This window comes from Bacillus sp. Bwzl_19 (assembly GCF_054900515.1).
This window is the reverse complement of the sequence record NZ_CM142729.1, coordinates 2,194,604-2,309,946: the sequence shown is the minus strand read 5'-3', so window position 1 is coordinate 2,309,946 and position 115,343 is coordinate 2,194,604. Positions and strand designations below refer to the sequence as shown.

General features: G+C 44.3%; 112 protein-coding genes and 16 pseudogenes (1 of these 128 cut by a window edge). 102 read left to right on the top strand and 26 right to left on the bottom strand.

What is annotated here, in order from left to right:
* Together ACW5MY_RS12320 and manA are read left to right on the top strand one after the other, a co-directional pair.
* Positions 1-274 carry the 3' portion of a fructose-specific PTS transporter subunit EIIC gene (locus ACW5MY_RS12320; protein ID WP_289393746.1) on the top strand. The gene continues 1,685 nt to the left of window position 1, outside the view, so the window shows 274 of its 1,959 coding nt (coding positions 1,686-1,959); its start codon lies beyond the left edge, outside the window; the stop codon is at positions 272-274.
* A 14-nt stretch (positions 275-288) separates the two neighbouring features.
* Entirely contained in the window at positions 289-1,236 is a 948-nt protein-coding gene (gene manA / locus ACW5MY_RS12315) for a mannose-6-phosphate isomerase, class I (protein ID WP_013352992.1), read from the top strand.
* Between the two features lie 85 nt (positions 1,237-1,321).
* Here manA and ACW5MY_RS12310 read toward each other — a convergent pair whose 3' ends face one another.
* The gene (locus ACW5MY_RS12310) at positions 1,322-2,047 is read right to left on the bottom strand and encodes a MurR/RpiR family transcriptional regulator (RefSeq protein ID WP_013352991.1); all 726 of its coding nucleotides are present in this window, start codon (positions 2,045-2,047) and stop codon (positions 1,322-1,324) included.
* A gap of 236 nt (positions 2,048-2,283) precedes the next feature.
* On the opposite strand from ACW5MY_RS12310, the pseudogene ACW5MY_RS12305 reads away from it, so the two are divergent.
* The 9 genes and pseudogenes from ACW5MY_RS12305 to ACW5MY_RS12265 all read left to right on the top strand — a co-directional run bounded on the left by ACW5MY_RS12305 (position 2,284) and on the right by ACW5MY_RS12265 (position 8,414).
* Positions 2,284-3,095 (top strand): annotated as a pseudogene (locus ACW5MY_RS12305) (Cof-type HAD-IIB family hydrolase).
* Positions 3,096-3,128: 33 nt separating this feature from the next.
* A complete protein-coding gene (locus tag ACW5MY_RS12300) occupies positions 3,129-3,932 on the top strand; it encodes an HAD-IIB family hydrolase (RefSeq protein ID WP_013352988.1) in 804 nt (267 codons plus the stop codon).
* A gap of 240 nt (positions 3,933-4,172) precedes the next feature.
* Positions 4,173-4,457, top strand: coding sequence for a DUF2651 family protein (locus tag ACW5MY_RS12295; protein ID WP_013352987.1), 285 nt, complete (start codon positions 4,173-4,175; stop codon positions 4,455-4,457).
* Between the two features lie 195 nt (positions 4,458-4,652).
* Complete coding sequence (locus tag ACW5MY_RS12290) at positions 4,653-5,153, top strand: DinB family protein (RefSeq protein WP_013352986.1); 501 nt, start codon at positions 4,653-4,655, stop codon at positions 5,151-5,153.
* Between the two features lie 141 nt (positions 5,154-5,294).
* Complete coding sequence (satA, locus tag ACW5MY_RS12285; protein WP_013352985.1) at positions 5,295-5,816, top strand: streptothricin N-acetyltransferase SatA; 522 nt, start codon at positions 5,295-5,297, stop codon at positions 5,814-5,816.
* A 112-nt stretch (positions 5,817-5,928) separates the two neighbouring features.
* A complete protein-coding gene (locus ACW5MY_RS12280; RefSeq protein ID WP_134816631.1) occupies positions 5,929-5,991 on the top strand; it encodes a tetracycline resistance efflux system leader peptide in 63 nt (20 codons plus the stop codon).
* A gap of 33 nt (positions 5,992-6,024) precedes the next feature.
* Complete coding sequence (gene tet / locus ACW5MY_RS12275) at positions 6,025-7,401, top strand: Tet(L)/Tet(K)/Tet(45) family tetracycline efflux MFS transporter (protein ID WP_013352984.1); 1,377 nt, start codon at positions 6,025-6,027, stop codon at positions 7,399-7,401.
* Between the two features lie 98 nt (positions 7,402-7,499).
* Positions 7,500-7,718 (top strand): hypothetical protein, encoded by a 219-nt coding sequence (locus ACW5MY_RS12270; RefSeq protein ID WP_041481659.1) that lies wholly within the window; start codon positions 7,500-7,502, stop codon positions 7,716-7,718.
* 159 nt (positions 7,719-7,877) lie between these two features.
* Complete coding sequence (locus ACW5MY_RS12265; RefSeq protein ID WP_013352982.1) at positions 7,878-8,414, top strand: ATP-binding protein; 537 nt, start codon at positions 7,878-7,880, stop codon at positions 8,412-8,414.
* Positions 8,415-8,852: 438 nt separating this feature from the next.
* Here ACW5MY_RS12265 and ACW5MY_RS12260 read toward each other — a convergent pair.
* The 3 genes and pseudogenes from ACW5MY_RS12260 to ACW5MY_RS12250 form a co-directional block, all read right to left on the bottom strand.
* Positions 8,853-9,329: pseudogene (locus tag ACW5MY_RS12260) on the bottom strand (GyrI-like domain-containing protein); the annotation flags it as partial.
* A gap of 17 nt (positions 9,330-9,346) precedes the next feature.
* Positions 9,347-9,874, bottom strand: a pseudogene (locus ACW5MY_RS12255) (PadR family transcriptional regulator).
* Complete coding sequence (locus ACW5MY_RS12250; RefSeq protein ID WP_013352977.1) at positions 9,871-10,713, bottom strand: sialate O-acetylesterase; 843 nt, start codon at positions 10,711-10,713, stop codon at positions 9,871-9,873. Before ACW5MY_RS12250 ends, ACW5MY_RS12255 begins: the two are co-directional and overlap by 4 nt.
* A gap of 98 nt (positions 10,714-10,811) precedes the next feature.
* On the opposite strand from ACW5MY_RS12250, the pseudogene ACW5MY_RS12245 reads away from it, so the two are divergent.
* A pseudogene (locus ACW5MY_RS12245) lies at positions 10,812-11,459 on the top strand (recombinase RecT); the annotation flags it as partial.
* Positions 11,454-11,633, top strand: a pseudogene (locus tag ACW5MY_RS12240) (phage major capsid protein); the annotation flags it as partial. The pseudogenes ACW5MY_RS12245 and ACW5MY_RS12240, both read left to right, overlap by 6 nt.
* Before the next feature lie 186 nt (positions 11,634-11,819).
* Here ACW5MY_RS12240 and ACW5MY_RS12235 read toward each other — a convergent pair.
* Positions 11,820-12,263, bottom strand: a complete 444-nt coding sequence (locus ACW5MY_RS12235) for a MerR family transcriptional regulator (protein ID WP_013352974.1) — start codon at positions 12,261-12,263, stop codon at positions 11,820-11,822.
* Between the two features lie 170 nt (positions 12,264-12,433).
* Here ACW5MY_RS12235 and ACW5MY_RS12230 point away from each other — a divergent pair, with 170 nt between their 5' ends.
* The 6 genes and pseudogenes from ACW5MY_RS12230 to ACW5MY_RS12205 form a co-directional block, all read left to right on the top strand.
* Positions 12,434-13,285 carry an aldo/keto reductase gene (locus ACW5MY_RS12230; protein ID WP_013352973.1) on the top strand — a complete coding sequence of 284 codons (852 nt, stop codon included), beginning with the start codon at positions 12,434-12,436 and terminating at the stop codon, positions 13,283-13,285.
* 3 nt (positions 13,286-13,288) lie between these two features.
* Positions 13,289-13,396 carry a winged helix-turn-helix transcriptional regulator gene (locus ACW5MY_RS12225; protein WP_080565289.1) on the top strand — a complete coding sequence of 36 codons (108 nt, stop codon included), beginning with the start codon at positions 13,289-13,291 and terminating at the stop codon, positions 13,394-13,396.
* 272 nt (positions 13,397-13,668) lie between these two features.
* Positions 13,669-13,786, top strand: a pseudogene (locus ACW5MY_RS12220) (hypothetical protein); the annotation flags it as partial.
* Positions 13,787-13,841: 55 nt separating this feature from the next.
* A complete protein-coding gene (locus ACW5MY_RS12215; protein WP_088030689.1) occupies positions 13,842-14,111 on the top strand; it encodes a DUF2577 family protein in 270 nt (89 codons plus the stop codon).
* A gap of 93 nt (positions 14,112-14,204) precedes the next feature.
* Positions 14,205-14,903, top strand: coding sequence for an aspartate/glutamate racemase family protein (locus ACW5MY_RS12210; RefSeq protein ID WP_289393744.1), 699 nt, complete (start codon positions 14,205-14,207; stop codon positions 14,901-14,903).
* Positions 14,904-15,003: 100 nt separating this feature from the next.
* A pseudogene (locus ACW5MY_RS12205) lies at positions 15,004-15,141 on the top strand (DUF2634 domain-containing protein); the annotation flags it as partial.
* Positions 15,142-15,250: 109 nt separating this feature from the next.
* On the opposite strand, the pseudogene ACW5MY_RS12200 reads toward ACW5MY_RS12205, so the two are convergent.
* The 4 genes and pseudogenes from ACW5MY_RS12200 to ACW5MY_RS12185 all read right to left on the bottom strand — a co-directional run.
* Positions 15,251-15,364 (bottom strand): annotated as a pseudogene (locus ACW5MY_RS12200) (sigma factor-like helix-turn-helix DNA-binding protein); the annotation flags it as partial.
* A gap of 1,054 nt (positions 15,365-16,418) precedes the next feature.
* A complete protein-coding gene (locus ACW5MY_RS12195) occupies positions 16,419-16,874 on the bottom strand; it encodes an SMI1/KNR4 family protein (RefSeq protein ID WP_041481658.1) in 456 nt (151 codons plus the stop codon).
* Between the two features lie 99 nt (positions 16,875-16,973).
* Positions 16,974-17,321 (bottom strand): annotated as a pseudogene (locus ACW5MY_RS12190) (SMI1/KNR4 family protein); the annotation flags it as partial.
* Between the two features lie 128 nt (positions 17,322-17,449).
* The gene (locus tag ACW5MY_RS12185; protein WP_013352970.1) at positions 17,450-18,178 is read right to left on the bottom strand and encodes a hypothetical protein; all 729 of its coding nucleotides are present in this window, start codon (positions 18,176-18,178) and stop codon (positions 17,450-17,452) included.
* 440 nt (positions 18,179-18,618) lie between these two features.
* On the opposite strand from ACW5MY_RS12185, the gene ACW5MY_RS12180 reads away from it, so the two are divergent.
* The 4 genes and pseudogenes from ACW5MY_RS12180 (at position 18,619) to ACW5MY_RS12165 (ending at position 21,072) form a co-directional block, all read left to right on the top strand.
* A complete protein-coding gene (locus tag ACW5MY_RS12180) occupies positions 18,619-18,921 on the top strand; it encodes a hypothetical protein (RefSeq protein ID WP_041481656.1) in 303 nt (100 codons plus the stop codon).
* Between the two features lie 103 nt (positions 18,922-19,024).
* A complete protein-coding gene (locus ACW5MY_RS12175; RefSeq protein ID WP_013352968.1) occupies positions 19,025-20,296 on the top strand; it encodes a DUF1173 family protein in 1,272 nt (423 codons plus the stop codon).
* Between the two features lie 411 nt (positions 20,297-20,707).
* Positions 20,708-20,962: pseudogene (locus ACW5MY_RS12170) on the top strand (homing endonuclease associated repeat-containing protein); the annotation flags it as partial.
* The gene (locus ACW5MY_RS12165) at positions 20,893-21,072 is read left to right on the top strand and encodes a homing endonuclease associated repeat-containing protein (RefSeq protein ID WP_220176626.1); all 180 of its coding nucleotides are present in this window, start codon (positions 20,893-20,895) and stop codon (positions 21,070-21,072) included. The pseudogene ACW5MY_RS12170 and the gene ACW5MY_RS12165, both read left to right, overlap by 70 nt.
* Before the next feature lie 231 nt (positions 21,073-21,303).
* On the opposite strand, the gene ACW5MY_RS12160 is transcribed toward ACW5MY_RS12165, so the two are convergent.
* A complete protein-coding gene (locus ACW5MY_RS12160) occupies positions 21,304-21,936 on the bottom strand; it encodes a type 1 glutamine amidotransferase family protein (protein ID WP_013352966.1) in 633 nt (210 codons plus the stop codon).
* A gap of 75 nt (positions 21,937-22,011) precedes the next feature.
* Complete coding sequence (locus tag ACW5MY_RS12155; RefSeq protein WP_013352965.1) at positions 22,012-22,974, bottom strand: helix-turn-helix transcriptional regulator; 963 nt, start codon at positions 22,972-22,974, stop codon at positions 22,012-22,014.
* Positions 22,975-23,522: 548 nt separating this feature from the next.
* Here ACW5MY_RS12155 and ACW5MY_RS12150 point away from each other — a divergent pair.
* The 12 genes and pseudogenes from ACW5MY_RS12150 to ACW5MY_RS12095 all read left to right on the top strand — a co-directional run.
* Positions 23,523-24,593: a hypothetical protein gene (locus ACW5MY_RS12150; RefSeq protein WP_013352964.1), complete on the top strand. Its 1,071-nt coding sequence runs from the start codon at positions 23,523-23,525 to the stop codon at positions 24,591-24,593.
* Between the two features lie 52 nt (positions 24,594-24,645).
* On the top strand, positions 24,646-25,638 hold the full coding sequence (locus ACW5MY_RS12145; protein ID WP_013352963.1) for an alpha/beta fold hydrolase: 993 nt from the start codon (positions 24,646-24,648) through the stop codon (positions 25,636-25,638).
* The gene (locus ACW5MY_RS12140) at positions 25,520-26,992 is read left to right on the top strand and encodes a serine hydroxymethyltransferase (RefSeq protein WP_309328539.1); all 1,473 of its coding nucleotides are present in this window, start codon (positions 25,520-25,522) and stop codon (positions 26,990-26,992) included. Before ACW5MY_RS12145 ends, ACW5MY_RS12140 begins: the two co-directional genes overlap by 119 nt.
* Positions 26,993-27,266: 274 nt before the next feature.
* The gene (locus ACW5MY_RS12135) at positions 27,267-28,460 is read left to right on the top strand and encodes a DNA glycosylase AlkZ-like family protein (RefSeq protein ID WP_198315876.1); all 1,194 of its coding nucleotides are present in this window, start codon (positions 27,267-27,269) and stop codon (positions 28,458-28,460) included.
* A gap of 66 nt (positions 28,461-28,526) precedes the next feature.
* Positions 28,527-34,055: a non-ribosomal peptide synthetase gene (locus ACW5MY_RS12130; protein WP_289393739.1), complete on the top strand. Its 5,529-nt coding sequence runs from the start codon at positions 28,527-28,529 to the stop codon at positions 34,053-34,055.
* Entirely contained in the window at positions 34,052-35,374 is a 1,323-nt protein-coding gene (locus tag ACW5MY_RS12125; RefSeq protein WP_061573722.1) for a phenylacetate--CoA ligase family protein, read from the top strand. The genes ACW5MY_RS12130 and ACW5MY_RS12125 overlap by 4 nt, the downstream gene beginning before the upstream one ends.
* Complete coding sequence (locus tag ACW5MY_RS12120; protein ID WP_013352958.1) at positions 35,371-36,771, top strand: anthranilate synthase component I family protein; 1,401 nt, start codon at positions 35,371-35,373, stop codon at positions 36,769-36,771. The genes ACW5MY_RS12125 and ACW5MY_RS12120 overlap by 4 nt, the downstream gene beginning before the upstream one ends.
* Positions 36,768-37,361 carry an anthranilate synthase component II gene (locus ACW5MY_RS12115; RefSeq protein ID WP_013352957.1) on the top strand — a complete coding sequence of 198 codons (594 nt, stop codon included), beginning with the start codon at positions 36,768-36,770 and terminating at the stop codon, positions 37,359-37,361. The genes ACW5MY_RS12120 and ACW5MY_RS12115 overlap by 4 nt, the downstream gene beginning before the upstream one ends.
* Before the next feature lie 183 nt (positions 37,362-37,544).
* Positions 37,545-38,993 (top strand): MFS transporter, encoded by a 1,449-nt coding sequence (locus ACW5MY_RS12110; RefSeq protein WP_013352956.1) that lies wholly within the window; start codon positions 37,545-37,547, stop codon positions 38,991-38,993.
* 321 nt (positions 38,994-39,314) lie between these two features.
* Positions 39,315-40,592, top strand: coding sequence for a condensation domain-containing protein (locus ACW5MY_RS12105; RefSeq protein ID WP_061573725.1), 1,278 nt, complete (start codon positions 39,315-39,317; stop codon positions 40,590-40,592).
* Between the two features lie 213 nt (positions 40,593-40,805).
* Positions 40,806-41,537 (top strand): SDR family NAD(P)-dependent oxidoreductase, encoded by a 732-nt coding sequence (locus ACW5MY_RS12100; RefSeq protein WP_013352954.1) that lies wholly within the window; start codon positions 40,806-40,808, stop codon positions 41,535-41,537.
* A 78-nt stretch (positions 41,538-41,615) separates the two neighbouring features.
* A pseudogene (locus tag ACW5MY_RS12095) lies at positions 41,616-42,006 on the top strand (excalibur calcium-binding domain-containing protein); the annotation flags it as partial.
* A gap of 61 nt (positions 42,007-42,067) precedes the next feature.
* Here ACW5MY_RS12095 and ACW5MY_RS12090 read toward each other — a convergent pair.
* A pseudogene (locus tag ACW5MY_RS12090) lies at positions 42,068-42,304 on the bottom strand (T7SS effector LXG polymorphic toxin); the annotation flags it as partial.
* Positions 42,305-42,616: 312 nt separating this feature from the next.
* Between ACW5MY_RS12090 and ACW5MY_RS12085 the strand changes: the two are divergent.
* Both ACW5MY_RS12085 and ACW5MY_RS12080 read left to right on the top strand, forming a co-directional pair.
* Positions 42,617-44,431 (top strand): AAA family ATPase, encoded by a 1,815-nt coding sequence (locus ACW5MY_RS12085; RefSeq protein ID WP_289393737.1) that lies wholly within the window; start codon positions 42,617-42,619, stop codon positions 44,429-44,431.
* A 256-nt stretch (positions 44,432-44,687) separates the two neighbouring features.
* A pseudogene (locus ACW5MY_RS12080) lies at positions 44,688-44,916 on the top strand (recombinase family protein); the annotation flags it as partial.
* 135 nt (positions 44,917-45,051) lie between these two features.
* Here the strand turns inward: ACW5MY_RS12080 and sigK are convergent.
* Positions 45,052-45,777 carry an RNA polymerase sporulation sigma factor SigK gene (gene sigK, locus ACW5MY_RS12075; RefSeq protein ID WP_020956104.1) on the bottom strand — a complete coding sequence of 242 codons (726 nt, stop codon included), beginning with the start codon at positions 45,775-45,777 and terminating at the stop codon, positions 45,052-45,054.
* A gap of 455 nt (positions 45,778-46,232) precedes the next feature.
* On the opposite strand from sigK, the gene ACW5MY_RS12070 reads away from it, so the two are divergent.
* From ACW5MY_RS12070 to ACW5MY_RS12060, 3 genes are all read left to right on the top strand, one after another.
* Positions 46,233-47,489, top strand: a complete 1,257-nt coding sequence (locus tag ACW5MY_RS12070) for an MFS transporter (RefSeq protein WP_013352951.1) — start codon at positions 46,233-46,235, stop codon at positions 47,487-47,489.
* Positions 47,455-47,595, top strand: a complete 141-nt coding sequence (locus ACW5MY_RS12065; RefSeq protein WP_232469698.1) for a hypothetical protein — start codon at positions 47,455-47,457, stop codon at positions 47,593-47,595. Before ACW5MY_RS12070 ends, ACW5MY_RS12065 begins: the two co-directional genes overlap by 35 nt.
* Positions 47,596-47,736: 141 nt before the next feature.
* Complete coding sequence (locus ACW5MY_RS12060; protein WP_232469697.1) at positions 47,737-47,925, top strand: N-acetyltransferase; 189 nt, start codon at positions 47,737-47,739, stop codon at positions 47,923-47,925.
* 15 nt (positions 47,926-47,940) lie between these two features.
* Here the strand turns inward: ACW5MY_RS12060 and ACW5MY_RS12055 are convergent, their stop codons facing one another.
* Positions 47,941-48,567, bottom strand: a complete 627-nt coding sequence (locus ACW5MY_RS12055) for a TVP38/TMEM64 family protein (protein ID WP_013352950.1) — start codon at positions 48,565-48,567, stop codon at positions 47,941-47,943.
* Positions 48,568-48,736: 169 nt separating this feature from the next.
* Here ACW5MY_RS12055 and ACW5MY_RS12050 point away from each other — a divergent pair, with 169 nt between their 5' ends.
* From ACW5MY_RS12050 to ACW5MY_RS12040, 3 genes are all read left to right on the top strand, one after another.
* Positions 48,737-49,471 (top strand): polysaccharide deacetylase family protein, encoded by a 735-nt coding sequence (locus ACW5MY_RS12050; RefSeq protein WP_013352949.1) that lies wholly within the window; start codon positions 48,737-48,739, stop codon positions 49,469-49,471.
* A 69-nt stretch (positions 49,472-49,540) separates the two neighbouring features.
* Positions 49,541-50,272 (top strand): SGNH/GDSL hydrolase family protein, encoded by a 732-nt coding sequence (locus ACW5MY_RS12045; RefSeq protein WP_003152845.1) that lies wholly within the window; start codon positions 49,541-49,543, stop codon positions 50,270-50,272.
* 74 nt (positions 50,273-50,346) lie between these two features.
* Complete coding sequence (locus ACW5MY_RS12040) at positions 50,347-50,481, top strand: hypothetical protein (protein ID WP_003152848.1); 135 nt, start codon at positions 50,347-50,349, stop codon at positions 50,479-50,481.
* 131 nt (positions 50,482-50,612) lie between these two features.
* On the opposite strand, the gene sda is transcribed toward ACW5MY_RS12040, so the two are convergent.
* Positions 50,613-50,753: a sporulation histidine kinase inhibitor Sda gene (sda, locus tag ACW5MY_RS12035; protein ID WP_003152850.1), complete on the bottom strand. Its 141-nt coding sequence runs from the start codon at positions 50,751-50,753 to the stop codon at positions 50,613-50,615.
* 357 nt (positions 50,754-51,110) lie between these two features.
* Here sda and ACW5MY_RS12030 point away from each other — a divergent pair, with 357 nt between their 5' ends.
* Genes ACW5MY_RS12030 through ACW5MY_RS11995 form a run of 8 tightly spaced genes read left to right on the top strand, consistent with a single transcriptional unit; the run spans position 51,111 to position 56,116 of the window.
* A complete protein-coding gene (locus ACW5MY_RS12030) occupies positions 51,111-51,629 on the top strand; it encodes a YqeG family HAD IIIA-type phosphatase (protein WP_007408254.1) in 519 nt (172 codons plus the stop codon).
* A 2-nt stretch (positions 51,630-51,631) separates the two neighbouring features.
* Positions 51,632-52,732 carry a ribosome biogenesis GTPase YqeH gene (gene yqeH / locus ACW5MY_RS12025; protein ID WP_013352948.1) on the top strand — a complete coding sequence of 367 codons (1,101 nt, stop codon included), beginning with the start codon at positions 51,632-51,634 and terminating at the stop codon, positions 52,730-52,732.
* A 19-nt stretch (positions 52,733-52,751) separates the two neighbouring features.
* The gene (gene aroE / locus ACW5MY_RS12020; protein WP_013352947.1) at positions 52,752-53,594 is read left to right on the top strand and encodes a shikimate dehydrogenase; all 843 of its coding nucleotides are present in this window, start codon (positions 52,752-52,754) and stop codon (positions 53,592-53,594) included.
* Positions 53,588-53,878: a ribosome assembly RNA-binding protein YhbY gene (gene yhbY, locus ACW5MY_RS12015; RefSeq protein ID WP_003152858.1), complete on the top strand. Its 291-nt coding sequence runs from the start codon at positions 53,588-53,590 to the stop codon at positions 53,876-53,878. Before aroE ends, yhbY begins: the two co-directional genes overlap by 7 nt.
* A gap of 10 nt (positions 53,879-53,888) precedes the next feature.
* Entirely contained in the window at positions 53,889-54,458 is a 570-nt protein-coding gene (locus ACW5MY_RS12010) for a nicotinate-nucleotide adenylyltransferase (RefSeq protein ID WP_013352946.1), read from the top strand.
* Positions 54,448-55,008, top strand: coding sequence for a bis(5'-nucleosyl)-tetraphosphatase (symmetrical) YqeK (gene yqeK, locus ACW5MY_RS12005; RefSeq protein ID WP_013352945.1), 561 nt, complete (start codon positions 54,448-54,450; stop codon positions 55,006-55,008). Before ACW5MY_RS12010 ends, yqeK begins: the two co-directional genes overlap by 11 nt.
* Before the next feature lie 17 nt (positions 55,009-55,025).
* Positions 55,026-55,382, top strand: coding sequence for a ribosome silencing factor (rsfS, locus tag ACW5MY_RS12000; protein WP_003152864.1), 357 nt, complete (start codon positions 55,026-55,028; stop codon positions 55,380-55,382).
* Complete coding sequence (locus ACW5MY_RS11995; protein WP_013352944.1) at positions 55,379-56,116, top strand: class I SAM-dependent DNA methyltransferase; 738 nt, start codon at positions 55,379-55,381, stop codon at positions 56,114-56,116. Before rsfS ends, ACW5MY_RS11995 begins: the two co-directional genes overlap by 4 nt.
* A gap of 68 nt (positions 56,117-56,184) precedes the next feature.
* On the opposite strand, the gene comER is transcribed toward ACW5MY_RS11995, so the two are convergent.
* Positions 56,185-57,006, bottom strand: coding sequence for a late competence protein ComER (gene comER / locus ACW5MY_RS11990; protein WP_013352943.1), 822 nt, complete (start codon positions 57,004-57,006; stop codon positions 56,185-56,187).
* A 58-nt stretch (positions 57,007-57,064) separates the two neighbouring features.
* Between comER and ACW5MY_RS11985 the strand changes: the two genes are divergently transcribed.
* The 3 genes from ACW5MY_RS11985 (at position 57,065) to ACW5MY_RS11975 (ending at position 60,667) form a co-directional block, all read left to right on the top strand.
* Positions 57,065-57,679 carry a helix-hairpin-helix domain-containing protein gene (locus tag ACW5MY_RS11985; protein WP_013352942.1) on the top strand — a complete coding sequence of 205 codons (615 nt, stop codon included), beginning with the start codon at positions 57,065-57,067 and terminating at the stop codon, positions 57,677-57,679.
* A gap of 66 nt (positions 57,680-57,745) precedes the next feature.
* The gene (locus ACW5MY_RS11980) at positions 57,746-58,315 is read left to right on the top strand and encodes a ComE operon protein 2 (RefSeq protein WP_003152868.1); all 570 of its coding nucleotides are present in this window, start codon (positions 57,746-57,748) and stop codon (positions 58,313-58,315) included.
* Complete coding sequence (locus ACW5MY_RS11975) at positions 58,316-60,667, top strand: DNA internalization-related competence protein ComEC/Rec2 (RefSeq protein WP_462061613.1); 2,352 nt, start codon at positions 58,316-58,318, stop codon at positions 60,665-60,667.
* Positions 60,668-60,685: 18 nt separating this feature from the next.
* Here ACW5MY_RS11975 and ACW5MY_RS11970 read toward each other — a convergent pair whose 3' ends face one another.
* Positions 60,686-60,820, bottom strand: a complete 135-nt coding sequence (locus tag ACW5MY_RS11970; protein WP_003152870.1) for a YqzM family protein — start codon at positions 60,818-60,820, stop codon at positions 60,686-60,688.
* Between the two features lie 40 nt (positions 60,821-60,860).
* Here ACW5MY_RS11970 and ACW5MY_RS11965 point away from each other — a divergent pair.
* Both ACW5MY_RS11965 and holA read left to right on the top strand, forming a co-directional pair.
* Positions 60,861-61,015: pseudogene (locus tag ACW5MY_RS11965) on the top strand (hypothetical protein).
* Positions 61,016-61,054: 39 nt separating this feature from the next.
* Positions 61,055-62,096: pseudogene (gene holA, locus ACW5MY_RS11960) on the top strand (DNA polymerase III subunit delta).
* 16 nt (positions 62,097-62,112) lie between these two features.
* Here holA and rpsT read toward each other — a convergent pair.
* Positions 62,113-62,379 carry a 30S ribosomal protein S20 gene (rpsT, locus tag ACW5MY_RS11955; RefSeq protein ID WP_003152876.1) on the bottom strand — a complete coding sequence of 89 codons (267 nt, stop codon included), beginning with the start codon at positions 62,377-62,379 and terminating at the stop codon, positions 62,113-62,115.
* A gap of 202 nt (positions 62,380-62,581) precedes the next feature.
* Here rpsT and gpr point away from each other — a divergent pair, with 202 nt between their 5' ends.
* The 12 genes from gpr (at position 62,582) to mtaB (ending at position 76,486) form a co-directional block, all read left to right on the top strand.
* Positions 62,582-63,688: a GPR endopeptidase gene (gene gpr, locus ACW5MY_RS11950; RefSeq protein WP_003152878.1), complete on the top strand. Its 1,107-nt coding sequence runs from the start codon at positions 62,582-62,584 to the stop codon at positions 63,686-63,688.
* A gap of 67 nt (positions 63,689-63,755) precedes the next feature.
* Positions 63,756-64,949, top strand: a complete 1,194-nt coding sequence (gene spoIIP / locus ACW5MY_RS11945) for a stage II sporulation protein P (RefSeq protein WP_013352939.1) — start codon at positions 63,756-63,758, stop codon at positions 64,947-64,949.
* A 16-nt stretch (positions 64,950-64,965) separates the two neighbouring features.
* Complete coding sequence (locus tag ACW5MY_RS11940) at positions 64,966-65,304, top strand: YqxA family protein (protein ID WP_007408270.1); 339 nt, start codon at positions 64,966-64,968, stop codon at positions 65,302-65,304.
* A gap of 132 nt (positions 65,305-65,436) precedes the next feature.
* A complete protein-coding gene (gene lepA / locus ACW5MY_RS11935) occupies positions 65,437-67,272 on the top strand; it encodes a translation elongation factor 4 (RefSeq protein WP_013352938.1) in 1,836 nt (611 codons plus the stop codon).
* Positions 67,273-67,331: 59 nt separating this feature from the next.
* Positions 67,332-68,471 (top strand): radical SAM family heme chaperone HemW, encoded by a 1,140-nt coding sequence (gene hemW, locus ACW5MY_RS11930; RefSeq protein WP_013352937.1) that lies wholly within the window; start codon positions 67,332-67,334, stop codon positions 68,469-68,471.
* Positions 68,472-68,551: 80 nt separating this feature from the next.
* Complete coding sequence (gene hrcA, locus ACW5MY_RS11925; protein ID WP_013352936.1) at positions 68,552-69,583, top strand: heat-inducible transcriptional repressor HrcA; 1,032 nt, start codon at positions 68,552-68,554, stop codon at positions 69,581-69,583.
* 59 nt (positions 69,584-69,642) lie between these two features.
* Entirely contained in the window at positions 69,643-70,209 is a 567-nt protein-coding gene (gene grpE / locus ACW5MY_RS11920; protein WP_013352935.1) for a nucleotide exchange factor GrpE, read from the top strand.
* 24 nt (positions 70,210-70,233) lie between these two features.
* On the top strand, positions 70,234-72,072 hold the full coding sequence (gene dnaK / locus ACW5MY_RS11915; RefSeq protein ID WP_014470690.1) for a molecular chaperone DnaK: 1,839 nt from the start codon (positions 70,234-70,236) through the stop codon (positions 72,070-72,072).
* A gap of 179 nt (positions 72,073-72,251) precedes the next feature.
* Positions 72,252-73,379: a molecular chaperone DnaJ gene (gene dnaJ, locus ACW5MY_RS11910; protein ID WP_061573778.1), complete on the top strand. Its 1,128-nt coding sequence runs from the start codon at positions 72,252-72,254 to the stop codon at positions 73,377-73,379.
* Between the two features lie 23 nt (positions 73,380-73,402).
* Positions 73,403-74,338: a 50S ribosomal protein L11 methyltransferase gene (gene prmA, locus ACW5MY_RS11905; protein WP_013352932.1), complete on the top strand. Its 936-nt coding sequence runs from the start codon at positions 73,403-73,405 to the stop codon at positions 74,336-74,338.
* A 22-nt stretch (positions 74,339-74,360) separates the two neighbouring features.
* Entirely contained in the window at positions 74,361-75,131 is a 771-nt protein-coding gene (locus ACW5MY_RS11900) for a 16S rRNA (uracil(1498)-N(3))-methyltransferase (RefSeq protein WP_013352931.1), read from the top strand.
* Positions 75,131-76,486 carry a tRNA (N(6)-L-threonylcarbamoyladenosine(37)-C(2))-methylthiotransferase MtaB gene (gene mtaB, locus ACW5MY_RS11895; protein WP_013352930.1) on the top strand — a complete coding sequence of 452 codons (1,356 nt, stop codon included), beginning with the start codon at positions 75,131-75,133 and terminating at the stop codon, positions 76,484-76,486. The genes ACW5MY_RS11900 and mtaB overlap by 1 nt, the downstream gene beginning before the upstream one ends.
* Before the next feature lie 37 nt (positions 76,487-76,523).
* Here mtaB and ACW5MY_RS11890 read toward each other — a convergent pair whose 3' ends face one another.
* Positions 76,524-77,450 (bottom strand): Na/Pi symporter, encoded by a 927-nt coding sequence (locus tag ACW5MY_RS11890; RefSeq protein ID WP_013352929.1) that lies wholly within the window; start codon positions 77,448-77,450, stop codon positions 76,524-76,526.
* Positions 77,451-77,621: 171 nt separating this feature from the next.
* Here ACW5MY_RS11890 and rpsU point away from each other — a divergent pair, with 171 nt between their 5' ends.
* The 25 genes and pseudogenes from rpsU to ACW5MY_RS11765 all read left to right on the top strand — a co-directional run bounded on the left by rpsU (position 77,622) and on the right by ACW5MY_RS11765 (position 100,607).
* Complete coding sequence (rpsU, locus tag ACW5MY_RS11885; RefSeq protein ID WP_003152957.1) at positions 77,622-77,795, top strand: 30S ribosomal protein S21; 174 nt, start codon at positions 77,622-77,624, stop codon at positions 77,793-77,795.
* 14 nt (positions 77,796-77,809) lie between these two features.
* Complete coding sequence (locus tag ACW5MY_RS11880; protein WP_007408278.1) at positions 77,810-78,256, top strand: GatB/YqeY domain-containing protein; 447 nt, start codon at positions 77,810-77,812, stop codon at positions 78,254-78,256.
* Positions 78,257-78,377: 121 nt separating this feature from the next.
* Positions 78,378-79,694, top strand: coding sequence for an NfeD family protein (locus tag ACW5MY_RS11875; protein WP_013352928.1), 1,317 nt, complete (start codon positions 78,378-78,380; stop codon positions 79,692-79,694).
* Between the two features lie 24 nt (positions 79,695-79,718).
* Entirely contained in the window at positions 79,719-80,711 is a 993-nt protein-coding gene (gene floA, locus ACW5MY_RS11870; protein WP_013352927.1) for a flotillin-like protein FloA, read from the top strand.
* Positions 80,712-80,738: 27 nt separating this feature from the next.
* Positions 80,739-81,173 carry a hypothetical protein gene (locus tag ACW5MY_RS11865; protein WP_013352926.1) on the top strand — a complete coding sequence of 145 codons (435 nt, stop codon included), beginning with the start codon at positions 80,739-80,741 and terminating at the stop codon, positions 81,171-81,173.
* A 56-nt stretch (positions 81,174-81,229) separates the two neighbouring features.
* Positions 81,230-81,511, top strand: coding sequence for a sporulation protein YqfC (gene yqfC, locus ACW5MY_RS11860; RefSeq protein WP_003152966.1), 282 nt, complete (start codon positions 81,230-81,232; stop codon positions 81,509-81,511).
* Positions 81,512-81,528: 17 nt separating this feature from the next.
* Positions 81,529-82,747 (top strand): annotated as a pseudogene (yqfD, locus tag ACW5MY_RS11855) (sporulation protein YqfD).
* A complete protein-coding gene (locus ACW5MY_RS11850) occupies positions 82,723-83,682 on the top strand; it encodes a PhoH family protein (protein ID WP_013352924.1) in 960 nt (319 codons plus the stop codon). The pseudogene yqfD and the gene ACW5MY_RS11850 overlap by 25 nt, the downstream one beginning before the upstream one ends.
* A 79-nt stretch (positions 83,683-83,761) precedes the next feature.
* Complete coding sequence (locus tag ACW5MY_RS11845; protein ID WP_289393732.1) at positions 83,762-85,894, top strand: HD family phosphohydrolase; 2,133 nt, start codon at positions 83,762-83,764, stop codon at positions 85,892-85,894.
* Positions 85,895-86,368 (top strand): rRNA maturation RNase YbeY, encoded by a 474-nt coding sequence (gene ybeY, locus ACW5MY_RS11840; protein ID WP_065522747.1) that lies wholly within the window; start codon positions 85,895-85,897, stop codon positions 86,366-86,368.
* Positions 86,349-86,723, top strand: a complete 375-nt coding sequence (locus ACW5MY_RS11835; RefSeq protein WP_014470681.1) for a diacylglycerol kinase family protein — start codon at positions 86,349-86,351, stop codon at positions 86,721-86,723. Before ybeY ends, ACW5MY_RS11835 begins: the two co-directional genes overlap by 20 nt.
* A gap of 122 nt (positions 86,724-86,845) precedes the next feature.
* A complete protein-coding gene (locus tag ACW5MY_RS11830) occupies positions 86,846-87,256 on the top strand; it encodes a cytidine deaminase (protein ID WP_045510514.1) in 411 nt (136 codons plus the stop codon).
* Positions 87,237-88,142, top strand: coding sequence for a GTPase Era (era, locus tag ACW5MY_RS11825; protein WP_014470680.1), 906 nt, complete (start codon positions 87,237-87,239; stop codon positions 88,140-88,142). Before ACW5MY_RS11830 ends, era begins: the two co-directional genes overlap by 20 nt.
* 153 nt (positions 88,143-88,295) lie before the next feature.
* Positions 88,296-88,439, top strand: coding sequence for a YqzL family protein (locus tag ACW5MY_RS11820; protein ID WP_007408286.1), 144 nt, complete (start codon positions 88,296-88,298; stop codon positions 88,437-88,439).
* Between the two features lie 36 nt (positions 88,440-88,475).
* Positions 88,476-89,243 (top strand): DNA repair protein RecO, encoded by a 768-nt coding sequence (gene recO / locus ACW5MY_RS11815; protein ID WP_071347996.1) that lies wholly within the window; start codon positions 88,476-88,478, stop codon positions 89,241-89,243.
* 301 nt (positions 89,244-89,544) lie between these two features.
* A complete protein-coding gene (gene glyQ / locus ACW5MY_RS11810) occupies positions 89,545-90,432 on the top strand; it encodes a glycine--tRNA ligase subunit alpha (protein WP_013352917.1) in 888 nt (295 codons plus the stop codon).
* On the top strand, positions 90,425-92,464 hold the full coding sequence (gene glyS / locus ACW5MY_RS11805) for a glycine--tRNA ligase subunit beta (RefSeq protein WP_289393731.1): 2,040 nt from the start codon (positions 90,425-90,427) through the stop codon (positions 92,462-92,464). Before glyQ ends, glyS begins: the two co-directional genes overlap by 8 nt.
* Positions 92,465-92,564: 100 nt before the next feature.
* Positions 92,565-93,203 (top strand): transcriptional regulator CcpN, encoded by a 639-nt coding sequence (gene ccpN / locus ACW5MY_RS11800; protein ID WP_014470676.1) that lies wholly within the window; start codon positions 92,565-92,567, stop codon positions 93,201-93,203.
* A gap of 25 nt (positions 93,204-93,228) precedes the next feature.
* Positions 93,229-94,041, top strand: a complete 813-nt coding sequence (locus ACW5MY_RS11795; protein WP_013352914.1) for a pyruvate, water dikinase regulatory protein — start codon at positions 93,229-93,231, stop codon at positions 94,039-94,041.
* A gap of 255 nt (positions 94,042-94,296) precedes the next feature.
* On the top strand, positions 94,297-94,803 hold the full coding sequence (locus ACW5MY_RS11790) for a YaiI/YqxD family protein (protein WP_013352913.1): 507 nt from the start codon (positions 94,297-94,299) through the stop codon (positions 94,801-94,803).
* A gap of 21 nt (positions 94,804-94,824) precedes the next feature.
* Positions 94,825-96,636 (top strand): DNA primase, encoded by a 1,812-nt coding sequence (gene dnaG, locus ACW5MY_RS11785; protein ID WP_013352912.1) that lies wholly within the window; start codon positions 94,825-94,827, stop codon positions 96,634-96,636.
* A 193-nt stretch (positions 96,637-96,829) separates the two neighbouring features.
* Positions 96,830-97,951 (top strand): RNA polymerase sigma factor RpoD, encoded by a 1,122-nt coding sequence (rpoD, locus tag ACW5MY_RS11780; RefSeq protein ID WP_013352911.1) that lies wholly within the window; start codon positions 96,830-96,832, stop codon positions 97,949-97,951.
* Between the two features lie 349 nt (positions 97,952-98,300).
* The gene (cccA, locus tag ACW5MY_RS11775; RefSeq protein WP_013352910.1) at positions 98,301-98,663 is read left to right on the top strand and encodes a cytochrome c550; all 363 of its coding nucleotides are present in this window, start codon (positions 98,301-98,303) and stop codon (positions 98,661-98,663) included.
* Positions 98,664-98,788: 125 nt separating this feature from the next.
* Positions 98,789-99,493 (top strand): tRNA (adenine(22)-N(1))-methyltransferase, encoded by a 705-nt coding sequence (locus ACW5MY_RS11770; protein ID WP_088030688.1) that lies wholly within the window; start codon positions 98,789-98,791, stop codon positions 99,491-99,493.
* Entirely contained in the window at positions 99,486-100,607 is a 1,122-nt protein-coding gene (locus ACW5MY_RS11765) for a Nif3-like dinuclear metal center hexameric protein (RefSeq protein ID WP_013352908.1), read from the top strand. The genes ACW5MY_RS11770 and ACW5MY_RS11765 overlap by 8 nt, the downstream gene beginning before the upstream one ends.
* 19 nt (positions 100,608-100,626) lie before the next feature.
* Here the strand turns inward: ACW5MY_RS11765 and ACW5MY_RS11760 are convergent, their stop codons facing one another.
* Positions 100,627-101,571: a 4-hydroxy-3-methylbut-2-enyl diphosphate reductase gene (locus ACW5MY_RS11760; protein WP_013352907.1), complete on the bottom strand. Its 945-nt coding sequence runs from the start codon at positions 101,569-101,571 to the stop codon at positions 100,627-100,629.
* 122 nt (positions 101,572-101,693) lie between these two features.
* A complete protein-coding gene (gene vrrA / locus ACW5MY_RS11755; protein ID WP_013352906.1) occupies positions 101,694-102,410 on the bottom strand; it encodes a VrrA/YqfQ family protein in 717 nt (238 codons plus the stop codon).
* Between the two features lie 165 nt (positions 102,411-102,575).
* Here vrrA and ACW5MY_RS11750 point away from each other — a divergent pair, with 165 nt between their 5' ends.
* Together ACW5MY_RS11750 and ACW5MY_RS11745 are read left to right on the top strand one after the other, a co-directional pair.
* Positions 102,576-103,892, top strand: coding sequence for a DEAD/DEAH box helicase (locus ACW5MY_RS11750; RefSeq protein ID WP_013352905.1), 1,317 nt, complete (start codon positions 102,576-102,578; stop codon positions 103,890-103,892).
* An 11-nt stretch (positions 103,893-103,903) separates the two neighbouring features.
* Positions 103,904-104,797, top strand: a complete 894-nt coding sequence (locus ACW5MY_RS11745) for a deoxyribonuclease IV (protein WP_013352904.1) — start codon at positions 103,904-103,906, stop codon at positions 104,795-104,797.
* Between the two features lie 31 nt (positions 104,798-104,828).
* Here ACW5MY_RS11745 and ACW5MY_RS11740 read toward each other — a convergent pair whose 3' ends face one another.
* Positions 104,829-105,083 carry a DUF2624 domain-containing protein gene (locus ACW5MY_RS11740; RefSeq protein WP_003153013.1) on the bottom strand — a complete coding sequence of 85 codons (255 nt, stop codon included), beginning with the start codon at positions 105,081-105,083 and terminating at the stop codon, positions 104,829-104,831.
* Between the two features lie 118 nt (positions 105,084-105,201).
* On the opposite strand from ACW5MY_RS11740, the gene ACW5MY_RS11735 reads away from it, so the two are divergent.
* Both ACW5MY_RS11735 and ACW5MY_RS11730 read left to right on the top strand, forming a co-directional pair.
* Positions 105,202-106,083: a YitT family protein gene (locus ACW5MY_RS11735; RefSeq protein ID WP_013352902.1), complete on the top strand. Its 882-nt coding sequence runs from the start codon at positions 105,202-105,204 to the stop codon at positions 106,081-106,083.
* Between the two features lie 123 nt (positions 106,084-106,206).
* Complete coding sequence (locus tag ACW5MY_RS11730) at positions 106,207-106,617, top strand: Fur family transcriptional regulator (protein ID WP_013352901.1); 411 nt, start codon at positions 106,207-106,209, stop codon at positions 106,615-106,617.
* A 31-nt stretch (positions 106,618-106,648) separates the two neighbouring features.
* On the opposite strand, the gene ACW5MY_RS11725 is transcribed toward ACW5MY_RS11730, so the two are convergent.
* Positions 106,649-107,230 carry a nucleotidase gene (locus ACW5MY_RS11725; protein WP_013352900.1) on the bottom strand — a complete coding sequence of 194 codons (582 nt, stop codon included), beginning with the start codon at positions 107,228-107,230 and terminating at the stop codon, positions 106,649-106,651.
* Positions 107,231-107,363: 133 nt separating this feature from the next.
* Here ACW5MY_RS11725 and ACW5MY_RS11720 point away from each other — a divergent pair, with 133 nt between their 5' ends.
* Positions 107,364-107,741 carry a DUF308 domain-containing protein gene (locus tag ACW5MY_RS11720; protein ID WP_088030541.1) on the top strand — a complete coding sequence of 126 codons (378 nt, stop codon included), beginning with the start codon at positions 107,364-107,366 and terminating at the stop codon, positions 107,739-107,741.
* A gap of 30 nt (positions 107,742-107,771) precedes the next feature.
* Here the strand turns inward: ACW5MY_RS11720 and ispG are convergent, their stop codons facing one another.
* The 3 genes from ispG to ACW5MY_RS11705 form a co-directional block, all read right to left on the bottom strand.
* Positions 107,772-108,890: a flavodoxin-dependent (E)-4-hydroxy-3-methylbut-2-enyl-diphosphate synthase gene (gene ispG, locus ACW5MY_RS11715; RefSeq protein WP_172800832.1), complete on the bottom strand. Its 1,119-nt coding sequence runs from the start codon at positions 108,888-108,890 to the stop codon at positions 107,772-107,774.
* A 131-nt stretch (positions 108,891-109,021) separates the two neighbouring features.
* Positions 109,022-109,327, bottom strand: coding sequence for a LysM peptidoglycan-binding domain-containing protein (locus ACW5MY_RS11710; RefSeq protein ID WP_013352897.1), 306 nt, complete (start codon positions 109,325-109,327; stop codon positions 109,022-109,024).
* Between the two features lie 87 nt (positions 109,328-109,414).
* Positions 109,415-110,179 (bottom strand): DUF1189 domain-containing protein, encoded by a 765-nt coding sequence (locus ACW5MY_RS11705; protein ID WP_013352896.1) that lies wholly within the window; start codon positions 110,177-110,179, stop codon positions 109,415-109,417.
* Between the two features lie 160 nt (positions 110,180-110,339).
* On the opposite strand from ACW5MY_RS11705, the gene ACW5MY_RS11700 reads away from it, so the two are divergent.
* From ACW5MY_RS11700 to ACW5MY_RS11685, 4 genes are all read left to right on the top strand, one after another.
* Positions 110,340-110,822 carry a DUF456 domain-containing protein gene (locus ACW5MY_RS11700; protein WP_013352895.1) on the top strand — a complete coding sequence of 161 codons (483 nt, stop codon included), beginning with the start codon at positions 110,340-110,342 and terminating at the stop codon, positions 110,820-110,822.
* A 165-nt stretch (positions 110,823-110,987) separates the two neighbouring features.
* A complete protein-coding gene (sodA, locus tag ACW5MY_RS11695; protein WP_014470669.1) occupies positions 110,988-111,593 on the top strand; it encodes a superoxide dismutase SodA in 606 nt (201 codons plus the stop codon).
* 119 nt (positions 111,594-111,712) lie between these two features.
* Positions 111,713-113,002, top strand: coding sequence for an MFS transporter (locus ACW5MY_RS11690; protein WP_013352893.1), 1,290 nt, complete (start codon positions 111,713-111,715; stop codon positions 113,000-113,002).
* A 100-nt stretch (positions 113,003-113,102) separates the two neighbouring features.
* Positions 113,103-115,253 (top strand): peptidoglycan D,D-transpeptidase FtsI family protein, encoded by a 2,151-nt coding sequence (locus tag ACW5MY_RS11685; RefSeq protein ID WP_013352892.1) that lies wholly within the window; start codon positions 113,103-113,105, stop codon positions 115,251-115,253.
* Positions 115,254-115,343: the final 90 nt, after the last annotated feature.

Sequence of the window (115,343 nt, the reverse complement as noted above, 5' to 3'; positions counted from 1 at the left end):
GAATATCGTCATTCCGCACGGAAAGTCTGATGCCGTCAGAACGCCGGGTGTCGCATTCGGAATAAGACGTTCGGGTGTTGACTGGAACAGCCTTGATGGTTCTGATGCAAAACTGATTTTTATGATTGCCGTACCGAAGGAAAGCGGCGGAAATCAGCATCTGAAAATATTGCAGATGTTATCCCGAAAACTGATGGATGACAGCTATCGGGAAAGGCTGCTCTCCGTTCAGACAAAAGAAGAGGCGTATGAGCTTCTGGAAGAAATCGAATAAAGCGGGGGATGATCATGTCAACTGAACCGATATTTTTCAATCCGGTTTTCAAAGAAAGAATTTGGGGAGGCGCCGCCCTGCGTGATTTTCACTATAATATTCCGTCCGAGCGGACAGGGGAGTGCTGGGCCTTTGCCGCTCATCAAAATGGACAGAGCACAGTTCGAAACGGCATGTATAAAGGATGTACGCTCGGTGAATTGTGGGAGCATCACAGAGATTTATTCGGAAACCTTGAAGGAGACCGTTTTCCTCTTCTTACAAAAATTTTGGATGCGGACCAAGATCTGTCCGTTCAGGTGCATCCGAATGATGACTTTGCCAAAATGCATGAAAACGGGGAACTTGGAAAAACCGAATGCTGGTATATCATTGATTGTGAAAAAGATGCGGAGATCATTTTCGGCCACAACGCAACAACAAAAGAAGAACTGATATCCATGATTGAGCGCGGAGAATGGGACGGACTTCTGAACAGAGTTAAGGTAAAGCCGGGAGATTTCTTCTTTGTCCCAAGCGGCACCGTTCACGCGATTGGAAAGGGCACACTTATTTTAGAGACGCAGCAAAATTCAGATACGACTTACAGATTGTATGATTACGGAAGAAAAGATGCGGACGGCAGGCTGCGCGAGCTCCATTTGGAAAAAAGTATAGAAGTGACAGACGTTCCATCTGTCCGTGAACGGCCGACCGTTCAATATAAACAAACAGATGATCTGCTGGCAGCTGTTTTAATAGAATGTCCTTATTTTTCAGTCGAAAAGTGGGATGTAAAAGGTGAAGTGAATTTATTCCAGAATCATCCCTTCCTTCTTGTCAGCGTGATCGAAGGAGACGGAATAATGATTGCAGGCGGGCATGAACATTCCTTTAGAAAAGGAGATCATATTCTCCTGCCTTCCGGTTTGGGAGAATATAAACTGGCGGGCCATGCAAATTGTATTGTGTCTCATCTGTGATCTTCAAAACCCTTCTCTGGCATCAGAGAAGGGTTTCTCGTTACTTTTACAAAAAGGCCGAAATTTCCGTGGTTCGTTCCTGAATTTATTCTCTCAATTTGTATATCTCCCGAGCCATCGATTCAAGTATGTACATCGCGGGGATTTGGGTGGTGATATTCGCATTTTCAACCCATTCTTCCGTCACGTAATATGAAATATTCACATCGGACATTTTGGCAATGGTTGAATGTTTATGATTTGTAATACTGATGACCCGGCTTCCTTCTTGTTTCAGCTGATTCAGATGAGTCACCGTAGAATCTCCTTCACCTGAAACCGATAATGCGATCGTGATGCTGTTATGGCGGAAATGGGAATGGGCCGGAAAGTAAGGATCTTTAATATACATTGAAAGTTTCCCTAAGCACGAAAAATATCTGGCTCCGTATTCGGAGAGAATTCCTGAACTTCCCACTCCGATAAAAATGACGCTTTCTGCATCGGCCGCAAGGGCAGCTGCTTCCTTCAGCTTTTCTTCCATGCCTCCGCTTACTGTTCTTTCAAAAAACTCGGCAACGGAATGATGGGGACTCTTTAAAATCGTTTTTTTATTTGCCTCCGCATACATTTTCAGCTTCACCTTAAACTCTGAAAACCCTTCACAGTTTATTTTTTTGCAGAAACGTAAAATAGAAGCCGTAGATACATGGGTTTCATTTGCCAATTCACGGATGCGCATATAGACGACTTTCTCGCTGTTTTGGGAGATGTAGTTGTATAAAGAAGTTTCAAGCTCATTAAATGAAGCAATCATTTCGTGTGTGAACATGCAGGGGGATTCTCCTTTTTATGAGAATGGTGAATGTACATCTCATCGTAACATATCATTTTTAAAAGAAACATAGTGTTATATTTATGTGACAAATCACTTTTTGTGTCATTCAAAACAAGACGTCAGCCAATGATTTACGGTGCAAAACAACTGCGGATATAATTCGTTCATACGCTTTATGCATGATCTCTTCAAGGGTCGCTGACAAGAGCGGCCGAAAAAAGGAGGACAATATGAGTATCAAACTGATAGCGGTTGATATGGACGGAACGTTTTTGAATGATGAAATGGCATATAACGAAGAGCGTTTTATGAATCAGTATCGTGAATTAAAAGCGCGGGGAATTAAATTTGCCGTAGCAAGCGGAAACCAATATGCGCAGCTTACATCTTTCTTTCCGGAAATCAAAAGTGAAATCGCTTTCGTTGCCGAGAATGGCGCTTTCGTCGTGAATGCCGGAGAAGAAGTATTCGCAGGTAGCATGTCTGAAGACACTATAAAAGCAGTAATCCGTGCTTTAGAGCAGTATGAGGTGAAAAACGTCATTGTCTGCGGAAAAAAAGCGCGTATATTCATGAAAATGCCAGTGAAGATGAATATCTGCATGCCAGTAAGTATTATTATGTGTTAAAAAGGGTGCCGCATTTTGAAAACATCGATGATGACATTTTTAAATTTTCCATCAGCTTTCCCGCCGAACATTGTTCCGCACTTCTGAGCCATTTAAAAAACGCAATCGGGTCTTTCGTCACGCCTGTATCAAGCGGGCACGGTGACATAGATCTGATCATACCGGGGCTTCATAAAGCAAGCGGGATTAAGCTTCTCCAGAAACAATGGGGGATAAATGATGAAGAATGCGCGGCCTTCGGAGACAGCGGCAATGATTTGGAGATGGTGTCGGCCGTGAAATACGGAGTCGCCATGGATAATGCGCAGGAAAGCATTAAACAGGCCGCGGCGCATATCACGCAATCAAACAATGAGGAAGGGGTCTTAAATGCGATTGATTCAATCCTCAAATGTGAAAAACCCTTTGTCTGAAAAAAGACATTTTAACTGCGGAGGTGCTGAACGATGATTAAATTAGTGATTACGGATTTAGACGGCACATTTTTAAATAATCAAGGCGATTTTGACAGAACGTTATTTGAAAAGACAAAAAGAGTAATGGAGGAACAGCATGTCGCTTTCGCCATCTGCACCGGGAAGCAGTGTGAAAGGGTGGAAGCCTTATTCGGAGAAGACGCGAAAGATTTTTGGATTTTAGGAGACAGTGCCGCACGTATAAAAAAGAACGGCAAGTTCGTATATGAATCTTTGATCAGCAATAAAGCCGGACTGTCAATTATAGGCGCTTTAGAAAAAATCAGCTGCGGGCACACCATTATCGCGTGCACAAAAAAAGGCGCGATCGTAAAAGAAAATCTGTCTGAAAGTGAAATGAAATATGTAAATGCCTCTTATGCACATGTAACGAAAATAACTGATTTTACTGAGATAAAAGACGATTTTATCAAGATTACGGTTCATGACCCCGACGCCAACTGTCCGGAAACGAGAGAAAAGCTGCATGAATTTTTTCACCAATTATATATCGTAGCATCAGAAGATACCTGGATGGATATATCAAATATCGGAATACATAAAGGATCAACAGTACAAGAACTGCAGCGATTATTAGGGGTTTCGGCTGATGAAACAATGGCATTCGGAGACGGCCGCAATGACAAAGAATTGATGGAAGCGGCATCCTACAGCTTTGCGGTTAAGAACGCCATTGACGAAATAAAAGATGCGGCGCACTTTGTCATCAAATCAAATGAGGAAAGCAGCGTCATGCACACGATTATGAGAATATTAGCGCTGCAAAAACAATGAGAAAGCAGATGGGCTAAAATCAATGCGGCAGGACTTACTAGGGAAAGAAAAAGCGGGCTATTCTCAGACTTTAATTCACTCCTCATTTTCCGGAAATATGTTAAAAATGAATAAATATCTATATTTGACTCGATTGTATTGGTATAATATGTATAAAATGAATGAAACGGCGTAATATCAAGATGAAAAAAATCACTTCATATCATTTGATATCAGACAAAAAGTAGGAACTTCCTCGTTTTGAAATTGGGAGGTGTTTGTATTAGCCCGCTGTTGAGTCCCGCGTATATCATTCTCATTTTTCTTCCGGCAGCTTCTTTTCTGTTAGGGATTTTAGGATATTTCATCTTCAAAAAAGTATGGATGACGGTTGTTATTGTATTCATTTTGTCCTTGATATTTATGTTTATTGTAATAGGTGCCGAGCCGACATTTTTCATTTGGGTGGCTATGATGACGGGGAGCTGTTTTATCTCCGGTTCAATCACTAAGACGATATGGACTTTTGCAAAGCGAAAATATTAGACTGAAGAATCCTGTTTGAGCAGCGATCCTTTTTTGCCGATTGAAGAAAAGGAAGTATAGAGTGATCTGTTATGTTCTTATATTTTGTCTGTTATTGTCATGTCTGTCTATCGTTTTGTTCTTTTTTAACTAAACGGAGCACTATAATTGAACTGCAGATACATAGAAAAACAAAAAAGGATAAGGAGGATTTTTATGTTTCAAACCTTAGACCATTTTTTGAAATCTTGGGAATTCGAAGCCGATGCGACACAAAAACTGCTGAATCATCTGACTGATGAATCACTTAAACAAGAAATCACTTCACAACATTGGACTTTAGGCCGTATTGCATGGCATACTGTTGCGGCCATTCACATCATTACCTCAAACACAGATTTAACGTTTCATGCTCCTGCTGAAGATTTTCCTGTTCCTGCATCGGCGCGGTTTATTGCTGAGAGTTATCACCAAGCCAGTAATGCATTTGTACAGGCGTTAAAAACGCAATGGACTGATGATACACTTCAAGAATGTGTCAACTTTATTGGTCAGCAATTGCCAAATGGTTCACTTTTGATGTTTTTAATTCAACATCAAAACCATCATCGAGGACAAATGACTGTCCTTATGAGACAAGCGGGTTTACCTGTTCCGGGTATTTATGGTCCGGCAAAAGAGGAATGGACAACATTTGGTTTAGAAGCTCCGAGATAGGATGTTGTTGTAAGGGCTCGAATGAATAGATGATACCAATCGATGTTGGTATCTTTTTTGTTTTAGTCTTCGTGACATGCAGACGAATCAACAGTTCAAAAGATGTAAAGTGAGTTCAATAAATGCAGAAAGGTGATTATGATGATAACTAAAATGACTCGTTTCAATATGAAAGACTTCAATAAACCAAACGAACCTTTCGTTGTTTCAGGGAGAATCATCCCTTCATTTGAAAACAATGTTTGGACATATACAGAGGAGAAATTTGCTGAACCTTATGTCAAAAAATATGACGATGCTGACATTGATGTCAGTTATATTGAAGAAGAGGATAAAGTTGTCTTTTTTTATTACGCAGAGAACGACTGTGTCGGCCGGAGTAAGCTTCGTTCTAATTGGAATGGATACGCACTGATTGAAGACATTGCCGTTGCAAAAGATTATAGAAAAAATGGTGTCGGGACGGCTTTATTACATAAAGCGATTGAGTGGGCAAAGGAGAATCATTTATGCGGTCTTATGCTTGAAACACAAGATATTAATGTTTCAGCTTGTCATTTTTATGCCAAAAATAACTTTGTCATAGGAGCGGTCGATACAATGCTTTATTCCAATCTTTCAACAGCAAATGAAATTGCGGTTTTTTGGTACTGTAAATTTTAAATATAACAGTATTTGATGTTTCGTCATTTGCGGGTGTGTGCCGCAAAGTATTCAAAACATCGGCTTGAGGATTTATAATAAGGTATATCAATCAATGCAGGGGGAGTTATGTATGAAGTGCAAAAAAATGAACAGGGTACAATTAAAAGAGGGAAGCGTATCAATGGCCCTATAAACTGCGTCTGCCCTCATTAATGGAGGGAAATTTGTGAATACGCCTTATTCACAGACAGCTTTACGGCACAACCAAGTGTTCATTTGGCTTTGTGTTCTGTCATTTTTCAGCGTATTAAATGAAATGGTTTTGAACGTCTCGTTACCTGATATCGCCAACGATTTTCATAAACTTCCAGCGAGTGCAAACTGGGTGAACACGGCCTTTATGTTAACCTTTTCCATCGGAACTGCTCTGTATGGGAAGTTATCAGATCAGCTGGGCATCAAAAAGCTGCTCCTATTTGGAATTATGGTAAATGGCTTCGGGTCGATCATTGGATTTGTCGGACACTCTTTCTTTCCTGTACTCATTCTGGCCCGATTTATTCAAGGGGCTGGTGCAGCCGCATTCCCGGCTCTTGTGATGGTTGCAGTAGTACGCTATATTCCGAAAGAAAACAGGGGTAAAGCATTTGGTCTGATCGGGTCGCTGGTGGCAATGGGGGAAGGTGTCGGGCCAGCTATTGGCGGAATGATCGCTCATTATATTCACTGGTCATATTTGCTGCTTATTCCGACAGCAACAGTTATCACCGTTCCATTCCTGATGAAACTGCTGGAAAAGGAAGAAAGAGTCAGCGGGCGCTTTGATATGACGGGGATTATATTAATGTCTGCAGGCATCGTATTTTTTCTGCTGTTTACAACTTCATATAGACTATCTTTTCTGATCATCAGTATTCTAGCTTTCCTGATATTTGTGAGACATATTAGGAAAACTCAAGATCCCTTTGTTGACCCTGCACTGGGGAAAAATGTTTTGTTTATGATGGGCGTCCTTTGCGGAGGCCTGATCTTCGGCACTGCTGCAGGATTTGTGTCTATGGTTCCTTATATGATGAAAGATGTTCACCATTTAAGTACTGCGGCAATTGGAAGCGGGATTATGTTCCCCGGGACGATGAGCGTCATCATCTTCGGTTACATTGGAGGATTGCTTGTTGATCGGAAAGGTTCTTTGTATGTGCTGACCATTGGGATTGTATTGATGTCTTCCAGCTTTTTAATCGCTGCCTTTTTCATAGGTGCGGCACCTTGGCTCATGACCGTTATAATCGTTTTTGTTTTTGGGGGGCTCTCCTTCACAAAAACGGTTATATCTACAATTGTGTCTGGCAGTTTGAAACAAAAGGAAGCCGGCGCCGGAATGAGTCTTCTTAATTTTACGAGCTTTTTATCAGAGGGAACGGGTATTTCGATTGCAGGCGGTTTATTATCGATCCGCTTGCTGAATCAAAGGCTGCTGCCTGTTAACGCTGATCATTCCGCTTATTTGTACAGTAATATGCTCATTCTTTTTGCAGGAATCGTTATTATGAGCTGGCTGGTAACCGTGAATGTCTATAAACGTTCGCGAAGAAATGACTAAAAAGGGAAAAGGATCAAACTTGATAAAAGTTTTGATCCTTTTTTTGAGGAGCTTCCTTATTCCGAAACCTTTTGCCGATCAATGAAAGGGGCGTTAAAGTGAATTACATTTATAAGAAAAAGGAAAAGAAAAATGGAAATTGTATCATTTCAATCAGAGATAAATGGGAGAACGCACTTATTGAGTTTGAACAAAAAAATAATCAAATTGAGATCGTAATCAATCACCGTAACGAGAAAACAACCAAGTTTTCACTGCCAATCGAGACTTTTGAAAAAGTGTATAGGGATATTAAAATAGGCCGGAGAGAAAGTTAATCATTCTGTTTGAAAATGACCATGAAGTTCGTAAGCGGTATGGTTTTAACCGCATCTGGATTCCCCTGGCAAAGTAAAGGTTTTTGGGGATTTATGTCAAAATAATAGTAAGTACCTTATGCAACAGGGAGTTTGGTTGCTTCATAAGGAGGGGGAAGTATGAAAAATAAGATTCACATATTGGGAGCCTCTGGTGTCGGAACGTCAACATTGGGTGTTGCATTATCAAAGCATTTGCCGCATACGCATCTTGATACTGATGATTACTATTGGACAGATAAATTCACTAAAAAAAGAGAAATCCCTGAAAGAAGAAAGTTGCTTGAAAAAGACTTGACAATAAATGAGAAATGGATTCTTTCTGGCGCAGTGTGCCGCTGGGGCGATGATCTAAAAAGTTATTTTGACCTTGTCATCTTCTTATGGATTCCGCAGGATATACGGCTTGAGAGATTAAGGCATAGGGAATTTCAGCGTTATGGAAACGAAGTGTTAGCCGGCGGCAGTAAATATGAACAATCAAAAACATTTTTAGAGTGGGCTTCTTTATATGATCATGCCGGAATGGAAGTTAGAAGCAAAGCTTTACACGAACATTGGATGGCAGATTTATCTTGTCCATTGTTAAAAATTGAAGGAGATTACTCAGTCAATGAAAGAGTTGATCGTGTCTTGGATTATCTGAATTCTAATTAAACTAACGGATGGAGATAACTGCAAATTGAAAGACAGTTCCGGCCATTTTAACGGAGCTGTTTTTTTATACCGCCTTCAGTTTGTCTGTTGTGAAGTGATTTATTCTCGGAAAGAAGCAGCGGAATTAATAGAGAACTCACTTCGGGAAACCGTGAAGGCAGGAATCAAAACGGGAGACTTGGCGGTCAATCATCAACGTCAGACTTTGGGGAAGAATTGCAGAAATGATCGGACGTTAAGGCGGAAAATAAGAGGTGAGAAGCAGATCATCAAAACGCAATACACCTCAATTTATATTTTCAGTAAGATCGGCTCTGCTCATTAAAAAACTCAATTCGAAGATTAGTGGCATCAATATTGCCGCAGATCGGGTTAGTGACATAAAGAGGAAGGGATAAGACCCCTTCCTTAAAACCTTTAATTCCTCTAATTTCATTGTCAGATATATTCCTTTTTTGAAATGGGTATCCAAATTTCACTTTTAAAAGATGGCGATGTTACATCTTTATGCTCGTTCCACAGGATTTCTGGGCCTTCAATTTGTTCATAATCCGGACGATGGAAACCATTCGGAATAAATCCGTCCCCATACTTCCTGCAGTGCATCCGGAAATGATCCGGCTGCTTCGAATACAGCCCACGTTGAGGCAGGGACTTCAAGCTGTGATAGGTGATTTGGGCAATGTTTCGTTGTGGCTGCGCCAATATAGTGATCAAGCTCTCCGTTTTCCTCTGTCCGGCCTTCAGAAAAGTTCGTGGATGCACTGATGAGTCCTGCAAGCGCTGCATTAGAAAGCTCTTTTAGTTGATTGATTGATTGCTGCTTCATCTAAACTTTCCCACATCGCTGCAATGTCAGGATTCACGCCTTTGAACAAAATAGGGACTCTTTTTTTTAATGCCGACGATGCGAAATTTTATTATGCAATAGTTCACTCTATTTCTGCTTTCAATTTTTCGAACCACTCTAAATTAACCAAGTGATGTGAACGGGAATTTTCATTCATACGGCGAAAGTAATTGATTGTGCCGGGAATTTCTTGAGTGATGGCCAGGTATTCATCAAGGAGCTCGATTCGAGTTTTAGCCTGATCGATTTGTGATTGGATCAGATCCAGTAATTTATTTTTGTCGAATTCATCGGCAAAGAGTAACGCCCCATAAAATTGCAGGTTCACATATTCCGATTTGGTGCCGTATTTGATCATTAATTTTTCGAATTCTGCCCTTCCTGAATCTGTGACTTTAAAGTTACGGATCTCACGCCCGCTGGTTGAGGGTTTCTGCTGAATCTGTTCAATCAAACACTTTTCTTCAAGTTACTGCAGATTGTAATAAAATGAACCTTTCGTGAAGTTAACAATGTATTTGTAATGACGTTTTTCCATTAAGGCCAGAAGTTCATAGCCGTGAGCTCCGGGGTTTTGGATGAGCAAGCCAAGGATAAGTAAGGGAATTATGGTTTCATCACCTTCGCCATCCGCGCCTCAAATTCCGCGTACGTGATTTCACCCGAAGCCAAATCCATACTATGAAGGTAAATCTGTTCTGTTTTAGAATAGTCACCCTTCACTTTCAATGATTGCTCCTCTCCCGAAATGGGTTTCAGGATATGGTGCTTTTTCGAAAAAGCCTCGAAATAGCGGTAACCGAATTTACGTTGTGAAGCTGCGTCTAAATGAATGCCATCAGGATTCGCAGTCAAACCTGCTGCAGTAACAAAATAACAATTCTGTTGTTCATTAGCAAAACGCAGCAATTGTTCATTAACCTGTCGAAATTCAGTCGCGTGCTGTCCAAAACCGGTCTTCCCAAGAAAGTCACCAAGCCCTCCAATAATCAACGGTACCTCATCAAGTTTCAACTCGTTTCTTAGCGTCTCGATGATAAGAGTTAATTTCTCGTAATAAGTTTCATGCAGCGAACGATAACTGTCACTCTCACCTTGGTGCCAAAGGATTCCGCAAATTTGACTGGAACGGAGGGCGAAGCGGGCTTCGGACAAAGCATGCTGAAAAAGGATGCCTTCCGGATGCCAGTCATTCAATGAACTGCCGCCTTCCGCACACGGGATCAAGCCAATTTCTTCATCGGAATGAGCTTTTGACCATGCATCTGCAAAAGATGCCGCCAGGCCAACGCCGGAAACCGGACGGTCGTAATTAATCGGCTCTGTCATCATCTGCCACTGTCCATTGCGCAGCATTTTAATTTTTTCATTATAGATAGGGTCTACTTCATTCAAAAATCCACGGCCCGCCATATTCGACTGCCCCAACATTAAAAAAGACTTTATCATCTAATTTTTTCACTTCTTTACATCAATATTTTAGTCTAATTAGACTATAGTCAATTCAGCTTGTCTTGTAAAGTTTTAATAAGGTTTTATTATGATGTATGAAAAGCGTTCCTGTGAAACAGCAAGGAGCGATTTGGAAGGCTAGCTTTCTTCCACCATCCCTTATTAAGCGATTTGAGGAAGTGTCAGGAAAGAGGGCTGCACAGTTTACTGCTTCTATCTTAAGCCTTGATAACAGTGAGCAGATGCTACAGAAAACAGATCCTATGAGTGCCATCTCATCTGCAATGGTGGCAGAAACTCGACCTGCCTATAGATAAAAACTTAGGGGATGTCTGGATAGTTCCTTATGGAGGAAAGGCTCAATTCCAGCTTGGATACAAAGGGTACATACAGCTTGCTTTGCGAACAGGCCAATATAAGTCCATCAATTGCATACCGATTCATGAAGGCGAATTGGAGAAGCGGAATCCGCTGACTGAGGAGATCGAGATTGAGTTTGAAAAGCGTGAATTCAGACGTAGTAATTGGTTATGCAGCTTATTTTGAGTTGATAAATGGCTTCCGAAAAACAGTGTACTGGACAAAGGCACAAGTAGAAAAGCACAAAAAGAAATTCAGTAAGTCTGATGTTGGATGGAAAAATGACTGTGATGCGATGGCTCCTAAGTTTCCGAGCCTTCAAACAAAGAAAATACAGAAAACCAAGCGTGCGAGAAGCCGATCCTTTTGATGGCAAGCCTATTCAAGCTTCAACTTTTATTCGAATGGTTCAAGACACGCCAACGATTTTAAGAGTTGCGCTGACTAAGGATCAAAAGTCTGTTCCATCAATTAGCACAGTTAACTTAAGCACAAAAGAAGTAATTGCTGAAGTTAACATTACCTATGACACACTTGAAAACAACATCGAACAAGAAGTCGCATACAGATGCGACCTCTATCAATTTATATTAATAGAAAGTAACCTTAAGGACTTGCAGCCTTATAGCCGTATATAAACAAATTTAATCGCTCATAACATGTCATCAAACTTAGCCTATTCAATATGGATTCCAATTTAGGAGTTTAAGAGCTATTGATGTGCTCATAAATATCTTTCACATCTACCGGACAGTGGGCGAGTAAAATACGTCACTATGCATATGCTGTATTTTTTCCCAGTTGGCGGGATTGGTTGTATCAAAAGAGCGGTGCTCCAGAATGGCTTGATATAGGGCGGTTTTTTGTTCCAAATGGGCAATGTGCTGTTTGGCTTCTTCGAGCTGAGCGAGCGCATCTTCTTTATGCTCCATCATGAGTGTGTACCGTTGTGGGATGGTCGAATCTCCTTCGAGGCAGAGATTCACGTACGTTTTAATGTCTTCAATCGGCATTCCGGATTGCCTGAGGCATTTGACGCCAAACAGCCAGTTGATTGATTCTTCATCGAACAAACGGATATTGTTTTTATTGCGCTGTACGCTCGGCACCAGGCCTTTATCCGTGTAAAAGCGCACCGCATGCTCAGTGAGTCCGGTTATCATCGCTGCTTCTTTGACTGTATGCATGTATAATCCTCCTTTAAAAATTTTTAAAAAAAGTGCTTGCCTTCGTGTTGCACGAAGGTAATAAGCTTATTATAACGCAAACCAGCCGCAGCGGAATTCATTCTGCAGTGCCCGATTTTCGGGATGTGTGCCGTTTGTCGTTCTACATTTGAACAATAGGAGGAATTACAATGCAAACCGTAACATTAAACAACGGAGTGAAAATGCCAATTATCGGCTTCGGTGTATACCAAGTCCCCGATGCTCAAGATTGTGAAAACGCAGTATATGAAGCACTGATGGCCGGTTATCGCCTGATTGACACTGCTTCCGGTTACCTAAATGAGGAGGCAGTCGGACGTGCAATCAAGCGGAGCGGCGTACCGCGTGAGGAGCTGTTCATTACGACTAAGCTCTGGATTCAGGATGCCGGCTATGAAAGTGCCAAGGCGGCATTTTCCAAATCTTTAAATAAGCTGCAGCTGGATTATCTTGATTTATACCTTATTCACCAGCCATACGGCGATTACTACGGCGCTTGGCGCGCGATGGAGGATCTGTACCGCGAAGGAAAAATCAGGGCAATCGGAGTCAGCAACTTCCATCCCGACCGTCTAATGGATCTGATCATGCATAATGAAATCGTGCCAGCCGTCAACCAAGTCGAAACGCATCCATTCTGCCAGCAAAAAGAAAGTGCTGCTTTTATGAAAGAGCAGGGAGTTCAACACGAGTCATGGGCACCGTTCGCTGAAGGGCGCAATAACATGTTCAGCAACGGCGTGTTGACTTCCATTGCGGAAAAACACAATAAATCTGTCGCCCAGGTTGTGCTGCGTTGGCTTGTTCAGCGTGAAGTCGTTACGATTCCAAAATCGGTGCGCAAAGAACGGATTGTCGAAAACTTTGACATTTTTGATTTTGAGTTGAGCTTAGAGGATATCGAAAAGATTTCCACCCTTGATAAAGGAGAAAGTCTTTTCGGGTCGCACCGAGATCCGGAAATTGTAAAATCGATAGGCGCCATGAAATTCGATCTGTAAGCTTTGTCTAATAAAACAGTTAGGTTTAATAAACTTAAAAGGTTAATTCCATGGATTACACAGAGGATATTGATACTACAACTTAGGGAATTAGAACCTTATCAGGTATGAAAAATATTAGAAAATGCCAAGTTTGTTCATAAGGAAGGGTTAATGCTAAAAAGACTGCGTGCAGCTTACATTATTAACGAAAGAACAATTTGATGAGATGGTTAAACCAGAAAATCTGAAACCTAATATTTGAATCTTTTAAGATAAAAACTAGTTACTAATCAGTAACTAGTTTTTCTTTTTTCCACCGTTGAAAATCACCTCAGTAGGACAAACTTCAGGATGATAGCCATTAGCTGTAAGGTTATCAACCGAGGAACAAGGGCTCAAGCATCGGCAGCCAGATCGAGGTCTGCATATAGAAAGCAGGGACTGAAGTATGCCTGTGAAAGATTTTCTGAGGAGTTTTTAGAGCGTCCGGCGTTGAATCGTTTGAGAGAAGACGCAAGTTAAGGACTTATAAGTCAAGTCATTTGATACCAAAATGCAGTAACGAATGAGAAAAATGATTTTCATAACTGTCACATCTCTTTTTCTATATTCTGACTTTATTGATTCTGAGTCACCAGTGGATATTCTACCGGCTGAAGTGGTTTCCGTTTCTCCTGTTGAAATAAGGCTTAATGAAAATGACAAATTAATAATACCTGCTGATTTGATTGTTGTTCCAAAGCGGCTGCGGCCCGGTGAAGAAGAAGCGTTGAATACTGGTGAAAGTGTGATGGTTGTCTCCTTAAAAGGCGGACAATCATTTTTTATTCTCGATAAAATTTAATGATAGTAATCCTGAAAAAATAAATAATTGTAAAGACCTAATCTATGCTTTAGAATAACTATAATATTTTGAAAATTTTATCCGAGGGGGGTTATGAAAACTATTGGTCTTATTGGTGGAATGAGTTGGGAATCTTCAGCTGAGTATTATCGAATTATCAATGAAGAAATAAAAAAGAAGTTAGGAGGGCTTCACTCGGCAAAATGTCTTTTATACAGTGTTGATTTTAAGGAAATTGAACATTATCAATCTGTAGGTGCTTGGGATAAAGCAGGTGAAGCCTTAGGGGAAGTTGCAAGATCATTAGAAAAAGCGGGTGAAGATTTTATTGTAATATGTACAAATACTATGCATAAAGTTCTTGGATATATCCAAGAAATGATCACTATACCTATTTTGCATATTGCCGATGCAACTGCAGAACAAATTATTAGACAAGACATTCGCTCAATAGGACTGCTTGGTACTAAATATACGATGGAGCAAGATTTTTATAAATCACGTATTGCGTCTCATGATATTAATGTCATTGTTCCTGATGATGATGAAAGGGAATTAATAAATAATATTATTTATCAAGAACTGTGTCTGGGTGAAATTAAACAGTCTTCCAAAAACATTTATAAGAAGATCATAAATAATTTGGTAGATAGAGGAGCAGAAGGAATCATTCTTGGATGCACTGAAATTGGACTATTAGTAAAGGCAGACGATTCAAAAGTGCCATTATTTGATACGACTTTAATCCATGCTCAAAAAGCAGTAAATAAATCGCTTTCGATTTCTTCTTAGAAAGATTATTTCTTATATTTTAAAACCGCTCTTTAGGAGCGGTTTTTATTATGGTTCATTCAATCAATAAATGGAGGAACGTTATACGAGTGATCTTATCATGACCCTTTCCTCAGAAATTGAATTTGATGATATTGAAGATGACAGCGAAGTTATAGAGACCTCGCAAACCTACAAAATTGATTTTGAAAATGGCCGTATCACAAATGAATTCATCACAGGCCTTGACGCGATTAAATAGTTTGTATATTTGTCCCTTCACACTGAGCGCTACGCATATTCTGTTCATAGTCATGATTGAAAAAGATAAAATAGAAAAAGCCGGAATGTCAGATCCGGCTTTTCGCTCACTTTCCCTTCTTCTTCCGCTTCTCCTTTTCCGCCCGGTAAAACTCATGAAACATCTTCATCAATGCGCGTTTTTCAATCCGCGACACATAACTCCTTGAAATGCCGAGCTTATCGAGATGGTATTTATAGACTGAAAGAGCAACTTAAAACTTTATTAAAATAAGAGAAGACCCTCTATAGGGGCCTTAACATTAATAAATTTGACATTTTTTATTTGCGTGCCCATTCATTCCACAAAGGTTCTAAGCTATGTTTTAGGTAGAGTGAGAAAAAATAAGAATAATAACACAAATATAAGAAGAAAGTTCATTACAACACTTTTCTTCTGTTGAAAGACTTGTGTTTATAAATTGGTAATGCATTCTTGCCTGTTGTATAGAATACAAAAAGAGTAAGAATCAACATCCCTACGCTTCTAAAAAAATGAAAAAATAAAAAGTAGTAGTATTCCATATACTGAATGTGTATTTAAATAAGTCTATAAGCCAAATTTTTAAAGGAGGTGCCTCCTTCAAAATATACTTTTATATGATCAGCAACTATTTGTAATTCCTGTGGTACTGAAAAAAACAGCAGACTTAGAAGAATGCCACATAAAATTATTTGCTGGATAAAATTGATGAAGAATTTACTTTTGTCATATAAGTTTGATGTAAGCTTTATGGCAATTGAAAAACGAATACACTTAATAAACCGGATTATAAAGACAGCCAACAAAATTGCAACAAACCAATAATAGTAACTAGTATAAAATGCACCAAAGATAATGATAGCTATATAAAAAAGAACAATCATAAAATAATTATCTGAGCCGGGCTCCCTTTTTGTATTGGTGACTTTATCTATTTGATTTTGACTAGGCATGAAGATGTTTATTATATTGATTTTCTTTTTTCCAATATGCACAGAGTTGTTATTGCCTCGTGAATTATTTTAGTAGGAGTTTCTTTGGTAGCAGCAAACCCTATAATTATTGTTATGATGGTTAATAATGAGGCAATAATACTTAGACCGGTATTTGTAAGATCAATCAATAGTTAAACTCCTTCTGTTTTAAAAAAGAATTATCAAACATTAATCAATATTCCTCTGCTATTTTTAGAACCTTGAATGCCAAGGACACTAAGAGTTTGTTCGAAAATTTCAGATCAGTAGTCAAAAAACTTAATATTGTTCTTCAAGCTTGTCCATTAAATCTGTAAATGAATCACAAACATAGCTAATGGAACTTTCCTTATCTTCATTAGCGATCTCATGATCCCAAAAAACAATTACGGGTATTTGAGAAGACACTCTATAATCAAAACAAAAGAGGTTTCCCCCTGCATCTGTAGCAAAAGGTATGATCTTATCAACTAACCGATCTTTAACATTATCAAGTGTACTGAGGAGATCAATTGGTCGAGTTGGATCTCCTATACTTAATAAATTGTTTATTGATTCTCGAGAATTTTGGAATGAAACAACCTTTTTATCTATAGGAGAGCATCCATTATGGTCTTTAATGAACTCTCTGTAATCTGTTGGGAACTTGATTTTTAATTTCTCTTCTACATACTCAATTTGACTATTTGTAGCCTCTTGAAAAGTACTTCTTTTTCTCCATTTAATATTTTGCATTTGTTAACCTCCTACTAGTCATAAAACGTTTAAAGTTAGCCCTAGTATTAAATAAAAAGAGCCTTTCTCCTTAATAAGAAGGGGAAAGGCTTTATCCGTTTATTCCTCATATAGTTTATTAACCAACTCGGTAAAAGAATCACATACAGGACTTAAAGCTCTTTCAGGATCTTCAAATGCCATTTCATGATCCCAAAATACAATAGAAGGACTACTGAGGCCTTTTCTAAAATCGAAGCAGATTTCATTGCCAAACACGTCATCGGCAATCGGTATTACTTTATCTGGCATTCTGCCGTCTCGATAACGATTAGAAACGTTAACTATATATGACTCACTTTCTTTAAGGTTGCCTCCTAACAATGCCAGCTCTTCCAGATAAGGGTATCCTTTGCCGTTCTCTAAACGAGAAAAAATGTTGAGGAGTTTAGGTGTATCGCCATTTCTTTTTCTTGTCGCGTCTGTTGATCAAATCAACAAAAAGCCGCCAATCTGCCATGCTTGGTGTTCTTATTTGCTTATTATAATGATCAATTACTTCAGATTCGATTAATAAACTGTACCGATCGTCTATTTCAAAAAGGCGCTTTTTCTTCTTGATTAAAGATGCTCTTTTTATTGATAGGAGAAAGAGATCGTTTAGCTATACCCCAATATGGATTTTCCAAGGCTGTAGAAGGGGCCCTTTCTACAAAACTCTGTGATTCGAGATACTCCTTTTCATTGAAAAGAATAGTCCCATCTTTGATTTCCGCTGGAACTAATTTAGACACATTTTTTATAAGCCATTCGCCAACCATCATACAGATATCAAACTCAAGGGATGCGATTTGTTGAGATTTGCTTAGCTCACTGAAAAATGGATAATCAATTAATCTGGTTGTTTTAGATTTAGACCAGGCTTCTATATCATCTACGAATGATTGGATAGCAGTATCGCTATCTTTTTCTTTAAACATTTTTTTAAATGATGAAGAACTTTTACTTTCTTCGTATTCTTTCATCATTATGTAATTTTCAACTAAATGACGATAAACGCCTCGTGAAAGTGTTTTATCCTTTTTGTACTTCTCAAGGCCTTTCAAAGCTTTCATTTTCCACTGTTTTTTTCGACGAGAAAACTTATCTCTGCGAGTATAGCCCAGAACATCTTTTGCAATGTTATTTTCATAGTGTACTTCATAGACTTTTTTTACAAATAAAAAATCGTCTTCGTTTAGTTGTTCCCTCAGTGTAGACTGAATGATATCAAATCCTGGCATTTCAGAAATGCCTTTATAAAGAAGAGGAGTTAATTCGATCATTGGATTCACTCCTTTCACACACTTTTCACCATTATACCTTTTTTCTTTTTATAAAAAAAGAAAAGAGGGGTATTAGCTGAAATAAGCTACTTGTCTGTATTAAGAGTGAATACTTCAGTAATAAGAGAGTGTGGGAGATGTGCCCCGGTAACCGTTTCAGGACCGATCTCTAATCAGTGGCCGTAACTCAGGAGCTTTTGGTATTGGGTGTCCGGAATCATGCAGCAGTTGTCCGCGGCGGGGGGCCAAGCCACGGAAATGCCGGCGGCCTTCCGAAGCGGTGCCTTCGTCAGTTCATCTTCAGCTGCGTGTGCCGGCATATTCAGAGTCTTAGTTTATCCGCGTTCCAACCCAACCATAATTACATTTTTCTTTTTAATATCTGCATCAAACCATGCAAATTGAAGTTCCTGCTGTATAATGGAAAATAGAAAGAATTTTTGGAGGGATATAGGTGTATTTTAAATAATCACGAAGAAACTGCTATTAAGCTTATGAACCAATTGGGGTTTAATCGAATAGAAGACAACCGAGAGTGCGGTTCGTTTTGTTACTTAGCTACAGCAACTTATAAATATGAAGATTTAAAACATGTGGTAGATGATGTAGGAATTGACTTAGATACATTAGCGCAACAAATACAAATCTACTCACCATCTGAAATGGCCATGATTCGATTTGGAATTCAATTATTTAATTCTCAAATTGATAACATTACAATTCCTGAATTAATGATGAGCTAGATGACGAAAACTGCCAAGCGGTTTTGAGTGCTATTAAGTTTCGTTTTAATATTAAACAATAAGCTTTTTTATAGCGATCTGTATAATATAGGTGGGAGAATGAATGGATTATTTTCTTAAAGTAAAATATTTTACTGGGAAATCTAAGACTTATTCTTACGAAACAGTTCTAGAGGAATTCAGTGAAGAAAAGAGGAAAGCATTTTTATCAGAATTATATCAATTGTATAATCAAAACAAAGTCTCGTTAGAATGCAAATGTAATCATTTAGAACAGGTTAGAATGCAAATTAACCACAGAAAAGGATACAGTGGTAAAGAACTTTATTATTTCTCTACCTTCCCAGGCGACAAAGAAAAGCATACACCATATTGTAACTTTTATGGGGATAGTTATTCATCATTGTACAATCAAAATTGGATTACAAAAGAAGGTGAATTAAGCGTAAAATTTAAAAACACTGATTTCGTCTTGAATAAACAAAAAAGGAATCGGAAAAGTGGAAATAATCGAAGAAAGTCAGAAAAGAAAATGATTCAAGATAAAATTGGAATGTTTGGTTTTTTGACACACTGGATCACCGAGACATGGAATGGTGTAAACAAATACAGGTTTGAACAGGATATACCGTTTCCTACAAAAATAGATTTTTATAAGGCGTTGGTTTCTAAATCAAAGAAAATAAAAATTGGTAGAGGGTTATCTCTACATAATGTGTTGTATCGAATGGGGAGTTTAAATAGAAGTTATTACATAGAAAGAGATCATAAAAATTGTATGTTTGTTATCCTTTCATATATCGACCACGAAGAAATAGAAGATGGCTTCGATGGTTATTTAGTTCATTTGGATTCAATCGAAGATAAAGAAATTAAAAAGTTTGTTTGTTCAAAGGAAAGATGGGATATCGTTGTTGAAAATCAAAATTTGAATCAACACTGTTGGGTTGGAGGATGGGTAAAAAATACAGGAGGAAACACCCCTCCAGAATTTATAGACATAGCTATTGTGCCGTCCAATTCACATGGATTATGGTCTGAAAGTTCTTATGAAATCAAGTTTTACGACTTGTTATGCCAAGAGAAGCGTTTTTTCCAAAAACCATACTCAACAAAAAATTACCCCGAATGGAATGGAATGAAACCAGACGCTATATTGTTGGATACTTCACCAAAAACAATTATAGAAGTTTTCGGCCGGAGTCTTTCAGATGAAGATTATCATGCGAGAAGAGATGAAAAAATAAAACACTTTTCTAAATTAGAGAATTATAATTTTTGGTACTGGGATGCTTTTAGGAATAAGAAAATCCCGAATTTGCCTGAGAAGCATTCAACTACACTAACAGAAGGAGCCTTGCGTCGATCTACATAAAAGGAAAGGGGGCGGGGCTTTTGATAAGACCTGCTGAAGTACTGAGCAATCGATGTTTCTTATCAAACGGAATGCGACCGGCTCAGAAGCTGTTGAATATATTAAAAACAAAAGTTCCTGCAATTACGAAACAATGGATGATCAGCTGAACATGGATTGTTCAGTAAAAGTAAACAATTACGGGAAAAATACAGAGCTCATCTTTATTTATCCTAATAACAACGATGATGGACCAGGATTTAAACCGAAAAAACTGTCAGTACCACCTCATTCTCAAAAAATATATAGCATCAACTATACTGCGGCCGCCGATGTAGACTATTCATTTATGAGTGAAACAGACAGTCCAAACATTAAGATCGATGTCGTGAGGGAGAGGTTGCATTTAGTCGTCGTCGATACAAAGATGAAGAGTTATTACAAATACTCAGAGATTTATATGAAAAGCTTGGGAGAACACCCTTAGCATCAGAGGTACCGCAACGTGTTACTATTCGAATACGATTTGGAAGTTGGGAAAATGCTCTAAGAAAAGCCGGCATTCCAATCAATAAGCCTAAAAAAACAAAATATGAGAATGACGAGTTACTTGAGATATTGCAGGAAAAAATGCTAAAAAATATGGACGCCCTCCAAGATACAAAGAGGTTCAACAACCAGCATTAATGCAATTTCGATTTGGCAGCTGGAACCAAGCTTTACAAGCGGCAGGATTGGAAGTCTATGAAGGTCCCAAAAAAGACAAAACTAAGAGTAACAAAGAATTATACAAATAAACCTCACTGACAATAGGGCAGTCAGCGAGGTTTTATTATTAATCTCATGTTTCACGGAAACGTTCGAATTCTATAGACGAAAAATTCTTACCAGGACACTGGTGGTCTTTTTTCAAAATGCATTTAATGGACCGCACGTTCCATAAACATTACAAAAAACATGCTTTGACATCGTCTAAAGCATGTTAATTATTTAAACTAATATAAAGCTGCTAAGTTGACTTTTTTAGCTCATTTATTTATTGAATTCATTAACTTGGAGAAGTATTCAGATTTATGAGTTTTATTTAGGTTATACCATGAATGTAATGTCTCTGGTGCAAATACATCTAATTTTTTCAGTACTTCCATCGCAAATTCCAGAGGAGCTACTCCTGATGCAGTAATCAAATTCTCATCAGATACCGCAGGTCCCATCTCATGAAATTTTTCTCCTTTATAATTAGGACAGACCATTTTAATATACTCTAAGTTATTGCTTGTATGCTTTCTAGAATCTAGGTATTCAATATTTGCGAGGCCCTCAGTTGCACCACAAATTGCAGCAACAATAGTGCCAAGCTTTAAAGCTTCGCCAACTTTTTTCAAGATAGGTTGATGAATTTCTTCTCTCCAGGTAGTCCCTCCAGGTAAAATTAAAAGATATTTACTCTCAAGAGTACATTCATCAAGAGAAATATCTGGTTTTATGTTCAGTCCTCCCATCGTTGTAATCATTTCTTTACTAGCTCCTACTGTAACTACTTTAAATGGTGCTAAATCTTTTTTGAAATATCTTCCCGAGTTTAGTTCAGCAATTAAATATCCATATTCCCAATCTGACATTGTATTGAATACATAAAGATAAACTGTTTTTGTTTGCATCCAATAACACTCCAATCACAATTAATATAGAGTATTATAATATAACTTCCCTGACAGATAACGTCAGGGAAGTTATCATGCTTGATGAAATTTTATTAATTCAGACAGAACTTCAATAAATCTTTTCTTAAGACTTATTGGCTTAATAACTTGAATAGATTTACCATACGGTAAAAGTAAATAAGGTACATATGTATGTATCATATTTTTTTCGAGAAGAAATACTGCTTGATTTGAAGTCCGTTCTTGTAAATAATGTCCTAAAAACCAATGTTTACAAATATCACCCAACGCCCTTGCATCCCCATTAATAACCAAAGGGATAATCCCTTCCTTATCTTCTATAGTTGGAAGGAGGTTTTTCATAAAAAAGTCACGTGCTGAAAAATTTTCTGGCTGGTTAAACTTATTTTCGGTTAGCATTAGACTTTCAATTCGATCTACTCTAAAACTACGAATATCATTCCTAAGATGACAAAATCCAATCACATACCACTTATTATTCCAATAAAGAATTCTGTACGGATCAACCAATCTATCCTTTGATTGCTCTCCACCACTTTTATTGTATAGAATTTTTACAGAGTATCTATCAGTTACGGCCTGCTCCAACTCCTTTAATAAAGGTTCCATTGAGAGGGAACTTAATCGTCTTATTACTTCAAGACTGGTTAAATGTTGGTTTATCTTTGTTTCCTGCTCTTGATTTGAATATTTGCTGAGCTTTGAAATAGCCCTATTTAGTGCTTCACCTCCATAATATCCGGCTTCTTCTGCAAAAACAGCAGCGTGAAATAGTGAGATTTGCTCCTCTAAATCAAAAATAAGAGGAGCTTCAATAAAATTGTTCAATAGAGTGTATCCACCGTTATGTCCTGTGTCTGAAATTATAGGTACACCACTTGTTGAAAGTGTATCAATATAACGATACACAGTCCTTATACTTATCTCTAACTTTTCTGAAATTTGTTTTGCGGTAATTTTTTCACTTGAACTAAGCATCCATAGAATTGCCAGCATATTATCAATTTTAGGCATACAAATTCACCTCTATATGGAATTTTTGTTTTTATAAAAGATACCCATTCATGTAGGTTCCTAGATGTAAGAAACCCATATCGAAGTTTTTACCAGTCTTTCGACTACCCATTTTCCCAATGCCACAACCAATTTTATATATTCTTGAATTGTACGATTGTGTTTTCCCTATTCTATTGAAATGAGTCTATATAATTCATTAAACATACTCCTTATTTTAACGTGTTCGGACAAGAAAAAAACAAGGAGGATTGGATTATTTTTGATTTAATGATAATAATTATATTTTAAATCCCTAAATATTATAAAGATTGGTAACTTTTCAAAAAAACAGTTGATTACCATGTAAATAAGTGGTACTTTAATAACGAAAGAGGATTGGCGATTTTTGATAAAATATGCATGGATTGGTCCTAAAATGCAATAAATTGGGGGGGTCAATAATATTCATCATACAAAACTTGAATATTAAGTCACCGTGTTAATACTATATGCCTCTTTAAACTAAAGCGATTATCCCAAAAAGAACTTTAGGAGGACAAGGAATCGTGATACATGCATTAGCCAATGTACCGCTAAGTGCCGAAGCGAAAGCAGTGGTAGCTCAAACGTATTGTACGGGCATTGCACCAGAGGTCTCCACCGTCATAAACCTGAAGGAGGGGATAGCCTTCAATCGGGAATTCTTGCGAGAGCTTGTGATTGCCGGGTGGAGTGAGCAGCTTGGCCAATATATTGAGATAATTGAGGCTCGGGGTGCAACGGACTACGAAGCCCTCCGTCTAGTACAGTTAGCAGTTAGGTCCGGCGCTGCTCTATTCGCAGTTTGCAACGTGAGGACAGGTAGTAACCAACGCTTCTATCTGTCAATCCACCATGCTCTTGCAGATGAGCAGACCCTCAATGTTGTTAGCAGTTTAGTTCAGTTGGCGCATGTAGGAATGCTAGACTTAGCGCTGCACGACATTAATCAAGGGCGGCAAGCCTACTACAGTTATGTGGAACGTCAGCTCGCGATAGCAAAGGAAGATGTTGCGTCAAAGGAGTTACGCAGAAAACCGATGAAGCCCGTGAGACTGTCGGAATCTGGGCGGCTTGCGTGGAGCGCGCAAGCAAAACGGGTATCCCTGAGCAGAGTCGTACGGATTGAGAATGCTGATAAACTACCTATCACCGAAGTCCTAGCGTTGCTATGCGGCACAAACGTGGTGTCGGAGGGCGATACGGTATGCTTGTCCCGGTGTTGGCGTTTACCTCACGAGTCAGGGGCTATCGGTATGATGACCGGCCTCATTGCAATGCCTATCGAGCAGATCCAAAATGCCCCGACTCAGTTTCGGACAAGCCTGGAGGCCCGTGCACGGCACAACTCAGACGCCCGTGAGGCACTAGAGTGCTGCCGAGCGTCCGAACTGTTTATCAATGGTGCAGCCCCGCGGGGAATCCCTGCGTCGCAAGTGATAAGCGCGACATTCCCTGTGGGTATGGATATTAGGAGAATAAGTGCCTCGGAGTTCCGACTCGAGTTCGAGGGCCAATTTTGCAGCAAGATTGCTGCTAACGACTTACTCAATGAGCTTGCTGATATCCTCTCGGATAAGAAGGAAAAGAATAAATAACATTTTGGTTCAATGATTATTTATTACAAATTTTATTACAAAGGAGAATGAGATGACAGACAGAGTTGAATTAGATGAGAAAACTTTTGCGGGGGAAGTAGAGCGAATCACTGCGACGTTCAGTGAAGTTCTTGGTATCGAATACGTAAGCCCAGGTGATAACTTTTTCAAGCTTGGTGGCGATTCTTTCGATGCTGTCCGCGTGATGTCGCGTCTGGGTGGCAATTTGCAGATTGTTGCCATCTTTGAGCACCCAACCGCAGAGGAACTAGCTAGGTACATCCTACATAATTCTATTAGGCGTGATGTGCGACTCGTCCCGCTACACGACGAGTCTACAGCCGATGGGTCGATTGCAGTGGTTGCCGTCCCGTTCGGTGGTGGCGATCCGACCGCATACCGAGATATATTTCGCGGAAATCAGGACGTGCGTGTCTTCGGGGTAGACTTCGGTGATTTAGAAGTAAAAGAAACGTCGGACTTTTCTGAATTGATTAACAAACTCATAACCGAGATTGAAAAAATCGATGCAGACCAACTCATTATTTATGGGCATTGCGCTGGAGCAGCAACAGCGGCCTGTATCGCCTCGGCTATAGCACCCACAGTCAGTTCCCTCACCTTAGTGGTCGCGGCATCGCAGCCAATAGATAACCCAGACGCTGCATTGCGTGAAGCCGAGACGACCTCAGATTATGAATGGGGCCAATATCTACGGTCTTTGGGGGCGTTCACCGGGCTAACCGACGAGGAGGTCGATGGGATGTTAGCCAGAGGCAGGAGGGACCACCTGATAGCAACCGAGGCATATCGAACGCTGACACACCTTCAAGCACGTGGAATGCCAGCACTGGTGTTGTTAGGTGACGAAGACCCGGCTACACCTCAGCCCAATGACGTAGTGAATAAATGGCGAAGTTTTATCGATGTCACTAAGTCAGCAATTTTATCTGGTGGGGGACACTATTTCATACGTACCCATGCGCAAGAGGTCGCTGATATCGTTCTGTCGTTCGCAGCGGATAACAGGAATGGAGGGAAATGAGATGACGATTAAAAATAAACTGCTTGGGAGCCAAGCTCACCTGCTACAGCGAGGCTTGACAGACCTAGGGATACAAGACCCCGAACTGGAGAGCATCTTGGATGCCGAAGTAAGGCGTCAGCATCGAACACTGTCACTGGTCGCCTCCTGCTGTGCAGTCACGCCCCGAGCCTTGGCAGCGTCAGCTTCTGCCTTGGTCAACGTTACGGCAGAGGGAACTCCTGGTAGACGGTACCACGCAGGATGTGAGAACGTTGATTTGGTCGAGTCTCTGGCAATCCAAAGAGCTCGTGAACTGTTCGGTGCCCAGTACGCAGGCGTCCAGCCACATTCAGCGTCGAGTGCGAACTACCAAGTGCTTTCGGCACTACTTCAGCCCGGGGATACTCTGCTCGGAATGAATCTCGATCACGGTGGGCACCTCACTCACGGCAGCCCAGTCACATTTTCAGGCACGTATTACCGGGCGATTGGATACGGCACGACTCCTGAAGGCGTCATTGATTATGACGAGGTGCGTAGACTGGCCCACGATCATCGCCCGCGCATGATCATCTGTGGTGCGACTGCCTATTCGCGGGTCGTGGATTTCGAGAGGTTCCGTGAGATTGCCGATGAGATAGGGGCGATCTTGCTCGCTGACATTTCGCATATCGCCGGACTTGTTGCGACTAAACGACACCCAAGCCCGATTAACGCTGCACACGTAACTACAACGTGTACGCATAAGCAACTCGCAGGACCACGTGGTGGTCTGATTATGTCCGGACGTGATGCTAAAGAAAAGGTTCCTGGCAGGGAGACAACCTTCAGCCGTGCTTTGCAACAGTCAGTATTTCCCTGGATGCAGGGAGCGCCAGCCGTCAACATAATAGCTGCGAAGGCTGCTGCGTTCGGCTATGCAATGTCACAGGAGTTTGACGCATACATAGAGCGAATTCGGACCACAGCTAATGCCATAGCAAGTGCGTTTCAGGAAAAAGGCTATGATGTTATAGGAGGACGTACTGAGAACCACACAATTCTGATTCGTTTGCATGGTGCCATTACTGGTGCCATCGCTGAGTCGGCGCTAGAACAGTGCTCGATTATAGTGAATAAAAATCGTGTTCCAAGAGAGACCCGGTCGTCATTCGTCACTAGTGGATTGCGCATTGGTACCGGTTCCCTGGCGCAACGTCGCGTCGACGAACAGGGGTGCCGTCAAATTGTTGATTTAGTTTGCCGGATCTTAGACAAAGTGACACCGCTTGGCGATAAGGAGTACGAATTGGATCCAACTTTGAGGGAGCAGTTTCGTTCAGAGATTGAAGCGTTGTGCTCAATTTATCCGCTTATAGATTATACGGAGTGATGCGTTCAGGAGTAAGGAAATTTGAACGTAAGCTGCTAATTAAACGAACTGAATATAAACAAGTTTTTATGCATGCTCATCGTTCTGATCCCAAATCGTGGTGCTCGACCGATTTTGAAGGAAGTAGGTGCGAACTAGCCCGTTTTGGGCTGATAGGGCGGTATGTTAAGCGCCCTTTTCCCAATCGGGACTGTCTAGGTTGCAGTCCTACAGATTGATTCCACTCAAAACGAGGATTGCGTTAAAGTCAGTGAAAACTATTGTTAGGAGGTTAATGCATGGAAGTATCAAAAATAACTGCCAGGTTCTGTCTCAACACCAAGGTGAGAAAATGGTGAGCGGCAAAACGTACTGGGATGAGCTGCCTAACGAGCTCCTAGCCGAATGGATTGTGTCAGAACATTTTGAGCGTTTCGAAGACTCAACTCTGGCTGAAATCGCGGAGGCATATATCGGAGTTTATTCAACTCGGCCTACTAGCTGGCTAGCCGTCCTAGCCCGCAATCGAAGTATTGATCGAACCGAAGTTCTCTCCATGGAAACTGATCCAGCTTTGGTGCGAATACCAGGAATGCGACGTTCAAAATTCTTACTTCCCCAGTCTCTGGCGGCTACGGTTTTTGGTGTTACCCGTCTATCTCTTGCCGACCACGAGTGGCGGTTACGCGATGTCAAGCTCACATTGGCCGACTATCGGCGAATACTACCAAGCCTTACCGAGCTCACTACAGGCTCTCCTGTCCGGCTAAAAGATATTGGGGATGCCTTGGGATTGAGTGGCCCCCAGACCCGCGCGTGCACCACTGTAGCGACATATGATGGAGCATTAATTCGGATTCCCTCGTCGAATCCTTGGTCCAATCGGTGGTTGTATACCGCCGCGCCTAACGGTCTGCTTCAAAGCGATGATACACCAATTGACCGTGAACGCCTACAGTTGGACATCGCTCGCCGTTATATTCAAAATTATGGGCCGGTATCAGTCGATGACCTTGCTTGGTGGATGGCCATTTCAAAGAAGACAGCGCGCTTGCTCTTGGAAAGGGCCGGAGCATACGAGATTGGATCAGGAATTTGGCTGAGTGCCAATCAAAAGGATAAGTTTGAAGAGTTCGTATTGCACGCAGGTCAGCACTCAGCTACAGGCGTACGGTTTTTGCCTGCTTGGGATCCGCTTTTGATGGGGTACGCGCCCGGCTCGAGACAGCGCGACTGCCTAGGGCTTAACCAGATTGGTGGGTACGACGCTGCAGGAAATGGGCGTCCTGTCGTGTTAATCGGTAGCCGGGCGGTGACTACCTGGCGCATCATGAGAAGTGGCTCCAAGCGCTTAATCTCGCTCGATCTCTCATCTTTTGTAGGTAAGGAACGAAAAGATCTTCAAGAATCGGTCTTGACCTGGGCAAACCAAATCGGAGCCATTTATGACCACGAAACGAATGGGGAAGAGCCTACAACTGGGGAGTAATCATTCGGATGTTGGAAAATTTTAAACGAAACACGCTGCAATTTATATTAGGGAGTGATCATTCGGATGTCGGAAAATTCCAAACTGAACACACAGCAATTGGAAAGTGGATTGATGAAGGAGATTCCAAGTATTAATCGGTCGATATGGGACGCATTCGAACGCTATGCATCCGGCCAGTCAACAATGGCTGAGCGATTGGAAGAGGAGATTTTTTTACCTGATGGGCTTACTGCATCGATTGACGATCTTATTGTGGTCGCCTCGATACTGGGCTCGCTGGTCAGTCCCGAAGGTCGGGTAACCGTTGGGATACACGCCAATGGATCAGCAACTTGCCTTGAGGTCGATGCGACCAAACTGCTCGATGCTGATGACGCTCGCACTTACATCTTTGATCTGCGCCAGACCGCAGAACTACCAAGACATAATGTGTCAGTTCCTATGGACATTGAGGTGACTGATGGGCAGAGCTACCCAATTGCGGAGTCACTGGTATGGTTATTAGTTCAAGATGGTCGGTGTGTTCTGTCAGTGCGGGAAGACCGAATTGAGAAGGCCATGTTTATGCATCTATGCAAAATCACGGCCTTTGCGTGTGCCAGGGCCTTGGATCCAAAGGCAATTCCCGCGCTTGATGCCTTACCTACCCACACTACACATGAACAGCGTCAGCGTAAGTCGCTGGTCGAACGCATCTTCATACACAAGCAGACGAAGCCAATGGACCTAGCGATCGTGGATAACACGAGTGGCCAAACCTTGACCTATGCCGAACTTTGGGATGCATCTGAGGCAATAGTTCAGCAGGTGAGCGAACAAGTAACCACAAATCAGTCACATTTCAGACTCGCGCTCTTCATGGAACGAGGTTGGAGATACTTAGTCTCTATCATCGCTGTCCAACGTATGGGCGGTACCTGCGTGCTGATTGACTCCACGCATCCCGATGATCGGATACGAGCTTTACTAGACGAATCCAAACCTGACGCCGTAATTACTGCAGGCACCTTGACAGACAGGGCACGTTGTCTAGGTGCATACCCCGTGCTGGACTTAGACAATAGGCTAATTCTGAATCCGCTAGTCAAGTGGGGAGGTGGCGAGTGGGTCGAAACTAAAAATGAAGTGTGCTTCATCGCTGGAACCTCCGGAACTACCGGGCGACCCAAGGCAGCCTGTCTATCCTACCGTGGGATGGCCTCTACAATTGACGCTATCATCGACGCTGCCAAGCTAGGGGGAAACACTCGAGGTTCATGGCTGTCGTCCCCAGGATACGGGATGATCGAAGTAGATCCGCTACCGGTGCTATGTTCAGGCGGAACGGTCTGCATCCCCTCATCTGATGTCTTGCAAGATGTACGAATGCTGACAAACTGGTTCATCAAGAACAATGTTACGCACACATTGGTTATGACATCAATCGCTGAAACGCTTTGGGCTGATGGATGGCAAACTGGTTTGGACACTATGTTAATTGCTGGTGAGCGGTGCAAGCAGTGGCCGCCTGCTGATCTGAATTACCGAGTTTTCAACGTCTATGGCTCTGCGGAAGCGGCTGTTGTCTCAGTAGAGGATTTATCTGGTCCTCGTCGCACATTGTTGCCCACAGTAGGACGGGCGGTGCCTGGTGCAAACATGTACGTGGTTGATAGTGCCGGCCAGGAGTTACCAGCTTGCTGCGTCGGGGAACTAATCATCACTGGTGAAACGCTTTCGACGGGTTACATAGATTGCAATGAGACTAAAAGATCTTTCCGTCCGAACACATTCGACGAAACTTCACCGCTGCAATACATTTCCGGTGACCGAGCACGGATAGGTTTGGATGGAACCGTCGAGATTTTTGGCAGATCTGACGCACTTGTGAAAATTCGTGGGCATCGGGTTGACTTAGCTGAAGTAGAGATTACTGCGCTTAAAGTTCTAGGTGTGACAAAAGCCGCTGCCGTTTGCTTCACCGATGATGCTGGGGAAATACTGGTACTTTTCCTTGAGCAGTCTTCCAATGCTAAGAATGTTAAGGGTGCGGTACGTAAGTATCTTAGGGAACAATTGCCTCCCGCTGCTCAACCGAGCCAAATCAATACGATAGTGTTGCCGCTAGGACGCAACGGTAAGGTAGACTATACCGCGTTACGCGACTATCAGTTCGAGCGAGATACAACGCACACAGTCTTTTTCCCGACTACTAAAACCGAGATAGCTTTGCACGACTGCTGGTTGAAGTGGACTCGATGTGATGAGGCAACTCTTGAGTCTAATTTCTTTCACTCTGGTGGAGACTCTTTGCGGGCTATGCGCATGATGGGTGAATTATCTTGCAAGTATGGTATCCACATTGAGATGAGTCCTTTTCTTGAGAACCCGGTATTATCAAACCTTATATGCTTGGCTAATGCTTCTCTCAATGTCGATTTGCCAGCATTTGAGCACCTGCCAACTGATCAACAATTAGAGCCCTTCGAGCTAAATGAAAGCCAACAGGCTTTATGGATTGGTCGCGGCTCTGACTTCAACTACGGCGGTGTCGGGTGTCAAGGATACTTTGAGTGGGAAGTGGAGAATTTAGATCATGATCGGTTTGTGCGCGCGGTCGGCTTGTTGGTAGACCGCCATCCAATGCTTAGGATGACAATTGATGATGCTGGTCGCCAAAGAATCAATACAGTCGATGGAAGGCAGGCCGTTGAGTATATAGATCTAAGAGAGCTTTCACCGGTCGAGATTAGCAACGAGATTAACCAGTTGCGTCGACGTATGGCAAACGACGAAATCGGGACAACGCAGTGGCCCCTATTCCGATTTGTCGTGAGCCGGATTAGCACGCATTTAAGCAGGATTCATTTGTGCATTGACATGCTGATCGCCGATGCATGGTCGATCTTCCAAGTAATCATTCCTGATTTGATTGACTTTTATATTAATGAAAAGTCACAACTGCCGCAGCTCCAGACCACATTCCACGATTATGTCGCGTATCGGAACAAGCTAAGGCAGAGTGCACAATACCTTGCGCACCGCGAGTATTGGTTAGAAAAAATCAAGGAGTTGCCAGCTGCTCCAAAGTTGCCGCAGCTCGAACCAGGGGAGACTACAGCGCCTGTAAGGTTCGAAAGACATGAAGGCAAGCTTGAACAAGAGTCTTGGGCTCGGCTCAAAGCTCAAGCCCAAGAGAGAAGGATATCGCCCTCTGGGGTTGTGGCTTTAGTTTTGTGTGAAGTGTTACGTTGCTGGAGCGAAGAAGATTGGTTTACATTGAATTTTCCGGTCTCAGACCGGATGCCGGTCAGTGATGACATTGATTTAGTGGTCGGGGATTTTACGAATACATTGCTTGTCCCTTACGAAACTGAGGTCGAAGATACGTTTGAAGCTCGTGGCCGACGGTTACAGGATGCGATTTGGGAGGCACTTGACCATCGACTTTTTACTGGGGTAGAGGTATTGCGTGAGTTGGCTCGAATCCGCCGCTCTGGTCGTGAACCACTGATGCCAGTAGTATTGACAAGCCTTCTCGGACATCCAGGTCGACACGATGTTTCCCTGTTGGGTCGGGAGGTATTCGGGGTTTCACAAACTCCACAGGTGACGCTTGATGTCCAGGTTCGAGAGTCAGAGGGCACACTGTATTTCAAATGGGACTACCTAACTGGAGTCATTCGACCTGACGTGATTGAGGCGATGTTTGGTGCGTTCAGTAATCTGCTGCAACAGCTTACGGATGATTCCGAAGTTTGGAAACGTACTTGGCTAGATCTTCGACCAGCGTCGCAGATAGCTGTACGAAACGAGGTCAATGCAACGGAGGAACCTGTTCCCGAAGTTCACTTACGTGATTTGCTACTAGAGCGCCTCAGAGATAGTGCGAACGAACCAGCCGTCATTGATATCCATGGTGAATACACCTGGGATGAGATTGGTCGTGCAGCTACGCACGTTAAAATGATGATCCAGCGGGTTTGTAACTCAAGTGATCGGTTTGTGGGGATCATGCTACCTAAGGGGGTCGCACAATATGAGGCGGTTTATGGTTGTCTGTTGGCTGGGATTGGCTACGTTCCTATAGATATCGATCTACCTCAAGAGCGGGTGCGTACTATACTCGCACAGGCAGGAGTACGCATTGTGATTGCATCACCTGATACTATGGTGCCTGTTGGTGTCCACAAGATCGAACATGTGACTGCTGGCCCCGGTAGTTGGATGCAACAAAATACTGACTTTGTTATTGAACCTGTCTCAGAAGACTATTCACCGTATGTAATTTTCACATCAGGCTCAACTGGCGAACCGAAGGGCGTTGAGATTCCGGAAGCCGCTGTGGTAAACCATATTTTCGATGTTGTTGAACGCTTCGGTCTGGATAAGTCTATCCGACATCTCGCCACAGCTGCACTACACTTTGATATGTCTGTCTTCGATGTTTTCGGCCCCTTAGTGCATGGAGGTTCCGTTGTGGTACCCGAACCTGCAGCTGGCCCTACTCCAGAAGCTTGGCTGAGACTACATCGCCAATGTAGGGTGACATTTTGGGCATGTGTCCCCGCTGTTATGGATCTAGTATGCTCCGTGGCTGAAACAGCGCTTACGGTACACCCGATTGAGTCTGTAACCAATATCGTGATGGCTGGTGACTGGATCCCACTGTCCCTACTACCGCGAGCTAGGTCTGTTTTCCCGTCTGCTCGGATGTACTCATGTGGGGGCCCAACTGAGACTACAAACTGGTCAGTAATCCATGAAATCAACGAAGACGAAGGTAGTATCTGTCGTTCGGTCATTTATGGCTCACCGATGCGGAATTCCAAATATCACATTGTTAGCGAGAACTGGATTGACCGCCCTGACTGGGTGCCTGGCGAAATGCTGGTAGAAAGTGATATATCATTGGCACGTGGGTACCTTGGAAAGCCTGAACTCACGCAGTGCGTATTCGTTTATCACCCTCGGACCGGACGCCAGATGTACCGCACAGGAGACTTGGGCCGTTACCTTCCCAATGGTGAGATAGAGATCCTCGGACGTGTCGACAACCAGATCAAGATAAAAGGAATCAGGATCGAGCTTGGTGAAATCGAGAGAGCGGCCGAAGCCTGTGACGGGGTATCGAGAGCGTGCGCCGTTGCATTGCCTGGCCAAGATGGAAGGCCAAAGCAGATCGGGCTAGCTTATATCGGAGAATCCAATCTCGATGATGCAATAATCAAGGAGCTCACACATCGCTTACCTAACTACATGGTGCCAAAGACTATTAAAAAAGTACCGAATCTACCCCTATCAAAAAACGGAAAGGTGGATGTAAGAGCATTGCGTGAAAGATTATTAAAGACCGACACAAAAGAGTTAAATACTGGGGATCGAAGAACCATTCTACGAGAGGTCATACGCGTGATATCGGTCCAACTCGCCCAACCAGTAATACTACCAGAGGACAATTTTATTCAATTAGGTGGAGACTCGCTGACCGCTATGAATCTCAAAATCGAATTGGAGTCCAAATTATCGATAACAGTTTCACTTGAGAGCATCATGCTGACTGAGACGATTGTTGAGTTTGCCAATGAGCTTGCGGAAAGGATGAAGCTATGAACAAAAAACAATTGTATCTAGAATGGCCGGAATATGTAGAGGCATATCTGAATGGACAAACTAAACTACAAGGGTTACACGAGAAGGTTGAGTTGCGCGGGCAAGAAATATTAGAGTACGTTGAGGTGCAATCACCATTCTACCGTGAACATCTGCGTACCCAAGTGGGTTTCACAAGTGAGTTCAAGGTTCTGGATGGAATACCTTTCACTACCAAGAGTGACCTTCGTTCTGCTGGTACGGAGGTCTGTTGTGTCCCGATGGATGAAATCGCTGCGTATTATGAGACGACTGGGACTACGGGGAAATCAACGCCGTGCCCACGAGCTTCAATTGACGTCGAGACTAGCGGGGCATACGTTCAGAATGCTGTTAAGGAAGTATACCAATCAACATTCGGTACGATGCATGCTCTCACTGCAATCATGGGGCCATCAGAGTTATATGCCTTCGGGGATACGTATGGTGAAGTATGTCGGAATCTAGGTATTCCATTCGTGCGGTTATGGCCGGAGAGCCCTCGAGTCGGTCTTGAAAAAGCTGCTGATCTCATTACGGGTCTTGGTGTAAAGTCATTAATATGCTCACCTGCTGTTGCCCTTGCCCTTGCTCGGTTCTATAAGAGCCTTGGAATCGATCCCTGCAAGACTCCGGTGAGTCAGATCCTTGTGTTAGGAGAGTTATGCACTCCTGAGATGCTTTCAAACATATCTCGGATTTGGGGTGCAAATTGTACTCATGGTCTGTATGGGTCGCAAGAGACACATGCAGTAGCTACAGGTTGTTCAGAAGGAAATCTACATCTTTCTGAAACGAACTATATTGTTGAGACTATACCGATAAATGGGCTTGATGGTGATGTAGGTGAGTTGTGCCTTACCATGCTCGTCCCTGGTGCTAAGCCGTTAATCCGATTTCGTACAGGGGATTTAGCAAGCCTATACCCGTCAAGTGTTTGTGGGTGTGGAAATCCGTCCCGCTGTATACGGATATTTGGTCGGGTCGACGACGTTATGACAATCGGTGGCTGCCAGATGTTTCCTGCTTCAATCGAATCGGCTGTTTTAAGGGCAGCCGATAGGGTTTGGGGATATCAGGTCGATATCAGGATTTCGAACAATGGCACTGACGAATTAGAAGTAGCGATGGTTGCTGAGGTCGGGAATCAGTCTTTTGATCAGATTCAAAAGGAGATAGCGGATCATTTTGGTGTCCCGGTAAGGTTGGTGTTGCAAGATCGTTTGGATCCGCGGACGGAGACTGGAGCTTATATTTCCTGGAAACACGCCCGAATCCGAGATTGGAGGCCTACACTATGAATACGCAAGAACAGAAAGATTCATGGGTCGTCGAGCAAAGTGTGGTTCCTGAAGCCGCGCCGGTAGCACAAGTGCGGCGGCGTGTATTAAGTTTATACCCTCGATCGGCCTTATTTGAGACGGGGACTGGTTTTCAAGCTGTCGATGGTAAACAAACAATGTTCATGGTTGATTTGCTGTTTGAGCTCATACTAGTAGATGGCACTTGGCAAGTATTCGGCAGTGGTCCTTTTGAGATGAAAACCAGCGAATGTAGCGAGGTAGTTAATGATCACACTAAGCCCTTATGGGAGCGCATGAGAAAGGTGACACAGATCCTTGCGTTGCCGGAGGGTTTCCCGCTCGTGTTGGTTCTGGGGTATAGTGCAGCTCGTTTTGTTGAACATCTACCGCGGATAGCTATTGAAAAGGGAGAACCGGAGGTGGTATTGCGCGTCTACAGACACGTCGTGCGCTACAACGGTGCTGAAGGAGGTGCCCAAGTCGATGTATTGAAGTGTAGACACGATGAGGTCACAGATACCGAAATTTTAATCGCAACTCTTACCGATCCCGAAATAGATCTGGCTCCACGTGGTCCATGGGATTTAGGAGTTATTCAGGGTTTAACGGAGCGGAGCACCTTCTGCGATGCGGTGAACCGTGCCAAAGAACATATTCGTGCTGGTGACATCTATCAGGTTCAGTTGTGTCGGTGCGCAATATCGAGTGCGAGGATTCCCCCATTAGACCTCTATGAAAGACTCGCATCAATTAATCCGGCTCCGTATATGTATTACTTGGACCTTGGCGACCGGCATGTGGTGTCCTCCAGCCCAGAGCTCATGATCCGTAGTGGTGATGGTGGTGCTCAAGTTCGCCCCATCGCGGGAACAATGGCGCAGGAAGATCAGCGGGGCAGTCGCTTGGACCACATTCCCAAAGAGGCGGCCGAGCATCTGATGCTTGTGGATCTGGCGCGCAATGATTTAGCACGTTGCGCTATCCCAGGAGGTGTGGATGTAACCTCGTTTATGCAGATGGATGCATACGGTCCACTTTTTCACTTGGTCTCGACTGTTGAGACTCCGGTCCGTGCAGATTCCGACATATGGGACTTGATTGAAGCAAATTTTCCGGCGGGCACAATGACAGGTGCACCCAAAGTCCGTGCGATGGAGATTATCGCCGAGCTCGAAGATACTGCACGAGGGTTGTTCACTGGTTGCGCTGGGTATATCAATGGAGAGAACAGTGGTGTGCTTGCCCTGACCATCAGAACAATCGTCGGTGACTCTGGTCGCTACGTATTGCGAGCTGCTGCGGGTATTGTGGCTGACTCGAAGGCATCGGCTGAATGGGACGAGGCGGGAGCGAAAATACGGTCGTTTGCCAGAGCGATAGGAGGGAGCGTATGAGAGTTTTATTGGTAGATGCCTTTGATAGCTTTGTATTCGTCATTGCACAGTATTACGCAAAGGTTGGCGCACACACGAAGGTGGTACGTGTGAATGATGACCCAATAAGTCAGTACCAGCGGTGGAAGCCTCAACTTCTAGTCCTGGGGCCAGGTCCAGGAACACCGCAGGAACATGGATACCCAGAAATAATTCGTGCAGCAGGTGAACATCAAGCTATATTCGGCGTCTGTTTGGGCCACCAAGCTATTGGGGAGTTTTTTGGCTGTAAGCTCAAAAATGCACCTACTATCGAGCACGGCAAGAAAGCTCAGGTGCAACACGACGGACAAGGTATCTTTTGCCATGTCCCATCGCCCGTCACTGTAGTCCGGTACCATTCACTGGCTATCACCGATCCCGGTACGGAAAACGAACTGGTTACATCCGCATTTTCTCAAGAAGATGGCGTGGTAATGGGGGTGCGTCATCGTACGAGACCAATCGAAGGTGTGCAGTTTCACCCCGAGAGTATCGGAACGGAGCACGGGATCACAATGATACGGAACTCGCTGGCGTTGGCTAACTACCCTAGCTTAATGTCGAGCTGATTACTTCGGCCAGATTATACCGACAATAATTCTTTTCTAGTTCTTTCTTGTTGGAAATAACATAGGTATAGTCCTAGGGTTGGCTTATTCTAACTGAGTATAGCGGTGGATCAGGTCTAAACAATGGGATCCACCTCAGATTATATAATGATGCAATTACCAAAAAGATTGGAGTTAAAAGAAATGATACAGACATCAAAAAACGAAATTGAAGTGATAAGTGAGGTGCGATGGAAGGCCCTTGCTGTTATTTCGATCATCCAGTTCATACTATTGCTTGACGCCACTGTGGTTAATGTGGCATTACCGCATATAAAGCAGGATTTAGGATTCACTGCTGCGTCCTTAACGTGGGTGGTGAATGCTTACCTCGTAGCTGCCGGATCGCTGCTACTGCTAGGTGGTCGAATCGGTGATGCCTTTGGGTTGCGACGTACCTTCCAAATAGGTATCGCAGTTTTCGGTGTATTTTCACTCGTGGCAACTTTATCCTCTAACGCGAGCATGCTTATTGTAGGACGCGCTGGTCAGGGGGTGGGTGAGGCTCTCACTGCTGCAACTGGTTTAGCGATGGTATCCTTATTGTTCCCTTCAGGCCCTGAACGTGGCAAAGCATTTTCGATCTGGGCGGCTCTCGGTGGATTCGGGTCAATCGTCGGGGTTATGCTATCTGGTGTACTAACTGAATATCTGTCGTGGCGCTGGGTCTTTGGGATCAACATCCCAATCATCTTGATCCTCTATGTGACTGTTGTGCTGTTGGTCCCGAAGTTATCCAACCAGGCAACCGCGCGGTTGGACATTGGTAATGCTTTGGTATTGGCATTTTCGGTTTCTGTGATAGTTTTGGGCATCATTGGTTCAGGCATTGAGCAGCTATTATGGCTCCGCGTCACATTGTCTCTCTTGGGTATGCTCGGCATCATCGGGGTGCTTCAACGTTGCAAACGGTCTGGTGACGGCATTATACCCGCCCGGCTAATGGCTCGTTCGCCGCGGATCATTGGTTATGCCATTGTTGCAATCTTAGCCGGTACATCTGGTGCTTTGTTTTACCTTGGTGTCCTACTATTGCAAGATTCCCTTGGCATGACCCCAATGCAAGCAGGTATGGCTTGGCTGCCATTTTGCCTCGGCTTTTTCCCAGGCTTATTCCTTTTTCAGTTTATTATAAAACGGTGGAGTTCAAGGGCGGCTGCTCTTGTTGGTCTCACAGTCTCAGCCTTAGGTTTCTTACTGTTTGCAGTTGGAGTAACTACACAAAGCTACTGGGTTGGGATGATGCCAGCAATGATTGTGACGTCTGTCGGCTTTGGCTGTGTTTCACCAGTCTCTCAATATCTCGCAACTTTCGGGCTCTCTGAGGTGGATGCAGGAGCCGGTTCAGGCATTACGTCAACGATCCAGCAACTGTTTAACGTAGGGGGAGTGACCCTTCTTGCGGCCGTTGCTATTAGTATTACGGACGGTACTGGCGCATCTACAATAATCAATCCAAAAGGATTCATTGTTTCATTCGTGCTAGCCGCTGTGGCAATAATCTGCGGGGCAGTTCTTATTTTGGTTAGAGGGAGTGCTCTAGCATCATCTCCAGACAACCAGGAGAGCTTAACCGATGGAAGGGAATCATAGGGCAGAGGGGGTTTCCCTAGGTACAGCCTTTTGATCGAGGCGTAAAGTAGATGCATCGTCAAAGATGACCTTTGGGCTTATATCTGTGAGTCAAAGGCAAAGGATCCAACTTCTAATGGAAAAGTTGAGGAAATGCGAGGACATCTGTAACAGCCGAGTCTGTAGTAGCAAAACGCCCGATACAGATAGTTTCAGCAATAAGAAAGCTATTTTTTGGTGGATGAATAGTCTGACTTGATTTGATTGATAGCGTTGATCTGAAAGGCTACGAAAAAGCGAGAAAAACGAAGAAAATATTTAATGAGAGAGGAGGATATTCAGATGCAGCAGAAATACCTAGTCCCACCTGTAGGACGCCAGCTCATAACAGTCCCTAGCACGGCGGGGCTACGTGAAAAATGGGTCGGAGCAATGCTTGACAAAACGGGCCGCGCCTATGCTGGAGCATTACGCCTCGACTTCTCACCGAGTTGCGAATCAGATAAAGCTCTCAACGCTGTAGCTGATACGTTGGCCCGGCATCCAATCCTAGCCGCCCACTTCCAGATTGAAGGTGACATCCTTGTCGGCTATGCCCCCACAGAGTCTAGTCTGCGTGAAGTGCTCAGGGAGCAAATGCGCACCAAGCACACTGGTATTACTAATGAGGCGTTTCTTGCGCATCGTGCAAGACAATCTAGTGAGCCAGGACTTAGGCTAGCGTCAGTTTCGGATGATAATGGGTTACACGTGTGGATTGGATTTTGGACCTATACTTGCGATGGGGCATCAATCGACCTACTAATCGAGGAAATTGCTAATCGCTACCTTGGCAAGTCCTTGAAATCGTCACGGAGCTGGGAGGAGTATGCCCAGATGGAGGTCACTCAAACAGTAAAGCAAGTATTAGACTCACGGACTCGGGTTAATGTTTACCCTGTGCCAGGGCCATACGGCATTGATGCAGTTCGCGCCACTCCGCGCGGTACTGTAGGACATACACAAAGTGTACGGTTCGACTCTCCTATACCACGTAGCATGGTTTTAACCTGCGCGAGAGCCTACCGTGTTACACCATTCGTACTATTATTCGCAGCTTTCCAGCGTGCGGTAAGTGCGGTGAGTGGAGTCAAAACCGTTGTTACCGGAGTCCCATTCGCAAACCGTCGGCATCCTGATGATCACACCGTGGTCGGTCCCCTATCGAACACAGTTCCGATCACAACCCACCATGAGCTGGGGGAACCGCTAGTCGCGGTGCTTAATCAAGTGCAACGCGCGGTGATTAGAGCAGCTGAACGCCAGAATATCGAGACGACTGCACTCTATCCCGAAGGTACCTCACCTCGGAACGTGGATTATGACCTTCCTTTCCCCCAGTTGTTCAACGCATGGAACTCTCAACGTGATGGAACCGAAATCTCTCTGGGTAAAACGGAATGGATGTATCTCCGTCTGCTACCAAACGGTACGTGTAGGGCAGGCTTCGAAATCACTCTCGATGAGCACTCTGAATATATTTCAGGACGGATCGATATGGACGTGGAAGCGTACGACGGGCAAGTCGAGCAGGTAATTGAACATATGATCAAAGGCTTAAATAGTCTCAATTCAAATTAGGGTATTGCTTATTGCTCTTTGAAGTATACTTGTTCGACATTCTACAAATGGCATACCTCGTTGCATGCTTGGAGCGGGAGAATATAAAAGACTGAGATCGCCTGAGGTTTTGTAACAAATTTTAGGTCGAGCCAGTTTTCCCAACTATAGAATATCCCAAATAACGTAAAGAATTGAGATCTGAAAGTTTTTTACCAATAAGGAGGGGGTCAAATGAAAGGGCGCGTAGCAATTGTTACTGGTGCAGCACATGGGATCGGACGTGCCGTTGCGGCACAGTTAGTGACAAGTGGATGTCAAGTTGCGTTACTAGACAAGAATATCGACAGCCTTGGCTCGCAAGATGGTTCGATGCGTTGCGAGGTTGATGTCACTAACAGTGACCAAGTTCATCAGGCATTCCAGTCTGTAAACAAAGAACTTGGGCGGATAGATATTCTGGTGAACGCAGTGGGTGGAAGTCAACATTCGAAATTAATCGAGACGATAGAGGATAGCGACTGGAACACAACGTTTGAATTGAATTTACGAAGCGTGTTTAATTGTACGCGTGCCGCAATTCCTGATATGAAAAAGCGTGATTGGGGGCGAGTGGTCAACATCACGGCTGTTGCTGGAAGAACCTACACCTTCTTCGGTGGAGCAGACTTCACCGCTGCCAAAGCAGCTGTTATTGGTTTTACGCGACAATGCGCGTTTGAGTTGGCCCCCTATGGGATCACCGTGAACGCCGTAGCCCCTGGACTGACGCTCACTGAACGAGTGGAGTCAATGTGGGCGGAATACAATGAGGAGAAGCGAGCATCGATCCTAGAGCGGATCCCGATTGGACGCCCGTCTACTGTGCAAGAGCAGGCTGAAACGATCTGTTTTTTGTGTAGCGAGCATGCCTCTTACATTTGTGGCGCAATACTTGATGTCAACGGGGCGATGTTCGTTGGCTAGTTACGACTCAATAGAGGAGAAATAGAGAGCCATCTATCGTGTGGCTATTTGTGCGGGGGTAGTGTATAGTGCCGCATGAAGTATTTAGACAAGTATAAGAAAGATGCTAAAGACAAGGGCTTGAAGATTTGGAGTATGAGTGGATATGCGACTGAAAAAGGGTTTAATGGTTGTGTAACTAAACTGAAAAAATCAGTAACTGTATCTAAGCCGGTTCAAAAATCAGTAACAACACACCGATCAGAGATACATAAATCCCAACTCGAGTAGTTCATATTCAAATAATTCAGCATCAAGTAGCTCTTCTAACTCTATACAAGCTGCTTCCTCTTTGACTGACGGAACAGATTACTTTGCAAACTGTACAGAGTTGAGAAAGAAATATCCGCATGATGTACCAAGTACTCACCCTGTTTATTCATCTAAAATGGATTCAGATCATGACAACTTTGTGTGTGAAAAGAATTAAAAATTTTGAAGCCTCAGAGGCTTCTTTTTTATTTGGATGTATTCAGCTCAGTCGTGCAGAAAAGGCTTATAAGAAATGCGATCTTCATATCAATCAGATCAAGCCAGCTGTCTATCGCTGGCGTAGTCTGGAAAAAACTTCGATGTTGTCGGCGCTTCGGCCAGAGAAGTCATTATCACCTAGGTTAGCCATACCGTGAAACGTTCTCTTAATTGACTATCTGGCCGCAGAGATTCTTGGATTCACCCGCGCGTTGCTTGGCTGTGGCCAGCAGGCTGTTTGCTTCGAAAACACTCATGACCAATCATACGATAAACTTCAACGAAATATTACCATGGAAGAATGAAGAAACGAACTGAAAAATGCTTGGGTAGTCAAAACTTCACACGGTCTGAATCCCTGTGCATCATAGATTTAATCTGTCCATAGCATCACTTTATTTAAAGAGAGGAGATATCGGCATTATATCGCATCGTCTTTTTCTCTGGATTAACTAGATGAAGTATCTATAGATGTAAAAACACATCTATATAACTGTTTTTTTCTTTGAAGGAAAATGGCATTTTTTGCAGAAATTTATAATGGATGTGTAAAAAAATCGGGATAGGGGTTGGCAAATATAAATCTTTCATATCTAAGGGTCAGTAATTTTAGAAGTATAGAAAAAATAGAAGTTGATTTATTTGACTTTACAAGTTTAATAGGGCCTAATAACTGTGGAAAATCTTCAATAATACGAGCAATCGAAATTTTTCTAAACCAATCTAAACCTAGTATTGATGAGTGGAGAAAAGGTTTTGAAAATGAAGAAATAATAATAGAAGGTGTATTTGATCATATCTTAGACTGGGAAAGGGATACTCCTGGTGTTGCGGGGTTGGTGAATGATGGTAAAATAAAACTTCGGCTAAGAGCTAGTTTAAAAGATGGCAAGGTGGAAAGTTTCTATGAAGCATACATAAAACAATACGAAATTAATGGATTTCAGGAGAAGTGGAGCGAGAATTCGCATACAATCAAACAAATAGCTACTTCATTAGGAATTGACGGAACAAAATGGAGGACGAAAGCGAATAGAGAAAGAGTTAAAGAGGAGATAAAACAAACAAATCCAGAGTTAGTGACTCTCTCTGAAGAGGATTGGACTTCTGAAAATATTAGTATTGCCCCAGCTTTAAAGCAGGCTTTGCCTAATGCAGTAATAATTCCAGCTGTTAAAGATGCTTCAGATGAACTAAAACCAACCAATACTACGATTTTTGGTACACTTTTAAAACAAATAATCTTACCTGCTATTCAAAATATGAACGAATATAGAAACCTAATGGAAAATGTTGAACTCCTTTCTAAAAAATTATCCGGTGAATTAGAAGAAGAGACACCGATTATCAGTCAATTAACCAACGATATTTCAAATAGAATGTCTTCAATCATTGAATCTAAGATAAAGTTTGCAATGTCCACTCCCGATACAAATAAATTCGTTGGAAATTATACAACCCTATTAATGGACGATGGCGTGGAGACAACGATTGAAAGACAGGGACATGGCTCTCAGAGGGCCTTAATATTTGCCTTAATTGAAGTTCTTGCTAACCATTCTTCAAAGAATACTTCAGAAGAAATGACTAGGTCTACAATTTTACTCTTTGAAGAACCTGAATTGTACCTTCATCCTCATTTAATGATTAGATTGAAAAATGCATTGAAATATATATCAAAGCAAACCCAGTGGCAAGTATTAATCAGCACTCATTCTCCTTTTTTGATTGATGTTGTAGAAAATCCAATGTCACTAGCTATTTTAAATAGAAAAAATTCAAGTGAAGCCCCATATATCAATCAGTTAAAACAAGATCCTTTTGAAAAGGGTATCAATATAGAAAGTGAAAAAAATGCTCTAAGAGCTTCTTTAGATTTTCACCCTACAGTTAATCAAGCTTTCTTTGCAAAAAGAGTTGTTTTAGTTGAGGGCGATACTGAAAAAAGTTTATTTAATCATAGATTAAGGGTTCATGAACATTATGAAATATCTGAGGAAGTATTTAATACTACAACAATTGTTTCTTGTGAAGGAAAATGGACTATTGTGCCTTTTGCAAAATTGCTAAAAGCATTTAAAATTCCATTTAGGATCGTACATGATTGCGACAGAAAGGATAGGACAGATGAAGAATTGGAGTCTATTAGGGGCATAGACCCTTATAAGGCTAATGAACAGATTAGAATTGCAGCTGATGGAGAACAAATTTTCTTAGTTGAAGATACCCTAGAAAATCTCCTTTGGGAGAAGGGGACTAAGATTCCTTCAAAAGATAAACCCTTTCGAACTTGGAAAAGGATAAATGATCTTATGGAAAACCGAGAAGAATTAGAGAAATTTCCTAGGTTGAAGGATTTATTTGATTTTGTATATAAATGGTGAAATTATCTGCGGGTTCATGAAAGGTTTAACCAAACAGCCTATTGTTACCCATAGTAATTAGTGTAGTAGAAAGGATTAAGATTATCCACTGTGAATATTTATATTGAGTATATAAACAAACTATTTCTAATTTGCTCTCATATTTACTGTAGTTAAACAAAAGATAATAATCATCGAAGGACTGCAAGCTGATAAACGCATTAACGATTGCTCTATCATTATTTAATAAAACTTTATAGGAAGAAGATCTGGGTTTATGGGAATATATGTGGTGTCATCGACCGAGGAACAAGTGATCAAGCATTAACAGCCAGATCGAGGCCTGCATAAAGAAAGCAGGGACTAAGGATGTGCTGCAGTATGCCGTTGATGGATTTTCTGCGGAGCTTTTAGAACGTCCGGCGTTGAATGGCCTGAGGGAGGATGCAAGCAAGGGACTTATTAGTCAAGTCATCTGCTACGATCCTGACCGTCTTTCTCGGAAATAGATCATTGAGCCATCAATCATACCGCAATAATTAGAAAAATGATTTTCATAACTGGTACATCTCTTTTTCAAATATTCTTCCTCTATTGAAAAGAAAATAGAAAAAGCCGGGATGTCAGATCCGGCTTTTCGCTCACTTTCCCTTCTTCTTCCGCTTCTCCTTTTCCGCCCGGTAAAACTCATGAAACATCTTCATCAATGCGCGTTTTTCAATCCGCGACACATAACTCCTTGAAATGCCGAGCTCCTTTGCGATCTCGCGCTGCGTTTTTTCTTTTTTTAAATCAAGCCCGAAGCGGCCGACGATGACTTCTTTTTCGCGGTCGTCTAAAATATCAATATATTTTTTGACCTTTTCAAGTTCCATGTTGAGCTGAATGGTGTCGATCACATCTTCGCTTTCCGACTTGAGAACATCAATCAGGCTTATTTCATTCCCTTCTTTATCCTGGCCGATCGGGTCATGAAGGGAGACGTCTTTTTTCGTTTTTTTCAATGCGCGCAGATGCATTAAAATCTCATTCTCAATACATCGTGCGGCATATGTGGCAAGCTTCGTGCCTTTTCCGGCTGAGTAGCTTTCAATTCCTTTGATCAGCCCGATTGTACCGATGGAGATCAGATCTTCTGCGTCTTCTCCCGTGTTTTCGAATTTTTTTACAATATGGGCGACTAAACGGAGATTATGTTCGATCAGCATATTGCGGGCGTGTTCATCTCCTTCGGCCATAAGGTCTAAGTATTTTTTCTCCTCACTATTTGAGAGCGGTTGTGGAAAGGCATTATTTTTCACGTATGATACTAAAAACACGAGTTCTTTCACAATAAACCCGAGCGCTGCAAAAACACCTGTCACCATCCTCACCTCCACAAAGTTATGTAGGCAAAAGCCTATATGTAACTGTATGTGGCAGTCAGGCTGTTTGTGTCTGTACAGGGAAATTAATCAAAGGCAGGTTTTATTTCTTACAGCCTCTTGATTTTTGCTGATTGAGCCGGTATATTGTTAAAAAAAGTAAGGGTGAAAAGAATATAACGAAAAGCGCTGAAGAGACGAGTAGACAGATATCATTCATGACAGAGAGCTCCGGGAGCTGTGAAGGAGTATGAATGGATGTGTTGAAACAAACCTCTTAGCTTCGCATCGGAATCATGAAAAACGAGGATGATGCGGCGGATACTTCTGTTACCGAGTAAGCTTTGTACCCGGCTTAGGCCGGCACCAAACCGAATTGAGCTGGCATAGCGGGCTGTTTCCCGTCCTCAAGACTTTATTGTCTTGAGGGCGTTTTTTATTTCTAAGGGAGGGATAAGATGAAAAACCTGAAGTCTTGGCGGTACCCGATGCTTCTGTTAACCGGAATCGGGATAGCAAATATTGGTGAATGGATTTATTTTTTGTCTCTTAATCTTATTGTCTTAAAAGAAACGGGGTCTGCTTTTGCGGTTTCCATCCTTTATTTAATCAGGCCTGCGGCTGTATTGATGACAAATGGGTGGTCGGGCAGCATCATCGACCGGTGTAACAAACGGAATATGATGATGTCGCTTGATTTCATCCGGGCTGCATTCATTGCCGTTCTGCCGTTGATGTTTACTGTATGGTCTTTATTTTCCATTTATTGTATCGTGTTTTTGATTCAAATGGCCAATGCGATGTTTCGTCCGTGTTCCATGGCGTATGTGACGATGCTTATTCCGGCTGAAAGGAGAAAACGATTCAATTCACTAAGGGCTTTGTCGGAATCAGGGGCTTTTCTCCTCGGGCCGGCTGCGGCCGGGCTGCTTTTTATCGCCGGCACGCCGATTTTTGCGATTTGGGTGAATGCGGCGGCTTTGGTGCTGTCCGGTTTCATCACGATGATGCTGCCGAGCCTTGAAAATGAGCCCCACGTACATTCTCCCGCACAGAAGCTTTCTTTGGCAGTGTACAAAGAAGATTGGAAGCTCGTCTATCGCTTCAGCCGAACGGCGCGAAACGTCATGATCATTTATTTTTTATTCAGTCTGGTCATGACCGTTATGCCATCCGCGCTTGATTCGCTTGAAGCCGCTTTTGCAAAAGAGGTTCTTCAGCTGACTGATGCCGATTACGGTTTTCTCGTCAGTGTCTCAGGGGCAGGGGTTATTGCGGGGGCGCTTGTCAATGTGTTCTTTAATAAAAAAATGCCGGCTTCTTTATTGATGGGAATGGGCTCTTTATTCACAGCGGCAGGATATATGATTTATGCGTTTTCTGACGTTTTTTGGACGGCTGCTTTCGGATTTTTCCTTCTCGCTTTTTTTCTGGCGTTTGCCAATACGGGATTTCAGACATTTTATCAAAAAAATGTTCCGGTGGACATTATGGGGAGAGTGGGGAGCTTTTATTCATTAGTCGAAGCCGTCTTCATTATAGTGGTAACGGCGGTTTTCGGAGCGGCGGCTGTCAGTTCTTCCGTCCGCGGCATCGTCATCGCAGGGGCTGCTGTTATGCTGGCGTTGGCAGCCATTTTATGCTCGTTCTTATTTGCGGCCTCAAAAAGGAGGACTCCCGATGTATTTCAAGCGGATCAATTTAAACAAACATAAAGAGACGGCCGTTTCATTTCGTGAGGATTCGTTTTTCGTCAGCTTTGGCACGGCGGATCATTTTAATAAGGATGAATATCTCATATGGCTGTCATCCCAAATCTAATGCTCACCCGACAATTTTAAGCTGCTTCTTCATAACGGGCAGCCGATCGGACGGCTTGAAGCTTCCATCAAATTTTACCGCAGCCAAAAAATCGGGTTATGTGCACCTTTACTATATGACTGAGCAGCAGAGGGGAAGAGGGTGCGGAACAAAACTGCATCAATACGCGAATCAGTTTTCAGAGCGAACGGTGTTTCGGAATATCACCTGAGAGTTTCGCCGGGCAATGAAGCGGCTCTGTCATTTTACAGAAAGAAAAACATGGAAGTGATCGGTTCAGAATGTAACGGAAAAGTTCTCAGAATGAGAGGAGCCGTACCGCCGGAATAGGGGGCGGTACGCGTTTCATTTTCTCGTTGTTTTTAAAAGACCGGGAAACTTCTTATAAATGACCGCCATTAAGACGAGCATATACATTCCGTAAATCCCGAAAGACAGCAGTTTGTTGCTTGTAAATGAAGCGCCTGCGACGGTCACGATCACAATGTTCGGAATTTTGCCGAGCACCGACGCAGAAAAAAAGATCGGCCATCGTATGTTACTCAGCCCGCAGACGGTATTCATGGCAAGCGACGGTATAATCGGAATCAGCCGCCCGAAAAGCACCGCCGTAAACGCGTGCTGATGAAATGAATCTTCATATTGAGCCGCGGCCGGGTAAGCCGCCAGCTTTTTTCTGGCCCAGTCTCTGAATCCGTACCGGACGAGAAAAAACAATGCCATTGTTCCGAGCATCGCGCCTGACAATGTAATCCACACTCCGTTTACAATCCCGAAAACCGCTCCGTTTAAGGCTGCGATAATGGCGAATGGAACGATCGGAAAAAATACGTCAGCTGCGACCAGAAGGATACTCATAAGCACGGCGTACATGCCGCCCGCGCGAATCATGCTGAGCCAGACGTCTTTTTGCATAAAGCCGATCATCACGACAGCAATGATGACGGCAAGACTGAATCCCTTTTTTATCATCTGTACGTTCACCTCTTTTCAATTAGTATACAGCACAAATCTATCTCCTTCTATTAAAATAAGCTGTCCGATAAGCGTACTTGTTTATCAGCATTTGCCATTTGATGCAGAGAATGATTTTTTATAAAAGGGGACACGTTAACAGTAGTGTTTACTGGAGGTGTAAACGTTGAGATGCTTTCATCTGATCATCATGATATGCGTCCTCACGAGTCTCACTGCCGTGTCCGCCGATGCGAAATCTTTAAAAAGAAGTGACATGGAGAAGACGGGAAACGTGTACTGGGATATAAGGTCTGAAAAAAAGAAGCTATCTTTAACCTTCGATGACGGCCCCCATCCTGTCTATACGGAGGCTGTGTTAGACGTGCTGAAACAGCACAATGTTAAAGCAACCTTTTTTTGTATCGGGAGCCGTATAGACAAATACCCCATAACGGCAAAACGCATCGTTGAAGAAGGACATGAAATCGGCAACCATACGATGAACCATGTTTATTTTCACCGTTTAAAACGCAAAGACATTTTACAAGAGCTTCACAGCTCCGCGCATCATATCAGATCGCTGCAGCCGGAAGGGGACAAGTTATTCCGCCCGCCGGGAGGGTCGTTGAATCAGACGGCTTTCAAAAGCATCTTAAAAGAGGGCTATCATATCATCATGTGGTCATGGAACCAAGATCCGAGGGACTGGAAAAGGCCCGGAAAAGGAAAAATCGTCAGGCACGTTGTTTCACATGCCAGAGATGGAGATATCGTTCTTCTGCATGACGGCGGAGGAAACCGGCGCCAGACGGTGGAGGCTTTGAAAGAAATCATTCCCCAGCTGAAAAAGCAGGGCTACACGTTTGTTAAGGTTTCGGATTTGATCGGACAGGATTCCGGTCCTTTTCATATCCAGTAAAGAGAGCGCCGCGTTGAAAGCCGCCAAAGAGATGTGTACCATAGGAGGTAAGGTTTGGAGGGAGAGAAAATGAAGTTTGCTGTTCTTTTTATTACGATAACCTGTCTGTTATCAGGATGCGCTGCGGGCAAAGAGAAAAGTGTTGTCGCGTTCGGCGACAGCAATACGCGCGGTTCCAACTGGGATTATCGTGATTATCCGAAGGCGCAGCAGTGGGTAAACATTTTAAAAACAGCGGAACGCGGCCGTCTTACGGTTATAAATGCGGGAATAGGCGGCCAGACGACTGAGGATGCGCGCCTGCGCTTTCAAAGCGATGTGCTGGAGCGTAAGCCCCAATATTTATTTATCATGTTCGGAACAAATGATGCGGGCATTTTGACGGGAGATCAGCCGCGAGTATCAAAGAAACGGTTTAAAGAAAACCTGACTTATTTCATAAACGAAAGCAGAAATCACGGCATAAAGCCGATTTTAATGACGTGCATCCCGGTTATAGAAGGAAACGGAACGCATCATCTCTATTACTATTCGAGATATAAAGCCTCAGCCTTTAAAGAAAAAGGCGGCGCGAGAACATGGCATAATTCCTATAACGGCGTTACGAGGCAGGTTGCAGCTGAGTTGAAAGTGCCGCTGGTGGATAACTGGAAACACTTTATACGCGCGGACGGCGGCAAAGATACAGACCGGGCGCTGATCCAATCCGGACTGATAGATCCCTCCGGAAATCATATGACGCCAAAAGGCGCCAGAATCTTAATTGAAGGCATAAAAAATGGGCGGGTTTTGGAACGCTGACGCCGTCAGCTGCCTAAACCGTTTTGCTTCTGCTTCATAGGCTGTAGAAAAAACATCTTTTGGAGGCGATTGCTATGAACCGCGGTTTCCCTCCGCAATATCCTGTATGCCCGCCTCCTCGGGTGAATGCGGGGTACTGGTACGCATTTTTTGTTGTGCTGCTCGTCGTCATTCTCGTCCTGGGCGGTCTGTATTGGTTCAATATATAGCAGCCGTCCTCTTAAACACCTCTATTTTAGGGGTGTTTTTTGTTGAAAGTGGTAGTAATGCGCATAACCGAAGTGATATAATATCAGTCATCTGAGTAAAAAAAGGAAATTCGCCCGGGAATTTTTTCTGTTTAAGAAGAAACGGAAATAATGTGTCCGAGCGATCTTCTTTTGATTTCGTTTTCAATTAACTCGATAAATTCACGGCTCAAATTCATTTCATTGGCTTTGAAATAAGATTCTATTAGTAATTCATCAGAAAGCTTTCTCATGCCGGGGACCCAATTAATGGGAGTGGCACCTCCTTACAATTGTAATCAATCATCAGACGCAAGCATATGATGGAAGGTTGCGTTTCAATCATGGTGAGGTTATCTTTAATCTACCATGAAATACAAATAAGAACAATCGTTCTGTTATCCACACTCGTAAGTGGATAACTTGTTAGTATCTTGTTTATAATCTGGATAAATCCGGATGTAATAAGAGTGGATAATGTGTGTAATTTTATCCACAACTGGTGAAGAAACCCAATTTTTGTCGAAATTTTTTTACTGAGTCCGACTTTGTTTTTAAATCTGACAGGTTTCGACATATAGATGATAGAAAGAAAAGGAAGGGTGCGGGTTTTGTTAAAAAAGTTTTTTTTACCTGACGAATTTGTGAAAAATATATTTCATATCACACCGGAAAAGCTCAAGGAACGCAATGTGAAAGGGATTATTACAGACCTTGACAACACGCTTGTGGAGTGGGACAGACCGAGTGCGACACCTCGATTAATCGAGTGGTTTGAAGAAATGAAGGAGCACGGCATTAAAGTCACGATCGTCTCCAATAATAATGAACGAAGAGTGAAATTATTCTCGGAGCCGCTTGGCATACCGTTTATTTATAAGGCAAGAAAACCGATGGGGCGCGCCTTTAAAAGAGCCGTCAGCAGCATGGATCTGAAAAAAGAAGACTGTGTGGTCATCGGCGATCAGCTGCTTACTGATGTTCTCGGCGGAAACAGAAACGGGTATCATACGATCCTCGTCGTGCCTGTCGCTTCCTCTGACGGAGTCATGACGCGCTTTAACCGCCGGATTGAACGGAGAATATTGAGTTCTTTGAAACGTAAAGGCCATATTCAGTGGGAGGATTAGGAATGGAAAAGGTTGTTTGCATCGGCTGCGGAGTAACGATCCAGACCGAGGATAAAAAAGGTCTCGGATACGCGCCAAAGGCATCGCTCACGAAGGAGAATGTCATTTGTCAGCGCTGCTTCAGACTGAAAAATTACAATGAAATTCAAGATGTTTCATTAACGGATGATGACTTTTTAAATATCTTGCACACAATCGGCGATACTGACTCTCTAATTGTCAAAGTCGTTGATATTTTTGATTTTAACGGAAGCTGGATAAACGGGCTGAACCGCTTTGTCGGCGGTAATCCGATCATTCTTGTCGGTAATAAGGCCGATATCCTGCCGAAATCCGTAAAGCGGGAACGGCTCGTCCAATGGATGAAACGCGAAGCGAAAGAATACGGCTTAAAACCCCTTGATGTCTTTTTAATCAGCGCTTCCCGCGGACAAGGGATGAAGGAAGTCATTGACGCCATTGAACATTACCGCGAAGGGCGCGATGTGTATGTGGTGGGCTGTACCAATGTCGGCAAATCCACATTTATCAACCGGATTATTAAAGAGGTCTCAGGGGAAGAGAATATTATTACCACCTCTCAATTTCCGGGCACGACGCTTGATGCAATTGAAATCCCGCTTGATGACGGATCTGCGCTTTATGATACGCCGGGAATCATTAACCATCACCAGATGGCGCATTACGTGGACAAGCGTGACTTAAAGGTGCTGACACCGAAAAAAGAACTGAAGCCGCGCACTTTTCAGCTGAATGAAAAACAAACGCTTTATTTCGGCGGGCTTGCCCGGTTTGACTATGTATCAGGCGATAAAACGGCGTTTGTCTGCTATATGCCGAATGAATTGATGATTCACAGAACAAAGCTTGAAAATGCTGATGCTTTATACGAAAAGCATGCGGGAGAACTGCTTACCCCGCCCGGAAAAGATCATTTGGATGAATTTCCGGAGCTTACGGCCCACACGTTTACGATTAAAGAAGGAAAGACGGATATCGTTTTTTCCGGACTCGGCTGGGTCACGGTGCAGCAAGCAGATAAAAAAATAACGGCATATGCTCCGAAAGGCGTACACGTATTTGTCCGCCGTTCATTAATATAGAGAGAAGGGGAGAGGGAGCATGAAACAATTGTACGGAGTAATCGGAAATCCGATCGGGCATTCAATGTCACCCGATATTCATAACGCAGCTTTGCAAGATAAGAACATCAACGGGCAGTATTTTGCGTTTCAGGTGGAACCTCGTCATCTCAAGGACGCCGTTAACGGAATCAAGGCGCTTGGCATCTGCGGAGTGAACGTCACAGTCCCGCATAAAGTCGCGATCATGGAGCATCTGGATGAAATACATGAAAGCGCGAAAGTACTCGGGGCCGTAAATACCGTCAAAAGAGAGGGAGACAGGCTCATCGGGTATAATACTGACGGAGATGGGTTTTATAAATCCTTAGTCAAAGTATTGGACAAACCGATATCAGAGCTCTCCATCCTCATGATTGGGGCGGGAGGAGCGGCAAGAGCGATTTTTACGACGATCGTCCGCAGAGAGCCGAAACAATTTGACGTTTGCAACCGCACGCCGGAAAAAGCAGAAAGTCTGATTGCTGCTGCTCCCTCTTTTCAGCAGAAACGCGCCCTTACTTTAAAAGAAGCTGAAAATCAGCTTGAACAATATGACGTCATTATTCATACAACATCTGTCGGCATGTATCCGAAAACGGATGCCGTGCCGCTCTCATTGGAACGGGCCAAAACGGGCGCCATCGTTTGTGATATCGTATACAACCCGATTCAAACGGCGTTCTTAAAAGAAGCTGAAAAAAGAGGTTTAACAACCCTTGACGGTGTCGGCATGTTTGTGGAACAGGCTGCACTGTCTTTCAAGCTGTGGACGGAACAAGAGCCTGACAGCAGCTTAATGAGAGCAATTGTTGAAGGAAAACTAGGAGGAACACAATGTTAACAGGAAAACAAAAACGGTTTTTGCGTTCAAAAGCGCATCATTTAACGCCTATTTTTCAAGTGGGAAAAGGCGGAGTCAACGAAAACATGGTGAAACAGATTGCCGAGGCTTTAGAAGCAAGAGAGCTGATTAAAGTCAGCGTGCTTCAAAACTGCGAAGACGATAAAAACGATGTCGCAGAAGCGCTTGTGAAAGGCAGCCGCTCACAATTGGTGCAGACGATCGGAAATACGATCGTATTGTATAAGGAATCAAAGGAAAATAAACAAATCGAGCTTCCGTAAGGTGGTTGACATGAAGAAAATCGGAATATTCGGGGGCACATTTGACCCTCCGCACAACGGACATCTTCTGATGGCTAATGAAGTCCTTCATCAGGCGGAGCTCGATGAGATTTGGTTTATGCCCAATAAAATCCCGCCGCATAAGCAGAATGAAGACTTTACAGACAGCCGGCACCGGGTGGAGATGCTGAAGCTTGCCATCAGCTCTAATTCCTTCTTTAAGCTTGAGCTTGCGGAAATGGACCGGAAAGGCCCTTCTTATACCTATGATACCGTCCGTTTACTGAAGGAGCGGCACCCGAACGACAAGCTTTTCTTTATTATCGGGGCGGATATGATTGAATATCTGCCGAAATGGTACAAACTGGACGAACTGCTCACGCTCATTCAATTTATCGGAGTGCGGCGCCCGGGGTATCATATTGAGACACCGTACCCGCTGCTTTTTGCCGACGTTCCGGAATTTGACGTTTCGTCAACGATGCTGAGAGAACGTCTCAAAGCAAAAAAGCCGACGCAATACTTAATGCCGAATAAAGTGAGGCAGTATATAGAGGAGAATGATTTATATGAATCGTGAGGAAGCACTTGCCTGCGTCAAAGAACAGCTGACCGAGCATCGCTACATCCACACAATCGGCGTGACAGATACGGCGGTTATTCTCGCAGGCCGGTTCGGAGCAGATACGAAAAAAGCGGAAATGGCGGCTATTTTTCATGATTATGCGAAATTCCGGCCGAAAGAAGAAATGAAGCAGATCATCGTGCGGGAAAAAATGCCGGCTGAGCTCTTGGATTACAATGCCGAGCTGTGGCATGCCCCTGTGGGAGCGTATTTGGCTGAGAAAGAAGCGGGGATCACTGATCCTGAGATCTTGGATGCAATCCGCTATCACACGTCAGGGCGTCCCGGAATGACCCTTTTAGACAAAGTCATCTACGTTGCGGATTACATTGAACCCGGCCGCCATTTTCCCGGAGTGGAAGAGGTGCGCCGTCTGGCGGAAACAGATCTGAACGAAGCGCTCATACAAGCGATGAAAAATACAATGATATTTCTGATGAAAAAAAACCAGCCGGTCTTTCCGGAGACGTTTGCAACCTATAACTGGCTGGTGTCTCAAAAATGACAGGAGGAATATGGAAAATGAATCAAGCTTCCGTATTAAAAATCGCGGCAAAAGCATGCGACGATAAACGTGCAGAAGATATTTTAGCGCTGGACATGGAAGGAATCTCACTTGTAGCGGATTACTTTTTAATCTGCCACGGGAATTCTGATAAACAGGTTCAGGCCATTGCGCGTGAAATTAAAGATCAGGCAGAAGAAAACGGCATTGATGTCAAAAAGATGGAAGGGTTTGATGAGGCTCGCTGGGTTTTAGTTGATCTCGGCGACGTCATTGTCCACGTTTTCCATAAAGATGAAAGAAGCTACTATAATCTTGAAAAGCTATGGGGCGACGCGCCGCTCGCAGAGCTTGAACTCGGCTTGAACTCATGATTTACCAAGGCTTCGCCGGTGTATATGACGAGTTAATGTCACATGCGCCGTATGATGAATGGGCGGGCTGGATCGAAGCGTCTCTTCCGGAAAAGGGAAGGGTGCTTGATCTTGCCTGCGGAACCGGAGAAATATCCATCAGGCTTGCTGAAAAAGGCTGCGAAGTCACGGGGATTGATTTGAGTGAAGATATGCTGAGCTGTGCCCAGCAGAAAAAAACGGGAAAGCCGATTCTTTTTCTCCAGCAGGATATGAGAAAGCTTTCCGGTTTTGAAGAACAGTTTGATGCCGTAGTCATCTGCTGTGATTCCCTAAATTACTTAAAAACGAAAAATGATGTCTTAAGCACCTTCAAAAGTGTTTTTCAAGTTTTGAAGGAGGGCGGCCTGCTTCTGTTTGACGTCCATTCCCCGTATAAAATGACGGAGCTTTTTCCGGACAGCACCCATGCGGATCAGGATGAGCAGATCAGCTATATCTGGCAAAGCTTTGCCGGCGATGAAGAGCTTTCTGTCATCCATGATATGTCCTTTTTCGTATGGAACGGACAATCTTATGACCGCTATGACGAGACGCATGAGCAAAAAACATTTTACATTGAAGAATATAAACAAATGCTTGCAGAGACCGGATTTGAACTGAAGAAGGTGACGGCTGATTTTACAGACCGGCCTCCTTCAACAGAGTCTGAACGTCTTTTCTTTACGGCAGGCAAACCAAAAACCATCGTTTAAACGGAACGATGGTTTTTAAAATGCATTTTTTGCGATTGGCGCGATAAAGCTCTTTATGGCATACTCAGTTACACGTGAAATTGCTTCTTCACTAACGATATATCTTCATCGTATTTGTCATGTGTACGCTGAAAGACACGATTGAACATATCCTGAACACCGCTTTCGAGAGCCTTCAGTCCTTCTCCGGTGACGCCGCCTTTTACGCATACTTTTTCCTGCAAGGCGGGAAGCGTGTAATGCCCCGTTTCAAGAAGCTTTCCGAGACCGACAAGCATTTCTGTCGACATAATCACGGCTTCTTCTTTGGTGATGTCCGTTTCTTCCACTGCCGCGTCAATAAAGCGCTGAACGAGATAACTCATAAAAGCGGGCCCGCAGCTGACAATGTCTGACGCCGCTCTTGTAATGCCGCTGCTGATTTCCACAGGTTTTGAAATATGAGTGAACAGTGTTTGAATATCTGCTTTTGCTGCCTCGCTGCAGCTTTTGCCGAACGTAACAAGCGAGACGCCGGCCAAGGCGCGGTTCGTAATGCTCGGAATGACGCGGGCCGTCTGACACGGAACCGTATGTTCAATCTGATCCGTCTGAACGGGGCTGGTAATGGAGATTAAAATGTGATCTTTCCGTAAATGCGGTGTGAGTTTTTTCAGCAAAGGATATATATCCAGCGGTTTTACACAAATGAATATTATTTCATTATCCTGTACGAGCTTTTCCTGATCCTCAATGACATGGATGCCGCTGAAACGTTCTTTTAGTTTTAATGCTTTTTCGATTGTTCTGTTTGTGATGGTGATATGTGAGGGATCGGCAGCGTTTGATTCGATAAACGATTCAATCAGGATCGTTCCCATGTTTCCGGTGCCGATAAAGCCTATTTTCAATGAATTCCCCTCCTTTTTCCCTTAATCCTCTAAACCTTATGCGGGGAGGCAATGCAATATGACGAAAGCGATGATGACGGAGCGGCTGCGGCGGAACCTGAAAATTCTGGGCGCTTGTCTTGCGGCAGGGGCGGTTTTTATCTGTATTTGGCTGTTTCGTTCTGAAAAGGAAGAGCCGGTCAAACAGCAGTCCGTGCTCGGCCAAACAGCCTCAGCCTCCGTCGCGGACAAAAAAGACACCGCAGACGATAAGATTATGATTGATGTGAAAGGTGCGGTCCGAAATCCCGGCGTGTATGAAATGAAAGCGGGAGACAGAGTGACGCAAGCCATTGAAAAAGCCGGAGGCCTGAAGAAAAAGGCGGATGAATTGAATGTTAATTTAGCAGAGCAGCTGCAGGACGGGACGATTGTTTATATTCCGAGTGAAGGCGAAGAAGAGAATCACCCGAAAACAGCAGCGGGTGAAAAGGAGAATGCAGCTGTCAATATCAATACGGCATCTTTGGACGAACTTCAGGCGATTTCCGGGGTGGGGCAGAAAAAAGCGGAAGCCATTATCGCCTACCGAGAAGAAAACGGACGGTTTCAGACTGCTGAAGATTTGATGAATGTATCAGGCTTTGGAGAAAAGTCATTTGAGCGGATAAAAACTTCCATTACGGTAAAGTGAATTGACGGTTCTGCTTAAATCTATGTAAACTTAGAAAAGCAACAAGACTTTTTGGAGGGAACACTTGTGGAACGAATCTCATGGAATCAATATTTTATGGCGCAAAGCCATTTGCTGGCGCTGAGAAGCACATGTCCGAGACTGTCAGTCGGGGCAACCGTAGTCAGAGATAAGCGGATGATTGCCGGCGGATACAACGGCTCAATTGCCGGCGGCGTCCATTGCGCTGATGAAGGATGCCTTTTAATAGATAATCATTGCCAGAGGACCATACATGCAGAGATGAATGCGATTCTGCAATGTTCTAAGTTCGGTGTTCCGACGGAGGGCGCCGAAATTTATGTGACGCATTATCCTTGTATTCAATGCTGCAAATCAATTATCCAGGCAGGCATCAAAACGGTCTATTATGCCGAAGATTACAAAACACAGCCTTATGCAAAAGAGCTGTTCAGCCAAGCCGGAGTCAAGGTGGAGCAGGTCGAACTTGATGAAATGATCATCGATCTGAAAAACCGCGAAAAATTGTCTTTTGTAGCAGGTCTGATTCAGCAATTATCTGATGCGGGAGTTAAGGCAGATGAACTGAAAAAAATTCATGAACAGGCCAATGAGCTGTTTACCAGTTACGTATAAATGAAATATAAATACCTTCTTCTGCCTCTGGCGGCGGTTTCTGCAACTGCGGGAATTGCCGCCGCTCATGTCTTCTGGGTTCTGCTCCTTTTTCTTCTGTATCTTCTCTTTATTATGATAAAAACAAAGCAGCCTGCTCCGGTTGTTGTCTGCCTCGTTTCTTTTTGTGTTTATTTCTTTCTTTATACGGTTTGTGACGCTGCGAATGTAACGCGGTATCAGGCCGGCAGTTATACTGAACAGGCCGTCATCACTAATATTCCGAAGGTTGACGGAGCGAAAATGTCAGCCGTTATCCGTACACATGACAAGGAAAAATGGGCGGCTTCGTATAAAATCCGGTCTCTTGAGGAAAAGAGACTCATTGAACAGCTTGAACCGGGGATGCGTTGCACGTTTACAGGCTCTCTGGAACAGCCTGCACATGCGACGATTCCCGGAGGTTTTGATTATAAGGAATATCTTTACTCTCAGCAGATTCACTGGTTATTTTCCGTGACTTCCATTGAGCAGTGTGAAAAATCCAAACAGCCGCTGTTTAAACTGCTGAACTTCAGAAAAAATTTGATTTCAATCATTCGGAATCACGTACCTGAATCTTCCGCCGGAATTGTTGAAGCGCTGACCTTAGGTGAAAGATTTTCTATAGAGGACGATATACTGAGTGCATATCAAAATTTGGGAGTCGTTCATTTAATGGCGATTTCCGGAATGCATGTCGGTCTTATTACGGCGGGACTATTTTATGCTCTGATCAGAATCGGGCTGACAAGAGAAAAGGCGGGGATGTTGCTGCTGCTGTTTTTGCCGGTGTATACGCTGCTGAGCGGTGCCGCCCCATCCGTATTGCGCGCATCCCTCATGCTGGGATTTTATATCGCCGGAACTCTTGTTAAACGCGGCATTCATTCCTCTGCTGCATTGTCTCTGTCTTATCTGCTGCTCCTGCTGTTTAATCCTTACTTCCTTTGGCAGGCGGGCTTCCAGCTTTCCTTTGCGGTAAGCGCCTCTTTAATTCTGTCATCCTCCATTTTAAAGAAAGCGGGGAAAAGCAGACTTGCCGGGCTTGCGATGGCCTCATTCATTGCAGAGCTCAGCTCACTTCCGTTTCTTCTCTATCATTTTCAGCAAATTTCACTTGTCAGTTTTCCGATGAACATGGTGATGGTGCCATTTTATACGTTATTTGTCATTCCGGTTTCTGTCATCGGCTTCCTTCTTCTTTTGCTTTCAAGGCAGATGGGAGAATGTTTGTTTGATATGTTTGACCTTGTGATGAAGCCTGTGCATGATTTCATTACATATGCGGCATCCGTTGATTTATTTACTATGATTGTGTCAAAGCCTGACTTTCTTTCCCTTCTTCTGCTTGCGGTTTCCGTTTTTACGCTTTTTGCGGCTTTGGAAAAGGGAGGTTTTTTAAAACTCAGGAAATCGGCTCTTTTTTTCTGCGCGGTTTTGGCTTATTTAATATGCCGTCCGTATTTCAGTCCATGGGGAGAAGCGGATATGCTTGATATCGGGCAGGGAGACTCGCTGTTTATAAGCGCGCCGCACCGCAAAGGGACCGTAATGGTTGATACAGGGGGAGTGATTGCTTATCCCGGAGAATCATGGAAAGAAAAACGCCACACGTATTCTATCGGCGAGAAGGTTTTGATTCCGTTTTTAAACGGAAAAGGGGTGAAAAAGCTGGATGCGCTGTTTTTAACCCATGCGGATCAGGATCACATCGGAGAAGCCGGAGTGTTAATCAAAAATCATAGAGTCAAACGGTTAATTGTCCCCGTGGGATTCGTAAAAGAACCGAAGGATCAGAACATATTAAAAATGGCGAAAGAAAACAACATTCCCGTTGCCGAAGCAAAGCGGGGCGACACCATTACAGCGGGTGATCTTCAGTTTCAGGTGCTGTCTCCGGAGTCATCTGACGGAAAGAGTAAAAATGATTCATCACTGGTGCTTTGGACGGTTTTAGGCGGAGTGAGCTGGCTTTTGACGGGAGATTTAGAATCGGACGGCGAAACAGAAGTGCTGAAAACGTATCCGAAACTGAAGGCTGATATATTGAAGGCGGGTCATCACGGCAGCAAAAGCTCAACGAGTGAAGCCTTTTTGAAACAGCTTCAGCCGGAAGCAGCGCTGATTTCAGCAGGAAAAGAGAATCGATACCATCATCCGCATGAAGAAGTGCTGGATCGTTTGAAGGCGTACTCTGTCAATGTGCTTCGCACCGATATCAGCGGAACGATTCAATACAGATTTGAAAAAGGCGCCGGAACGTTTTCCGTCTTCCCTCCATATGATATAGAAGAAACCAGGGCGCAAGAAGTAAAAAAGACTGCCGATTGACAGCAGCCCGGAATGCGGCTAAGAGCCGATAAGATGGATGGCTGTTGCCATCACGAACAAAAAGGCGAAAAATCCGAAGGACACGACAAAACCGACAGCTGAGTCAACAGCATCATTTCGTTTGCTTTGAACGTTTTTTTCAAAATCATTCAATTTCATCCCTCCTGACTTCCCTAAGTATACTGGAATTGTTTTGAAAAATCTAGAAGTGATGGTAACGTTTTCTGTTCTTGTGATTATCGCCTTTTTACAAGCAGACCCGGGAGCTTGTGAATCAGGCGTTTATTATAAATGAGGAAGCTGTCCTTTTTAAAGCTTCCTCTTTACTATTTGCCGAACTCAATTTAGGATAGAAGGGGATCAAGAAAGAGAGGAAGTCATACGATCATGGTATTTGATGTTTGGAAAGCCCTGAAAAAAGGGGATGTCCGCTCCGTTTATTGCTTATACGGAAAAGAAACGTATCTGCTCCAAGAGACTGTCAGCCGGATCAGACAAGCTGTCGTTGATGAGGAGACTAAAGATTTTAACCTGTCTGTTTTTGATCTTGAAGAGGATCCGCTTGACCAGGCCATAACCGATGCGGAAACGTTTCCGTTTATGGGAGAGAAGCGGCTGGTTATCGTAAAAAATCCGTCTTTTTTAACAGGGGAAAAAAAGAAAGAAAAAATAGAGCATAATACAAGCGCTTTGGAGACTTACCTGAAGGAGCCTGCGCCTTATACGGTCTTTGTGATTGTGGCTCCGTATGAAAAGCTGGACGAACGGAAAAAGCTGACGAAAGCGCTGAAGCAAAAAGCCCTTATGATTGAAGCTAAGGAGCTGAATGCAAAGGAGACGACTGATTTTACGATTAATCTGGCGAAATCCGAAAATAAAACGATGGATACAGAAGCTGCCGAGCATTTGGTTCTGCTTGCAAACGGCCATCTGTCTTCCATATATCAGGAAATACAAAAACTCTCCGCCTACACCGGTGACAGACATGAGATCACGCTTGAAGATGTCCGGGAGCTTGTCGCAAGAAGTTTGGAGCAGAATATTTTTGAGCTGATCAACAAAATCGTGAACCGAAAACGGACGGAAAGTCTTCAAATATTTTATGATCTTTTAAAACAAAACGAAGAACCGATCAAAATTATGGCGCTGATCGCCAACCAATTCCGTCTGATTATGCAGACAAAGTATTTTGCGGGACAAGGATACGGCCAAAAGCAAATCGCTTCCAACTTAAAGGTGCACCCCTTCCGGGTAAAGCTGGCGATGGATCAGGCGAGGCTATTTTCTGAAGAAGAGCTGCGGCGTATTATAGAAAGGCTCGCAGTGATGGATTATGAAATGAAAACGGGGAAAAAGGACAAGCAGCTCTTGCTGGAGCTCTTTCTCCTTGAGCTTCTCGGGACTGAATGAAAAAAACGATCCCCGTTAAAGGGATCGTTTTTGTATTATGCAGAAAGTCCGTTCACTTGTTTCGCAAGTCTAGATTTGTATCGAGCTGCGGCATTTTTGTGTACAAGACCTGTTTTCACTGCTTTATCAATGCGTTTCGCTGCTTCAGAAAGAGCAGTTTTCGCTTTATCCGCTTCGTTGTTAGCAACAGAAGCTTCAACTTGTTTGATTGCAGTACGCATAGCAGATTTGATTGTCGCGTTATGAGCGCGGCGTTCGTTGTTTGTTTTTGTACGTTTAATCGCTGATTTAATGTTTGGCATGTGTTTCACCTCCTAAGATACAACCTGTAGCACAGTGTCTTAAGGTTAAATCTTCTTCACAATAGAACAAATTGTATTCTATCAAACAGAACTTTAGATTGCAATATAAATGTAAAGTATTTTTCGTTGATGGGTAAATTCGCATGATTCGTTTTGTAAATGGTCACACTATATACCACGATGATTGAAGGAGGTCTTTCCTGTGAAAAACAACGAACTGGATGTCAATCAATTTCTGATACGGACGGATTTAGCGGTAGAAACGAAACAGGCGGTAAAAGACGGACAAGCCGGTCAGACAAAAGAAATAAACGGGTTTATTGAAAAAGAACGCGACAAGGGCGGCATTAAAGTCAGAACCGTCGATATTACCAAAGAAGGCGCCGAGCTATCGGGGAAAAAGCAGGGACGCTATGTCACGATCGAGGCTCAAGGGGTTCGGGAACACGACTCTGACATGCAGGAAAAAGTAACGGAAGTGTTTGCCGAGGAATTTTCCGCCTATCTGTCGGCATTAAAGATTCCAAAGGATGCAAGCTGTTTGATCGTCGGTCTCGGCAACTGGAATGTGACGCCGGATGCGCTCGGCCCTCTCGTGACCGAAAACCTTCTTGTGACAAGGCATCTGTTCAGGCTTCAGCCGGAAAACGTACAGGAAGGGTACAGGCCGGTCAGCGCGCTTGCTCCCGGTGTGATGGGATTAACGGGAATTGAAACGAGCGATATTATTCAAGGTGTGATCAAAGAATCAAAGCCGGATTTTGTGATTGCGGTAGACGCTCTTGCGGCAAGAGCCGTTGAAAGGGTGAACACGACCATCCAATTTTCTGATACGGGCATTCACCCGGGATCAGGCGTCGGCAATAAGAGAAAAGAATTAAGCAAGGAAACGCTCGGCATCCCCGTCATCGCAATCGGGGTACCGACTGTCGTTGATGCGGTTACGATCGCGAGCGATACGGTGGATTATATATTAAAGCATTTCGGCAGAGAGATGAAAGATGACAGCCCGTCAAGATCTCTGGTGCCCGCCGGAATGAACTTCGGCAAAAAGAAGGTGCTGACAGACGAAGATCTTCCCGGAGAAAAAGAACGCCAATCCTTTCTCGGTATTGTCGGCACGCTGGACGAAAACGAAAAACGCCAGCTGATTCACGAAGTGCTCTCTCCGCTCGGCCATAATCTGATGGTCACGCCGAAGGAGATTGACACCTTTATTGATGATATGGCGAACGTGCTTGCAAACGGGTTAAACACCGCCCTTCATGAAAAAGTGTCACAAGATAACAAAGGTTCTTATAATCATTAAAATGGTTCTACCTCCTCTAGCTTGTTCATAGAGTAATTACTAGACAAGCGCTGGAGGGATTCAAATCATGAGAAAAAAACGCAGAAACCGTCAAATTGTCGTTGCAGTAAACGGTGGAAATGCGCTCAAGGGCATGTTTTTGTTTATGACAAGCCTTATCGTTATTTTCGTATTATCGGGTGTGCTCACATCGCTTCGCCCTGAACTGAGGCTTTCTTCGGATTCTCTTCACGGAATTGCCGGAGAACTTCCGGGTGACGCGTTTGCACACCTCCTCGGTATGGAAAATCATTATTTCGCCTCAGAGCTTCCTGAAAAAGACTCTTTTCAGTTGTCCCGGCTTTCCTTAAAACTGGCGACAAGTATTAATATGGAAGACCCGCGGAGTTTCTTGGGACGTGAGCTGCCGGGATTTGCCCAATACGATACGGAGATCCTTCTGGCGGGGCAGGGGACGGATTATACGAATATGCCTGCTGAATCTCCGCCGCCGTCGAAGGTGATGGAAAAAGAAAAAGAAGTGAACCTGGCAGAAATCGAAAACAAAACGAAAAAAGAAGAAACGGCGCCGCCGAAACATTCAACAGGCAGCAAAAAAGTCGTTTTTATTTACCACACTCATAATACCGAATCTTATCTTCCTCTGTTAAAGGGGGAAACAAATCCTGATAACGCCCGCCATTCGAAGGCCAATGTCACGCTTGTCGGAGATATGTTCGGAAAAGCGCTTGAAGCGCAAGGTGTAGGAGCGACCGTAGATAAAACCGACATTCAGGCCCGCCTGAACAAAGACGGCTTAAATTATGCGCGAAGCTATGACGAATCAAGGCCGGTCGTAAAAAGCGCGCTCGCCAAAAATAAAAATCTGCAATATACCATAGACATTCACCGGGATTCCCGCCGCAAGAAAAATACGACAGCCGACATCAAAGGAAAAAGCTATGCCAGAGTCGCCATCGTGGTCGGCAAAAAAAGCGCTAATTTTGAAGAAAACTATAAACTCGCAAGTGAACTTCATAAGCTGATGGAGAAAAAATACCCCGGCTTAAGCGTCGGTGTTTTATCAAAAGGCTCTCCGGGAGATAATGGAGTATACAACCAGGATTTAAACGACAGGTCGCTTCTGCTGGAATTCGGGGGCGTGGATAACAATCTTGAAGAACTGAGGCGCGCATCAGATGCCGTGGCCGATGTGTTCAGCGAACTGTACTGGGATGCAGACAAGGTCAGCTCGCAATCAGGAGAGAAGAAAAAACAATAGAAATCAGGTGATTCGAATGATCCGTTTTACCGGCAAATGCCTGCTGATCGCCATTGTCATGTTTTTCGGCGTTTTGTTCGGCATGCAGCAGGCAAACAGCGGAATGCTTGATATGAAAGGATACAAAGATCCCTCCTTAAAAGGAGCATTCACGCTCGGCGGCGGAGAAGGACAGGAAAAAGAAGCTTCCATTTTGGGGCAAACCGTTACGGCGAAAGATCTGGAAGAAAAACAAAAACAGCTGGAACAGGCGGAAACCTTCAACCTGTTTTCAAAAGCGGGAGAAACCCTTTCAAATACCGTGACGGACTCGGCGCAGGCGATGTACGAGTGGGTTTCGAAACTGAACCGATAGCATTGATGAAGAGAAAAGCGGATGATTCCTTAAAGGAAGCTTTTCTCTTTCTTGTTTTAATTGAATGTTTACAATCCTATTGATATAATCTAAGCTAGTGTATTTTGCGTTTAATAGTAGGAGTGATAGATTGTGACAGATAAAGAAAAGCGTTTAGAGAGGCAGTCAAGAATCCGGAATTTCTCCATCATCGCCCATATAGACCACGGCAAATCGACCTTGGCGGATCGGATTTTAGAAAAAACATCGGCGATCACCCAGCGGGAAATGAAAGAACAATTGCTTGATTCAATGGACCTTGAACGCGAACGGGGAATTACCATCAAATTAAATTCCGTTCAGCTGAAATACAAAGCAAAAGACGGAGAAGAATATATATTCCATCTCATCGACACGCCCGGACACGTCGACTTTACATATGAAGTTTCGCGAAGCCTGGCTGCCTGTGAAGGCGCGATTCTCGTTGTTGATGCGGCTCAGGGAATAGAAGCGCAGACATTGGCGAACGTCTATCTGGCGCTTGATAATGATCTTGAGATTCTTCCTGTCATTAATAAAATCGATCTTCCGAGCGCAGAGCCAGAACGTGTGCGTCAAGAGGTTGAGGACGTTATCGGCCTTGACGCTTCAGACGCCGTCCTCGCTTCAGCGAAAGCGGGCATCGGCATCGAAGACATTTTAGAACAGATCGTAGAAAAAGTGCCGGCTCCCGCGGGAGATCCGGAAGCTCCGCTGAAAGCGCTCATCTTTGACTCGCTTTATGACGCGTACCGCGGAGTCGTCGCGTATATCAGAGTCGTAGAAGGAACGGTCAAACCGGGCCAGAAAATTAAAATGATGGCAACCGGAAAAGAGTTTGAAGTCATTGAAGTCGGCGTCTTTACGCCGAAAGCGCAGCCGGCTGACGAATTGACAGTCGGTGACGTAGGCTATTTGACAGCCGCAATCAAAAACGTCGGCGACACCCGTGTCGGTGATACGATCACGAGCGCGGTTAAGCCTGCGGCAGAAGCGCTTCCGGGCTACCGCAAACTCAATCCGATGGTATACTGCGGACTTTATCCGATTGACACAGCCAAATATAATGATTTGCGCGAAGCTCTGGAAAAACTTGAATTGAACGATTCATCTCTTCAATACGAGGCGGAGACGTCACAAGCCCTCGGCTTCGGTTTCCGCTGCGGTTTTTTAGGAATGCTTCACATGGAAATCATTCAAGAGCGGATTGAACGGGAATTTAAAATTGACCTTATTACGACCGCGCCGAGCGTTATTTATGACGTTTATATGACGGACGGCGAAAAGATCATCGTGGATAACCCGTCAAACATGCCTGACCCGCAAAAAATAGAGCGGGTGGAAGAACCTTATGTCAAAGCGACGATGATGGTTCCGAACGATTACGTCGGAGCGGTTATGGAGCTTTGCCAGGGGAAACGGGGCAACTTTATCGATATGCAGTACTTAGACGCCAACCGGGTCAGCATTGTATATGAGATGCCTCTTGCGGAAATCGTATATGAATTTTTTGATCAGCTGAAATCCAGCACGAAAGGGTACGCCTCTTTCGATTACGAGCTGATCGGCTACAAACCGTCCAAACTCGTCAAAATGGACATTATGCTGAATGCAGAAAAAATTGATGCGCTGTCATTTATCGTGCACCGCGATTACGCATACGAGCGCGGGAAAGTCATCGTCGAAAAATTGAAAGAATTGATTCCCCGCCAGCAATTCGAAGTGCCCGTACAGGCAGCGATCGGACAGAAAATCGTGGCCCGCTCAACCATTAAGGCCATGCGGAAAAACGTCCTTGCAAAATGTTACGGAGGAGACATCTCGCGGAAACGGAAGCTTCTTGAAAAACAAAAAGAAGGAAAACGCCGGATGAAGCAGGTCGGCTCGGTAGAAGTGCCGCAGGAAGCGTTTATGGCCGTTCTTAAAATGGATGACAGCCCGAAAAAATAACGGAAGCCGCCGCAGTCCCGCGCTGCGGCTTCTTTCTGTAAAGAAGAAGGTGTTTCAAAATGAAATCAGCTTATATTCATATTCCGTTTTGTGAGCATATCTGCCACTATTGCGATTTCAATAAATATTTTATTCAGAGCCAGCCTGTCGATGAGTACTTAAACTCACTCGAAAAGGAAATGATAAACACAATAGAACGGACGGGACGCCCCGATCTCCGCACGATTTTTATCGGGGGAGGCACGCCGACATCGCTCTCACCCGACCAGCTGGAAAAATTGATGGATTCCATTCACCGTGTGCTGAAACCTTCTGACGGACTCATAGAATTTGCCGCGGAAGCGAATCCGGATGATTTGTCCCCGGAAAAATTAAAAATCATGAAAAATGCCGGTGTCAACAGGCTGAGCTTCGGTGTTCAAACCTTTGAAGATGAGCTTTTACAAAAAATCGGCAGAGTGCATAAACAAAAGGACGTATTCACTTCCTTTGAACGAGCGAGGGCTCTCGGCTTCGACAACATCAGTCTCGATTTGATGTTCGGCCTGCCGGGTCAGACGCTGGCCGACCTTGACAATTCCGTCAAAACGGCTTTGTCTCTTGATGCGGAGCATTATTCCGTTTACTCGCTGATCGTAGAGCCGAAAACGGTGTTTTATAATTTAATGCAAAAAGGCCGTCTGCATCTCCCGGCGCAAGAACAAGAGGCCGAGATGTATGAAACGGTCATGAGGCAGATGAGTGAAGCGGGCATCCGTCAATACGAGATCAGTAACTTTGCAAAGCCCGGATACGAGTCGCAGCATAATCTGACGTATTGGAGCAATGAAGCGTATTTCGGTTTTGGCGCAGGCGCTCACGGGTATATCAGCGGCACGCGCACCGTCAACGCCGGGCCTGTGAAACATTACATTCAGCTCATCGAAGAAAAGGGGCTGCCTTATCGTGACACGCACGAGGTGACACGTGAGGAGCAGATTGAAGAAGAAATGTTCCTCGGTCTCAGAAAAATGTCCGGCGTACAAAAGCAAGCTTTTCTCGATAAATTCGGACGCTCGGTTGACGAACTGTTTCCCGATGTTCTCAAAGATTTAACCGAAAAAGGCCTGATCTGTGACACGGAAGAATCGGTTGCATTAACGCATGAGGGCAAATTATTAGGAAATGAGGTTTTTGGCGCTTTTTTGGGTGAGTTATAATTGACATTTTTCTTTTGGTTTGTTACTTTTGATATAGAATTAGCACTCGCTGACCTTGAGTGCTAACAGGGGTGATGATGATGTTAACAAATCGTCAGCTGTTGATCCTGCAAGTGATTATTAATGATTTTATACAATCAGCGCAGCCTGTAGGATCAAGAACTCTTTCAAAAAAAGACGAGATTACATTCAGCTCTGCAACGATCAGAAACGAGATGGCTGACTTGGAGGAATTGGGCTTTATTGAAAAAACCCATTCATCCTCAGGACGGATTCCGTCGGAAAAAGGGTACAGGTATTATGTCGATCATTTGCTGTCACCCGTCAAGCTGACAAAAACCGATCTGGATTTAATTCACTCGATATTTAAAGAAAAAATCTTCGAGCTGGAAAAAACAGTCCAAAAATCAGCGCAAATCCTGTCCGATCTGACAAACTACACATCGATTGTCCTCGGGCCGACGCTGAGCGAGAACTATCTTAAACAGATTCAAATCGTTCCGATCCAGCCGGATAAGGCGGTCGCCATCCTCGTCACGAACACGGGTCATGTCGAAAACCGCACCATCAATTTTCCGGCTAAAGTGGATTTGGCCGATATTGAAAAACTGGTCAATATATTAAACGATCGATTAGCGGGCGTGCCGATGGACGAACTGAATGAGCGTATTTTTAAAGAGGTTGTCACATATTTAAGGCAGCATATTGCCAACTATGACAGCATTCTCGAATCGCTCCGATCCACATTCCATCCGGCGACCCATGTTGAGAAATTGTTTTTCGGCGGAAAAATCAATATGCTGAATCAGCCGGAGTTCCACGATATTGAACGGGTCCGCTCGCTCTTATCCTTAATTGAAAAAGAGCAGGATGTTCTGAAGCTGTTTCAGTCATCAAAAGCCGGGATTTCAATCAAAATCGGGAAAGAAAATGACTACGAAGAAATGGAAAACTGCAGCTTAATCACGGCCACCTATACTGTTGATACGAAGCAGATCGGATCAATCGCCATCATCGGGCCGACACGCATGAATTATTCAAGAGTCGTCAGCCTGCTGCAGCACGTGACTTCGGACTTGTCAAAAGCATTCACAAGTTTGTATGATGAATAAGGGAATTTTGGCAATCATTTTCAGTCATCTTTTTACAGCATTTGAGGGAGGTGAACACAATGTCAGAAGAAAAACAAACCGCAGAACAGGTTGAAGCAGCAGAACAAGAAGAAATGACAGAACAAGCCGCTTCAGAAGAACAGCATGAAGAAACCGTTGGTCAGGAAGAAGACCTTCAGCACCAAATTGATGAATTGCAGGGTTTGCTTGATGAAAAAGAAAACAAGCTTTTGCGTGTTCAAGCAGACTTTGAAAACTATAAACGACGCAGCCGCCTTGAAATGGAAGCTGCTCAGAAATACCGTTCTCAAAACGTCGTAACGGAAATCCTTCCGGCTCTCGACAACTTTGAACGGGCTTTACAGGTAGAAGCTGAAAGCGAGCAGACAAAAAGCTTGCTGCAAGGTATGGAAATGGTCCGCCGCCAGCTGATAGACGCCCTTGAAAAAGAAGGCGTTGAAGCCATCGAAGCTGTCGGTCAGGAATTTGATCCGAACCTTCACCAAGCCGTAATGCAGGTCGAAGATGAAAACTTCGGCAGCAATATTGTTATCGAAGAACTGCAAAAAGGCTACAAACTGAAGGATCGCGTTATCCGTCCTTCAATGGTAAAAGTGAATCAATAACTACATAGCAGGAGGTAATTCAAAGTGAGTAAAGTAATCGGAATTGACTTGGGTACGACAAACTCATGTGTGGCAGTGCTTGAAGGCGGCGAGCCTACAGTTATCGCCAATGCTGAAGGAAACCGTACTACTCCGTCAGTCGTTGCATTTAAAAACGGCGAGCGCCAAGTAGGGGAAGTGGCAAAACGCCAATCAATCACAAACCCTAACACAATCATGTCTGTCAAACGCCATATGGGTACTGACTATAAAGTAGAAATCGAAGGAAAAGACTACACGCCTCAAGAAGTGTCAGCTATTATCCTTCAGCATCTGAAAGCATACGCTGAAAGCTACCTGGGCGAAACAGTTTCAAAAGCTGTTATCACGGTTCCGGCATACTTCAACGATGCAGAGCGTCAAGCGACAAAAGATGCCGGTAAAATCGCCGGTCTTGAAGTAGAGCGTATTATCAACGAACCGACTGCAGCAGCGCTTGCATACGGACTTGATAAAACGGACGAAGACCAAACCATTCTTGTATACGACCTTGGCGGCGGTACGTTTGACGTATCTGTTCTTGAACTTGGCGACGGCGTGTTTGAAGTCCGTTCAACTGCCGGTGACAACCGTCTTGGCGGGGACGACTTTGACCAAGTCATCATTGATCATCTCGTAGCAGAATTCAAAAAAGAAAACGGCATTGATCTTTCAAAAGACAAAATGGCGCTTCAGCGTTTGAAAGATGCAGCTGAGAAAGCGAAAAAAGACCTTTCCGGCGTATCATCTACGCAAATTTCTTTACCATTTATCACAGCGGGAGAAGCAGGTCCTCTTCACCTTGAGCTGACATTGACCCGCGCTAAATTTGAAGAGCTTTCCGCTCATCTTGTTGAACGCACAATGGCTCCTGTCCGTCAGGCTCTTCAAGATGCGGATCTTTCTGCAAGCGAAATCGACAAAGTTATTCTTGTCGGCGGATCTACACGTATTCCTGCCGTACAGGAAGCAATCAAAAAAGAAACAGGTAAAGAAGCGCATAAAGGCGTAAACCCTGATGAAGTTGTAGCGCTTGGTGCTGCGATTCAAGGCGGCGTCATCACAGGAGACGTAAAAGACGTTGTACTTCTTGACGTTACACCGCTTTCTCTCGGTATTGAAACAATGGGCGGCGTGTTCACGAAACTGATCGACCGCAATACGACAATTCCGACGAGCAAGTCTCAAGTATTCTCAACTGCAGCTGACAACCAAACAGCTGTTGACATTCACGTGCTTCAAGGTGAGCGCCCGATGTCTGCCGACAACAAAACGCTCGGCCGCTTCCAGCTTACTGATATCCCGCCTGCACCGCGCGGCGTACCGCAAATCGAAGTTTCTTTCGATATTGACAAAAACGGTATCGTAAACGTAAGAGCGAAAGACTTAGGCACAGGAAAAGAACAAAACATTACAATCAAATCTTCTTCAGGTCTTTCAGATGACGAAATCGAACGCATGGTAAAAGAAGCGGAAGAAAACGCTGACGCTGATGCGAAGAGAAAAGAAGAAATCGAAGTCCGCAACGAAGCTGACCAGCTTGTGTTCCAAACGGAAAAAACTCTAAAAGACCTGGAAGGCAAAGTGGACGAAGAGCAAGTGAAAAAAGCAAACGACGCGAAAGACGCGCTGAAAGCAGCTATCGAGAAAAACGAAATTGAAGAGATCAAAGCGAAAAAAGATGAGCTTCAAACAATCGTTCAAGAGCTTTCCATGAAGCTTTATGAAGAAGCGGCAAAAGCGCAGCAGGCTGAAGGCGGAGCAAACGCTGAAGGCAAAAAAGCGGACGATAACGTTGTCGATGCGGAATACGAAGAAGTAAAAGACGACGAAGCGAAAAAATAAGTTCTTTCCGCAGAAAGCGGAAGAACACACAGCATATTCTGATTCAACAGACAGAAAGTCAAAGTCAGGCATCTCTTGGCTTTGACTTTTTTTCTTGCCCGGGATAAAAGGAATTGAAAAAACATAATTCAAAATGATACAATCTAATTTATGTGAGAAATTCGGGAGAGTGAAGCGAGATGAGTAAGCGTGATTACTATGAAGTGCTTGGAGTAAGTAAGAGCGCTTCAAAGGATGAAATCAAAAAAGCCTATCGGAAGCTTTCAAAAAAATATCATCCTGATATCAATAAAGAATCCGGAGCAGATGAAAAATTCAAAGAGGTAAAAGAAGCATACGAAGCGCTCTCAGACGACCAAAAACGCGCTCAATATGATCAATTCGGCCATACTGACCCTAATCAGGGCTTCGGAGGCGGATTCGGCGGCGGGGGAGACTTCGGCGGTTTCGGTTTCGATGACATCTTCTCAAGCATTTTCGGCGGCGGCACGAGACGCCGTGATCCGAATGCACCGCGGCAAGGCGCTGATCTGCAGTATACAATGACACTGTCATTTGAAGATGCGGCTTTCGGAAAAGAGACGATCATTGAAATTCCCCGCGAAGAGAATTGCGAAACATGTAAAGGCTCTGGCGCAAAGCCGGGAACAAAGCCGGAAACGTGCTCGCACTGCGGAGGTTCAGGCCAGCTGAATGTCGAACAGAACACGCCGTTTGGCAAAGTGCTTAACCGAAGAGTCTGCCACCACTGTGAAGGAACAGGGAAAATCATCAAAAACAAGTGTGCGGACTGCGGCGGCACGGGCAAAGTGAAAAAACGGAAAAAAATCAACGTTACGATCCCTGCCGGTGTGGACGACGGACAGCAGCTGCGCGTTCCGGGTCAAGGTGAACCGGGTGTAAACGGAGGTCCTCCGGGAGATCTGTTTGTCGTATTCCATGTGCGCGCCCACGAGTTCTTTGAGCGTGACGGAGATGATATTTACTGTGAAATGCCGTTAACGTTTGCCCAAGCGGCACTCGGAGACGAAGTGGAAGTGCCGACGCTTCACGGAAAAGTGAAATTGAAAATTCCTGCCGGCACACAAACCGGCACAAAATTCAGATTAAGAGGCAAAGGCGTGCAGAATGTCCGGGGCTACGGACAAGGCGACCAGCACATTGTCGTCCGCGTCGTCACACCGACAAATCTGACAGATAAACAAAAAGACATCATCCGCGAGTTTGCTGAAGTGAGCGGTAACCTGCCGGATGAACAAGAAATGAGTTTCTTTGACAAAGTAAAACGCGCATTTAAAGGCGAGTAATGATTGGATAGGAGTTGGTAGTTTTGAAATGGTCCGAAATCAGCATTCACACAACACATGAAGCGGTCGAACCCATCTCAAATATTTTGCATGAAGCTGGTGCGAGCGGGGTTGTCATCGAAGATCCGCTTGATTTAATGAAAGAGCGTGAGAATGTTTACGGGGAAATCTACCAGCTCGACCCCAATGATTACCCCGATGAGGGTGTCATTGTCAAAGCGTATCTGCCGATCAACAGTTTCCTGGGCGAAACGGTCGACGGCATTAAAGAGACGATTAATAATCTGCTGCTGTACGATATTGATTTGGGCAGAAACAAAATCACCATTTCTGAGGTTAATGAAGAGGAATGGGCGACAGCTTGGAAAAAGTATTACCATCCTGTGAAAATTTCTGAAAAGTTCACGATCGTTCCCACATGGGAAACATATACACCGGTGCATACGGATGAACTGATTATCGAAATGGATCCGGGCATGGCATTCGGTACGGGAACGCATCCGACAACCGTTCTGTGCATTCAGGCGCTTGAGCGTATCGTTCAAAAAGGAGACCGTGTCATTGATGTCGGCACGGGTTCTGGAATTTTGAGCATCGCAGCCGCCATGCTTAAGGCTGAATCGGTTCATGCGTATGATCTTGACCCGGTCGCTGTTGAAAGCGCGCGTCTGAATGTGAAATTGAACAAAGTGAGCGATACGGCCGAAGTGAAGCAGAATAATTTGTTAGACGGCATCACGGGCGAACATGATGTCATTGTCGCAAATATTTTGGCTGAAGTGATTCTCCGCTTTACATCGCAGGCGTACAACCTGCTCAAAGACGGAGGCCATTTTATTACTTCAGGCATTATCGGCCAGAAAAAACAGGAAGTAAAAGAAGCGTTGGAAAAAGCCGGCTTTACCATCATAGAAATTCTGTCTATGGAAGATTGGGTCAGCATCATCGCGAAAAAATAACAGTTAGTAGGTGTCACAGCGTATGCAACGATATTTTATCGAGCTCACGAAGCAGGAGATGGACGAAACCCCCGATTTTCACATCACGGGGGAAGACGTCCACCATATTGCCAACGTCATGAGAATGAGTGCGGGAGGCCGGATTATCTGCTGTTCGAAAGACGGCCATGAAGCGCTATGCCTGCTCAAAGAGATTTCTAAAGATCATATATCATGCAGCGTCGCTGAATGGACGGGGGAAAACCGTGAACTGCCGTTAAAGATCAGGATCGCCAGCGGCCTTCCGAAAGGCGATAAGCTTGAGTGGATTATCCAAAAAGGGACCGAGCTCGGGGCAAGTATGTTCATCCCTTTTCAAGGCGCCCGATCCGTCGTTAAGCTTGACGACAAAAAGGCAAAGAAAAAGCGGGAGAGATGGGCGAAAATCGCGAAGGAAGCGGCGGAGCAATCGTACCGCAATGAAATTCCCGAAGTGAAAACCGTTCATACATTCCGGCAGCTGCTTGAGATGGCGGAGAATGTCGATAAATGTGTCGTTGCATACGAGGAGTCATCAAAGCAGGGAGAAACGGGCGCTTTCGCCGCGGAACTCAAAAGCCTTCCGCAAGGTTCGTCTCTTTTAATCGTATTCGGCCCTGAAGGCGGTCTGACTGAGTCTGAAGTTCAGCAGCTTTCAGAAAAAGGCGCCGTCTTATGCGGCCTCGGACCGAGAATTTTACGGACTGAAACTGCGCCGCTTTACGCGTTAAGCGCAGTTTCCTATCATACAGAGTTATTAAGAGGTGATCAGTAATGGCAACTGTTGCTTTTCATACCCTTGGCTGCAAGGTCAATCATTATGAAACAGAAGCAATCTGGCAGCTGTTTAAAGATGCGGGTTATGAACGAAAAGAATTCGAACAGACAGCAGATGTATATGTCATTAATACATGTACGGTAACAAACACGGGAGATAAAAAAAGCCGTCAAGTCATCAGAAGGGCGATCCGCCAAAATCCTGACGGCGTAATCTGCGTAACAGGGTGCTATGCGCAAACATCTCCGGCAGAAATTATGGCCATCCCGGGTGTTGACATTGTCGTCGGCACGCAGGATCGTGAAAAAATGCTCGGCTACATTGAGCAGTACAGGGAAGAGCGCCAGCCGATCAACGGTGTCGGCAACATTATGAAAGCACGCGTGTTTGAAGAGCTGGATGTTCCCGCTTTTACTGACCGGACAAGAGCGTCATTGAAAATCCAAGAGGGCTGCAACAACTTCTGTACGTTCTGCATTATTCCTTGGGCGCGCGGCCTGCTTCGTTCCCGCGATCCTGAAGAAGTCATTAAACAGGCGCAGCAACTGGTGGATGCCGGTTATAAAGAAATCGTTCTGACTGGGATTCATACGGGCGGCTACGGCGAAGATATGAAAGATTATAATTTTGCCAAGCTTCTTCGTGAGTTGGATACACGTGTAGAGGGACTGAAACGGATCAGAATTTCATCTATTGAAGCAAGCCAAATCACTGATGAAGTGATTGAAGTGCTGGATGCGTCTGATAAAATCGTCCGCCACCTTCACATCCCGATTCAATCAGGATCAAACACCGTGCTGAAACGGATGAGACGAAAATATACGATGGAATTTTTCGCTGACCGTTTAAATAAGCTGAAAGAAGCACTGCCGGGTCTTGCCGTAACTTCTGATGTTATCGTCGGTTTCCCGGGTGAAACAGAAGAAGAATTTATGGAAACATACCGGTTCATTAAAGAACATAAGTTTTCTGAGCTTCATGTATTCCCTTACAGCAAACGCACCGGAACACCTGCGGCCAGAATGGAAGACCAGGTTGACGAGAATGTGAAAAATGAACGGGTGCACAAGCTGATTGCCCTGTCTGACCAGCTTGCCAAAGAATATGCCTCTGATTACGAAGGAGAGGTTCTGGAAATCATTCCGGAGGAGACGTTTAAAGAGTCTGATGAAGACGGCATGTTCGTCGGCTATACGGACAATTACATGAAAGTCGTCTTCAAAGGCACGGAAGATTTAATCGGCAAACTTGTTAAAGTCAAAATTCAAAAAGCAGGCTATCCGTACAATGAAGGACAATTCGTCCGCGTCGTTGAGGAAGAAATGACTCAGAACATGCGCATGTCTTCATAACAGATAAAAAAACCGATGCCCTCGCGCATCGGTTTTTTTACGGTTTCGCAGGGATCAGCCTGTCAATCAGCCGGTAAAACAAATGAGTGAACGGGAGAAACAATAAGGCGGTGACAACATTAAACAAAAGGCTGAAATGCGCGATCTTTTGCGCGGGATCGTCAGACAGCCGCTCCGTAAAATCCGCTGTTGCGGACAGGAAGGGAAACACGAGGAGTACGCCGAGAATATTAAAGACAACGTGAGCGCCGGCGGTCTGTCTGGCGGCATAGCCGCCTGAAACAGCAGCCATGACGGCCGTGACGCATGTCCCGATATTAGATCCCAAAACGACGCTGACCGCCTGATCAATGCCGATCATCCCTTCGTTCATAAAGCTCATTAAAATGCCGATGCAGACGGAGCTTGAATGAATGATTGCAGTCAATATCATGCCGATAAAAAGAGCGGACCAGCTTGAATCATTTACATGGCGCAATACCTCCGCTCCCGCCTTCATTTCTGTCAGCGGAACGGCAAGACGGCTGAAGCATGTGATGCAAAAAAAGATGATGCCGAGACCGAGGAAGCTTATGCCGATCTGCCTGAACGGGTATTTACGGATGAGAATCAGCACAAGGCCGCCGATAAAAAGAACCCAAATGAGCACATCCATTTTTATGGCCAAAAATTCCGTCGTAAATGTGGAGCCGACATTCGTGCCGAGAATCATCGGAATCGTCCGTTTAAAAGGTAAAGCGCCTGCACTGACAAAGCCGATAACAATGACCATAAAGGCTGAGCTGCTCTGAAGAAAACCCGTGAATACGATGCTAATGAGAAAAGCTTTCAACGGGTGGTCGGTAAACAAGAGCAGGCTCTTCTCAATTTTTGAATACGTTAATGCGATCAGTCCCTGTCTGAGCAGGCTCATTCCGAGTAAAAAAATCAGGATAAGTGCAGTGAAAAGAATCAGTATCAGCAAACGAAACACCCCTTTCCGTCATTATATAGACAAGCCACCTGTTTCATGCCGGAAAAGTGAACTCACTTAGTTGACCTGACTGATGGCTTATATTATAATGTCAAAGTACATGTTTATATGTGTATCTTTTTAAAGGTAGTCGATTGGTGTATTCGGAGGGAGGGAAAGAGAATGTCAAAAACGGTCGTTAGAAAAAACGAATCGCTTGAAGATGCTCTTCGTCGCTTCAAACGCAGTGTATCAAAGACAGGTACTTTGCAAGAAGCAAGAAAGCGCGAATTTTATGAAAAACCTAGCGTAAAGCGCAAGAAAAAGTCAGAAGCTGCTAGAAAACGCAAATTCTAAAAGAGGGTGGATTTATGAGTCTTCTTGAGCGACTTAACCAAGATATGAAGCTGTATATGAAAAGCCGTGAGAAAGACAAACTGACTGTCGTTCGAATGGTGAAAGCTTCACTTCAAAACGAAGCAATTAAGCTTAAGAAAGACAGTTTGACCGAGGATGAGGAACTTACTGTCCTATCTCGTGAACTTAAGCAACGTAAAGACTCCCTCCATGAATTTTCAAACGCTAATCGTTTAGATTTAGTAGATAAAGTTCAAAAAGAGCTGGACATTTTAGAAGTTTATTTACCGAAGCAGCTTTCTGAAGAAGAGCTGCAGACAATCGTAAATGAAACCATCGCTGAAGTCGGTGCGAGCTCTAAAGCGGACATGGGCAAAGTGATGAGTGCTATTATGCCTAAAGTAAAAGGTAAAGCTGACGGCAGTGTGATTAACAGACTTGTCAGCAGTCAATTATCCTAATTGACAAGAAAAAGACATCTTTCCTGGAGAGATGTCTTTTTTTATACATAAAAAAATGAAACTAAAGTACATTTGTTACGTATATAAAGAAGAATGAAGCAGGAAGGAGGGTATATTTGCCTTGTTCCGAAAAAAAACCGGAATTGCTGTTGCTCTATTTGGCTTATTTGTATTATCTTTATTAGGGGTTCAGTTGAACGCAAAAGCTGATCATCCATCGGTGTATGTCATCCCGGTTGAGAAAAATGTCGAACAGGGGCTCGCCTCGTTTTTATCGCGTTCTTTCAAAGATGCGAAGGAATCCGGTGCGTCACACATTATCCTTGACATCAATACACCGGGAGGAGCCGTTCAATCAGCCTTGGATATTGCAGATATCATCGGCGGTTCGGATGTGCCTGTTACCGCTTACGTGAATAAACGGGCGCTTTCTGCCGGAGCTTATATAGCGCTTCAGGCAGATGAAATCTATATGGCGCCGGGCGGAAAAATGGGTGCCGCAGCCATCATCGACGGAAAAGGAAACGCGGCAGACAAAAAGGCCCAATCGCTGTGGCATGCAGAAATGGAGGACGCAGCGGCTAAAAACAACCGAAATCCGAAATACGCCCTGGCCATGGCAGACCCCGCCATCAATGCAAAAGAAGCGGGGGCTCCTAAGGGAAAGCTGCTGACACTGACAGCTGAAAAAGCCAAGGAAGTCGGATATTCGGAGGGTACGGTTTCAAACCTTGATGCTTTATATACAAAGCTCGGTTTTGATAAATCGGATGTTCATCATGCAAAAGAGGGTTTTGTCGGCAAATTAAGCAGATGGCTGACGAATCCGTTTGTTGTCCCCGTCTTATTAACGCTTGCTTTGCTTGGTTTGACCATTGAATTGTTTTCGCCGGGCCTCGGAATACCGGGTGCCGTCGGACTGACAGCCTTGCTGCTGTTTTTCGCCGGCCATATCGCAGCCGGATTTGCCGGCTATGACAGTATATTCTTATTTTGCGCGGGCTTGGTGTTTATCCTTTTAGAGATTTTTCTGCCCGGGGGTATAATCGGCCTTATCGGGATTGCGGGCGTCATCGCAAGTCTCTTTCTCGCTGCGGGCAGCTTTACTGTAATGGCGGTTTCTCTCTTGATCGCCTTTGCTGTGTCTATTACAGCCTTTATCATATTAACAAGGGTGTTGGGGAAACGGATGAAATTCTTTAAGAAATTGATATTAACTGATTCAACAAGCACGGAGAGCGGTTATGTCTCAAATCAGAACCGGACGGAGCTATTGGGGAAAGTCGGCGTTACCGCTACAGCCCTCAGACCGTCAGGCACCGTCATTATTGATGATGAACGTCTGGATGTTGTTTCGGAAGGGTCATTCACTGAAAAAGACAGACAGGTGAAAGTAGTGAAAGTGGAAGGCTCACGCATTGTCGTGAGAGAAATATAGATGATAACCTTGAGGAGGAATTAGATGGAACTGTCAAGTTTGGCGATTTTAGCATTAGTTGCAGCTGCCATTATTGTGTTAGCCATATTCTTCACCTTTGTACCGGTGATGCTATGGATTTCGGCGCTTGCAGCAGGAGTCAGAATCAGTATTTTCACTTTGGTCGGGATGAGGCTGCGCCGCGTTATACCAAGCCGCGTTGTCAATCCGTTAATCAAAGCGCATAAAGCAGGCCTAGCCGCTACAACAAATCAGCTCGAAAGCCACTATCTGGCCGGAGGTAATGTCGACAGGGTGGTTAATGCCCTGATTGCGGCACAGCGCGCCAATATTGAGCTGTCATTCGAGCGATGCGCAGCCATTGACCTGGCCGGGCGCGACGTATTGGAAGCCGTACAGATGAGCGTAAATCCGAAGGTTATTGAAACACCGTTTATCGCGGGTGTCGCCATGGACGGAATTGAAGTAAAAGCAAAAGCCAGAATCACGGTAAGAGCCAATATCGACCGTCTTGTCGGGGGAGCGGGAGAAGAGACGGTTGTCGCCCGTGTCGGAGAAGGGATTGTCTCGACAATCGGTTCCTCGAATAATCATAAAAAAGTGCTTGAAAACCCTGATATGATTTCACAGACCGTCCTTGGCAAAGGGCTGGATTCAGGCACTGCATTTGAAATTCTCTCGATTGACATCGCCGACGTTGATATCGGTAAAAACATCGGAGCGATTCTTCAGACAGATCAGGCAGAAGCAGACAAAAACATTGCGCAGGCCAAAGCGGAAGAGCGCCGCGCCATGGCCGTCGCCCAAGAGCAGGAAATGCGCGCACGCGTAGAAGAAATGCGTGCGAAAGTCGTGGAAGCCGAAGCGGAAGTTCCGCTTGCGATGGCTGAAGCATTGCGTGAAGGCAACATCGGTGTCATGGATTATATGAACATAAAAAATATCGACGCTGACACGGACATGAGGGATTCTATCGGCAAGCTGACGAATGACCAGCAAGATGAAGACCAACAATAACCTCTCTATTAAGGAGGGAGCCGCTATATGCACGAGATTCTGACAAATCCGCTCGTCATTGCCGCCGTCATCGGCATTATATCGGCAATATTCGGCAAGAAAAACAAAGATGAAAAACGTCCGCCGGGCACACGTCCCGAGAATCAGGCAAAAAAGCAGGAGCACAAACAGCCGCATAAAGAGCACAAGCCGGAAGCGGAAGAAATGCCTGCCGTTTCAGAAGAGAACCCTTTTGAGAAAAAAAGAAGGGAAGCTGAAAAGCGGCTTGCGGAGACAGAGCAGATGTTCAATGGGCTTGAACATCTGCTGACATCTGCACGCCAACGAAATACGACTCTGAAGAAACCAGCCCTCAAAATAAAGAAAGAAACTGCGGTGCAAGGCATCATATTCAGTGAGATTTTAGGCCCGCCCCGTGCGAAAAAACCTCACCGGACCATGCGGAGCATCCGTAAAAAATAAAGTGTTAGAACCCCTTTTCTAATCATACATATGAGATGAAAGGGGGTTCTTTTTTTATGGGGCAAAGAAAGAATCGTGTAAAGGCATGGCTGACAAGAGCATTGGAAATTCCCCCGGACGTTATGATGGATCTGCCTCGTATTACGATGGTCGGCAGACTTCATATCTACATAGAGAATCACAGAGGCCTCTTGCTGTTCAGCGAAGAAGAAGTCAGGCTGATGCTCAAGCAGGGGCAATGTATCATATCAGGAAAAAACTTGGTCATTAAGGCAATCCTTCCTGAGGAAATTCTTTTGGAAGGCACGATAGATCACGTACGATATGTCGATTCATAAAGCCGGGGGGAAATAATGTGAAAAACAAATGGCTGTCATTTTTTTCGGGTAAAGTCCAAATGGAAGTCAAAGGAAAAGGAATTGAACGGCTGCTTAATGAATGTACAAGAAACGGAATTGCTATCTTTGCGGTGAAAAAAAAGCAAGACTGTGTAATGCTTATGATTCAGCTTCAGGATGTACATGCTTTCAGAAGAGTCATCAGAAACCATGAATGCAAAGCAAGCTTTACAAAAAGAAAGGGCCTGCCCTTTCTGCTTCTCAAATCTAAATTAAACATAGGCTTTACCGCGGGGTTTGTGATTTTTTTCATTATATTGTTCCTTTTGTCCAACATGATTTGGGAAATCGATATTAAAGGGGCCAAGCCCGAAACTGAGCATCAGATGGTAAAGCACCTTGAAGAAATCGGTGTGAAAAAAGGCCGTTTGCAATTTTTAATGATGACGCCGGAGAAAATTCAAAAATCATTAACAAACGGCATCGAAAATATTACGTGGGTCGGTGTGGAATTGAACGGGACAGCCCTTCATATGAAAGTGGTCGAAAAAAATGAACCGACAAAAGAAAAATACTTGAGCCCCCGCCATATTGTTGCCAAAAAGAAAGCGGTCATCAAAAGAATGTTCGTGCAAAAGGGTCAGCCGATGGCTTTTGTGAACGATCATGTTGACAAAGGCCAGCTCCTTGTCTCAGGTCTGATCGGTAATGAAGAGCAGCAGAAGAAAGTCACCTCAAAAGCGGAAATTTACGGAGAAACATGGTACAAGTCTGAAGTAACCGTGCCTCTTGAAACATCATTTACGCTATATACGGGTAAAGTAAGGACGAAGCACAAGCTGTCTTTCGGATCATGGGGCGTGCCTTTTTGGGGCTTCGGGTTTAATGAAGAGCCGCTGAAACATCCGAAAACCGAGGAAGAAAAGCACCCGTTTCAATTTCTGGGGTTAAAGCTCCCTGTTTCTTACGTCCAAGAACATATAAGAGAAAGCGAAACATCCGTGCGGACTTATAAAAAAGACGAAGCGGTTCAGGCCGGCATCAAAATGGGCAGGCAAGACGTAGAAAAGCGATTAAGCGGCAGCGGAGAGGTGGAAAGTGAAAAAGTTTTGCACCAATCCGTTGAGAATGGTAAAGTAAAGTTGATTATTCTCTACCAAGTTATAGAAGATATCGTTCAAACCACACCTATTGTTCAGGGAGACTAAAGAATGGCAGAACATTTACTTGCGATGAATCACAAACTGAAAAGCCCGGACGAAGCACTTTCTTTGTTCGGCAGCCAAGACGCCTTTTTACATTTGATGGAGAAGGATCTGGGCGTAAGCATCATCACACGCGGTGAAACCATTTACGTTTCCGGCAATGATGAGTCTTTTGAGATTGCTGACAGATTATTGGGCTCGCTCCTTACTTTAATTCGCAAGGGGATCGAGATTTCGGAACGTGATGTGCTGTATGCCGTGAAAATGGCAAAGAAAGATGAACTGGACTATTTTGAAAGCATGTATGAAGAAGAAATAACGAAAACGGCAAAAGGCAAACCGATCCGTGTCAAAACCCTCGGCCAGAGAGAATATGTCGCGGCGATGAAGAAAAACGACATGGTGTTCGGCATCGGGCCGGCGGGAACCGGCAAAACATATTTGGCGGTCGTAAAAGCGGTGCATGCTTTAAAAAACGGCCACATTAAAAAAATCATTTTAACAAGACCCGCTGTGGAAGCCGGCGAGAGCCTCGGTTTTCTGCCCGGAGATTTAAAGGAAAAAGTAGATCCTTACCTGCGCCCGCTGTATGACGCGCTCCATGATGTGCTCGGAAGCGACCATACGGAACGTCTTATGGAAAGAGGGGTTATCGAAATCGCCCCGCTCGCCTATATGAGAGGGCGGACGCTTGACGACGCGTATGTGATTCTTGATGAGGCCCAGAATACCACCCCCGCTCAAATGAAAATGTTTTTGACGAGATTGGGTTTTGGCTCTAAAATGATCATTACGGGCGACGTAAGCCAAATTGACCTGCCGAAAGGCGTCACATCGGGACTTGCAGTAGCGAGGGATATGCTGAAGGACATAAACGGCATTTCCGTGATTGAACTTGACCAGACAGATGTGGTCAGACATCCGCTTGTTGCAAAAATTATTGAAGCTTATGATAAGCAAAAGTAATGCAAAATGACCCGATCTCCCGTTATCGGGTCATTTTTATATGATGTGTTCCTGATGTTTCAGGGAGGAGGTTCTTGTTTTGAAAAAGAAGGGAAAGGGTAAAGGCGCCCGGGAACGGTTCCGCAGTTTCAGACATGCCCGCTCAGCCCATGTGTTGCTGTATCTGCTGCTTTCAGCGATCATGTTTGGTTTGCTCTTTATTCATGTAAAACCTGAATCACTTAATTTGGATTTGTTTTCAGTCAGTGATAAGACGATTTACGCGCCCGCCACCGTGGAAGACCAGCAGGCGACGGAAGCGAAAAAACAGGCGGCCGAAGATGCGGTGGAAGATCAGTACACTCTGAAAAAAGGCTATACCGACAACCGGCTTGACCTGATCACTTCCATTTTTGACAGCATCGGTGAAGTGAAACAAGATGCGGATAAAGACAAAAAGTCACCTTCGGAAAAATCGCTGGTAAAAGCGGTGAAAAGCAAGCTGACACAGGATGTCAATGAATCCATCTCGGAAGATGCTATTACGTCGCTTCTCCATGCGAACAATGAAGATTTCTCATTTGTAAGAGATTCCGTCATTACTGCGGTGAATACGGTGATGAGCAGTGAGATACCGTCCGAAAAATTAGCGGAAGCGAAGGAAAAAGTCGCAAAAGAGCTGAAAAGCGCTTCCGTGCCGTCAAAGTATTTGTCAGCGGCAACTGAAATCGGAAAATATGCGGTCATCCCGAATTACGTATTTGATCCGAAAGCGACTGATGCGAAGCGCCAGGAAGCGTCAGACAGTGTCCAGCCGGTTCAGATCAAACAAGGACAGGTTCTTGTTGAAGAGAATGACCTGATCGACCGGGAAGTATACAGAAAGCTCGAATTAACGGGGCTTTTGAATAATTCCAACCTGTTAAAACCGATCAGCGGTCTCCTTCTGATGATCGGTCTGTTCATTGCTACGCTTGTCTACTATTTTGAGAAACAGCAGCAGGAACTTAAGCTGAAAAATAAATCACTTTTGTTGTTTTCTATTATTACAACGCTGATTCTTGTCATAATGGAAGTCGTCAGCCTGTTTCAAAAAATCGAATACACGAATATCGGTTATTTAGTTCCGATCGCCGCCGGCGCCATATTATTCAGGCTGCTGCTTAATGAAAGGCTCGCTATTTTAGGAAGCATCATTTTGGCGATTTGCGGCAGTATGATGTTTAATCAAGGCGTGACGGGAACGTTTAATTATGTGATCGGTATTTACTATTTAATAAGCAGCATTTCAGGCATTCTGTTTTTGGGGAAACATAACGCGAGATCAAAGATATTGCAGGCGGGACTGTTTGTATCATTTATTAATATGATTATCGTGCTGTCGCTTTTGTTAATACAAAATACGGCGCTGTCACCTGTTGAAATCGGAACGCTGATGCTGATGGGGGTCGTCTCGGGGCTTGCTTCATCCGTTTTGATTATCGGCCTGATGCCGTTTTTTGAGACGGGATTCGGGATTCTTTCAACGATGAGGCTGATTGAACTGTCTAATCCGAACCATCCCCTGCTTCGCAAGATTTTAACGGAAACACCAGGTACATATCATCACAGCGTCATGGTGGCAAATCTGTCGGAGGCGGCCTGTGAAGCTGTAGGGGCGAACGGTCTTTTAGCACGGGTCGGAGCGTATTATCACGATCTCGGCAAAACGAAACGCCCGCAATATTTTATTGAAAATCAGATGAATATGGATAATCCGCATGATAAGCTGTCTCCTCAGCTCAGCAAAAATATCATCATTGCACATACGACAGACGGTGCGAATATGCTCAGAAGCTACAAGTTTCCGAAAGAGCTTGTGGATATCGCGGAGCAGCATCACGGAACGTCCCTTTTAAAATTCTTTTATTATAAAGCGAAAGAAAAAGGCGACCAGATTACAGAGAAAGAGTTCCGCTACCCGGGACCAAAGCCGCAATCAAAAGAAGCGGCCATTATCTCAGTGGCCGACAGCGTCGAAGCCGCCGTCCGTTCCATGGATAATCCCAATCCCGAACGTATTGAAAAACTGGTGCGGGGGATTATATCCGACAAGCTTCAGGACGGGCAGTTCTCAGAATGTGATCTCACATTCCGAGAGCTGGATACGATCGCAAAAACACTATGTGCGACTTTAAAAGGAATTTTCCACTCCCGGATTGAATATCCGGAGGCTACGAAGAAGGTGAAATAAATGGGTTTACTCATAGATATTGTTGATGAAACAAACAGCGTTTCAGCCGATGCGCTCCAGGAAGTGGAGAAGCTGCTCCAATTTGCGGCGAAAAAAGAAGGCGTTCAGGATCAGGCTGAAGTATCAGTTACGATTGTGACAAATAATGAGATCAGAGAAATCAACAGAGACTACCGGGGAAAAGACACTCCGACTGACGTGATTTCGTTTGCGCTTGAGGAAGAAGGCGAAGACGAGGTAGAAATCGTGGGCGCCGACATGCCGCCTGTTTTAGGAGATATTATCATCAGCGCAGACAGAACGAAAGAGCAGGCCGAAGAGTACGGCCATTCGTTTATGAGAGAGCTCGGTTTTCTGGCTGTCCACGGCTTTTTGCATTTGCTTGGCTATGATCACATGACAAAAGAAGAAGAGGAAGAAATGTTTTCAAAGCAAAAGGATTTGCTGGATGAGTATGGACTCACGAGATCATAAAAACGAGTGGAGCAGGTTCCTGAAAAGCTTTGTCCATGCATGGAGGGGAATCTGGAAAACGGCGCGGTCAGAGCGTAATTTTCAATTTCATATCATCGCGGCCTGCGCCGTTATTCTTTGCGGTTTTCTCACCGGGCTCAGCACGGCCGAATGGGCCGTTGTTTTGATGCTGATCGGCGGGATGCTTGCTCTGGAGCTTGTAAATACCGCGATAGAGCATGTTGTTGATTTAGTTACCGATCAGTATCATCCGCTCGCAAAAGCGGCAAAAGACGCGGCCGCCGGAGCCGTTTGCGTCTTTGCCGTGATTTCGTGTATCATTGGTTTACTCATCTTCTTGCCGAAAATATGTTAGCAGAAGATTCTTACAATTATTTTACATTGCCAAAAATGGGCGTGAAAAACCAATCATAATTATGTAAAATAAAAGTGACAGCGGTATCATACAGGATAAAGGTAAGAGAGGAATAAGTACACATGAACAGACAAGAATTGATTGCAGAAGCATTAAAAGCGCGGGACACAGCGTATGTGCCGTATTCAAACTTCAGAGTGGGAGCCGCTCTTCTTACCAAAGACGGAAAAGTGTACAGAGGCTGCAACATTGAAAATGCGGCATACAGCATGTGCAACTGTGCTGAACGCACGGCGATATTCAAAGCTGTTTCCGAGGGGGATACGGAATTTGCGATGCTCGCCGTGGCTGCGGACACTCCGGGACCGGTTTCGCCGTGCGGAGCCTGCAGACAAGTGATTTCCGAGCTGTGTTCAAAGGATATGCTTGTTGTTCTGACCAACTTACAAGGACAAATAAAAGAAATGACTGCGGAAGAATTATTGCCGGGCGCATTTTCATCGGAGGATTTACATGACGAACGAAAGCTTTAAATCAGGATTTGTATCTATCATCGGAAGACCGAACGTAGGAAAGTCTACCTTTTTAAACAGGGTCATCGGTCAAAAGATCGCCATAATGAGCGACAAACCACAGACGACAAGAAATAAAGTCCAAGGGGTGCTGACAACAGGCACATCGCAGACCATTTTTATTGATACACCGGGTATTCACAAGCCGAAGCACAAGCTTGGCGATTTTATGATGAAAGTGGCGCAAAACACGCTGAAAGAAGTTGACTTGGTGTTATTTATGATTAACGCCGAAGAAGGGTACGGAAAGGGCGACGAGTTTATCATTGAAAAGCTCGGACAGACGTCCACGCCCGTTTTTCTGATCGTAAACAAAATTGATAAGATCCACCCTGATCAGCTCCTTCTTTTAATTGATGAGTACCGTACGCGCTATCCGTTTAAGGAAATCGTGCCGATCTCAGCTTTGGAAGGAAACAACGTCGAGACCCTGCTCGCACAGATTGAAGCGTATTTACCGGAAGGGCCTCAGTTCTATCCGAGTGATCAGGTGACTGACCATCCAGAGCGGTTTATTATTTCTGAACTGATCAGAGAAAAGGTGCTCCATCTTACAAGGGAAGAAGTGCCGCACAGCATCGCTGTCGCTATCGAGTCCATTAAAGGGCAGGAAAACGGCTCCATCCATGTCGCCGCCACCATTGTGGTCGAGCGGGATTCTCAAAAAGGAATCGTCATCGGGAAAAAAGGAGCTCTTCTGAAAGAAGTCGGCAAAAGAGCGCGGGCTGATATTGAAGCGCTGCTGGGCTCACGCGTTTACCTGGAACTATGGGTAAAAGTGCAGAAGGACTGGCGGAATAAAATGTCTCAGCTGCGTGATTTCGGTTTCAAAGAGGATGAATATTAAATGATTTCAGCCCATACGTAAGGTTGGGATTACCTCACAGAAACAGGGATTCATTAGCAAAATTTGTTTAACATGAAAAGGAGGACATCAGGTCAAGATAAGGGTAAGAATTTGGATTGGCACGCTAGTTTAATGATGAAAGGTGGGTTTTTTGTGTTGAATTTTACCTGGAACGTATTTTCTCAAACAGGAAGTGTTGATACGTACCTTCTTTTTAAAGAACTGGAAAAAGAGAACCTGGAAAGACCCGAAGAACCGGAAGATGAGCTAGCCCGAATTGATTTTCCAATTTTGTAAACCTCTTGGCCCCTCCCGTTGTTGGAAGGTGCGGAAATGCTGACAAAATGTGAAGGAATCGTGCTCCGTACGAATGACTACGGAGAGACGAATAAAATCGTGACATTGCTGACGAGGGAACACGGCAAAATCGGCGTTATGGCAAGAGGCGCCAGGAAGTCAGCCAGCCGGCTGTCAGCAGTCAGCCAGCCGTTTTTGTACGGGTCATTTTTAATGCAAAGAACATCCGGACTCGGCACGCTCCAGCAGGGTGAAATGATTCTCAGCATGAGAACGATCAGAGAAGACTTGTTTTTAACGGCATATGCCGCTTTTATCGCTGAACTTACTGACAAAGGAACGGAAGAGAAGAAACCGAACCCCTATTTATTCGAATTGATTCTCGAATCCTTTAAGAGGCTGAATGAAGGGACTGACCCGGACGTGATCACCTTCATCGTTCAGATGAAAATGCTCGGCGTCATGGGACTGTATCCGGAGCTGAATCATTGTGTCCACTGTAAAAGCCAGGACGGGACGTTTCATTTTTCGGTAAGAGATAACGGTTTTATCTGCCACCGCTGCTTTGGAAAGGATCCGTACAAAGTTCCGATTTCGCCGCAAACGGCAAGGCTGCTAAGGCTTTTTTATTACTTTGATATCGGAAGGCTCGGCAGCGTCTCATTAAAACAGGAAACCAAAAACGAACTTAAACGGGTAATCGATCTGTATTATGAGGAATATTCAGGGCTTTATTTAAAGTCTAAACGGTTTTTAGACCAGATGGAAAGCATGAAGCACCTTTTGGATGAAAACAAAAGTTGACATTCTGCCCATCTTTTTATATGATCATTTATTATAAAATATGTTGCAGTGACAGAAAGAAGTACTTGCGTCCAACTCATATAAGCGACCTTAGGACAGTGTAAGCTAAGGATGAGCGCGCAACGAAAGGCATTCTTGAGCAACCCTTTAAAAAGAGGCTGAGTGATTCACATCCTCAGCAACTAGGGTGGAACCGCGGGAGAACTCTCGTCCCTATGTTTGCGGCTGGCAAGCATAGAGACGGGAGTTTTTTGAATGCCGCCGCACTTGTAAAAGAATGGAGAAAGTGGAGGTGCTTGAAATGAACATTCAAGATATGATTTTAACCTTGCAGAAGCACTGGTCGAGTGAAGGCTGTGTGCTCATGCAGGCGTATGATGTGGAGAAAGGCGCAGGCACAATGAGCCCGTATACATTTTTACGGAGCATCGGGCCGGAGCCGTGGAAAGTGGCTTACGTTGAGCCGTCCAGACGGCCTGCGGACGGGCGATACGGAGAAAACCCGAACAGGCTTTATCAGCATCACCAATTCCAAGTCATTATCAAGCCGTCGCCTGATAACATCCAAGAGCTTTACCTAGATTCATTGCGCGCGCTCGGCATTAACCCGCTCGAGCATGATATTCGTTTCGTAGAAGACAACTGGGAAAACCCGTCTTTAGGCTGTGCGGGACTCGGCTGGGAAGTATGGCTTGACGGGATGGAAATCACCCAGTTTACGTACTTCCAGCAGGTGGGCGGAATTGAATGTAAACCGGTGTCTGTTGAGATCACGTACGGCATTGAACGTCTTGCGTCTTATATTCAGGATAAAGAAAACGTCTTTGATCTTGAATGGACGTCAGGATTTACAGTGAAGGATTTGTTTATGATGGCTGAATATGAACATTCCGTTTATACTTTTGAAACATCAGATGTGGATATGCTATTCCATTTGTTCAGCACGTATGAAAAAGAAGCGATCAGACAAATGGATAACGGGCTTGTGCATCCGGCCTATGATTATGTGCTGAAATGCTCTCACACTTTTAATCTGCTCGATGCAAAAGGCGCGATCTCGGTGACAGAGCGGACGGGTTATATCGGCCGTGTCCGCAATTTAGCGAGAAAAGTGGCAAAAACGTATTATGAAGAACGGGAAAAATTAGGGTTCCCAATGCTTAAAGAGGAGGGCTCTTCCCATGAGTAAACAAGACTTGCTTTTAGAGATCGGACTCGAGGAAATGCCGGCGCGTTTTTTACATGACAGCATGGTGCAGCTCGGTGAAAAGCTGACTGGCTGGCTGGCAGAAAAAAATATCGCTCACGGCGAAGTGAAACTTTTTAATACACCGAGACGTCTGGCAGTATATATAAAAGACGTAGCAGAAAAACAGGCTGATATTCAGGAAGAAGCAAAAGGCCCGGCGAAAAAAATCGCTCTGGATGCTGACGGGAACTGGACAAAAGCCGCTATCGGATTTTCCAAGGGTCAAGGTGCCGGAGTGGATGACTTGTATATAAAAGACGTAAACGGCACGGAATATGTCTTCGTTCAAAAATTCCAGGCTGGACAAGAGACGAAGACACTTTTACCGCAGCTGGAAAATCTCATTACCGGAATGCATTTCCCTAAAAACATGCGCTGGGGCACACAAGACCTGCGCTATATCCGCCCGATCAAATGGATTGCAGCTCTATTCGGAAAAGACGTTATTCCGTTTGAGATCACAAATGTAGGAACGGGACGGAGCACACAGGGACACCGCTTTCTCGGTCAAGAAGTATCTATTGACGCACCGTCATCATACGAAGAGCTGCTGAAAGAACAGCACGTCATTGCTGATCCGAAAGTACGCAAACAAATGATCCAAAGCCAGCTGGACGCGCTTGCGGCCGATAAGAAATGGAATATTCCGATTGATGAGGATCTGCTGAATGAAGTCAATCATCTTGTGGAATATCCGACAGCGCTTTACGGCTCTTTTGAATCCGAGTTTCTTTCTTTGCCTGAAGAAGTGCTTGTGACAACAATGAAAGAGCATCAGCGCTACTTCCCGGTAAAAGATGAAAACGGGAATCTGCTGCCTCATTTTATTACGGTAAGAAACGGGAACAGCCATGCAATTGAAAATGTTGCCCGCGGAAACGAGAAGGTGCTGAGAGCGAGACTTTCAGATGCTGCGTTCTTCTACAAAGAAGACCAAAAGCTGAACATCGATGAAAACGTGAAGAAACTGGAAAATATCGTTTTCCATGAAGAGCTTGGCTCCCTTGGAGATAAAGTGAGAAGAGCGGCCGCCATTGCGGGCAAACTTGCCGTCCGCCTGAAGGCTGATGAACAGACGCAAAAACTTGTCAAGCGCGCCGCCGAGATTTCTAAATTTGACCTGGTTACACACATGATTTATGAGTTCCCTGAGCTTCAAGGCGTCATGGGAGAAAAATATGCGCGCATGCTCGGCGAAGATGAATCCGTCGCTGCCGCGGTAAATGAGCACTATATGCCGAGAGCGGCCGGGGGAGACGTGCCTTCAACCTTTACCGGCGCAGTTGTAGCGTTAGCTGATAAACTGGACACGATTGCCTCCTTCTTCAGCATCGACGTGATTCCGACAGGTTCTCAGGATCCGTACGGTTTGCGCCGTCAGGCAAGCGGCATCGTTTCCATTCTGATCGACCGCAACTGGGGCATTTCTTTTAAAGAGCTGCTGTCATTGACAGAAGCGGAAAAAGAAAATGAGCTCCTCGATTTCTTTACACAGCGTCTGAAATACGTCTTGAACGCTGAAGACATCCGTCATGACGTTATTGAAGCCGTTCTGGACAGCACTGACCTTGAGCCGTATGCAGCTGTTCATAAGGCAAGAGTGCTTGAGAAACACCTCGGTACACCGGGCTTTAAAGAAACGGCTGAGGCACTGGGACGGGTCATCTCCATCAGCAAAAAAGGCGAGAGCCGCGATATCAAGCCGGATCTGTTTGAAAATGAACAGGAGAAAAAGCTGTTTGACGCTTATCAAAAAACAAAAGACAGCGTCGCGGAAAGCTTTGCCTCCAAAAACTATGAACAGGCCCTGGCCGCGCTCAGCGGATTAAAGGAGCCGATCGAAGATTACTTTAATCATACGATGGTAAATGCAGACAATGAAGCATTAAAAACCAACCGTTTAGCGCAAATGACCGCTCTTGCAGATGTGATCAAGTCTTTTGCTAATATGAATCATCTTATTGTAAAATAAAGAAAAAGACGGTTGCTGTGTGATCGGCAATCGTCTTTTCCCCTTTTACATAACATCACAGAATGAAAAACATAGATAAAGAAACCCTTCCATAAAGGTGGTGAGTACGATCGAATTAAATAAACGGCAAGAACAAATTTTACAAATTGTAAAGGAAAACGGCCCGATTACCGGAGAGCATATTGCAGAACAGCTCAATTTAACGAGAGCCACACTGCGGCCGGACTTGGCCATACTCACCATGTCAGGCTTCTTAGAGGCCCGTCCGCGGGTCGGTTATTTTTATACGGGGAAAACGGGAAATCAGCTGCTTGCCGATAAACTGAAAAAGCTGCAAGTGAAAGATTTTCAATCCATTCCTGTCGTCATCAATGAAAATGTCTCGGTATACGATGCCATCTGCACCATGTTTTTAGAAGATGTCGGCACGTTATTTGTCGTAGATCGTGATGCTGTCTTAGTCGGTGTGCTGTCACGCAAAGATTTGCTGCGGGCGAGCATCGGCCAGCAGGAACTTGCCTCAATACCGGTTCATATTATTATGACAAGAATGCCGAATATCGCCGTCTGCCGGCGTGACGATTATGTGATGGACATCGCCAAGTTTTTAATTGAAAAACAGATCGATGCCCTGCCCGTTATTAAAGATACGGATAAAGGCTTTGAGGTCATCGGCCGGTTTACGAAAACGAATATGACCAAGATACTTGTCAGTTTATCAGAAAATGAAATCATATAAGCTTGAAAACTAACGGGGGGATAACATGGACAATCGCATCATTTACGTAGTATCAGACTCAGTCGGAGAAACCGCCGAACTCGTTGTAAAAGCCTCGCTCAGCCAGTTTAACGGCTCAGCCGATGATACGCATATCAGAAGAATACCTTACGTGGAAGATATCGGCACCATTAATGAAGTCGTGTCTCTCGCCAAAGCGGACGGCGGCATTATTTGTTTTACGCTCGTTGTTCCTGAAATCCGCAAATACTTAGTTGAACAAGCGGAAAAAGCGAATGTGCTGTATTACGATATTATCGGTCCGCTCATCGATAAAATGGAAACAGCCTATGGTCTGACGGCGAAATATGAACCAGGCCGCGTCCGCCAGCTTGATGAAGATTATTTCAAAAAGGTCGAGGCGATCGAGTTTGCCGTCAAATATGACGATGGCAGGGACCCAAGAGGCATTTTAAAAGCCGATATCATCCTGCTCGGAGTATCCAGAACGTCTAAAACCCCATTATCTCAATATCTTGCCCATAAGCGTCTGAAAGTGGCCAACGTGCCGATCGTTCCTGAAGTCGATCCGCCGGAAGAACTGTTCAGCGTTGATCCGAAAAAATGCATCGGTTTAAAAATCAGTCCTGATAAACTGAACCATATTCGAAAAGAACGGTTAAAATCTCTCGGCTTAAACGACAAAGCCATTTACGCCAACATCAACAGAATTAAAGAAGAGCTGGAGTATTTCGAGAAAATCGTGGCCCGGATCGGCTGCCAAGTTGTTGATGTTTCGAATAAAGCGGTCGAGGAAACAGCGAACATCATTCATCATCTGAAAACAAAGGGCCGATAACTCAGGACGCTTTATCCTGGGTTTTTGGGTATGCAAATAGGGAATAAACAAAAAGGATGGCATCTTCGCGAAGTTTGTATTATAATAAAAAATTGTGATAAAATGTTTATTTTTAGGTTTAAGCTTAGTGTGATACGAATAAACTATTACGAGTAAGATGTCAAGAATAACTCCCGGAAATTTTTCGACAAAGACAAAAATAGATCCGCAGTCATGGAGCATATGCGATTTCGCTTGTTTTTATGCAGGAGATTGATGGAGGGATGGAGAATTAGTCTTCTAAATGAAAAAGAAAAGACGATTTTTGTCGATGCAGACGCATGCCCCGTAAAAGAGGAAATATTGCTCATTGCATCGCAATTCAGCGTTCGGGTTATTTTCGTCGCATCATTTGAACACTACCAGCTTTCCAGAAGCAAAAACGAGAACTGGATATACGTTGATCCTCATAAAGAAGCGGCAGATTTATATATCGCAAACCATGTGAGATCGGGAGACATCGTAGTCACGCAGGATATCGGTTTGGCATCCCTTTTGCTGAACAGAAATATTGCCGTCTTATCGGAAAGGGGCCGTTCTTATACCGAAGACACGATTGACTTCGCTCTGATGAGCCGTCATATGTCGGGCAAAATGAGAAGAAGCGGCATCCATTCCAAAGGACCTAAAAAATTAAATAAAGAAGATCGGAATCGATTTGTTACCCTGCTTAAAAAAATCCTGTCGAATGATGAAGGGATTTCAAATCAAAACATCGAATAATGTACGACGGAGTGTTATAAGATGGGAAACCGCATACCAGATGAAGTAGTTAATCAGGTGCAGCAGTCAGCAGACATTGTTGAAGTCATAGGTGATTATGTCCAATTGAAAAAGCAAGGCCGCAACTACTTTGGGCTCTGCCCGTTTCACGGTGAAAACACGCCCTCGTTTTCCGTCTCCAGCGATAAGCAGATCTTTCATTGCTTCGGGTGCGGAGCGGGCGGGAACGTTTTCTCTTTTTTACGGCAGATGGAAGGCTATTCATTTACGGAAGCTGTTTCTCACCTTGCGGATAAATATCAGATTGATTTCCCTGATGATATAACGATTCACTCTGCATCCAGGCCGGAATCTTCCGGAGAGCACAAGATGGCGGAAGCTCACGAGCTCCTGAAGAAATTTTACCATCATTTGCTAATGAATACAAAGGAAGGCCAGGAAGCGTTAGATTACCTTTTATCAAGGGGTTTTACGAAAGAGCTCATAGATGAGTTTGAAATCGGCTACGCGCTGGATTCTTGGGATTTCATGACGAAGTTCTTGAAAAAGCGCGGTTTTGAGGAAGAACAGATGGAAAAAGCGGGTCTGTTGATCAGAAGGGAAGACGGCAGCGGGTATTTTGACCGTTTCAGAAACAGAATTATGTTTCCCATTCATGATCATCACGGAGCCGTGGCGGCTTTTTCAGGGAGGGCGCTCGGAAGCCAGCAGCCGAAATATATGAACAGTCCGGAAACGCCGCTGTTTCATAAATCTAAGCTGCTGTATAACTTCCATAAGGCGCGCCTGCCGATCAGGAAAGAGGAGAGAGCCGTTCTGTTTGAAGGCTTCGCGGATGTCATATCCGCCGTCAGCTCAGGCGTAAAAGAAAGCATCGCCACCATGGGGACGTCGCTCACCGAAGAGCATGTGAAAATCCTCAGAAGAAATGTTCAGGAGGTCATTCTCTGCTACGATTCGGATAAAGCCGGGTATGAGGCTACGCTGAAAGCGGCCGGCCTGCTGCAGAAAGCTGATTGTAAGGTAAGAGTATGCATGATGCCTGACGGGCTTGACCCTGATGATTATATCAGAACCCGGGGCGGAGAAAAATTCAAGACCGATATCATTGATGCAAGCGTTACGGTCATGGCCTTTAAAATGCAATATTTCCGCAAAGGGAAAAACTTATCTGATGAAGGAGACCGGCTTGCTTACATGAAAGAAGTGCTGAAAGAAATCAGCGCACTTTCCGGGTCGCTTGAGCAGGAAATGTATGTGAAGCAGCTCGCCTCCGAATTTTCTCTTTCGGTAGAATCTCTGACCGAACAGCTTTCCATCTATGCCAGACAAAACGCCCCCGGCGACAAAAACGCCGAACCGCAGACAAGACGGGCCCGGGTGACGACAAAAGCGAAACGGCGCCGTCTCCGTCCCGCCTATGAGAATGCGGAAAGGCTTCTTCTCGCTCATATGCTGAGAGACAGAAACGTCATCAAGAAAGTGATTGAACGTGTCGGCTTTGAATTTAACATTGACGGACATCGTGCGCTGGCAGCATATCTGTACGCTGTTTATGAAGAGGGCGCTGAAATGACGCCGCAGCATCTTATGGCGAGAATGCAGGATGAGGAAATCAGCCAGCTGCTTTCAGATATAGGGATGCTCCAAGTGAACGAGGAGCTCTCAGAGGCCGAGTTATCCGATTACGTAAAAAAAGTGTTGGATCACCGAAAATGGTCAATGATAAAGGAAAAAGAAGCAGAAAGAGCGGATGCAGAGCGGCAGAAAGACTTTGTGAAAGCTGCGTCTCTGGCTCAAGAAATTGTCGCATTGAACCGATCATTAAAATAACATCAAAAAAGAGGCTCGCGTTCTCATTGGCAATGATTCCTTGCGGAGGAGCAAATAGATCGTTTAACCTCATCATGAATTGTCATTTATTATCTGCTGCCCTGCATGCTGAAAAAGAAAGAAAGCTCCCGGGACGGATAAGAAACATACCGCTTTTAGAATTCGTTGCAAGCTTTGGAAGGAGGGATCCATAATGGCTGATAAACAAACCCACGAGACAGAAACAGAACTTACACTGGATCAGGTAAAAGACCAGCTGACTGAAACTGGAAAAAAACGTGGCGTTTTAACATATGAAGAAATTGCTGAACGCATGTCCAGCTTTGAAATTGAATCAGACCAAATGGATGAGTATTATGAATTTTTAGGAGAACAAGGTGTTGAATTAATTAGTGAAAATGAAGAAACAGAAGATCCTAATATTCAACAGCTTGCCAAAGCCGAAGAAGAATTTGACCTTAATGACCTCAGCGTACCGCCTGGCGTAAAGATCAATGATCCAGTCCGCATGTACCTCAAGGAAATCGGACGGGTAAATCTTCTTTCTGCTAAAGAAGAAATCACCTACGCTCAAAAAATTGAAGAGGGTGACGAGGAATCTAAACGCAGATTGGCTGAAGCAAACCTTCGTTTAGTTGTCAGCATTGCTAAACGGTATGTCGGCCGCGGCATGCTTTTCTTAGACTTAATCCAAGAAGGAAACATGGGTCTCATGAAAGCCGTCGAAAAGTTTGACTACCGTAAAGGATATAAATTCAGTACGTATGCAACTTGGTGGATCAGACAGGCGATTACACGCGCCATCGCTGACCAGGCGAGAACGATTCGTATCCCTGTTCACATGGTGGAAACCATCAACAAATTAATCCGTGTGCAGCGTCAGCTTCTTCAGGATCTGGGCAGAGAGCCGACACCGGAAGAGATTGCTGAAGACATGGATCTTACGCCTGAAAAAGTCCGTGAAATATTAAAAATTGCCCAAGAGCCTGTTTCTTTAGAAACGCCGATCGGTGAGGAAGACGATTCACATCTCGGTGATTTCATCGAAGACCAGGAAGCGACGTCTCCGTCGGATCATGCGGCATATGAGCTTTTGAAAGAACAGCTGGAAGACGTGCTGGATACGTTGACGGATCGTGAAGAAAACGTGCTGCGTCTCCGTTTCGGTCTGGATGACGGACGCACAAGAACGCTGGAAGAAGTCGGCAAAGTGTTTGGAGTAACGAGAGAGCGTATTCGCCAAATTGAAGCAAAAGCGCTTCGCAAATTGAGACATCCGAGCAGAAGCAAACGTCTGAAGGATTTTCTCGAATAGAATGGAACGGGTCTGTTGATCCGTTCTTTTTTATGTATAAGATATATGGATAATATACCTTTATTTTACTGGATAAGCATTTGTTTTGCAAATGAGTTCGGAAAAATGCGGCATGTCCTTTTAAGGGGGATAATGAGATAAGTTTATTTATATTCCTTATTGTAAGCGTATACAATTCATTATACAATAGAATAAAGATAATTTTGGATAAACAAAACAGTTATTTTTGTTTTATGTATAAATTGTGAAATCAGTGAAATGGCTTAATGAGACCATTTACATTTTGTAAAAATAAGTTAGAATTAGAAGTGTTTACATAGGGGGAGAATGAAAAAAGGGGGATGGAGATATGAAGTGGAATCCGCTGATTCCTTTTTTGCTCATTGCAGTTCTGGGAATAGGGCTGACTTTCTTTCTGTCAGTGAAAGGAAATGGAGATGCGCATCAGATCGCAAGCGGCGGTGAAAGCAAAAATGCCGAAAAGGAAACTGCAAACGCTTCACCTGAAGAAATTTATAAAGCGAACTGCATCACCTGTCACGGGGAAAACTATGAAGGTGTCTCAGGGCCGAACTTAAAAGGCGTCGGCAAAAGAAAAGATGTCGCTGCGATTAAAACAAGAATTGAAAAGGGCGGCAACGGGATGCCTGCAGGCCTTGTTCCGGCCGAAAAGCTGGATGACATGGCAAAATGGGTTTCTAAGATTAAATAAAATTTTACCGGTCCCTATATAAAAGACATATGAAAAACTCTATCCGCCGCTTGGATTCCGGGCGGTTTTTTTATATGATAGTAAAGGAAAAAGAACCTGAGAAAAGTTGTGATATTGTGAATGAAATGAAGTTATCTAAAAGATTGCAGTCTGTAGCGGAATATATCCCTCCGGGTGCCCTGGTTGCTGATATCGGGTCAGACCATGCGTATCTTCCTTGCTATGCCGTTTTGAATCATTTAGCGAGCCGCGCAATTGCCGGTGAAATTACAGACGGGCCGTTTCTATCCGCCAAACAGCAGGTGGAAAAACTGGACTTAAGCACTCTTATCTCCGTAAGGAAAGGTGACGGGCTGAGCGTCCTTGAAAAGGGAGAAGCGGGCGCCATTACAATTGCGGGCATGGGCGGAGCGCTGATCGCTCATATTTTGGAGTCCGGAAAAACAAAACTGACGGGGCGTGAACGGCTGATTCTGCAGCCGAATATTCATGCCGTTCATATAAGAGAGTGGCTTTATCAGGAAGGCTATGAACTGATTGATGAAGTGATCCTTGAAGAAGACGGAAAGTGTTATGAAATACTCGTCGCGGAAACCGGCGACCGTGATGCACCTTATCGGGACATCTCGATGGCTGCCGGAATGCTTGCCGGTCCGTTTTTGTTAAAAGAGAAGAATGAAGTGTTTCTTCGGAAATGGAGCCAGGAACTTAAGCATACTGAACAAATTTATGAACAGATCAGCCGCAGCGCAAAGCATGAAAACCAAGAAAAATTAGCTGAGCTGAAAGAGCGGATCTCTCTGCTGAAGGAGGTAATCGGACATGCCTAAACATGTAAACGGACAGGAAATCATCCAGCTGTTTGAACAATTTTCACCGAAGGCTTTTGCGGTGGAAGGAGACAAAATCGGTCTGCAGATCGGCACATTGAATAAGCCGGTGAAAAACGTCATGGTGACGCTGGATGTTCTGGAACAAACGGTGGATGAAGCTATTGAGAAAAAGGTTGACTTAATTATCGCTCACCATCCGCCGATTTTTCGGCCGCTTAAACAGATCACCACTGATCAGCCCGGCGGAAGACTGATTGAGAAATGTATAAAGCATGATATTGCCGTATATGCGGCTCATACGAATCTTGATGTGGCGGACGGCGGAGTTAACGATCTGCTTGCGGAAGCTCTCGGCCTGACAGATACGGAAGTGCTCGTCCCGACATATTCGGACCCGCTGAAAAAGCTTGCCGTGTTTGTCCCGAAAGACTATGAAGAAGCTGTCAGAACCGCACTTGGCAATGCAGGAGCGGGACATATCGGCAATTACAGCCATTGCGCGTTTTCTTCTGAGGGAATCGGCAGCTTTAAGCCTCTGGACGGAGCGGACCCGTTTATCGGACAGACGGGAGAATTGGAACTCGTTCATGAAGTGAGACTTGAGACCATTTTTCCGGCAAGTATGGAGAAAGCCGTCGTAAAAGCGCTGAAAAAAAGCCATCCGTATGAAGAGGTGGCGTATGATATTTATCCGGTGGAGCAGTCTCCGCTTGAAAAAGGGCTCGGCCGCATCGGAAAACTTCAGCAGGACATGACGCTTGAAGAGTTTGCGCTGTTTGTAAAAGAGAAGTTTGACGTTAACGGAGTCCGGATGGTCGGAGAGCGAAACAGCAAGGTGAAAAAAGTCGCAGTGCTTGGCGGAGACGGAAATAAATATATTTATCAGGCAAAGCGGAAGGGTGCAGATGTTTATGTGACGGGCGACCTTTATTTTCATGTAGCGCATGACGCGATGATGATGGGGTTAAACGTCGTGGATCCTGGGCATTACGCTGAAAAGATCATGAGAAAAGGCACAGCAGAGAAGCTTACGGCAATGGCCGGAGAGAAAAACTATGACGTGCGTATTTTCGCTTCCGAAACAGATACAAATCCATTTGCCTTCTTATAAAAAAACTGAGGCCGCGGCCTCAGTTTTTTATTTTTACTTTTGGAAGGATTTTTTTGAGCGGCACATTGTGCTCAAGCTGCCATGTAGACTCATCGTTATGGTCGAACTGCTCTAAAAAGCGGATTACTTCCTTTGTAATCGGTGTCGGTGTTGACGCGCCTGCGGTAACGGCGACGGTATTGACGTCTTTCAGCCATTCGAGCTTCAGTTCACTGATGTCACCGATGCGATAGGCTTTTGTTCCGGCGATTTCTTCCGACACTTGAGCCAGTCTGTTGGAGTTATTGCTTTTCGGATCGCCGACAACAATGGTTAAGTCCGCTTTTTTTGCCTGCTCTGATACAGCTTCTTGACGAACCTGTGTGGCCAGGCAGATTTCCTGATGATATTCCACGTGCGGATACTTTTCTTTGACTGATTCCATAATATCATGGACGTCCCACTGGGACATTGTCGTTTGGTTAGTAACGATTAATTTTTCAGCCTGAATATCGAGGTTTCTCACGTCTTCCTCTGTTTCAACGAGATGAACGATTTCAGGGGCGACGCCGACGGCTCCTTCAGGCTCAGGGTGGCCTTTTTTGCCGATATAAATGACGTGATAGCCTTCCGCTTTTACTTTTCGGATTAAGTCATGTGTTTTTGTGACGTCCGGGCATGTGGCGTCAATCGTAACAAGCCCTTTTTCCTCAGCGGCTTTTCTTACTTCCGGAGATACTCCGTGAGCCGTGAAAATAACGGTTCCTTTTTCAATCTGCTTTAAAATCTCCAGACGGTTTGTGCCGTCAAGCGTGTAAATGCCGTCTTCTTCAAACGCATCTGTGACATGCTTATTGTGAACGATCATTCCGAGTATATATATAGGTCTTGGCAGTGTTTTATCGAGTGACGCGTTTTTGGCTATGACCATGGCATCAACAACGCCGTAACAATAGCCGCGCGGCGAGATTTTGATAACGTCCAATGTAGATGTCCTCCTATCAAAAGTGAGTGTAGAGGCAATATAAAAAGCCGTAGTTAAACGGCTTAAATCTTGCATTCTTCTGATCTCATTATAGCTAATCTTTCGTGAGATATCAAAGAATGTTAAATATATAATTTCGGTTTTGATCTGCCCGATGTTCTTTTTGGACGCGGCCGTTCTTCTGATTTTGCTTCAGCGTCATCTTTTTCTTTTGAAGCGGATGCTTTTTCAGACGTTTTCTTTGACGTTTTAGACGAGGCGTCTGATTTGTTTTCATCTTCTGTTTCGTCTGTTTTTTCAGCTTCATCCTTTTTGTCTTGTTCGTCTGTTTCTTTTGTCTCGTCAGATTTATTCTCATCTTTATCTTCTGTCTCATCATCGTTGCTGCTTAACTGACTGTAAAGCTTCATCATGGCGGGCAGATTCCGTACTAAAGGGCCGTACTGCTGGATCATCGGCGTAACCTGCTGCGCCACGCCCAGCACCTTCTGGACGTTGCCGAGCATGCTCGACAGGGATGCCGGACTTGCCAGACTCTGAATCCCCTGCAATCCCTGCAGTCCGGCGCCTGCTCCTCCGCTGGCCGCTGTCGGAGCGGACGCGGCAGCGCTTCCTCCTGAACCGGGTAAAAAACGGGAAAGCATTCCTTTTAAGCCCCCTCCGCCTGTGCCTGCGTTTCTCAGGCCTGCTCCTGCAATCTGCTGCTGAGGGAATAACTGCCGGCCCTGCTGCATCAGCTGCCGGCCCGGCAATGACGGTCTGCCTCCCATCATCATACGCGGATTCATCAACGGCCGGCCCTGCTGCGCCATATTTCTCATCGGCTGCTGTGGAAACATACTTGTACCTCCTTTCTGTCTCTCTGCTATTACAATATGCATCGGAGGGGGCATTTGCTTTTCTATCTCGAAAACAGGATTCCCCCAAGACATGGTGTTTTTAAGTGAAATCGGTTATAATGTGATGATGGACACAGAATGTGCCGCTTTAAGGAGCTGGGAAAAATGAAAGAAACTAAATTTGATGGATACAACTTAAAACCGTTTATTATAGATGCAGTTCACCGCCTTGGTTTTTATGAACCGACAGATATTCAAAAGAGGCTGATACCTGCTGTATTGAAAAACGAAAGCGTCATCGGGCAGTCCCAAACGGGAACGGGAAAAACCCACGCCTATTTATTGCCTATCCTGAATCGGATTGATCCGGGTTCTGATACGGTACAGGCTGTTATCACAGCGCCGACGAGAGAGCTTGCCAATCAGATTTATCAGGAAGCGCTTAAAATCACACAGGGTGCAGAAGACGAGCAGATCCGGACAAAATGCTTTATCGGCGGAACGGACAAGCAAAAATCGATTGATAAGCTGAAAACACAGCCTCATCTCGTCGTCGGAACTCCGGGCCGGATTGCGGATCTGATTAAGGCGCAGGCATTGAACGTCTATAAAGCGCAGTCTCTCGTCATTGACGAAGCTGATCTGATGCTTGATTTGGGGTTTTTGGAAGACGTTGATTACATCGGGTCGCGTATGCCGGAAGAACTTCAGATGCTTGTTTTCTCAGCTACGATTCCGGAAAAGCTGAAGCCGTTTTTGAAAAAGTATATGGAAAATCCGAAATACGCGCATGTTGAGCCGAAAAGAATCACAGCCGAAAAGATTGAACATGTTTTGGTTCCTTCTAAACAGCGTGATAAAGACAAGCTGCTTTTTGATATGATGTCTAATCTGAATCCGTATTTGGGCATTGTGTTTGCAAATACGAAAAACACTGCTGACCATATTGCGAAATACCTGACTGAAAAAGGCATGAGAATCGGCCTTCTGCACGGGGGATTAACGCCGCGTGAGCGTAAAAAGGTAATGAAGCAGATTAATGATCTGGAGTTCACTTATGTCATTGCGACAGACCTTGCGGCAAGAGGAATTGACATTAAAGGCGTAAGCCATGTCATCAACTACGAGCTTCCGGACGATCTGGATTTTTATGTTCACCGCGTAGGAAGAACAGCGCGCGCCGGCTCATCAGGCCAAGCACTGACCATTTATGAGCTTTCTGACGAAGATGCGCTCGTAAGACTCGAGAAGATGGGCATTGAGTTTGCTTATGCGGAGCTTGTAAACGGAGAATGGAAAAAAGGCGATGACCGCCACCGCCGCAAGAAACGTAAAAAGACGGAAAATGAGGCAGACCAAATTGCGAAGCGCCTTGTGAAAAAGCCGAAAAAAGTAAAACCGGGCTATAAAAAGAAAATGAGCTATGAAATGGAAAAAATCAGAAGAAAACAGAGAAGAAACCAATCTAACAAAGGGAAGTAGGGGGAATCGGGTTGCTGAAAATAGGTTCACACGTCTCAATGAGCGGAAAACATATGCTCCTTGCCGCAAGCAAGGAAGCCGTTTCGTACGGGGCGAACACATTTATGATATATACGGGCGCTCCCCAAAATACGCGCCGCAAAAAAATTGAAGACTTGAATATTGAAGCGGGCCGCGCCCATATGAAGGAAAATGGCATCGACGAGATTGTCGTGCATGCGCCATATATCATTAACATCGGAAATACGACTAATCCGGCAACGTTTGAGCTGGGCGTTGATTTTCTCCGTTCTGAAATTGAAAGAACGGCAGCGATCGGCGCGAAACAGATCGTGCTTCATCCAGGGGCGCATGTCGGTGCCGGGGCTGAAACGGGCATCAAAAAAATCATTGAAGGATTAAACGAAGTGATTGATCCGGATCAAAGCGTGCAGATCGCGCTGGAGACAATGGCGGGAAAAGGGTCAGAATGCGGAAGAAGCTTTGAAGAGCTTGCCGAGATCATTGCGGGCGTTACACATAATGAACATCTTTCCGTCTGCTTTGACACTTGCCATACGCATGATGCAGGATATGATGTTGCCAATGATTTTGACGGTGTTCTCAATGAGTTTGATAAAATCGTCGGCATCGACCGGATAAAAGTCCTTCATGTGAACGACAGTAAAAATATCAGGGGAGCCCGGAAAGACCGTCATGAAAATATCGGGTTCGGTGAGATCGGTTTTAACGCGCTGCAGTACATTGTTCATCACGAGCAGCTGGCCGATATTCCGAAAATCCTTGAAACACCGTATGTGGGCGAAGACAAAAAAAATAAGAAGCCGCCATACCGTTTTGAAATCGAAATGCTGAAAGAAAAGCAATTTGATAAGGAGCTTCTTGAAAAAATATTAGCTCAATAAGAAGAAGGAGGGGAATTCACCCCTCCTTTTTTTACCCTGAGAATTGATTGAAAAGTTCGTCAACTTTCCGTGCCGTTTCTTTTGAGGTTATCGTTTCCACTTTTTTCAGCAGGCGCAGCCGCTCCTGTTCGTCAAAAATATTGATGTTTTTTCCGTGCATCAGAGCCGCTACCTCAGCCGCTTGACTTCTCGTAATGCTGATTCCGTATTGCTTGGAATATTTCAGGAGATCGTCCGCAGTGACTTGATTGAGCCGCTGCAAAATAATTCTTTGTATTAAAATCATCGATACTTTCACCTCTTTAAATATAATGTATTGAGCAAATCATTAAAATGTTACAGCTTTTAATGGTAAAATGAAGTTGCTTACTGTTTAAAATAGTTATTAAAGGAAAGGAGATTTTATGACCCCAAATAAACAGCATAAAAGAGAGTCATTTTTACACTTTATCTTCAGGGTCATCTTGATTCTGGTCGGAGCGGGCTCAGCCGCCGCAAGTATTGAATTGTTTCTGGTCCCAAATAATGTGATCGACGGAGGAATTATCGGTGTTTCATTAATTTTAGACCACCTCTTTATGTCCAATCCCATCCTCAATTTCGCCTTATTCGTTGTGTTACTCAACATTCCATTTATGATTTTCGGGTATAAATATATCGGAAAAACATTTCTCATCTCTACGGTTATCGGGATCGTCGGTTTAGCGCTGATTGAATCCTCATTGCATCATGTGGAGGCCATTACGACCCAGCCTATTTTGGCGACGGTATTCGGGGGGCTTTTGCTCGGTTTCGGGGTAGGCCTTGTCATCCGAAACGGAGGCTCGATGGACGGTACTGAGATCCTCGGTATCCTTCTCACAAAAAAGCTGCCCTTTTCAGTCGGAGAATTCGTTATGCTCATTAATGTGTTTATTTTTATTTGGGCCGGTTTTGTATACGGGCCGGAGCAGGCGATGTATTCTTTCATGACTTATTATATTGCCATGAAGACGATTGACGCCGTCATCCAGGGTCTTGATGAAACGAAAGCGGTCATTATTGTAGCCGACCAGTACGCGGAAATTTCAGACGCGATTTTGCACCGGCTTGGACGGGGCACCACCAAGCTTCAGGGAAAAGGCGGATATACGGATGAATCCAAAGAAGTCATTTACGCGGTCGTGACAAGGCTTGAAGTGACAAAATTGAAATCCATTGTGTTTGAAATTGATAAAAACGCATTTATTACGATCATGAATACACATGAAACGAGGGGCGGTAAGTTCAAAACCGCGATTCACTAGGCTTTCATTTACTTTTCATCATTTTATAGGTATAATTTTATACAGCATAGGAAAATGGCCTGCTGTTCAGACAGCTGCCATTTTCTTTTTGGAGCGATACCGTGATGTAAAGGGGAGGTCCTCATGAACGTACAAGAAGCGTTGAACCTGCTGAAAGAAAAAGGGTATAAATATACGAGTAAGCGAGAAGACATGCTGCAGCTTTTTGCTGATTCTGATAAATATCTGACCGCCAAAAACGTGCTTGCCGCATTAAATGACGACTACCCGGGTCTGAGCTTTGATACCATATACAGAAATCTTTCTTTATATGAAGAACTCGGCATTTTGGAAACAACGGAGCTTTCCGGGGAAAAACTGTTCCGTTTTACATGCTCTTATACTCACCACCATCACCATTTTATCTGTTTAACCTGCGGGAAAACGAAGGAAATTGAGTCCTGTCCGATGGATAAGCTTCACGATAATTTGGAAGGGTATGACATCAGCGGTCATAAATTTGAAATTTACGGCACCTGTCCGGCGTGCCGATAAAAAAACCTCCTGTATAAGCAGGAGGTTTTTTTCAGCTTTTGACATGCTGAAGGCTGTGTTTGTTTTTATTGATCCAGGCGACGGCTTCAAGCCAATTCCGCACCCTGATAATATTGGAATCGATGGGGAGCTGATTGTAAGGGGAATCAAAAAGGATAACCGGAATGCCCGCTTCTTTTGCGATCATTGTCGCGTTGCCGTGGTGATCTTCAAAAAACAGATCGATGCCGTGTTTTTTGACGGCCTCCACTTTGTGATGGCCTCCGACAAGCTCAATGTGATCATAATGAATGTCCCGGTTTGCAAACCAGTCCAGCGTTACATCTTCTAAGTGGCCGCGTCTTGCCGTTATGTAAATGAGACGATGTTCTTCTTTCAGCCCGTCCAGCGCTTGCTTGGCAAATTCCGCGAGCTTTGCTTCTTTATATATGACTGCTTCATGAACATTCATCCATTCCCAAAATTCCTCGGTTGTAATGTTCAAAAGCTTAGTCAGATCATAATCAGTCATATCATCCAAAGTAATAGAAAGATGAAATGAGCGGTTTAAATAAGGGACAAATGTATCCTGTGCCGTAACCGTGCCGTCAATATCTATACCTAACCGTAACATGTCCACACTCCTATATTTTCATCCCTTCAAGTGTAACATAAACAATTAACAATACCAGCAAAGTTTAGCAAACATGATTCCGTAAAAAACGCGGAAACTAAAAAAGCTCCATTCATAAAAGAAAAAGGGGGAATTGAAGGTGGCATACGATTACGAAAATCGAAAAGGCAACGACTACTATGTGGATCATGGATCGGAAGGAACGGATATCACGCGTGATGTTTATTCAGAAGAAACAGCGGCTGAAATTGCAGAGCCATATCGCGCTTCTGACCGGACAGCAGACCGCGATGATAACCGGGACGGAGTAAGTGAAGGCCGGGGGATAGGGTATGCAGCATTGGCTATTTCTATCATTTCCCTGTTTGTGCTCCCTGTTTTATTAGGAGCATGCGGCATTATCGTCGGCTATATCGCCAGAAGAAGAGGAGCAGGCGCTTTAGGCGGATGGGCGATGGGAATCGGTATAGTTTCCCTTGTGCTGGGCATATTCATTACACCGTTTTTCTAAAACACAAAAAAAAGCTTGGCGGAATATCCGTCAAGCTTTTTGTGTGTCTTGTTCTGCTTTGGCTTTTTCCGCCTCAAGCTTTGCGTAGTGTTCTTCTGCCAGCTTGTCGATTTCTTTTTTCAGCTCTTCGACCATTGTTTCTTCAGGGACTTTGCGGACGATTTGGCCTTTGCGGAAAAGCAGTCCTTCGCCGCGCGCTCCGGCAATACCGATATCGGCTTCTCTCGCTTCGCCTGGTCCGTTAACGGCGCATCCGAGAACGGCTACTTTAATCGGCGCTTTTACTTTTGAAATGTATTCTTCCACTTCGTTTGCGATGCTGATGAGATCAATTTCGATCCGTCCGCATGTCGGGCATGAAATAAGCGTAGCCGCGTTTGAAGCGAGACCGAACGATTTCAGCAGCTCTCTGGCTACTTTTACTTCTTCAACCGGGTCAGCGCTCAGAGAGATCCGGAGCGTGTTTCCGATTCCTTTGCTTAAAATCGCTCCGAGTCCGGCCGCGCTTTTTACCGTACCGGCAAACAGCGTGCCTGATTCTGTAATTCCGAGGTGGAGCGGATAATCAAATGCTTTTGACGCTTTTTCGTATGCTTCTATGGCGAGATTGACGTCAGACGCTTTCATACTGACGATGATGTCGTGGAAATCAAGATCTTCCAGGATTTTAATGTGATGAAGCGCGCTCTCAACCATTCCGTCAGCAGTCGGGTAGCCGTACTTTTCCAAAATGCGTTTTTCCAATGATCCTGCATTTACGCCGATCCGGATCGGAATTCCTTTTTCTTTCGCCGCTTTTACGACGGCTTCCACTTTTTCGCGCCGGCCGATGTTTCCCGGGTTGATTCTGATTTTGTCGGCGCCGCCCTCGATTGCTTTTAAGGCAAGCTTGTAATCAAAATGAATATCGACAACGAGAGGGATCGAAATTCTTTTTTTGATGTCGGCAATCGCGTCAGCTGCGCGTTCGTCAGGGCATGCAACCCGGACAATTTGGCAGCCGGCTTCGGCTAATCGGTTGATTTCCGCTACTGTTGCTTCTACGTCGTGTGTTTTGGTCGTCGTCATACTCTGAATGACGACTTCGTTATTTCCGCCTATTGTTAAAGGTCCCACTGTGACGGGACGCGTTTTTGTACGATGTGTGATTTCACTCACTTGTCAATCGCTCCTTAATTGTAGTTACCGCTTTTGAGGCAGAGCCTTTTACATGTCAGGCAACTTCTATTTACATGTTATATTGTAACAGTGTATTTGCCGAACTGACAAGAAATTAACGTTTAATTACGGTAGACGGGGAATTTATAAGCGGTGCCTGCCTGAATGGCGTTTGCTTTTACATTCGGATTCAGCGTTTCAAAATCTTGCGCAATATCTTCCGGCGCTTTATGTGCGCCGACTATCGACATCACCGTATCACCTTTTTTGACCGTAACCGTTCTGTATGATGCTTCCTGTTTTGCAGGCTGAGCCGCCGCCGCTGCGTATGCAGGAAGGTCTTGAGCAGGGATTGTCCCGATTTTCAGATCGTAAAAGATAATAAATATCACAAATAAACTGCCGAATAAAAAAGTAAGCCGCTTCATTCCAACCGCCTCCCGCATACATTTTTACTTCATTGTATGCTTGTCCCATTTTGTTCATGACAAAAAAGAAGACTGCCTCAGGCAGTCTTACACAGCTGTTTTTCTTGGCGGTATCTCTTTTAAGACGAGAAAAAGGATGATAAAGTTTACAAACCAATTCACTAAAAATTCACTCGGCACCGTAATGACAAGCGCGCGCATAATCGTAAAGAATATGGTGGAGAGCGTTATGGAATAAGCCGAAAGCTTCCAGAGCTGCTGATAATTCAATGTCTTTCTTTGCGCATTTTTTATGATCAGGCCGATGACGGCGAGAAATGAGACTTCAATGAATTTGCCGGCTGCTGTCATGATGAACAGCAAAATGGAAAGGACGGTGACGATCATCGTTTTATTTTGGTTTAAAGCTGATATGATTTCTTTTTTTGTGATATCAGCAGGCATTAATGAATAATTCATTTCTGTCGCCTGTCCGTCTACAGCAAGCACCATTTTATTTTTTAAAATGCCGATCGCGTTTTGTTTCGCCGCTATTTGTTTCGCGCCGTAAGCATCAGTGGGATCAAACACGATGACAAACCCGTTCGCTTCCGTTTCCTTGGAGGCGGAGGCTTTCGTCTGCAATTCGCCGTTTGAAATTTTGAAATCAGGGAAATCTTTTTCTAACACGGTTTTGAAACCGTTCATTGAGTTTACGGTGCCGGAGCTAAGGTAATAAGCGCTCGGCAGCGTAAAAAGGACAGACAGCAAAAATACATAAAGGATCGCTTTTCCTATCCCTTGAAACCGTGTTTTCGCAATATCTGCCGGAGAGTATGTACTTTTCAATAAAGCCGTAAATATGTTCAACATCTTCACTTCCTATCCTAAACTGGTATATGTTGCTTATTGTATCGTTCACAGGGGATGAACACAAGCGAGAGTATTTAAAGCGGTGATAAGGAATCATACATAATAAGAAAAAAGCGGAATGCGGTGATCGCTCCGCAAAACAAAGGAGGGTGTTTATGTTATGAGTGTTTTGTATTGGGTGATTATCATCGCGGTCTTCGCCGTTGCTTTTATCGGTCTGGTGTATCCGGTGATTCCAAGCGTTATTTTTATAGTGGCTGGTTTTCTCCTTTACGGATTTTTGTTTTCCTTCAGCCCGTATTCCTACCTGTTCTGGCTCATTGAGGCGGTATTTGCGGCCGTTTTATTTGCAGCTGACTATGTGTCAAATTTACTTGGCATTAAAAGGTACGGCGGGAGCAGGGCGGCGATCTGGGGAAGCACGATCGGATTATTGATCGGGCCTTTTGTTATTCCCGTGGCGGGCATTATTTTAGGCCCGTTTATCGGTGCTGTCTGCGCTGAGGTGTTTGTTCATCAAAAGGATATTAAATCCGCTGCAAAAGTGGGGCTGGGCTCTTTAATCGGCTTTTTAACAAGCGTCGTCGCCAAAGGAGTCATTCAGCTCTTTATGATCGGATACTTCTTGTGGACGGTGCTTTAGAAGGTTTAATTTCGGCTGTGAACGGATAAAGTGTAGTATGTCTGCTGGAATCGCCGGATTGTGAGCTTTTTCATTGATTACCATGCTTTCTTTTGTTACATTGAGATTAGAAAAGTTCGCGCATAGCGGCATTTCAGTACATATATTTAAAGGAGGAAAAAAATTATGGCTTACAAACTTCCAGAATTGCCTTACGCTTATGATGCTTTAGAACCGCATATCGATAAGGAAACGATGACGATTCACCATACGAAGCACCATAACACATACGTTACAAACCTGAACAAAGCGATCGAAGGATCAGCGCTTGCAGAGAAATCCGTAGATGAGCTTGTTGCTGATTTAAACGCAGTGCCGGAGGATATCCGCACGGCTGTCCGCAACAATGGCGGCGGACATGCGAACCACTCTTTATTCTGGACTCTTTTATCTCCGAACGGCGGAGGCGAACCGACTGGTGAGCTTGCTGAAGAGATCAAAAGCACATTCGGAAGCTTCGATCAATTTAAAGAAAAATTCGCTGCAGCAGCTGCCGGCCGTTTCGGTTCTGGCTGGGCTTGGCTTGTTGTAAACAACGGCAAACTTGAAATTACAAGCACGCCAAACCAAGATTCACCGCTTTCAGAAGGCAAAACGCCTATCCTCGGTCTTGACGTTTGGGAGCACGCTTACTACCTGAACTACCAAAACCGCCGTCCTGATTACATTTCAGCTTTCTGGAATGTTGTGAATTGGGATGAAGTTGCCCGTCTTTACAGCGAAGCAAAATAATTGATTTAAATCATCACAAGGTCTCCTGCGGGAGGCCTTGTTTTTTTATTGACTTTGATTCCTTTTACATATCTCAGTTTGAGTGAGACAGACTAATGTGTAGTAAAGGGGAGTCAATGATGAGCAAAATAAAAAAAATTATCGGCGACATCGAAGTAAATAAAGGGCTGCTGCTGTTATTGACGATTGGCGGCCTTTACTCTTTGGGCATCGCGCTGTCAAATACATTTGTCAACGTGTATTTGTGGAAGCAATCGGGAAAATTTATTGATTTGGCCATATACAATTTATCGGTCGTGACGATGCAGCCGTTTACCTTTCTGCTGGCAGGGCGGCTGGCTAAAAAAATTGACAGGGTGTTTATTCTCAGGTTCGGCGTTATCTTTTTGGCTGCTTTTTATTTAAGTGTGCTGCTTGCCGGGCAAAATGCGGCTTCCCGTCTCGTTTTGATAGGGGCCGTGCTTGGAGTGGGGTACGGCTTTTACTGGCTGGCTTTTAATGTGCTGACTTTCGAAATAACAGAGCCTGAAACGAGAGATTTTTTTAACGGATTTTTAGGCATTTTGTCTTCATCGGCGGGGATGATCGGTCCGATTGTGGCCGGATATGTCATTTCAAGACTTGAAAACAATACGGGTTATACAGTCATTTTCAGCCTGTCGCTCGGCTTATTTGCTCTCGCCGTGGTCATGAGCTTTTTTCTGAAACGGAGGGAGTCGAAAGGCCGTTTTATGCTGAAAAAAGTTTTTGATGAGCGCCACACGAATCTGAATTGGCGCCGGATTACCAACGCGCACTTTTTTCAAGGCTTGAGAGAAGGGATTTTTGTTTTTTTAATCAGCGTATTTGTGTTCATTGCGACAAACAGTGAACTGGCGCTCGGGACGTTCGGCCTCGTTAATTCTGCGGTTTCTTTTTTTGCCTATTATTTTGCATCAAGGCTCATCAAAAAAAGAGCGCGTAAAAAGGCGATTCTTATCGGCGGATTGATTGTGTACGGCGCCCTGTTTCTCATAATTTTTCATATGAGCTTCACGACGCTTCTTATGTACGGAGTGTTTATTGCCATCGGCTATCCCGTTCTGCTTGTGCCGTATGTCTCGCTTACATATGATGTGATAGGCCGGGCGCGGCTTGCCAGAAAGGCCAGAATTGAATACATTGTGCTCAGGGAATTGTTTTTAAATGCAGGCCGGATCGTTTCCATCCTGTGCTTCCTTTTGATCGTTACATTGCTGAAGGAAAAAGTGGGAATACCGACGGCGCTCGTGCTGCTCGGAGCCGGCCATCCGCTGATTTATTACTTTATAAAAGACATTAAACTGGATGCGGAAACTTCTGATGAAACAGTGGAAGAAGACCGACAAAAACGGGCGGCTGAACCGAATTTTATAAAAGGAGAAAGATAAAAGGGTTATCTGTAGAAAAATATCGAAAAAACCTTTAGAATGAAAATGGCACCTGAAAAGAGGGTGTCATTTCTTTCTGTAAATAAGAAAAGGTGATGTCATGAGGAGAAATAAAAAGAAAATAGCAGTAAACAAAGAAAAGAAAAAATCACTGCCGATCCGGCTTAATTTTTTGTTTTTGGCCGCGTTTCTTATTTTTACGTGGATTATCGTCGAGCTTGGCATCAAGCAGATCGTTCAGGGTGATGACTATAAAAACGCCGCCAACAAGCAAGAGGAGTCTGATGTCAGCACGGCGGTTCCGAGAGGGAAAATATACGACCGGAACCTTAATCCCATCGTAACGAATAAAGCATTAAATGCGATTACATATACACGTTCAGCCTCAACCACCCAGGCGCAGCGTTTAAAAATCGCAAAAAAATTGTCTGGTATGATTAAGGTAAGCACCAAAAAGGTGACTGAACGGGACAAAAAAGACTATTGGATGTTAACGAGGCCTGATGAGGCAAAAAAACTGATTACGGCAAAAGAAAAGCAAAAAGCTGAGGACAAAAAGCTGTCTGACGATGATTTATACCAGCTTCAGCTGAAACGGATCACGGACAAACAGCTGAACGAACTCACTTCAAAAGATATGCAGGTCCTTGCGATCAAAAGGCAGATGGATTCAGGCTACTCACTGACTCCTCAATACATCAAAAATGAAGGTGTGTCGGCTAAAGAAATGGCCGTCGTCAGCGAACATTTAGATGAACTGCCGGGGGTTGACGTGACGTCTGACTGGGAACGGTCTTATCCAAATAAAGGATTATTAAAATCAGTTCTCGGCAGTGTCTCGAGTTCCAATGAAGGGCTCCCTTCAAACCTTCTTGAACATTATTTGTCGCTAGGCTATAGCAGGAATGACAGGGTTGGAAAAAGTTATTTAGAGTATCAATATGAAAATCTGCTCCAGGGACAAAAAGAAAAAGTGAGAAACGTAACTGACTCCTCTGGAAACGTGACAGATACTGAAACGGTTACAAAAGGTAAAGCCGGTGACGATTTAGTGCTCACCATAGATACCGAATTGCAAAAAGACGTTGAAAAAATTATTGAGAAAAATTTAAGAGCGGCAAAGGCAAGACCAAGTACACAGCTGCTTGACAGGGCATTTGTCGTAATGATGGACCCGCGCAACGGAGAAGTGCTTACAATGGCGGGCAAACAAATTAAACAAGTAAACGGTAAATATAAAATTGATGATTATGCACTAGGAACAATGACGTCTTCTTATAACATGGGTTCAGCTGTAAAAGGAGCAACGCTGTTAACTGGTTATCAGACAGGTGCTATAAAAATCGGGAATATCTTTACGGACGAAGTTTTGAATATTAAAGATTCCCCTCCTAAAAAGTCGGTAAGTGTGATGGGACCGATAAATGATTTAACAGCTCTTGAGCGTTCCTCTAACGTATATATGTTTAAAACTGCGATTGCGATTGGTAAGGGTAAATATATATCGGGGCATTCATTGCCGCTTGATTACAGCGCATTCGATAAATTTCGTTATTACTTCAGTGAATTCGGTTTAGGTGTAAAAACGGGCATTGATCTTCCGAATGAAGCGACAGGATATGTGGGAACTAAAAGACAGTCAGGGTTCCTGCTTGACTTTGCGATCGGACAATTTGACACATATACACCGCTTCAAATGGCTCAGTATGTATCGACCATTGCCAATGGAGGCTTTCGTATGAAACCTCAAATCGTAAAAGAAGTACGAAAGCCTGATTCTAAAAAAGGTATCGGAGCCGTTGTTGAATCGGTTAACCCGGAAGTAATGAACCGCCTCGATATGACGGAAAGTGAAATTAAACGTGTTCAGCAAGGTTTTAAGCTTGTTATGCAAGGCGCTCAAGGTACTGCAAGAGCAAATTTTGCTAATAAAAGTTATAACCCTGCTGGTAAAACGGGAACCGCACAGGCCTTCTATGATGGTCCTATAAAATCAAGAACCGGCGCGTCTACTTACAACACAACACTTGTAGCTTATGCGCCTGCAGATCATCCTGAAGTTGCCATTTCGGTCGTAGTTCCATGGGCTTACGAAAATTACAATGACAGATATTCTATCACCAATGACATTGGGGAAGCGGTACTAGACAAATACTTCGAGCTGAAAAAGAAGCAAGAAGAAAATAATACGAAGCAGAAAAACGAAGATAAAATCCAGAAAGACGCTGAAAACGGCAATACAAATAACTGATAGAAAAAACGCTCACAACTTGTGGGCGTTTTTTTTATACAAAAAAACATCCGGATTTACAAAACCTTAACATTTGATTTATACGCATTT

Bases quoted from the DNA above. Each gene is read 5' to 3' on its own strand.
- manA (WP_013352992.1), top strand. From the start codon at position 289: ATGTCAACTGAACCGATATTTTTCAATCCGGTTTTCAAAGAAAGAATT.
- ACW5MY_RS12310 (WP_013352991.1), bottom strand. From the start codon at position 2,047: ATGTTCACACACGAAATGATTGCTTCATTTAATGAGCTTGAAACTTCT.
- ACW5MY_RS12300 (WP_013352988.1), top strand. From the start codon at position 3,129: ATGATTAAATTAGTGATTACGGATTTAGACGGCACATTTTTAAATAAT.
- ACW5MY_RS12290 (WP_013352986.1), top strand. From the start codon at position 4,653: ATGTTTCAAACCTTAGACCATTTTTTGAAATCTTGGGAATTCGAAGCC.
- satA (WP_013352985.1), top strand. From the start codon at position 5,295: ATGATAACTAAAATGACTCGTTTCAATATGAAAGACTTCAATAAACCA.
- ACW5MY_RS12265 (WP_013352982.1), top strand. From the start codon at position 7,878: ATGAAAAATAAGATTCACATATTGGGAGCCTCTGGTGTCGGAACGTCA.
- ACW5MY_RS12250 (WP_013352977.1), bottom strand. From the start codon at position 10,713: ATGATAAAGTCTTTTTTAATGTTGGGGCAGTCGAATATGGCGGGCCGT.
- ACW5MY_RS12235 (WP_013352974.1), bottom strand. From the start codon at position 12,263: ATGCATACAGTCAAAGAAGCAGCGATGATAACCGGACTCACTGAGCAT.
- ACW5MY_RS12230 (WP_013352973.1), top strand. From the start codon at position 12,434: ATGCAAACCGTAACATTAAACAACGGAGTGAAAATGCCAATTATCGGC.
- ACW5MY_RS12215 (WP_088030689.1), top strand. From the start codon at position 13,842: ATGATTTTCATAACTGTCACATCTCTTTTTCTATATTCTGACTTTATT.
- ACW5MY_RS12210 (WP_289393744.1), top strand. From the start codon at position 14,205: ATGAAAACTATTGGTCTTATTGGTGGAATGAGTTGGGAATCTTCAGCT.
- ACW5MY_RS12195 (WP_041481658.1), bottom strand. From the start codon at position 16,874: ATGCAAAATATTAAATGGAGAAAAAGAAGTACTTTTCAAGAGGCTACA.
- ACW5MY_RS12185 (WP_013352970.1), bottom strand. From the start codon at position 18,178: ATGATCGAATTAACTCCTCTTCTTTATAAAGGCATTTCTGAAATGCCA.
- ACW5MY_RS12175 (WP_013352968.1), top strand. From the start codon at position 19,025: ATGGATTATTTTCTTAAAGTAAAATATTTTACTGGGAAATCTAAGACT.
- ACW5MY_RS12160 (WP_013352966.1), bottom strand. From the start codon at position 21,936: ATGCAAACAAAAACAGTTTATCTTTATGTATTCAATACAATGTCAGAT.
- ACW5MY_RS12155 (WP_013352965.1), bottom strand. From the start codon at position 22,974: ATGCCTAAAATTGATAATATGCTGGCAATTCTATGGATGCTTAGTTCA.
- ACW5MY_RS12145 (WP_013352963.1), top strand. From the start codon at position 24,646: ATGACAGACAGAGTTGAATTAGATGAGAAAACTTTTGCGGGGGAAGTA.
- ACW5MY_RS12140 (WP_309328539.1), top strand. From the start codon at position 25,520: ATGTCACTAAGTCAGCAATTTTATCTGGTGGGGGACACTATTTCATAC.
- ACW5MY_RS12135 (WP_198315876.1), top strand. From the start codon at position 27,267: ATGCATGGAAGTATCAAAAATAACTGCCAGGTTCTGTCTCAACACCAA.
- ACW5MY_RS12130 (WP_289393739.1), top strand. From the start codon at position 28,527: ATGTCGGAAAATTCCAAACTGAACACACAGCAATTGGAAAGTGGATTG.
- ACW5MY_RS12125 (WP_061573722.1), top strand. From the start codon at position 34,052: ATGAACAAAAAACAATTGTATCTAGAATGGCCGGAATATGTAGAGGCA.
- ACW5MY_RS12120 (WP_013352958.1), top strand. From the start codon at position 35,371: ATGAATACGCAAGAACAGAAAGATTCATGGGTCGTCGAGCAAAGTGTG.
- ACW5MY_RS12115 (WP_013352957.1), top strand. From the start codon at position 36,768: ATGAGAGTTTTATTGGTAGATGCCTTTGATAGCTTTGTATTCGTCATT.
- ACW5MY_RS12110 (WP_013352956.1), top strand. From the start codon at position 37,545: ATGATACAGACATCAAAAAACGAAATTGAAGTGATAAGTGAGGTGCGA.
- ACW5MY_RS12105 (WP_061573725.1), top strand. From the start codon at position 39,315: ATGCAGCAGAAATACCTAGTCCCACCTGTAGGACGCCAGCTCATAACA.
- ACW5MY_RS12100 (WP_013352954.1), top strand. From the start codon at position 40,806: ATGAAAGGGCGCGTAGCAATTGTTACTGGTGCAGCACATGGGATCGGA.
- sigK (WP_020956104.1), bottom strand. From the start codon at position 45,777: ATGGTGACAGGTGTTTTTGCAGCGCTCGGGTTTATTGTGAAAGAACTC.
- ACW5MY_RS12070 (WP_013352951.1), top strand. From the start codon at position 46,233: ATGAAAAACCTGAAGTCTTGGCGGTACCCGATGCTTCTGTTAACCGGA.
- ACW5MY_RS12065 (WP_232469698.1), top strand. From the start codon at position 47,455: ATGTATTTCAAGCGGATCAATTTAAACAAACATAAAGAGACGGCCGTT.
- ACW5MY_RS12055 (WP_013352950.1), bottom strand. From the start codon at position 48,567: ATGATAAAAAAGGGATTCAGTCTTGCCGTCATCATTGCTGTCGTGATG.
- ACW5MY_RS12045 (WP_003152845.1), top strand. From the start codon at position 49,541: ATGAAGTTTGCTGTTCTTTTTATTACGATAACCTGTCTGTTATCAGGA.
- ACW5MY_RS12040 (WP_003152848.1), top strand. From the start codon at position 50,347: ATGAACCGCGGTTTCCCTCCGCAATATCCTGTATGCCCGCCTCCTCGG.
- sda (WP_003152850.1), bottom strand. From the start codon at position 50,753: ATGAGAAAGCTTTCTGATGAATTACTAATAGAATCTTATTTCAAAGCC.
- yqeH (WP_013352948.1), top strand. From the start codon at position 51,632: ATGGAAAAGGTTGTTTGCATCGGCTGCGGAGTAACGATCCAGACCGAG.
- aroE (WP_013352947.1), top strand. From the start codon at position 52,752: ATGAAACAATTGTACGGAGTAATCGGAAATCCGATCGGGCATTCAATG.
- yhbY (WP_003152858.1), top strand. From the start codon at position 53,588: ATGTTAACAGGAAAACAAAAACGGTTTTTGCGTTCAAAAGCGCATCAT.
- ACW5MY_RS12010 (WP_013352946.1), top strand. From the start codon at position 53,889: ATGAAGAAAATCGGAATATTCGGGGGCACATTTGACCCTCCGCACAAC.
- yqeK (WP_013352945.1), top strand. From the start codon at position 54,448: ATGAATCGTGAGGAAGCACTTGCCTGCGTCAAAGAACAGCTGACCGAG.
- rsfS (WP_003152864.1), top strand. From the start codon at position 55,026: ATGAATCAAGCTTCCGTATTAAAAATCGCGGCAAAAGCATGCGACGAT.
- ACW5MY_RS11995 (WP_013352944.1), top strand. From the start codon at position 55,379: ATGATTTACCAAGGCTTCGCCGGTGTATATGACGAGTTAATGTCACAT.
- ACW5MY_RS11985 (WP_013352942.1), top strand. From the start codon at position 57,065: ATGACGAAAGCGATGATGACGGAGCGGCTGCGGCGGAACCTGAAAATT.
- ACW5MY_RS11975 (WP_462061613.1), top strand. From the start codon at position 58,316: ATGAAATATAAATACCTTCTTCTGCCTCTGGCGGCGGTTTCTGCAACT.
- rpsT (WP_003152876.1), bottom strand. From the start codon at position 62,379: ATGCCAAACATTAAATCAGCGATTAAACGTACAAAAACAAACAACGAA.
- spoIIP (WP_013352939.1), top strand. From the start codon at position 63,756: ATGAGAAAAAAACGCAGAAACCGTCAAATTGTCGTTGCAGTAAACGGT.
- ACW5MY_RS11940 (WP_007408270.1), top strand. From the start codon at position 64,966: ATGATCCGTTTTACCGGCAAATGCCTGCTGATCGCCATTGTCATGTTT.
- hemW (WP_013352937.1), top strand. From the start codon at position 67,332: ATGAAATCAGCTTATATTCATATTCCGTTTTGTGAGCATATCTGCCAC.
- hrcA (WP_013352936.1), top strand. From the start codon at position 68,552: ATGTTAACAAATCGTCAGCTGTTGATCCTGCAAGTGATTATTAATGAT.
- grpE (WP_013352935.1), top strand. From the start codon at position 69,643: ATGTCAGAAGAAAAACAAACCGCAGAACAGGTTGAAGCAGCAGAACAA.
- dnaJ (WP_061573778.1), top strand. From the start codon at position 72,252: ATGAGTAAGCGTGATTACTATGAAGTGCTTGGAGTAAGTAAGAGCGCT.
- ACW5MY_RS11900 (WP_013352931.1), top strand. From the start codon at position 74,361: ATGCAACGATATTTTATCGAGCTCACGAAGCAGGAGATGGACGAAACC.
- mtaB (WP_013352930.1), top strand. From the start codon at position 75,131: ATGGCAACTGTTGCTTTTCATACCCTTGGCTGCAAGGTCAATCATTAT.
- rpsU (WP_003152957.1), top strand. From the start codon at position 77,622: ATGTCAAAAACGGTCGTTAGAAAAAACGAATCGCTTGAAGATGCTCTT.
- ACW5MY_RS11880 (WP_007408278.1), top strand. From the start codon at position 77,810: ATGAGTCTTCTTGAGCGACTTAACCAAGATATGAAGCTGTATATGAAA.
- floA (WP_013352927.1), top strand. From the start codon at position 79,719: ATGGAACTGTCAAGTTTGGCGATTTTAGCATTAGTTGCAGCTGCCATT.
- ACW5MY_RS11865 (WP_013352926.1), top strand. From the start codon at position 80,739: ATGCACGAGATTCTGACAAATCCGCTCGTCATTGCCGCCGTCATCGGC.
- yqfC (WP_003152966.1), top strand. From the start codon at position 81,230: ATGGGGCAAAGAAAGAATCGTGTAAAGGCATGGCTGACAAGAGCATTG.
- ACW5MY_RS11850 (WP_013352924.1), top strand. From the start codon at position 82,723: ATGGCAGAACATTTACTTGCGATGAATCACAAACTGAAAAGCCCGGAC.
- ybeY (WP_065522747.1), top strand. From the start codon at position 85,895: ATGGGTTTACTCATAGATATTGTTGATGAAACAAACAGCGTTTCAGCC.
- ACW5MY_RS11835 (WP_014470681.1), top strand. From the start codon at position 86,349: ATGGACTCACGAGATCATAAAAACGAGTGGAGCAGGTTCCTGAAAAGC.
- ACW5MY_RS11830 (WP_045510514.1), top strand. From the start codon at position 86,846: ATGAACAGACAAGAATTGATTGCAGAAGCATTAAAAGCGCGGGACACA.
- era (WP_014470680.1), top strand. From the start codon at position 87,237: ATGACGAACGAAAGCTTTAAATCAGGATTTGTATCTATCATCGGAAGA.
- recO (WP_071347996.1), top strand. From the start codon at position 88,476: ATGCTGACAAAATGTGAAGGAATCGTGCTCCGTACGAATGACTACGGA.
- glyQ (WP_013352917.1), top strand. From the start codon at position 89,545: ATGAACATTCAAGATATGATTTTAACCTTGCAGAAGCACTGGTCGAGT.
- glyS (WP_289393731.1), top strand. From the start codon at position 90,425: ATGAGTAAACAAGACTTGCTTTTAGAGATCGGACTCGAGGAAATGCCG.
- ACW5MY_RS11795 (WP_013352914.1), top strand. From the start codon at position 93,229: ATGGACAATCGCATCATTTACGTAGTATCAGACTCAGTCGGAGAAACC.
- ACW5MY_RS11790 (WP_013352913.1), top strand. From the start codon at position 94,297: ATGGAGGGATGGAGAATTAGTCTTCTAAATGAAAAAGAAAAGACGATT.
- dnaG (WP_013352912.1), top strand. From the start codon at position 94,825: ATGGGAAACCGCATACCAGATGAAGTAGTTAATCAGGTGCAGCAGTCA.
- rpoD (WP_013352911.1), top strand. From the start codon at position 96,830: ATGGCTGATAAACAAACCCACGAGACAGAAACAGAACTTACACTGGAT.
- cccA (WP_013352910.1), top strand. From the start codon at position 98,301: ATGAAGTGGAATCCGCTGATTCCTTTTTTGCTCATTGCAGTTCTGGGA.
- ACW5MY_RS11770 (WP_088030688.1), top strand. From the start codon at position 98,789: ATGAAGTTATCTAAAAGATTGCAGTCTGTAGCGGAATATATCCCTCCG.
- ACW5MY_RS11765 (WP_013352908.1), top strand. From the start codon at position 99,486: ATGCCTAAACATGTAAACGGACAGGAAATCATCCAGCTGTTTGAACAA.
- vrrA (WP_013352906.1), bottom strand. From the start codon at position 102,410: ATGTTTCCACAGCAGCCGATGAGAAATATGGCGCAGCAGGGCCGGCCG.
- ACW5MY_RS11750 (WP_013352905.1), top strand. From the start codon at position 102,576: ATGAAAGAAACTAAATTTGATGGATACAACTTAAAACCGTTTATTATA.
- ACW5MY_RS11740 (WP_003153013.1), bottom strand. From the start codon at position 105,083: ATGATTTTAATACAAAGAATTATTTTGCAGCGGCTCAATCAAGTCACT.
- ACW5MY_RS11735 (WP_013352902.1), top strand. From the start codon at position 105,202: ATGACCCCAAATAAACAGCATAAAAGAGAGTCATTTTTACACTTTATC.
- ACW5MY_RS11730 (WP_013352901.1), top strand. From the start codon at position 106,207: ATGAACGTACAAGAAGCGTTGAACCTGCTGAAAGAAAAAGGGTATAAA.
- ACW5MY_RS11725 (WP_013352900.1), bottom strand. From the start codon at position 107,230: ATGTTACGGTTAGGTATAGATATTGACGGCACGGTTACGGCACAGGAT.
- ACW5MY_RS11710 (WP_013352897.1), bottom strand. From the start codon at position 109,327: ATGAAGCGGCTTACTTTTTTATTCGGCAGTTTATTTGTGATATTTATT.
- ACW5MY_RS11705 (WP_013352896.1), bottom strand. From the start codon at position 110,179: ATGTTGAACATATTTACGGCTTTATTGAAAAGTACATACTCTCCGGCA.
- ACW5MY_RS11700 (WP_013352895.1), top strand. From the start codon at position 110,340: ATGAGTGTTTTGTATTGGGTGATTATCATCGCGGTCTTCGCCGTTGCT.
- sodA (WP_014470669.1), top strand. From the start codon at position 110,988: ATGGCTTACAAACTTCCAGAATTGCCTTACGCTTATGATGCTTTAGAA.
- ACW5MY_RS11690 (WP_013352893.1), top strand. From the start codon at position 111,713: ATGAGCAAAATAAAAAAAATTATCGGCGACATCGAAGTAAATAAAGGG.
- ACW5MY_RS11685 (WP_013352892.1), top strand. From the start codon at position 113,103: ATGAGGAGAAATAAAAAGAAAATAGCAGTAAACAAAGAAAAGAAAAAA.